The sequence below is a fragment of the Micromonospora sp. NPDC049204 genome, assembly GCF_040647935.1.
Lineage (GTDB): Bacteria > Actinomycetota > Actinomycetes > Mycobacteriales > Micromonosporaceae > Micromonospora.
Genome location: NZ_JBEZDC010000015.1, coordinates 1 through 95,268 on the forward strand (window position 1 = coordinate 1; position 95,268 = coordinate 95,268).

Annotated in this window: 91 protein-coding genes and 1 tRNA gene; 42 read left to right on the plus strand and 50 right to left on the minus strand. The window is 72.3% G+C overall.

From position 1 onward, the window contains the following. Positions 1-137 precede the first annotated feature (137 nt). The 3 genes from AB0A90_RS25150 to AB0A90_RS25160 all read left to right on the plus strand — a co-directional run bounded on the left by AB0A90_RS25150 (position 138) and on the right by AB0A90_RS25160 (position 1,387). Positions 138-443 (plus strand): metalloregulator ArsR/SmtB family transcription factor, encoded by a 306-nt coding sequence (locus tag AB0A90_RS25150; protein ID WP_357252559.1) that lies wholly within the window; start codon positions 138-140, stop codon positions 441-443. 151 nt (positions 444-594) lie between these two features. Further along, positions 595-786, plus strand: a complete 192-nt coding sequence (locus tag AB0A90_RS25155) for a type II toxin-antitoxin system HicA family toxin (RefSeq protein WP_357252562.1) — start codon at positions 595-597, stop codon at positions 784-786. Further along, a complete protein-coding gene (locus tag AB0A90_RS25160; RefSeq protein ID WP_357252565.1) occupies positions 779-1,387 on the plus strand; it encodes a hypothetical protein in 609 nt (202 codons plus the stop codon). Before AB0A90_RS25155 ends, AB0A90_RS25160 begins: the two co-directional genes overlap by 8 nt. Positions 1,388-1,510: 123 nt before the next feature. Here the strand turns inward: AB0A90_RS25160 and AB0A90_RS25165 are convergent, their stop codons facing one another. Continuing rightward, positions 1,511-1,966, minus strand: coding sequence for a DoxX family protein (locus AB0A90_RS25165; RefSeq protein ID WP_357252568.1), 456 nt, complete (start codon positions 1,964-1,966; stop codon positions 1,511-1,513). 383 nt (positions 1,967-2,349) lie between these two features. After that, a complete protein-coding gene (locus AB0A90_RS25170) occupies positions 2,350-2,598 on the minus strand; it encodes a GntR family transcriptional regulator (RefSeq protein WP_357252570.1) in 249 nt (82 codons plus the stop codon). A 131-nt stretch (positions 2,599-2,729) separates the two neighbouring features. On the opposite strand from AB0A90_RS25170, the gene AB0A90_RS25175 reads away from it, so the two are divergent. Continuing rightward, positions 2,730-3,410: a DUF4232 domain-containing protein gene (locus AB0A90_RS25175; protein ID WP_357252573.1), complete on the plus strand. Its 681-nt coding sequence runs from the start codon at positions 2,730-2,732 to the stop codon at positions 3,408-3,410. Positions 3,411-3,419: 9 nt separating this feature from the next. On the opposite strand, the gene AB0A90_RS25180 is transcribed toward AB0A90_RS25175, so the two are convergent. Continuing rightward, positions 3,420-4,286 carry an ABC transporter permease subunit gene (locus AB0A90_RS25180; protein ID WP_357252575.1) on the minus strand — a complete coding sequence of 289 codons (867 nt, stop codon included), beginning with the start codon at positions 4,284-4,286 and terminating at the stop codon, positions 3,420-3,422. Then, positions 4,286-7,150 (minus strand): alpha/beta fold hydrolase, encoded by a 2,865-nt coding sequence (locus tag AB0A90_RS25185; protein WP_357252578.1) that lies wholly within the window; start codon positions 7,148-7,150, stop codon positions 4,286-4,288. The genes AB0A90_RS25180 and AB0A90_RS25185 overlap by 1 nt, the downstream gene beginning before the upstream one ends. A gap of 375 nt (positions 7,151-7,525) precedes the next feature. On the opposite strand from AB0A90_RS25185, the gene AB0A90_RS25190 reads away from it, so the two are divergent. The 8 genes from AB0A90_RS25190 (at position 7,526) to AB0A90_RS25225 (ending at position 16,726) form a co-directional block, all read left to right on the plus strand. Continuing rightward, positions 7,526-8,704: a hypothetical protein gene (locus AB0A90_RS25190; RefSeq protein ID WP_357252581.1), complete on the plus strand. Its 1,179-nt coding sequence runs from the start codon at positions 7,526-7,528 to the stop codon at positions 8,702-8,704. Beyond that, entirely contained in the window at positions 8,691-11,219 is a 2,529-nt protein-coding gene (locus AB0A90_RS25195) for a sensor histidine kinase (RefSeq protein WP_357252584.1), read from the plus strand. The genes AB0A90_RS25190 and AB0A90_RS25195 overlap by 14 nt, the downstream gene beginning before the upstream one ends. Continuing rightward, positions 11,216-11,689: a roadblock/LC7 domain-containing protein gene (locus tag AB0A90_RS25200; protein ID WP_355027544.1), complete on the plus strand. Its 474-nt coding sequence runs from the start codon at positions 11,216-11,218 to the stop codon at positions 11,687-11,689. The genes AB0A90_RS25195 and AB0A90_RS25200 overlap by 4 nt, the downstream gene beginning before the upstream one ends. Next, entirely contained in the window at positions 11,686-12,174 is a 489-nt protein-coding gene (locus AB0A90_RS25205) for a DUF742 domain-containing protein (RefSeq protein WP_357252588.1), read from the plus strand. The genes AB0A90_RS25200 and AB0A90_RS25205 overlap by 4 nt, the downstream gene beginning before the upstream one ends. Beyond that, entirely contained in the window at positions 12,152-12,898 is a 747-nt protein-coding gene (locus AB0A90_RS25210) for an ATP/GTP-binding protein (protein ID WP_357252591.1), read from the plus strand. The genes AB0A90_RS25205 and AB0A90_RS25210 overlap by 23 nt, the downstream gene beginning before the upstream one ends. A 37-nt stretch (positions 12,899-12,935) precedes the next feature. Next, complete coding sequence (locus tag AB0A90_RS25215) at positions 12,936-13,451, plus strand: hypothetical protein (protein ID WP_357252594.1); 516 nt, start codon at positions 12,936-12,938, stop codon at positions 13,449-13,451. 36 nt (positions 13,452-13,487) lie between these two features. Then, positions 13,488-15,701, plus strand: coding sequence for an AAA family ATPase (locus AB0A90_RS25220; protein WP_357252597.1), 2,214 nt, complete (start codon positions 13,488-13,490; stop codon positions 15,699-15,701). A gap of 92 nt (positions 15,702-15,793) precedes the next feature. Next, complete coding sequence (locus AB0A90_RS25225; protein ID WP_357252600.1) at positions 15,794-16,726, plus strand: superoxide dismutase; 933 nt, start codon at positions 15,794-15,796, stop codon at positions 16,724-16,726. A gap of 61 nt (positions 16,727-16,787) precedes the next feature. On the opposite strand, the gene AB0A90_RS25230 is transcribed toward AB0A90_RS25225, so the two are convergent. The 6 genes from AB0A90_RS25230 to AB0A90_RS25255 all read right to left on the minus strand — a co-directional run bounded on the left by AB0A90_RS25230 (position 16,788) and on the right by AB0A90_RS25255 (position 21,862). Further along, positions 16,788-17,297, minus strand: a complete 510-nt coding sequence (locus tag AB0A90_RS25230) for a GNAT family N-acetyltransferase (protein ID WP_357252603.1) — start codon at positions 17,295-17,297, stop codon at positions 16,788-16,790. A gap of 140 nt (positions 17,298-17,437) precedes the next feature. Beyond that, a complete protein-coding gene (locus AB0A90_RS25235; RefSeq protein ID WP_357253040.1) occupies positions 17,438-18,271 on the minus strand; it encodes a hypothetical protein in 834 nt (277 codons plus the stop codon). A gap of 139 nt (positions 18,272-18,410) precedes the next feature. After that, complete coding sequence (locus AB0A90_RS25240) at positions 18,411-18,818, minus strand: DUF3263 domain-containing protein (RefSeq protein ID WP_357252606.1); 408 nt, start codon at positions 18,816-18,818, stop codon at positions 18,411-18,413. A 112-nt stretch (positions 18,819-18,930) separates the two neighbouring features. After that, complete coding sequence (locus tag AB0A90_RS25245) at positions 18,931-19,947, minus strand: ABC transporter permease subunit (RefSeq protein WP_357252608.1); 1,017 nt, start codon at positions 19,945-19,947, stop codon at positions 18,931-18,933. Beyond that, a complete protein-coding gene (locus tag AB0A90_RS25250) occupies positions 19,944-20,954 on the minus strand; it encodes an ATP-binding cassette domain-containing protein (protein ID WP_357252611.1) in 1,011 nt (336 codons plus the stop codon). Before AB0A90_RS25250 ends, AB0A90_RS25245 begins: the two co-directional genes overlap by 4 nt. Positions 20,955-21,076: 122 nt before the next feature. After that, entirely contained in the window at positions 21,077-21,862 is a 786-nt protein-coding gene (locus AB0A90_RS25255) for a DeoR/GlpR family DNA-binding transcription regulator (protein ID WP_357252614.1), read from the minus strand. Between the two features lie 190 nt (positions 21,863-22,052). On the opposite strand from AB0A90_RS25255, the gene AB0A90_RS25260 reads away from it, so the two are divergent. The 3 genes from AB0A90_RS25260 to nagA are packed head-to-tail and all read left to right on the plus strand — an operon-like array spanning position 22,053 to position 25,080. After that, positions 22,053-22,982: a sugar isomerase gene (locus AB0A90_RS25260; RefSeq protein WP_357252616.1), complete on the plus strand. Its 930-nt coding sequence runs from the start codon at positions 22,053-22,055 to the stop codon at positions 22,980-22,982. After that, positions 22,979-23,974: an ROK family protein gene (locus AB0A90_RS25265; protein WP_357252619.1), complete on the plus strand. Its 996-nt coding sequence runs from the start codon at positions 22,979-22,981 to the stop codon at positions 23,972-23,974. The genes AB0A90_RS25260 and AB0A90_RS25265 overlap by 4 nt, the downstream gene beginning before the upstream one ends. Beyond that, positions 23,971-25,080 carry an N-acetylglucosamine-6-phosphate deacetylase gene (gene nagA, locus AB0A90_RS25270; protein ID WP_357252622.1) on the plus strand — a complete coding sequence of 370 codons (1,110 nt, stop codon included), beginning with the start codon at positions 23,971-23,973 and terminating at the stop codon, positions 25,078-25,080. The genes AB0A90_RS25265 and nagA overlap by 4 nt, the downstream gene beginning before the upstream one ends. A gap of 39 nt (positions 25,081-25,119) precedes the next feature. Here nagA and AB0A90_RS25275 read toward each other — a convergent pair whose 3' ends face one another. Next, positions 25,120-26,331, minus strand: a complete 1,212-nt coding sequence (locus tag AB0A90_RS25275; protein ID WP_357252625.1) for a DUF4032 domain-containing protein — start codon at positions 26,329-26,331, stop codon at positions 25,120-25,122. A 102-nt stretch (positions 26,332-26,433) separates the two neighbouring features. On the opposite strand from AB0A90_RS25275, the gene AB0A90_RS25280 reads away from it, so the two are divergent. After that, a complete protein-coding gene (locus AB0A90_RS25280; protein ID WP_357252628.1) occupies positions 26,434-27,180 on the plus strand; it encodes a phosphatase PAP2 family protein in 747 nt (248 codons plus the stop codon). A 10-nt stretch (positions 27,181-27,190) separates the two neighbouring features. Next, positions 27,191-28,429 (plus strand): APC family permease, encoded by a 1,239-nt coding sequence (locus AB0A90_RS25285; protein ID WP_357252631.1) that lies wholly within the window; start codon positions 27,191-27,193, stop codon positions 28,427-28,429. A gap of 58 nt (positions 28,430-28,487) precedes the next feature. On the opposite strand, the gene AB0A90_RS25290 is transcribed toward AB0A90_RS25285, so the two are convergent. The 5 genes from AB0A90_RS25290 to AB0A90_RS25310 form a co-directional block, all read right to left on the minus strand. Further along, complete coding sequence (locus AB0A90_RS25290; protein ID WP_357252634.1) at positions 28,488-29,273, minus strand: ABC transporter permease; 786 nt, start codon at positions 29,271-29,273, stop codon at positions 28,488-28,490. Further along, positions 29,270-30,259 (minus strand): ATP-binding cassette domain-containing protein, encoded by a 990-nt coding sequence (locus AB0A90_RS25295; RefSeq protein WP_357252637.1) that lies wholly within the window; start codon positions 30,257-30,259, stop codon positions 29,270-29,272. The genes AB0A90_RS25290 and AB0A90_RS25295 overlap by 4 nt, the downstream gene beginning before the upstream one ends. Before the next feature lie 30 nt (positions 30,260-30,289). Beyond that, complete coding sequence (locus AB0A90_RS25300) at positions 30,290-33,226, minus strand: BTAD domain-containing putative transcriptional regulator (RefSeq protein WP_357252639.1); 2,937 nt, start codon at positions 33,224-33,226, stop codon at positions 30,290-30,292. Between the two features lie 194 nt (positions 33,227-33,420). Further along, complete coding sequence (locus AB0A90_RS25305) at positions 33,421-33,720, minus strand: type II toxin-antitoxin system Phd/YefM family antitoxin (protein ID WP_357252642.1); 300 nt, start codon at positions 33,718-33,720, stop codon at positions 33,421-33,423. Between the two features lie 69 nt (positions 33,721-33,789). Then, positions 33,790-35,760: an NAD-binding protein gene (locus tag AB0A90_RS25310; protein WP_357252646.1), complete on the minus strand. Its 1,971-nt coding sequence runs from the start codon at positions 35,758-35,760 to the stop codon at positions 33,790-33,792. 95 nt (positions 35,761-35,855) lie between these two features. Here AB0A90_RS25310 and AB0A90_RS25315 point away from each other — a divergent pair, with 95 nt between their 5' ends. The 4 genes from AB0A90_RS25315 (at position 35,856) to AB0A90_RS25330 (ending at position 39,857) form a co-directional block, all read left to right on the plus strand. After that, positions 35,856-36,338, plus strand: a complete 483-nt coding sequence (locus tag AB0A90_RS25315; protein WP_357252649.1) for an MSMEG_6728 family protein — start codon at positions 35,856-35,858, stop codon at positions 36,336-36,338. Between the two features lie 29 nt (positions 36,339-36,367). After that, entirely contained in the window at positions 36,368-37,921 is a 1,554-nt protein-coding gene (locus AB0A90_RS25320) for an FAD-dependent oxidoreductase (protein ID WP_357252652.1), read from the plus strand. Between the two features lie 67 nt (positions 37,922-37,988). Then, positions 37,989-39,200: a hypothetical protein gene (locus AB0A90_RS25325; RefSeq protein WP_357252655.1), complete on the plus strand. Its 1,212-nt coding sequence runs from the start codon at positions 37,989-37,991 to the stop codon at positions 39,198-39,200. Positions 39,201-39,413: 213 nt separating this feature from the next. Continuing rightward, positions 39,414-39,857, plus strand: coding sequence for an HNH endonuclease (locus AB0A90_RS25330; RefSeq protein ID WP_357252658.1), 444 nt, complete (start codon positions 39,414-39,416; stop codon positions 39,855-39,857). 61 nt (positions 39,858-39,918) lie between these two features. Here AB0A90_RS25330 and AB0A90_RS25335 read toward each other — a convergent pair whose 3' ends face one another. Together AB0A90_RS25335 and AB0A90_RS25340 are read right to left on the minus strand one after the other, a co-directional pair. Beyond that, positions 39,919-41,427, minus strand: a complete 1,509-nt coding sequence (locus AB0A90_RS25335) for a serine/threonine-protein kinase (protein WP_357252660.1) — start codon at positions 41,425-41,427, stop codon at positions 39,919-39,921. A gap of 63 nt (positions 41,428-41,490) precedes the next feature. Then, the gene (locus AB0A90_RS25340; protein WP_357252663.1) at positions 41,491-42,258 is read right to left on the minus strand and encodes an enoyl-CoA hydratase/isomerase family protein; all 768 of its coding nucleotides are present in this window, start codon (positions 42,256-42,258) and stop codon (positions 41,491-41,493) included. A gap of 185 nt (positions 42,259-42,443) precedes the next feature. Here AB0A90_RS25340 and AB0A90_RS25345 point away from each other — a divergent pair, with 185 nt between their 5' ends. Further along, complete coding sequence (locus tag AB0A90_RS25345) at positions 42,444-42,974, plus strand: hypothetical protein (RefSeq protein ID WP_357252666.1); 531 nt, start codon at positions 42,444-42,446, stop codon at positions 42,972-42,974. On the opposite strand, the gene AB0A90_RS25350 is transcribed toward AB0A90_RS25345, so the two are convergent. The 4 genes from AB0A90_RS25350 to AB0A90_RS25365 all read right to left on the minus strand — a co-directional run bounded on the left by AB0A90_RS25350 (position 42,962) and on the right by AB0A90_RS25365 (position 45,582). After that, a complete protein-coding gene (locus AB0A90_RS25350; RefSeq protein ID WP_357252669.1) occupies positions 42,962-43,606 on the minus strand; it encodes a histidine phosphatase family protein in 645 nt (214 codons plus the stop codon). The two genes, AB0A90_RS25345 and AB0A90_RS25350, sit on opposite strands and share 13 nt — an antisense overlap. A gap of 99 nt (positions 43,607-43,705) precedes the next feature. Further along, positions 43,706-44,125 carry a VOC family protein gene (locus AB0A90_RS25355; RefSeq protein WP_357252672.1) on the minus strand — a complete coding sequence of 140 codons (420 nt, stop codon included), beginning with the start codon at positions 44,123-44,125 and terminating at the stop codon, positions 43,706-43,708. 35 nt (positions 44,126-44,160) lie between these two features. Then, a complete protein-coding gene (locus AB0A90_RS25360; protein ID WP_357252675.1) occupies positions 44,161-44,562 on the minus strand; it encodes an AraC family transcriptional regulator in 402 nt (133 codons plus the stop codon). Between the two features lie 39 nt (positions 44,563-44,601). After that, the gene (locus AB0A90_RS25365) at positions 44,602-45,582 is read right to left on the minus strand and encodes an AraC family transcriptional regulator (RefSeq protein ID WP_357252677.1); all 981 of its coding nucleotides are present in this window, start codon (positions 45,580-45,582) and stop codon (positions 44,602-44,604) included. A gap of 90 nt (positions 45,583-45,672) precedes the next feature. On the opposite strand from AB0A90_RS25365, the gene AB0A90_RS25370 reads away from it, so the two are divergent. After that, entirely contained in the window at positions 45,673-46,596 is a 924-nt protein-coding gene (locus AB0A90_RS25370; protein ID WP_357252680.1) for an NADP-dependent oxidoreductase, read from the plus strand. A gap of 232 nt (positions 46,597-46,828) precedes the next feature. Next, on the plus strand, positions 46,829-47,746 hold the full coding sequence (locus tag AB0A90_RS25375) for a copper transporter (RefSeq protein ID WP_357252682.1): 918 nt from the start codon (positions 46,829-46,831) through the stop codon (positions 47,744-47,746). 116 nt (positions 47,747-47,862) lie between these two features. On the opposite strand, the gene AB0A90_RS25380 is transcribed toward AB0A90_RS25375, so the two are convergent. Beyond that, positions 47,863-47,939, minus strand: a tRNA-Thr gene (locus AB0A90_RS25380). A 341-nt stretch (positions 47,940-48,280) separates the two neighbouring features. Between AB0A90_RS25380 and ugpC the strand changes: the two genes are divergently transcribed. Next, positions 48,281-49,372: a sn-glycerol-3-phosphate ABC transporter ATP-binding protein UgpC gene (ugpC, locus tag AB0A90_RS25385; protein ID WP_357252685.1), complete on the plus strand. Its 1,092-nt coding sequence runs from the start codon at positions 48,281-48,283 to the stop codon at positions 49,370-49,372. A 168-nt stretch (positions 49,373-49,540) separates the two neighbouring features. Beyond that, entirely contained in the window at positions 49,541-50,122 is a 582-nt protein-coding gene (locus AB0A90_RS25390; protein WP_357252688.1) for a hypothetical protein, read from the plus strand. 48 nt (positions 50,123-50,170) lie between these two features. Here the strand turns inward: AB0A90_RS25390 and rlmB are convergent, their stop codons facing one another. Together rlmB and cysS are read right to left on the minus strand one after the other, a co-directional pair. After that, a complete protein-coding gene (gene rlmB, locus AB0A90_RS25395; protein WP_357252691.1) occupies positions 50,171-51,316 on the minus strand; it encodes a 23S rRNA (guanosine(2251)-2'-O)-methyltransferase RlmB in 1,146 nt (381 codons plus the stop codon). Next, positions 51,316-52,731, minus strand: a complete 1,416-nt coding sequence (cysS, locus tag AB0A90_RS25400; RefSeq protein ID WP_357252694.1) for a cysteine--tRNA ligase — start codon at positions 52,729-52,731, stop codon at positions 51,316-51,318. The genes rlmB and cysS overlap by 1 nt, the downstream gene beginning before the upstream one ends. 207 nt (positions 52,732-52,938) lie before the next feature. Between cysS and AB0A90_RS25405 the strand changes: the two genes are divergently transcribed. Then, positions 52,939-53,559 carry a helix-turn-helix domain-containing protein gene (locus AB0A90_RS25405; protein ID WP_357253043.1) on the plus strand — a complete coding sequence of 207 codons (621 nt, stop codon included), beginning with the start codon at positions 52,939-52,941 and terminating at the stop codon, positions 53,557-53,559. A 396-nt stretch (positions 53,560-53,955) separates the two neighbouring features. Continuing rightward, the gene (locus tag AB0A90_RS25410; protein WP_357252697.1) at positions 53,956-55,164 is read left to right on the plus strand and encodes a hypothetical protein; all 1,209 of its coding nucleotides are present in this window, start codon (positions 53,956-53,958) and stop codon (positions 55,162-55,164) included. Between the two features lie 149 nt (positions 55,165-55,313). Here the strand turns inward: AB0A90_RS25410 and AB0A90_RS25415 are convergent, their stop codons facing one another. Both AB0A90_RS25415 and AB0A90_RS25420 read right to left on the minus strand, forming a co-directional pair. Further along, the gene (locus AB0A90_RS25415) at positions 55,314-56,036 is read right to left on the minus strand and encodes an HAD family hydrolase (RefSeq protein ID WP_357252699.1); all 723 of its coding nucleotides are present in this window, start codon (positions 56,034-56,036) and stop codon (positions 55,314-55,316) included. A 13-nt stretch (positions 56,037-56,049) separates the two neighbouring features. After that, complete coding sequence (locus AB0A90_RS25420; RefSeq protein ID WP_357252701.1) at positions 56,050-57,015, minus strand: EamA family transporter; 966 nt, start codon at positions 57,013-57,015, stop codon at positions 56,050-56,052. 85 nt (positions 57,016-57,100) lie between these two features. Here AB0A90_RS25420 and AB0A90_RS25425 point away from each other — a divergent pair, with 85 nt between their 5' ends. After that, on the plus strand, positions 57,101-57,646 hold the full coding sequence (locus AB0A90_RS25425) for a CGNR zinc finger domain-containing protein (RefSeq protein ID WP_357252704.1): 546 nt from the start codon (positions 57,101-57,103) through the stop codon (positions 57,644-57,646). Here the strand turns inward: AB0A90_RS25425 and AB0A90_RS25430 are convergent. The 6 genes from AB0A90_RS25430 to AB0A90_RS25455 form a co-directional block, all read right to left on the minus strand. Next, entirely contained in the window at positions 57,613-58,197 is a 585-nt protein-coding gene (locus AB0A90_RS25430) for a GNAT family N-acetyltransferase (protein WP_357252707.1), read from the minus strand. The genes AB0A90_RS25425 and AB0A90_RS25430 overlap by 34 nt on opposite strands. 233 nt (positions 58,198-58,430) lie before the next feature. Next, positions 58,431-59,840, minus strand: a complete 1,410-nt coding sequence (locus AB0A90_RS25435; RefSeq protein WP_357252710.1) for a class II fumarate hydratase — start codon at positions 59,838-59,840, stop codon at positions 58,431-58,433. Positions 59,841-59,875: 35 nt separating this feature from the next. Then, positions 59,876-62,854 (minus strand): BTAD domain-containing putative transcriptional regulator, encoded by a 2,979-nt coding sequence (locus AB0A90_RS25440; RefSeq protein WP_357252713.1) that lies wholly within the window; start codon positions 62,852-62,854, stop codon positions 59,876-59,878. A 263-nt stretch (positions 62,855-63,117) separates the two neighbouring features. Next, complete coding sequence (locus tag AB0A90_RS25445; RefSeq protein ID WP_357252716.1) at positions 63,118-64,785, minus strand: fumarate hydratase; 1,668 nt, start codon at positions 64,783-64,785, stop codon at positions 63,118-63,120. 113 nt (positions 64,786-64,898) lie between these two features. Next, on the minus strand, positions 64,899-66,308 hold the full coding sequence (locus tag AB0A90_RS25450; protein WP_357253046.1) for a PQQ-binding-like beta-propeller repeat protein: 1,410 nt from the start codon (positions 66,306-66,308) through the stop codon (positions 64,899-64,901). Positions 66,309-66,413: 105 nt separating this feature from the next. Continuing rightward, positions 66,414-66,908: an Lrp/AsnC family transcriptional regulator gene (locus AB0A90_RS25455; RefSeq protein WP_357252719.1), complete on the minus strand. Its 495-nt coding sequence runs from the start codon at positions 66,906-66,908 to the stop codon at positions 66,414-66,416. Between the two features lie 130 nt (positions 66,909-67,038). Between AB0A90_RS25455 and hppD the strand changes: the two genes are divergently transcribed. The 6 genes from hppD (at position 67,039) to AB0A90_RS25485 (ending at position 72,917) form a co-directional block, all read left to right on the plus strand. Then, complete coding sequence (gene hppD / locus AB0A90_RS25460; RefSeq protein ID WP_357252721.1) at positions 67,039-68,244, plus strand: 4-hydroxyphenylpyruvate dioxygenase; 1,206 nt, start codon at positions 67,039-67,041, stop codon at positions 68,242-68,244. Positions 68,245-68,255: 11 nt separating this feature from the next. Continuing rightward, positions 68,256-68,963, plus strand: coding sequence for an RDD family protein (locus AB0A90_RS25465; protein WP_357252724.1), 708 nt, complete (start codon positions 68,256-68,258; stop codon positions 68,961-68,963). A gap of 126 nt (positions 68,964-69,089) precedes the next feature. Beyond that, a complete protein-coding gene (locus tag AB0A90_RS25470; RefSeq protein ID WP_357252727.1) occupies positions 69,090-70,100 on the plus strand; it encodes an RDD family protein in 1,011 nt (336 codons plus the stop codon). Beyond that, complete coding sequence (gene hisC / locus AB0A90_RS25475; protein ID WP_357252730.1) at positions 70,097-71,200, plus strand: histidinol-phosphate transaminase; 1,104 nt, start codon at positions 70,097-70,099, stop codon at positions 71,198-71,200. Before AB0A90_RS25470 ends, hisC begins: the two co-directional genes overlap by 4 nt. A gap of 120 nt (positions 71,201-71,320) precedes the next feature. Further along, positions 71,321-71,875: a hypothetical protein gene (locus tag AB0A90_RS25480; protein ID WP_357252733.1), complete on the plus strand. Its 555-nt coding sequence runs from the start codon at positions 71,321-71,323 to the stop codon at positions 71,873-71,875. Positions 71,876-72,035: 160 nt separating this feature from the next. Further along, entirely contained in the window at positions 72,036-72,917 is an 882-nt protein-coding gene (locus AB0A90_RS25485; RefSeq protein ID WP_357252734.1) for a hypothetical protein, read from the plus strand. A gap of 128 nt (positions 72,918-73,045) precedes the next feature. On the opposite strand, the gene AB0A90_RS25490 is transcribed toward AB0A90_RS25485, so the two are convergent. The 6 genes from AB0A90_RS25490 to AB0A90_RS25515 form a co-directional block, all read right to left on the minus strand. Continuing rightward, complete coding sequence (locus AB0A90_RS25490) at positions 73,046-73,444, minus strand: LPXTG cell wall anchor domain-containing protein (protein WP_357252737.1); 399 nt, start codon at positions 73,442-73,444, stop codon at positions 73,046-73,048. A gap of 101 nt (positions 73,445-73,545) precedes the next feature. Beyond that, the gene (locus tag AB0A90_RS25495) at positions 73,546-74,802 is read right to left on the minus strand and encodes a PQQ-binding-like beta-propeller repeat protein (RefSeq protein WP_357252740.1); all 1,257 of its coding nucleotides are present in this window, start codon (positions 74,800-74,802) and stop codon (positions 73,546-73,548) included. A 96-nt stretch (positions 74,803-74,898) separates the two neighbouring features. Further along, positions 74,899-75,378, minus strand: coding sequence for an SRPBCC family protein (locus AB0A90_RS25500; protein WP_357252743.1), 480 nt, complete (start codon positions 75,376-75,378; stop codon positions 74,899-74,901). A gap of 143 nt (positions 75,379-75,521) precedes the next feature. Then, positions 75,522-75,731, minus strand: a complete 210-nt coding sequence (locus tag AB0A90_RS25505; RefSeq protein WP_357252746.1) for a DUF397 domain-containing protein — start codon at positions 75,729-75,731, stop codon at positions 75,522-75,524. A gap of 174 nt (positions 75,732-75,905) precedes the next feature. Next, a complete protein-coding gene (gene fahA / locus AB0A90_RS25510) occupies positions 75,906-77,102 on the minus strand; it encodes a fumarylacetoacetase (protein WP_357252749.1) in 1,197 nt (398 codons plus the stop codon). Further along, the gene (locus tag AB0A90_RS25515; RefSeq protein WP_357252752.1) at positions 77,099-77,968 is read right to left on the minus strand and encodes a hypothetical protein; all 870 of its coding nucleotides are present in this window, start codon (positions 77,966-77,968) and stop codon (positions 77,099-77,101) included. The genes fahA and AB0A90_RS25515 overlap by 4 nt, the downstream gene beginning before the upstream one ends. Positions 77,969-78,062: 94 nt before the next feature. On the opposite strand from AB0A90_RS25515, the gene AB0A90_RS25520 reads away from it, so the two are divergent. Further along, a complete protein-coding gene (locus AB0A90_RS25520; RefSeq protein WP_357252755.1) occupies positions 78,063-79,229 on the plus strand; it encodes a cupin domain-containing protein in 1,167 nt (388 codons plus the stop codon). On the opposite strand, the gene AB0A90_RS25525 is transcribed toward AB0A90_RS25520, so the two are convergent. From AB0A90_RS25525 to AB0A90_RS25540, 4 genes are read right to left on the minus strand one after another with little or no spacing between them, the layout of a single operon-like run. After that, a complete protein-coding gene (locus tag AB0A90_RS25525) occupies positions 79,226-80,254 on the minus strand; it encodes a tetratricopeptide repeat protein (protein WP_357252758.1) in 1,029 nt (342 codons plus the stop codon). The genes AB0A90_RS25520 and AB0A90_RS25525 overlap by 4 nt on opposite strands. A 10-nt stretch (positions 80,255-80,264) precedes the next feature. Beyond that, positions 80,265-80,750 (minus strand): 2-C-methyl-D-erythritol 2,4-cyclodiphosphate synthase, encoded by a 486-nt coding sequence (ispF, locus tag AB0A90_RS25530; protein ID WP_357253048.1) that lies wholly within the window; start codon positions 80,748-80,750, stop codon positions 80,265-80,267. Positions 80,751-80,763: 13 nt separating this feature from the next. Then, on the minus strand, positions 80,764-81,459 hold the full coding sequence (gene ispD, locus AB0A90_RS25535; RefSeq protein WP_357252760.1) for a 2-C-methyl-D-erythritol 4-phosphate cytidylyltransferase: 696 nt from the start codon (positions 81,457-81,459) through the stop codon (positions 80,764-80,766). 55 nt (positions 81,460-81,514) lie between these two features. Beyond that, a complete protein-coding gene (locus AB0A90_RS25540; protein ID WP_007073334.1) occupies positions 81,515-82,000 on the minus strand; it encodes a CarD family transcriptional regulator in 486 nt (161 codons plus the stop codon). Positions 82,001-82,328: 328 nt separating this feature from the next. Here AB0A90_RS25540 and AB0A90_RS25545 point away from each other — a divergent pair, with 328 nt between their 5' ends. Then, positions 82,329-83,015: a hypothetical protein gene (locus tag AB0A90_RS25545; RefSeq protein ID WP_357252763.1), complete on the plus strand. Its 687-nt coding sequence runs from the start codon at positions 82,329-82,331 to the stop codon at positions 83,013-83,015. A gap of 106 nt (positions 83,016-83,121) precedes the next feature. On the opposite strand, the gene AB0A90_RS25550 is transcribed toward AB0A90_RS25545, so the two are convergent. The 4 genes from AB0A90_RS25550 to AB0A90_RS25565 all read right to left on the minus strand — a co-directional run bounded on the left by AB0A90_RS25550 (position 83,122) and on the right by AB0A90_RS25565 (position 86,906). Further along, positions 83,122-83,757: a hypothetical protein gene (locus AB0A90_RS25550; protein ID WP_357252766.1), complete on the minus strand. Its 636-nt coding sequence runs from the start codon at positions 83,755-83,757 to the stop codon at positions 83,122-83,124. Between the two features lie 32 nt (positions 83,758-83,789). Beyond that, a complete protein-coding gene (locus AB0A90_RS25555; RefSeq protein WP_357252768.1) occupies positions 83,790-84,839 on the minus strand; it encodes a type III polyketide synthase in 1,050 nt (349 codons plus the stop codon). Between the two features lie 94 nt (positions 84,840-84,933). Continuing rightward, a complete protein-coding gene (locus AB0A90_RS25560) occupies positions 84,934-86,100 on the minus strand; it encodes an acyl-CoA dehydrogenase family protein (RefSeq protein WP_357252771.1) in 1,167 nt (388 codons plus the stop codon). 41 nt (positions 86,101-86,141) lie between these two features. Further along, positions 86,142-86,906 carry a methyltransferase domain-containing protein gene (locus AB0A90_RS25565; RefSeq protein ID WP_357252774.1) on the minus strand — a complete coding sequence of 255 codons (765 nt, stop codon included), beginning with the start codon at positions 86,904-86,906 and terminating at the stop codon, positions 86,142-86,144. 45 nt (positions 86,907-86,951) lie between these two features. Here AB0A90_RS25565 and AB0A90_RS25570 point away from each other — a divergent pair, with 45 nt between their 5' ends. The 4 genes from AB0A90_RS25570 to disA all read left to right on the plus strand — a co-directional run bounded on the left by AB0A90_RS25570 (position 86,952) and on the right by disA (position 91,590). Continuing rightward, the gene (locus AB0A90_RS25570; protein ID WP_357253051.1) at positions 86,952-87,791 is read left to right on the plus strand and encodes a UbiA family prenyltransferase; all 840 of its coding nucleotides are present in this window, start codon (positions 86,952-86,954) and stop codon (positions 87,789-87,791) included. A gap of 141 nt (positions 87,792-87,932) precedes the next feature. Further along, on the plus strand, positions 87,933-88,730 hold the full coding sequence (locus AB0A90_RS25575; RefSeq protein ID WP_357252777.1) for a hypothetical protein: 798 nt from the start codon (positions 87,933-87,935) through the stop codon (positions 88,728-88,730). Positions 88,731-88,815: 85 nt separating this feature from the next. Beyond that, positions 88,816-90,273 (plus strand): DNA repair protein RadA, encoded by a 1,458-nt coding sequence (gene radA, locus AB0A90_RS25580; protein WP_357252779.1) that lies wholly within the window; start codon positions 88,816-88,818, stop codon positions 90,271-90,273. Between the two features lie 132 nt (positions 90,274-90,405). After that, positions 90,406-91,590, plus strand: coding sequence for a DNA integrity scanning diadenylate cyclase DisA (gene disA / locus AB0A90_RS25585; RefSeq protein ID WP_357252782.1), 1,185 nt, complete (start codon positions 90,406-90,408; stop codon positions 91,588-91,590). Between the two features lie 6 nt (positions 91,591-91,596). Here the strand turns inward: disA and AB0A90_RS25590 are convergent, their stop codons facing one another. The 3 genes from AB0A90_RS25590 to AB0A90_RS25600 form a co-directional block, all read right to left on the minus strand. Beyond that, positions 91,597-92,328: a hypothetical protein gene (locus tag AB0A90_RS25590; protein ID WP_357252785.1), complete on the minus strand. Its 732-nt coding sequence runs from the start codon at positions 92,326-92,328 to the stop codon at positions 91,597-91,599. Positions 92,329-92,446: 118 nt separating this feature from the next. Next, positions 92,447-93,019, minus strand: coding sequence for a peptide deformylase (locus AB0A90_RS25595; protein ID WP_357252788.1), 573 nt, complete (start codon positions 93,017-93,019; stop codon positions 92,447-92,449). Next, complete coding sequence (locus AB0A90_RS25600; RefSeq protein ID WP_357252791.1) at positions 93,016-93,528, minus strand: ACT domain-containing protein; 513 nt, start codon at positions 93,526-93,528, stop codon at positions 93,016-93,018. The genes AB0A90_RS25595 and AB0A90_RS25600 overlap by 4 nt, the downstream gene beginning before the upstream one ends. 96 nt (positions 93,529-93,624) lie before the next feature. Here AB0A90_RS25600 and AB0A90_RS25605 point away from each other — a divergent pair, with 96 nt between their 5' ends. Further along, a complete protein-coding gene (locus tag AB0A90_RS25605; protein WP_357252794.1) occupies positions 93,625-94,536 on the plus strand; it encodes an A/G-specific adenine glycosylase in 912 nt (303 codons plus the stop codon). Positions 94,537-95,268: the final 732 nt, after the last annotated feature.

The following is a 95,268-nucleotide window of genomic DNA, read 5'->3' on the forward strand; positions in this document are numbered from 1 at the left end:
CGCGATAGCGCATCCCACTCGACGTCAGACAACTCGTAGCGACGACTCACGCCCTACATCATCCGACACCATGATCCTTTGAAGACACTGCCTAGGGCGTTGTTCGAGAGTTGTCGAACAAGGGTTACACTGGTCACATGGAGCCGCACGAACCCGACCTGACCGACGTACCGGTCACCACCGTGCTGGCCGCACTCGCCGACGACGTGCGGCTACAGATCGTGCGGGCGCTTGTCGAGAATGGCGAGGCGGCCTGCGGCAGCTTCGACTTCGGCGTTTCCAAGGCGACCCGCAGCCACCACCTCAAGGTGCTGCGCGAGGCCGGCCTGACCCGCACCCGGGCCGCCGGCACCAGCCGCCTGGTCCGGCTCCGCCGCGACGAGCTGGACCGCCTCTACCCCGGCCTCCTGGACGCGGTGCTCGGCGCACACACCTCGGCGTAGATGGGCCTGACGGACAAGCGGTGCGTGCACTGAGTACAGCATCACCAACGGTCAGTGTCGGTACGGGTGAGACACGCTCGGATGGAGGAAACTGCTGTGCATGGGGAGCCAGTGGCCATCGTTGAAGGCGAGAGCCTTGTTGAGGTTGCTCATGGGCGAACTCGGCTACCGGGTCGAGCGGCAGTCCGGCTCTCATCGCCGCCTCGTTGCCAACGGTCGGGTGTCGATCACCTTTGCCTTTCACGACAAATCCACCGTCTCACCACGCGCGGTCGGCGTCATACTGGTACAACAGGTCGGGCTCACCCCCGAGGAAGCCAGGGAGGTGCTGAAGAGTGCGTGAAAACGTCATCGATCTGATCGTGATCAGCCCGAACACGGATGACGAGGACTGGGCCTTCCACAGCCCCCAGATACCGGGGCTGATGGGCGGGCGCAGCAGCCTGCTTCAACTGCGCGCAGACCTGCCGGAAATCCTCCGCTTCGCCGATGTCCCACTGCCAGTACAGATTCGTGTCCACGTGGAGGACGTGTACGACTCGGCTGGCACGAGTTACATCATCCGCCAGAGTCAGGATGGGCACCGGACTGAGCGTTCCGCCACCGCACAGCGCCTACGTGCCGCTCTCACTGTGGCGGAGCAGCGGGAGCAGTTGCTCTCGTCGCCACGCACCAGGACGGGCGAGGTGCTTTTCATCGCCGCGGTGCCCTCGGACGCACTGCACGACATCTCCGCTCAGCTTCATCCGTCCGGCGACGCGGCGGTGGTGGTCTGCAACGTAGCTGACGAGCTGCTCTGGTCGTTCCATCTCACGAACGCCGAGGATCTCGATGCTGCCGCCAGACCACTGGGGGACCTCGGACTCTCGGGCGAAACGACGATCGCGGAGGTCATGCGCCGACGCCCCGTGGGCTCCCCGGCACCGGCCTTGCTGGCCAGCTGAACGGCCAATGGTGGCAGTGCGCATCAAGTCCGCGAGATCGCCAGTTCCACCCCTGCAACCCGGACCGGGCGCGTCGCCGGAGCCGCCTCGTCGAGGCTCCGGCGACGCGCGGTACGGGTGCGGTCAGATGACCATCGAGCTGGGCTCGGTCGCCGGCACCGCAGGCGCGGGCCGAACGTCGCGACCACGGGCGAGCAGCGTGTCGAGCGCCCAGGAACCCGGGCCGAGGGCCGCGACCAGCAGGAACGACCAGCAGAAGAGCGCCGACAGCTCACCACCGTTGTGCAGCGGCAGCAGATCGTCCGGCTGGTGCACCACGAAGTAGGCGTACGCCATCGAGCCGGACGCGAGGAGTGCGGCGGGCCGGGTGAAGAGCCCGGCCAGCACCAGTACGCCGCAGACCAGTTGGATCAGTGCGGCCCACCAGCCCGGCCAGGTGCCGATGGGTATCGCCGTACCGGTCATCGGGTTGCCGCCGAACAACCCGAAGACCGAGGTCAGGCCGTGCAACGTGAACAGCAGGCCGATCACGATGCGGAACAGGGACAGGGTCGGCCCGCCGAGCCGAGAAGCGTTCATCGGTACCTCCATCGAAGGGTTGAGATCTCTTCAATGTGAGGCATGGAAGTATCGAAGGTTATAAATTCCTTGCTAGTGGGAAAGTCCCCGGTCGGAATGTACCGGTGTCCACAGCCCCGCGTCGAGCGCCCGTAACGTCGCAGACGCGTCGCCATGGCCCCTGAGCTGCGGATAGAGCGAATTCAAGGACGAAGCAGCCACCGTGGGCACGCTCCCATAGTGTGGGTACGGCCTACCCGACGGCCCCGGGCACCAGCAGGACCAGATCCCGGACCCCCAAGGAGCGGTACGAGCCGCATGATCAACGGATCTTGCGCGAATCCTCAGTCTCCCAGCGTCGATCATGAGGTTATTGTCAGGACGCGCGAAGGACGGCAATAACCTCATGATCGACGGGGCGGGTGGTCCGCCGGGCCTGCCCCGGGGCAGGGGTTGGGCGTCAGTGGACAACCCCGTGCGTCGACCACGACACCACGGTCACGCGGGAGCGCCACAGCGCGTGCGGCAGTCGAGAACGACACCGGGTAGAGGTTGCCGAGCTGCGTGTAGGACGGCAGCTTGGCGCCCGGCTTGTACTCGTCGGCCTTGATCCGAGCGGCGATGTCGACGTAGCTCAGTGGGATCGCGGGCATGGGTGGCGTCGCCGAAATCGGTACGCCCGAAGCGCTCGCGGTGCTCCTCGTGATCGACGCCGTCCGGGAGGGCACACCCGACTGTCGGGGCCGCGCGGCGGCGGCTCGCCCACGTGGGCGAGGATCAACGAATGGTCTCCCGCGACACGGCAGCACGGCTGCGCATCAGCGCGGCGGTCGCGGCGGCTCTCGCGCTCGGCGGCTGCACCTCCGACGACCATCGGGGCCAGGGTGGGGATCCGCCGGGCCCCCCGCCGGCCGCGCCGAGCCCGTCCGCGAGCACCGACCCGCTGGCCGACTGCCCGGCCACCGGCATCCGGATCCGCTCGACCGGTGGCGACGCCGCGATGGGCCTACGCGCCCTCGGCCTGGAGTTGGTCAACTGCGGCGACCGCCCGTACCAGCTCAACGGATACCCGGTGCTGCACGTGTTCGACGAGCAGCGCGAGCCGGTCCTGCTGCGCGTGGTCAACGGTGGCAAGGAGATCACCTCGGGCTTCGACCAACCGCCCCGGGAGGTCACCCTCGCCCCGAACGAACGGGCCACGGCAGTGCTGCTCTGGCGCAACCTCGTCACCGACTCGACGGTGGTGGCCACCAACGGCGAGTACCTGACGGTGGCACCCGCGGCCGGGCAGCCGGCCGAGGAGGTCGACCCGGACGGACCGATCGACCTGGGCAACACCGGCCGGATCGGCGTCAGCGCCTGGAAGAAGGCCGAACCGTCCGCGCCGGCGCCGACCCGGCCGGCCCGGCCGCCGGCGCCCAGCGCGGTGCCGTCGTCGGTGAGCACGCCCGACGGCCGGCTGTGAGCCCCGCCGCTACGACGTGATGTCCTTGCGGGTGAAGCGCCAGAACGCCAGCCCCCAGAACAGCGTCGCGTAACTGATCGCCGAGATGCAGCCGCGCACCACGTCGTCGGTCTGCACCGGGGTCGAGAGCAACCCCAGCCAGGCGGTGCTGAAGTGGGTGGGCAGGAAGTCGCGCAACGCGCCCAGGGCGGTGATCTGGTCCAGGATGCTGGACAGGATCCAGAGCAGTACCGCACCGCCGACCGCGCCGAGCGCGGCGTCCGTGGTCACCGACAGCAGGAACGCCAATCCGGCCACCACCAGCAGTACGACCGCCAGGTAGCCGAGCACGGCCAGCAACCGGAGCAGCCCCTCGGTGGGTTCCAGTTCGGCGGCGACCGTGCTGCGCAGCGGCGACCAGCCGTAGCGCAGGGTGCCGGCCAACAACGCGGTGCCGGCCAACAGCACAAGAGCCAGTCCCGAGTACGCGAGTGCGACCACCAGCTTCACCGTCAACAACCTGGCCCGGGGCACCGGGATTGCCAGCAGGTACCGCAGGCTGCCCCAGCTCGCCTCACTGGCCACCGTGTCGCCACAGAACAGCGCCACGACGACCACGAGCAGGAACGACGCCGAGACGAAGATCGAGAAGAGGGTGAAGTTGAGCCCACCGGAGGTGGCCAGGTCCACCAGACTGGCGAACTCGTTGTTGCCGTTGTCGTCGTCGCCACCGGAGTTGAACTGGAACGCGATCAGAATGATCAGCGGCAGCAGCACCATGAACCCGAGCGCCAGCTGGGTACGCCGCCGGGACGCCTGCCGGCGGAACTCCGCCCCGAACGGCATGGTGGCCGACGGCCGGTAGCCCTGGGCCGCACCCGCGCCAGTAACAGCCATCACCGGTCACCGCTTCCCCGAGAGTTGTCGCCCACCAGGGCGAGGAACGCGTCCTCCAGGCGGCGTCGCGGCACCACCCGGTCCACCCCGATGCCGGCGCGCACCAGCTCGGCCACCACCTCGCTGCGAGCCGTGCCGTTGGTGTCGACCACCAACTGGCCGTCGCTCTCCGGCAGCACCCGTACCCCGTGCAGCCGGTCCAGCACCGCCCGCGCCGCCACCGGGTCGCTGACGTCGAACAGCACACTCGGCGACTCGCCCACGATCTCCTCCACCGGCCCGGACGCCACGATCCGACCCTTGTTCACCACCACCGCGTGGGTGCACGTCTGCTCCACCTCGGCCAACAGGTGGCTGGAGACCAGCACCGCCCGCCCGTCCGTGGCATAGCGCTGGAGCACCCGGCGCATTTCGGCGATCTGCGGCGGGTCGAGCCCGTCCGTCGGCTCGTCCAACACCAGCAGCTCGGGCAGCCCGAGCATGGCCTGGGCGATGGCCAGCCGCTGACGCATACCGTGGCTGTAGTTCTTGATCTTCCGCTGTACGGAGTCACCCAGTCCGGCGATCTCCAGGGCCGCGTCGAACTGGGCGTCCTCCCACGGCCGGCCGGTGGCCCGCCAGTACGCCTTCAGGTTCTCCAACCCGGACAGGTGCGGCAGGAAACCGGGTCCCTCGACCAGCGCGCCGATCCGGGACAGCACCGGCGAGCCGGGCACCAGCCGGCGACCGAAGACGTAGATCTCCCCGGCGGTCGGCTGGGTCAGCCCCATCAGCACCCGCAGGGTGGTGGTCTTGCCGGCGCCGTTGGGTCCGAGCAGACCCACCACCTGACCGGGGTGCACCTCGAAGTCGACGTTCGACACCGCCACGAAGCCGTCCGCGTACTCCTTGCGCAGCGCGCGCACGGCCAACGGCGTGTCCGCGTACTCCGGGTGCACCGACCGGTCCTGGCGGCGATGCCGGCGGCGCAGCACGGCGACGACCACGACGAGGCCGATCGCGATGGCGGCGAGCAGACCGGCGAGCACCCAGCGCCACAGCGTCGCGGCGGTGGGGATCGGCTCGCCGTCGACCGTGGGCAGGCTGACCGCGCCGTCCGCCGACACCGTGTAGACGGTCGGCTCGGCGGGCGTGGTGTACGCCTGGTCCGAGGTGGCCACCACCAGCCGCAGCCGGTGCCCGGCCTCCACCCGGCGGACGATCCCGGGCAGCGTCACGGTGACCGGGGTGGCGTCCTGCACACGCTGCGGCAGGCCGGTGAGTCGGATCGGGGCGACCAGCCCGTTCGGCAGGGTCGCCGCGCCGTCGGGGTCGACGTCGTAGAGCTTGACGAAGAGCACCGCCGTGCCGGTCGGCGACGCGGCCCGCAGGGTGACGGTGGGCGCACCGGCCACGTCCACCGCCTCGGTCAACGGCGTCGACTCGAACCGGGCGTGCTGGCCGGGAACGTCACCGGCCACGCCGTCCAGCAGGGAGGTGAGCCCACCGGCGAACGGGATCGAGGAGATGGCGGCCGGGTTGCCGTTCGGCGGGTTCGCGATCGGCTGGGCCGGACCGGCGACCGTGACCTCCCGGCGGGCGTTGCCGGTCAGACCCGGGTAGTCGGCGCGGCGGAATCCGGTCGCGACCAGACCCCGGTCGAGCGCGTCGAAACCGGCGATCCGCGACCAGGTGAAGTCGTCGCCGGGAGCGTCGCCCTCGCCCTTGACGTAGTGGTCGAGCCACTGGACGGTCAGGAACTTCACCCGGTCCTCGTCCGACCGGGGTCCACTGCCACCGTCGTGCCCACCGGTGAACCAGGCGACCCGTACCGGGGTGCCCGCGGCGGCGATGCCCTTCGCGTTCGCGTCCGCCTCGCCGAGCGGGAAGAGCGTGTCCGCCTCGCCCTGCACCAGCAGGGTGGGCGCCTTGATCCGGTCCAGTACGCCCGCCGGGCTGGAGCGGCGCAGCAGGTCCACGGCCGCCTGATCGGCCCGCCCGGTGGTGGCGATCCGCAGGTACGCGGCGCACACGTCGGCCGCGAACCGGCCGCAGGACGGGTCGGCCGCACCGGCCGGGGCACCACCGGGACCGCTGCCCGGACCGGCGCCCGGCCCCGGGCTGGGCGGGCCGGCCGACGCCGGTGCGCCCTGCGGCTGGGCGGCGGTCCCGCCGGACAGCCCCGCCGGGCCGGAACCCACGTTGCCGCCGCCGCCGAAGAAGAGACCGGCCCAGCCCTTCTTGAACACGCCCTCGGTCGAAGCCCCGCCGGTGCTCTCCGGCAGGAAGGCACGGGACAGGTCGTTCCAGGTGATCATGGGGACGATCGCGTCGACCCGACGGTCCTGGGCGGCCAGCAACAGCGCCAACCCACCGCCGTACGAGCCGCCGACCACACCGACCTTCGGGTCACCGGCGGCGTCGGTGCGGACCTCCGGTCGGGCGGCCAGCCAGTCCAGCAGCCGAGACGCGTCGCGCACCTCGTAGTCCGGGCTGTCCAGGTGGATCTCACCGCCGCTGCGGCCGAAACCCCGCGCGGTCCAGGTGAGCACCGCGTAGCCGCGCCCGGCGAACTCCTCCGCGTCGGAGCGCACCGACTCCTTCGTGCCGCCGAATCCGTGTGCCAACAGCACCGCCGGGACCTTCCGCGCGGACGAGGCGTCGCCGGGCAGGTAGAAGGTCGTGTCCAGGTCCACCGGCTGGTTGTCGGACGGTCCGGAGCGGACGGTGAGCATCTCGCTCGTGCTGCGAACGCCCGACCCCTGTGGCCACACCGCCCAGGTCACGGCGGCGGCCAGCAGCACGACGACCGCCGCCGCGGCGATCGCGCGGCGGCGGGTGGGCAGGGCACGCCGGAACCACGCGGCCGGCGACGGCGATGTCATGCGGCACACGGTACGGCCCGCAGCCTGAGCGTTGGCTGAGATCCGCCGTACGTCCGTCCGGTTGCCCCGATCGGTGCACGGACGGCAGCGAGCGCGCCATGTCCGACGCGGCACAGTGAGTTGAGTTCGGATCCCGTGAATTCCGATCTTTCACGGATATCGGCCTGCATCCCTCCATGTCACACCCACTGACGAAACAGAGCGTGTCGGGAACGGGGGCGAATGGTGACATTGCTCGAAGTGACGCGAACCTGACTCGTCCACCGAGGCCTGACCAGCGAGGGGGTCGGTTAGTTTTCCGGTCCGGTGCACGGGACTTGTCGGGGTCACCCGACACTGCGCCGATCCGCGCCCCATGCCGGAGGAGACACAACCATGACAGTCCCCGCGCCGCGGGCCCGTCGACGTCCGTCCACCCTGGGCCGACTGCTGCCGTTGCTGCTTGTCGGGGCACTCCTGGCACCGGTGGGTCTGCTCGTCACGTTCGCCTGGCAGCAGACCACCGACGACCGGGACCTCGCCGCCCGGGAGCGACTCGGCGTGCAGTACCTCACCGCGCTGGGGTCGGTCACCGACGCCCTCGTGGAGGCCCAGTCCGCCGCGGTCAGCAATCGACCCGTGTCCGGCGACGCGCTGAACCGGGCGGTCGAGGAGGCCGCCGCGGTGGACGCCCGCATCGGCGCCGAGCTGCTCAGCCAGGAACGCTGGGCCGGGGTACGCGCCAAGGTGGAAGCACTGCGCGGCCGCAGCCCCGCCGACCCGGAGGCCGCCTACACGGCGTACAGCGAGGTCTCGGACCTGCTGCTGGCACTGCACCGCAAGGTCCGGGAGAGTTCCGGGCTGGTCCGTGATCCCGTCGCTGACTCCTTCTTCCTCCAGGGCAGCGCCGGCCAGGAACTGCCCGAGGCGGTGGTGGCCGCCGGCCGGCTCGCCGACCTGGGCATGCTGGTCTCCCGCCGGCCCGCCGCCGAGCAACCACGCGGCATGATGGAGCTGGCCGGCCTGCGGGTGGCCGCCCTGGCACCCGCCGGTGACCTCGTCGACAACCTGCGCTCCGCCGTGGACGGCTCGGAGAGCACCGATCTCGGTGCCAACGTCCTCACCCCACTGGACACCTACCAACGCTCGGTGGAGGCGCTGGCCGCGTACTCCACTCCGGCCAACGGCACGAGCGTGGTGGACCCCGGTCATCTGAGCGCCGCCGGACTCAACACGCACCGGGCGGCCCGCCAACTTCAGCCGGTCATCCTCGCCGAACTGGACGCCCTGCTGGTCGAACGCATCGACGGTTTCAACCGGGACCGATGGCTGATCGGCGCAGCGGGCGTACTCGCGGTGCTGTTGCTGAGCTGGCTCGCCGCGCTGCAGGTCGCCGCCGGTGGCCGGGCGCGGCGTCGGGCGGCCCTGGCGGTGACCCACGCGGAGAGTGCCGACACCCCTGCGCCGGCAGACTCGTGGCAACCGGTGCCCAACGACCCGCGCGGGCTGCAACCGGCCGACGTGGCGCGCGACGCGGAGCCCGCGCGGTGGGGGGCCTTCGATGCTGCTCGGTAGGCTCCGGATCCGCGGCAAGCTCGCGCTGCTCGTGGTGATCCCGCTGCTCAGCATGGTCGGCCTGGCCGTGCCCGTGATGCTCGACCGGGTGGGCGCGGCCCAGCGGGCCAGCGACACCGCCGAGCGGGTACGGCTCGCCAGCCGGGTCGGCAGCCTCGTCCAGGACCTCCAGCAGGAACGCATCCTCTCGGTTGGTTTCCTGCTCGGCCGGGTCGAGCGCGGCGAGGTGGTCCGCAAGTCCGCCGACGTGGACGACCGGGTGGCCGACCTGCGGGCCGGGCGCAGCGGCGCGCTCACCGACCGGGTCGACCACGCCCTGGACGGGGTGTCCAGTCTCATCGAGCTGCGCACGTCCGTGCTGGCCCGGGTCGCGAACCCGGGCCAGGTGATGGATGCGTTCGGCCCGGTCAACAATGGGTTGATCGACTCGTTGCGTCTGGTGTTCGGGGTGGACACCGACACGTTGCCGGGCCGTCAGGTGCTCGCCCTCGACGGGCTGCTCCGCGCCGACGAGGGGCTGGGCGCCTGCGCCACCCTGAGCCTGCTGGTCAAGGCGGTCGGCACCTCGGACACCATCAACGGATACGTGGCGTGCATCGCCGCGCTCCTGGTCGACAACCAGCGCTTCCGCAGCCTGATAACACCCGAACAGCTCAAGGTGGCCCAGCTCAACGACGCGGCCGTGGCCGCGCGAACCAGCTCGGACTTCCTGGCCACCAGCGCCCGCGACCCGGCCAGCGCCGTCCGCGACGTGCCGATGGAGGCGCTCTTCCCGGCCGTCCGCACCATGATCCGGCTCGGTCAGTTCGTGGAGAAGAAGCTGGTCGCCGACGTACTCACCGAGGTGACCGCCGAGCAGCGGCGCGCGCTGACGGCCGCGTACCTGGTCGGGGCCACCGCGGCCCTGATCCTGGCGTTGGTGGTGCTGCTCAGCGCGGCGGTCGCGCGGACGGTGGCCCGACCGCTGACCCGACTCACCCGCTCGGCGGACCGGGTCGCCCGGGTCGCCGAGGCGGAGCTGGTCCGGGTCACCGACGACGAGGGGGAGAGCCCCCAGCCGATCCGGCTGGAACCGGTGGACATCCGGGCCAACGACGAGATCGGCGACCTGGCGCGGGCCTTCGACCGGGTGCAGAGCACCGCCGCGCGGCTGGTCGAGCGGCAGGTCGCCGGCCGGCGCAACGTGGCGCAGATGTTCGGCCACGTCGGGCGGCGTACCCAGAACCTGGTGGGCCGGCAGATCGCGCTGATCGACCGGTTGGAGAAGCAGGAGGCCGACCCGGGCCGGTTGGAGCACCTGTACCGGCTCGACCACATCTCCAGCCGGTTGCGACGCAACGCCGGCAGCCTGGTGGTGCTCTCCGGTTCGGCCGGCGCCGACGCCCACACCGCGCCGGTGCCGCTGGCCGACGTGGTCCGGCTGGCGCTCGGCGAGATCGAGGACTACACCCGGGTGGAGGTGCGGGTGCCGGCGGGCATCTCAGCCGCCCCGGCGGTGGTCGGCGACCTCATCCTGGCGCTGGCGGAGTTGATGGAGAACGCCACCGCCTTCTCCCCGCCGCACACCCGGGTGCTGGTGACCGCCGAGACGTCCGGCATCGGCGCGCGGGTCACCGTCGTGGACCACGGCATCGGCATGGGTGAGCAACGGCTGGCCGAGGAGAACGCCCGGCTCACCCGCCGGGAACGACTCGACCTGGCACCGACCGAGGTGCTCGGCCTCTTCGTGGTGGGCCGGTTGGCCCGGCGCCACGGCTGGGAGGTGGGACTGGCCGCCACCACCGGCGGTGGAGTGACGGCATACCTGGAGATCCCGTCGACGTCACTTGTGCTGCGCCGTGCCGACCCGGCCGGGAGCACCGTCGCCCGGGCCTCGGTGCCGGAGCGGGACCGGCGTACGGCGGCCGCGTCCGAGCGCGCCACACGGTCCATCACGACGACCGTCACCGAGCCAACCCGCTTCGACTCGGACCTGCTCAGCCGGGCCACCCGCAGCCTGGAGGCCAGCCCGTCCTGGAACGCGTTCGGCCCCGGGCAGCCGCCGCAGCAGGCCGCACCCGCCGCCCCGGAACCGGAACCGTCGGGCGCACCGAGCACTCCCCGGGTTCGGCAGCGGGTGCCCGGGGCCAGCCTGCACGCCGCCGCCCCACCAACCCGGCCGGTGGACGCCACCAGTGCGGACCCCGCCGCCGCGCGGGCCCTGGTCGAGGCGTTCCAGGCCGGTGTACGCCGGGCCGAACTGAACACCGTCGACCTGCCGAGCACACCGGGCGGCGTCGGCCCTACGGTGGCCGGTGGCGCCGACCCGTCCGACACCACCCCGGGTCGGCCCCGACTGAGCCGACGGGTGCCGGGGGCGAACCTCACCGTCGTCCCGGCCTGTCAGCCACCCAGTACGCACCTCGGTGACCCGGCCGAGGTCCGCAAGCAGATCAGCGAGTTCGAGGAGGGCGTCGCCCGCGCGCTCCGCGAAGTCGGCCCTGACCGCCGGAACGAAGAAGGATCATCACGGTGACCAGTCCCTTCCTGCACGACAACGTCGACCAGAGCCAGTCCGGCGCGAGCGGGGACCTCAGCCCGGAGGCCCGCACGTTCAACTGGTTGCTGGACTCCTTCACCTCCGGCACGGCCGGGGTCCTGGAGGCGATCGCGGTCTCCTCGGACGGCCTCCTGATGGCCATGTCGGCGATCAAGGACCGGTCCAACGCCGAGCGGTTGGCCGCGGTGGTCTCCGGGATGACGAGTCTCGCCGGTGGGGCGGCCAGCTGGTACGCCCTCGGTGGCCTGAACCGGGTGATCGTCGACATGGCCGACGGCTACCTGCTGATCAGCGCGATCAGCAGCGGTTCCGTGCTCGGGGTGGTCGCCGACCGGTCAGCCAACCTGGGCACCGTCGCGTACGAGATGACGCTCTTCGCCGGGCGGGCCGGTGGTGCCCTGACCCCGCGGCTGATCGTCGAGTTGAAGAACGCCGTTCAGCAGTGACCCCCGACGTCGCCGGCGAGGATCCGGACCCGGAACCGAGGACCCGGATCCGCCCGTACCTGCACACGCCTCGCCCGACCGACGCGGGCGAGGTGATGGCGCCGGCATTGCCCGAGCCGGAGCCGGACGATGGTCGACCAGCCGGTCCCCGTCCGTTCGTGCTCACCTCCGGACGGGTGGCGGGTGCCGACCCGGCGATCGGGCTGGAGACGCAGGTGACCGCCCGGATGGACGGCGGCTGGCCGACCGGCGCTCCCGATGCCCTGCTGGCACCGGAATCCCAGGCGATCATCGCGCTCTGCGCCGCACCGATCTCGGTTGCCGAGATCTCGGCCCGCGCCCGGTTGCACCTGGGCGTGACGCGGGTCCTGGTCGGCGACCTACGGGCGGCCGGGCACCTGGACGTGCACGTCAGCGACACCAACGACGCCGCCGACCCCGACCTCATCCTGCGAGTGATTGATGGACTTCGTGCGATCTCCTGAATGGCCGGTCGCCCCGCTCGGCGGGGCCGCCGGAAACAGCGCCGCCGCCCGTTACGCCGTGCCGGGCGCCGGGCCGGCAGTCGGACGCGCCGGCCCACCGCCGCCGCCGTACCAGCCGCCATCCGGCGCGGGGAGGCCCTCGCCGCCGGTCGGTAAGCCGGCGGCACCGCCGATCCCGGTCAAGATCCTGGTGGCCGGTGGGTTCGGGGTGGGCAAGACCACCACCGTGGGTGCGATCTCCGAGATCGCTCCCCTGACCACCGAGGCCGAGATGACGACCGCCGGGATCGGCGTGGACGATCCGGGTATCCGTTCCACCAAGACCACCACGACGGTGGCGATGGACTTCGGCTGCGTGACCATCGACCGGAGTCTGAAGCTCTACCTGTTCGGCACGCCGGGGCAGGCCCGGTTCGGCTTCATGTGGGACGACCTCGCCCGCGGGGCGCTCGGCGCGCTGGTCGTGGTGGACAGCGCCCGGCTGGACGACTGCTTCCCCGCGATCGACTTCTTCGAACGGGCCGGGCTGCCGTTCGTGGTCGGGGTCAACGCCTTCGACGGGCGGCTGGCCCTGGAACTCGGCGAGATCCGCTGGGCACTGGCCATCGGTGACCACGTGCCCCTTGTGCAGTTCGACGCCCGGGACCGGCTCTCGGTGCGGGACGCCCTGCTTGTCGTCCTGGACCGTGCGCTGGAACGTGCCACCCGGGACAGGCAAGCCTGAGCCGAACGGCTCCGGCCGTGCGGGAAGAGGTGATCTGGTGAGGGGCGACCTGGACGAGACGCTGGCCCGACTGGCCCGGCGCGAGGAGGCGCGGCGCCGGCGGACCAACGACCGTGACGACAGCATCCCGCCGCCGGGCCTTCCGGGGCCGGGCACGGACGACGTCCGCGGCGCCGGGCCGGGACGGCACGACCCCCGGCACGCGGGGGCGGACTCCCCGGGCGAGGTCCCCGGGTGGGGTCCGGTCGAGGAGGTGGCCGAGGCGATCCGCCAGGTCGTCGGCGGCCATCCCGGGCTGGTGGTGACGGTGCAGGTGCAGCACGAGGGTCGGACGTACCCCATGCGGGTCTCCTGGGACGGGCCGGACGTCACGGTCGGGCCGGTGCCCCCGCCGCCGCCGGTGGAACCCCCGCCGGCCTGGCCGCTGTCCGGCCGGACGGTCCCCGAGTGGGCGCCCGGCCCGGACGGGCTGACCCCGGACCCGGCGGCCCGGTTGGCCGAGCTGATCCGACGGGATCCGTCGTTGTTGGACGAGTTGGATCCGCGGCGCTGACCGGCGGGGCTGGCCCGCGGCGGCTACGGTCGGGCGGTGGCGCAACCCGACCTGACCCTGACGGCGAGCCTACGGCCGGCCGCGCTGGACGCCCGGCGGGGCATCGTGCGGCTGCATCCGGAGGCGCTGACCGCGCTGGGGCTGCGGCCCGGCGACCCGGTCCGGCTTGCCGGCCGCCGAGAGACGGCGGGAATCGTGGCGACCGCCGCGCCGGGCGCGAGCAGCTCCCTGCTGTACGCCGACGACCTGACCCTGGGCAACCTGGGTGTGCGCGACGGCGCCCAGGTGCGGGTCAGCCCGGTGCCGCTGGTGCCGGCGGCCCGGGTCGTCCTGGCCGGGCCGGTGGAGGTGGTCGCGGCGGTCAGCCCGGAGATGCTCCGGCTGGCCCTGTTGGGCAAGGTGCTCACCGGCGGCGACGACGTGTCGCTGCTGCCACAGGACGTGCTGCCGGACGCCTCGGTGCGCAGCCTGGTCGAGGCGGCTCGGCGCAGCCTCGCCAACACTGTCGGTGTCGCCTGGACCAGCACCCTGCTCACCGTGCGTACGGTCGAGCCGGCCGCCGGCGCGCTGGTCACCATGGACACGATGATCGGCTGGGAGCACGGTCCCGCCACCCACGGCGGGCCAGTTCCGGCCGATACCGCGCCGGCCCGGCCGGGTGCGGTCACCGAGGCGGTCCCGGCGGAGGGGGTGCCCGACGTGGACGAGCTTCCCGGGCTGCGTACCCAGGCCGAGGAGCTGACCGAGCTGCTCGACCTCGGCTTCCACCACCGGGAGGTGTTGGGCCGGCTGGGCACCACCATCTCGCTGGGGGTGCTGCTCGTCGGTCCGGCCGGCTCCGGGAAGTCGGCGCTGGTCCGGGCCGTCGCCGCCCGGGTGGGTGCCCGCGTCCACCCGTTGTGGGCACCCGAGGTGGCCGCGTCGACGAACCAGGCCGCAGCCGACCGGTTGCGTGCCGCGGCGACGGCGGCCCGAGCCGGCGGGCCGGCGGTGCTGCTGGTCAGCGACGTCGAGGCGCTCGCACCGGCGGACGAGCCCGGCCCGGTGGCGACGGTGTTCCGCCAGGTGCTCGCGGAGTGCGTGCGGGCCGGCGTAGCGGTCGTCTGCGCCACCGGCCGACCGGAGGCGGTCGACCCCGCGCTGCGCGCACCCGACCTGCTGTCGCTGCGGATCAGCATTCCGCTTCCCGACCAGGCGTTGCGCCGCGAACAGCTCACCGTGCTGACCCGACAGGTGCCGTTGGCCGACGACGTTCGGCTGGACGAGGTGGCCGCGCGTACCCCCGGGTTCGTCGCGGCGGACCTGGCCGCGTTGGTCCGGGAGGCCGGGGTACGCGCGGCGCTGCGGCAGAAGTCCGCCGAGACGCCGACGGTGTCGATGGCGGACTTCACGGCCGCCCGGGAGGTGGTCCGGCCGACCACGATGGCGGCGTCGACCCTGGAGCTGGCCTCGGTGACCCTCGACGACGTGGGTGGCCTGGACGACGTCAAGCAGACGCTCACCGAGTCGGTGCTGTGGCCGTTGACCTACCCGGACACCTTCGCCCGGCTCGGGGTGCAGCCGCCCCGCGGTGTGCTGCTCTACGGGCCACCGGGCTGCGGTAAGACCTACCTGGTCACCGCGCTCGCCGGGTCGGGGCGGGCCAATGTGCTGTCGGTGAAGGGCGCGGAACTGCTCTCCAAGTGGGTCGGCGAGAGCGAGCGCGCGGTCCGCGAGCTGTTCCGCCGGGCACGGGAGGCGGCCCCCACCCTGATCTTCCTGGACGAGGTGGACGCCCTGGCGCCGGTACGCGGCCAGGCCACCGACGGGGGCACCACGGACCGGGTGGTCGCCGCGCTGCTCACCGAACTGGACGGGGTGGAGACGCTGCGCAACGTGGTGGTGGTCGGCGCGACCAACCGGCCCGACCTGATCGACCCGGCGCTGCTGCGGCCGGGCCGGTTGGAGCGGCTGGTCTACGTGCCACCGCCGGACGGGCCGGCCCGCGCGGAGATCCTGCGAGCCGCGTCCCGGCAGGTGCCGCTGGCGCCGGACGTCGACCTCGCCGCCCTCGGCGACGAGCTGACCGGCTTCTCCGCGGCGGACTGCGCGGCGCTGGTCCGGGAGGCGGCGCTGGCCGCGATGCGGGAGTCTCTCACCGCCGCCACGGTCACCGCCGGGCACGTCTCGACGGCACGGGCACGGGTGCGCCCCTCGCTGGATCCGGCGCAGGTCGCCGCGCTGGCCGCGTACGCCGCCCGGCGGGACTGAGCACCGCACCCAACCTTTTGGTGCCTCCGGAGTGTTGTTAGGGCGTCACATTCCTCTGTGGAGTCCTCCACCTGGACGTCAGGCGGTGTTCCTTGCGCAAGCTGCTGTCCCTTCTCCTCGTCCCCCTGGTCGCGGCGGCCACCCTGGCCACGGTCGGTGCGCCGGCTACCGCCCATCCGACGAAGCCGTTCCCGGCCCGGATCGCCCTGCCCGACGGTTTCACCCCGGAAGGGTTGACCATCGGTCGGGGCACGACGGTGTACGTCGGGTCCGTGCTGGACGGCGCGGTGTGGCGGGGTGACCTCCGCACCGGGCGCGGCTCGGTGCTGATCCCGGGCACACCTGGCGCCGCCAAGGCAGGGATCAAGATCGACTCTCGGGGCCGGCTCTGGACCGCCGACTTCACCGGCGGTGGCGCCAGCGTGTACGACCCGGCCAGCGGTGCCAGGCTGGCCCACTACCCGTTCACCACCGACCCCAACACCCTGGTCAACGACCTGGTGATCACCGACCGGGCGGTCTACTTCACCGACTCCACCCGACCGGTGCTGTACGTGGTGCCGCTGGGTCCGGGTGGCCGCCTGCCCGCCCCCGCCGCCGTCCGGGTGCTGCCGCTCACCGGTCCGGGCGCGACACCCGACGCGTTCAACAACGGGATCGTGGCGCTTCCGGACGGCGACCTGCTCGTCGCGCAGATGCTGACCGGCCAACTCGTCCGCGTCGACCCGCGCACCGGTGGCAGCCGCGTCTTCCACCTCGGCGGCTACTCGGTGGACCGGGCCGACGGGCTGGTGCTGCGCGGTCGCACCCTCTACGTGATCCGGAACCTGAGCAACGTCATCGCGGTGGTCCGGCTGAACGCCGGCTACACCGCCGGGACCGTGCAGCGGGAGATCACGAGTCCGCTGCTACGGTCGCCGGCCACCGGTGACCTGCTCGGCTCGGCGCTGTACGTGGTGAACGGGCGGTTCGACGTGGAGTCGACGCCGACCACCGACTACGACATCGTGCGGGTGCCGGCCTGATCCAGGCGGTCGGCGGCGGCCCTGCGGTCGCCGCCGACCCGCCCGGGCACGCCGGACCGCCTCAGAGCGCCGGCGGGGTCGAGTCCAGGCAGATCTCGGCACGCACCTTGCCGTCTTCCTCGTACAGTTTGGCGCCGGACCGGTGCAGCACGGCGACCGCGCCGAAGTTGTCCGGAGTCGTCTCGGCGACCACCACCCGCATGCCCGCCCGAGCGGCGGCGTTCAGCAACTCCCGCAGGGCGGCCGCGCCGATCCCCTGCCCGCGCGCCGAGCGACCGAGCCACATGCCGGCCTCCACCGTGCCGGGCTCGTCACAGCGAGTCATCCGAACCATACCCAGTACCTCGCCGCCCACGAGGATCGCGTACATCTGCGAGCGGGTGGGGCCGTCCAGCCCGCCGAAGCTGGCCCGATGGAACTCCCGGAACGCCTCGCGACGGGCGAGCGACCAGCCGGCGGGGGCCTCGACCGGAGGCATCACATCGCTGGGCTCCGCCTCGGCAGCCGCTACGGAGAGCAACGGCTCCAGGTTCTGTTCGTCCACCGGCTCCAGCCGGACCGCACCCGCCACGTGCCGCAGTCTGCCGCGCTCATCGGCCGAAGTCCACCCCATTGGCCATCCACTGGCGGTCCGGACAGCGGTACCGGCCGGTCGGGCGGGCAGGGTGTTCCACATCACGCTCTGTTGTCACCCGACCGGGTGTAACGGTCTCAAACCGCCGGCGCGAACTCGCAGAACACCACCGACGCGTCGTCGGTGGGCTTGTGCCGGCGCAACCGGTCCGGGTGGTCGCGCTCGGCCGCCCGGACCCGGTCGAGCAACGCACCCGGCCCGTCGGCGCTCAACAGGTCCAACAGTCCGGCCCAGTCGGTCAGCTCGAACTGCTCCACCGCGCTGGACGCGCCGTCACTGAGCAGCGCCGCCCGGCGGATCGCCGTCGGGCCTCGCCGAGGCATCGTCCCGGTCACCGCGTGGAAGGCCGCGTCCGGGTCGGCGGCCGCCACCCAGTAGCCGTGGGTACGGTTCATCCGCTCCCGCTGCACGCTCACGGCGTGCCGGAACCGGGTGACCGGATCCGCCGCGCCGCCGGGCAGGGCGGCCACCGTCTCCCGCAGCTCGACCATCGCCGCGTCCAGTCGGTTGTCGGTGACCACGCTGACCTGACCGCCGGCGTCCAGGACCAGGGGGCTGTCGCAGAGCACCAGGTAGTCCACCTGGTCGCCGCAGTCCCGCAGCAGGCACACGGTGCTGGACGGGGTGCCGGGATGGTCGAGGTCGCACTGCCCACCGTGGTCGGCGCGCACGGCGAGGATGGCCGCCGCCAGGTTGCTGGTCAGCCGTGCCGCCGGGCGTGCCGCTTCGGCGACGCCGAGGCGGGCGGCCAGGTGCCGGACGTACCACTCCGGCCCGTGCACGCAGCCGGTGTCGAAGCCCTCCGGCACCGTCGCGCCGTCCAGGACGCCGACCAGCGGACCGATCTGGAAGACCAGGTCCTCGTTCACCGGCCGGCCGGGGGCCGGTGCGGACGCGGAGCGCACCCGCATCACCGGCACTCCCACGTCGGATTGGTGCCCGCCATAGTCCGCCCCCTCCGTCAACCTCCGGCCACCCGCCCAGCGGCGGCCCCGGAGCGCTCCCCGCGTACCCCGTGGACCCGGCTACATTCCTGCCGGGCGGTGCCGGTCAGCGGCGACGGTTGCGGGCGCGCGACGAGCGCAACCGGCGGAGCCGGGCGATCAGCACGGGGTCCGCGGCCAACGCGGCCGGGTTGTCGAGCAGCCCGTTGAGCAACTGGTAGTAGCGGGTCGAGGAGAGCCCGAAGGTGTCCCGGACGGCCTGTTCCTTGGCGCCGGCGTGCCGCCACCACTGCTGCTCGAAGGCGAGGATGGCGCGTTCCCGTTCGGTCAGCCCGACGGCCGTCGGCGCGCTGGGCGCGACGGCGAGCCCGTCGTCCGGCTCGGGATCATCGGTGCTCTCGATGGGCGGCACCGGCCGCGGAGTCGGCACCGACGGCGTGACCCCACCCGCGACGTCACCCCGACGAGCGTCAGTGGACGGCTCGGGGGCGGCCGGGGTGGCGTCGGTGGACATGCTCCCCAGCCTAGTGCGGTGGCGACCTGGGTCGCATTAGCCGGCGCGGCCGACCCTGCGCCGTCGGGAATCCCGACGGCCGGGCCGGCCGCGCCGCGTCAGAACGATCCGGTCAGGAGATGTCGCGGCGACGCATCGCCCAGAGCGCCGCCCCGAGGATCACCACCACCGCGACCGAGAGCAGCACCGAGGACTGCTGCCAGGTGATGTCCATGGTCGCTGCCTCACACGACCCGTTGAAGGTCGCCTCACAGGAGTCCCAGTCCTGCAGCTTGACCGTCTTGACCATCCAGGCCAGCAGGTACGTGGGCAGCAGGTACGCCTCGGGCCAGCGCACGTTCGCCAACCCCAGCAGGATGCCCAGACCGAACTGGCCGACCACCATCACCGCCACCACGCCACCCAGGGCCATCGCGGTGTGCCGACCCAACGACGCCAGGGCGAAGCCGATGGTGGTGACCACCAACACCAGGACCACACCCCGCACTCCGGTCAGCACGAACGACTGCCAGGCGCCGGAGGTCATCTTCTCGGTGCTGCCGCGGAACGTGGCGACCCCCCAGAACCCGGCGAACCAGAGCACCGCGGCGGGCAGCGTCACCGCCAGCATGCCGGTGAGCAGCGCGGCCAGCTTGGTGAGCAGTACGGTGAGTCGCTTCGGCCGCCAGAGCAGCAGGTTCATCATGCCGCCGTTGCTCCACTCGGCACCGATGAAGGATGCGCCGACCACGAACCCGACCAGGGCGAGGATCGCCGCGAACGGGATCAGCGTCTCGTCGAACGTCTCCCGGAAGTCGAACGTCGAGGGCAGGAACCACTGCGCCCGGATCTCCTCGCGGGGCGGCGGCGAGATCTGCGAGCAGTCGTCGGGGTAGCGGTCGTCGTTCGACGTACCGGCCGCCTTGGCCCGCTCGCAGTCGACCCGCGCCTGCTCGCTCCAGCGCACCTGGTCCTGGTACTGCTGGTCGGCCTGCCGCTCGGCCTTGGCGAGCTGGCCGGCGTCGATCTTCTGATTGGTGAAGAACACCCCGACGACCACCGCGGCCAGCACCAGCAGGCCGAGCAGCGTCATGTACCTGGTGAAGCGTCGCTTGGTGAGTCGGCGCAGCTCCGTACGAAAGAGGCTCACGCGCCCCACCCTCCCCCGGCGGCGCCGGGCTGACCCGTCCCACCGACCTTCATGGACTCGTCGACCTGCCGGTGCTGACCGGGGACCGGTGCGGTGGACGTCAGTTCGAGGAACACGCTCTCCAGATCGACGGCGATCGGCGCCAACTCGCTGACGTAGAGGTTGCGCTCGGCGAGCAGGCGGGTCACCGAGGCCGGCTTGTCGACGCCTGTCAACATCAGGTGGTCGTGGTGACCGGTGACCCCGATGCCGGCCGCGGTGAGCGCCTCGGTGGCCGCCGGCAGGTCGCTCACCGCTTCCAGCCGGACCCGGACCGCACCGGACGAGTGTTGCGCGAGCACCTCGTCGACCGGGCCGAACGCGACCCGCCGGCCCAGCGAGATGATGGTGACCGAGTCGCAGATCAACTGGATCTCACCGAGGATGTGGCTGGACAGCAGCACTGTCATCCCGGATTCCGCGAGACCGCGCATCAGCGTGCGCATCTCCCGGATGCCGCCCGGGTCGAGGCCGTTGGCCGGCTCGTCGAGGATGAGCAGCTTCGGGTTCTTCAGCAGGGCCGAGGCCACGGCGAGGCGCTGCTTCATGCCCAACGAGTACGTCTTGACCCGCTCGTCGGCCCGGTCGCGCAGCCCGACGAGTTCCAGCACCTCGTCGACCCGGACGGCCGGCACCTCGCCCGCCCCGGCCAGCAGGGACAGCGTGTCCCGTGCCGTGAAGTGCGGGAAGAACTGCGGGCTCTCCACGATCGCGCCGACCTGGCGGACGACCGTGGGCAGCGCGTCGGGGACCTCGTGCCCGAGCAGCGACATCCGGCCGCCGTCGGGTCGGATCAGGCCGAGCAGGGTACGCAGCGTGGTCGTCTTGCCGGACCCGTTGGGGCCCAGGAAGCCGTGCACCTGCCCTGCGTCGACCCGCATGTCGAAGCCGTCGAGCGCGTTTCGGGAACCGCGTCGACGACTCTTGTACGTCTTACGTAGACCTTCGATCTCCAGGACAGCCGGCAAAGCTGCACCTCCCCCGATGGGTGGGCGTGACAGCCGACACCATACGCGGTATGCAGACACGTTCAATACGGGGTATGCATCGACGCGCCGAACGGGTCACTTCATCGACGGAGCGTGAGCACTCAGGCGCAGATGACCTGTACGCCGACGGCGCGGAACGCCTCCACGACCTCCGGGGCGGCGCCGGAGTCGGTCACCAGGGTCTCGACCCGCTCGACCGGACAGATCCGGGCGAAGGCGTGACCGCCCAGCTTGGACGAGTCCGCAATGATCACCACGCGTTTGGCCCGGGCCACCATCAGGTTGTTCATCGCGGCCTCCCCCTCGTGGTGGGCGGCCGCGCCGAGCTGCGGGTCGATGGCGTCCACGCCGAGCAGGGCGACGTCCAGGGTGACCTCGCGCAGCAGCGCCCCGCCCAGCGGGCCGACGAGTTCGAACGACTTCGGGCGCACCACCCCGCCGGCCACCACGACCTTCATCCGCGACCGGACCAGCAGCTCGTTGGCGATGTTCAGGGCGTTGGTCACCACGGTGAGCTGGGCGCCCTCGGCGCTGGTGTTCAGGTCCGGACGCACGGCGAGTGCCCTCGCCACCTCGGTGCTGGTGGTGCCGCCGTTCAGACCGACCACGGTGCCCGGCGTGACGAGCGCGGCGGCGGCGGCGCCGATCCGCTGCTTCTCGGCCGAGTGCTTGGCCGTCTTGTAGCGCAGCGGCAGGTCGTACGACACGCCGTTGGCAACCGCGCCGCCCCGGGTCCTGGTGATCATCTGCTGCTGGGCGAGCTGGTCGAAGTCACGCCGGATGGTGGCCTGGGAGACGTCCAGCCGCTCGGCTGCCGCCTCGACGCTGACCCGGCCGTTGTCGGTCAGCATCTCGAGCAGGGCGTTCCATCTGGCGTACCGGTCCACCGCGGGGGTCCTCCCAGTGACAGCACGGACGGTGATTGATTGCGTGCACACTAGTGCGCGAAACTAGGCTTACGCAAAAGGCTGGTCTGCGCGATCGGTCGGCCAGTTGCCACGACCACCGCCGTTCGCGCAGAATGACGCGCGAAATGCGTGCCTAACGAGCCGTATTGCGCACCGGCGAGGAGTTCCCATGGCGTACGTGGACGCGGAGATCGCGAGCCAGCCCGACTGCTGGCGGGAGGCGGCCGCGCTGGCCGGCGTCGTCCACGGTGACCTGCCCCGCCCCGGCGAGCGGGTGGCCGTCGTCGGTTGCGGCACGTCGTGGTTCATGGCGATGGCGTACGCGGGCCGCCGCGAGCAGGCCGGCCAGGGCGAGACCGACGCGTTCCAGGCGTCCGAGTTCCCCACCGGGCGCCGCTACGACCGGTTGATCGCGATCACCCGCTCCGGCACCACCACCGAGGTGCTGGAGCTTCTCGCCGCGCTGCGCGGGCACACCCCCACCACGGTGATCGTCGGCGACCCGGCGTCCCCGGCGGTCGAGTTGGCCACCGCCGCGGTGACCATGCCCTTCGCCGACGAGCGGTCGGTGGTACAGACCCGCTTCGCGACCACCGCACTCGCCCTGCTCCGGGCTCACCTCGGTGACCCGGTGACCGCGCTCGCCGCCGACGCCGAAGTGGCGGTGCGATCCCCACTGCCGATCGACCCGGCAACCATCGAGCAGGTCACCTTCCTCGGTCGGGGGTGGACGATCGGGCTGGCTCAGGAGGCGGCGCTGAAGTGCCGTGAGGCGGCCACCTTCTGGGCCGAGGCGTACCCGGCGATGGACTACCGGCACGGCCCCATCTCGGTCGGTGCGCCCGGCAGACTGGTCTGGGCGTTCGGCGAGCTACCCGACGGACTGCCCGAGGACGTGGCCGCCACCGGGGCGGCCTTCGTGCACAGCCGCACGCACGGTTGGCGCACGGTGCTGGGCAGTTGGTCCGCCGGTCGTACCCCGGTCGACCCGATGGCCGACCTGATCCTGGCGCAACGCTTCGCGGTCGCGCTGGCGACCAGCCGGGGCCTCGACCCGGACGCGCCCCGACACCTGTCCCGGTCGGTGGTGCTGGCGTGACCAGCGGCGACGCCGGGGCCACCGGCCAGGTCGTCGTCGCGCTGGATGTGGGCGGCACCGGCATGAAGTGCGCCCTGGTCCGACCGGACGGCGTCGCGGTACGCACCGAGCGGCACCCCACCCAGGCCGCGCGCGGCCCGGCGGCCGTGGTCGACACGATCCTGGACGTGGCTGCCGGGCTGGCCGACAAGGCCCGCGCCGACGGGCTCACGCCGATCGCGGTCGGCATCGCCGTACCCGGTGTGGTGGACGAGGCGCGCGGCGTGGCGGTCTGGTCGGCGAACGTGGGCTTCCGGGACGTACCCCTGCGGGACCTGGCGGTGACACGGCTCGGCCTGCCCACGGCACTCGGCCACGACGTGCGCGTCGGTGGCCTCGCCGAAGCACGGCTCGGTGCCGGGCGCGGCACCGGGCACGTGCTGTTCGTGGCGATCGGCACCGGCATCGCCGCCGCCCACGTGGTCGACGGCTCGGCGTCCGTCGGCGCGCACGGCGCCGCCGGGGAGATCGGCCACATCCTGGTCCGGCCCGACGGCCCGCGCTGCGGTTGCGGTCGGCCCGGCTGCCTGGAAACGATCGCCTCGGCCGCCGCCATCGGCCGCCGCTACGCCGACCTGGCGGGCGAGGCGGCGGGCGCTCCCGTGACGGCGGCCGATGTCGCCGAACGGGCCGCAGCCGGGGAACAGCTCGCCGGGCAGGTCTGGCAGGAGGCGATCGAGGCGCTCGCCGACGGCCTCGCCACCGGGCAGGCTCTGTTCGACGTGGCGACGATCGTGCTCGGCGGCGGCCTGGCCCAGGCCGGGGACCGGCTGCTCGTCCCACTGCGGGCGGCGCTGCACGAGCGGATGACCTTCCACCGGGAGCCGCGGCTGGTCGCGGCAGCCCTCGGCGACGAGGCCGGCTGCCTCGGCGCCGCCCTGCTCGCCCTGGACGCGGTACGCGTCCGTGACCGTGACGCGGTACGCGTCCGTGACAATCAGGAGGAGCGATGACCGTGCGGGTGGACGGCCGAGTGGTGACCCCGAACGGTGTCATCCGACAGGGCTGCGTCGAGTGGGACGGGGATCGGATCACCGCGGTCGCCGAATATCCGTCGGTCCGGGACGGCAACTGGATCCTGCCCGGCTTCGTCGACATGCACACCCACGGCGGCGGTGGGCACACCTTCACCACCGGGGACGCCGACGAGGCCCGAGCGGCGGCCGGCTTCCACCTCGCGCACGGCACGACCACCCTGTTGGCAAGCCTGGTCAGCGCGCCCTTCCCGCTGATGCGCACGGCCACCGAGGCGTTCGCCCCGCTGGTCGACGAGGGTGTGCTGGCGGGAGTCCACTTCGAAGGCCCGTACCTGTCCGCGGCCCGTTGTGGGGCACAGAACCCGGAGTATCTCCGCGACCCGTCGACCGACGAGTTGACCGAGCTGATCGAGCTGGGCCGGGGCGCTGTCCGGATGGTCACCCTCGCCCCGGAACGCGACGGCGCGCTGGAGGCGATCAAGCTGCTCACCGCACAGAAGGTGGTGGCGGCGGTAGGTCACACCGACGCGACGTACGAGCAGACCCGCGCCGCGGTCGCCGCCGGCGCGAGTGTCGGCACCCATCTGTTCAACGGCATGCGCCCGGTGCACCACCGTGAGCCGGGGCCGGTGGTGGCCCTGCTCGACGCGCCCACCGTCATCTGCGAGATGGTCGCCGACGGGGTGCACCTGCACGACGGCATGCTGACCTTCGTTGCCGCGACCGCGGGTCCGGACCGTGCGGCGCTGATCACCGACGCGATGGCCGCCGCCGGAATGCCCGACGGCGAGTACGAGTTGGGCGGCCAGGCCGTCACCGTGACCGACGGGGTGGCTCGACTCGCCCGCGACGGTGCCATCGCCGGCAGCACGCTGACCATGGACGCCGCGCTGCGGCACGCGGTGAACGCCGGAATCCCGATCGCCGACGCGACGCGGATGGTGGCCACCACCCCGGCACGCGCTATCGGCCTGGGCAACCGGGTGGGCTCCCTCCAGGTTGGCCTCCGCGCCGACCTGGTGGTGCTGGATGCCGACCTCAACGTGGTCCGGGTCCTCCGCGGCGGTACCTGGGTGGAGTGAAGCGTCCGGGCCGGCGGTCCCGGCCAGGGGGAGGCCGGGTCAGCTCAGGGCGGGGACGTCGACTCCGAGCACGGCCTGCTCGTCGGGGCGGTGCACAAGCACGTCGGCCAGGTAGGACTGGACCGCGTGGCGCATCCCGACGTCCCGACCGGCCTGCTCGGACAGCAGCCACTTGTGCTCGATGATCTGCGCGAACAGCTCCTGCGGCTCCAACTTGCGGCGCAGGTGCGCGGGAACGGCCCGGACCACCGGCTCGAAGACCTCGGTGAGCCAGCGGTGCGCGGCCTGCTGCTCGTCGACCAGGTCGCTCTCCGCCCGGTAGGCGTCCAGGTCGTTGAGCAGCTTGCGCGCCTGGTTCTCCTCGGCGTCGAGACCGGTCAGCCGCAGCAGCCGCCGGGTGTGGTAGCCGGCGTCCACGACCTTCGGCCGGACCAGGTAACGCCCGTCGTCGATGGAGGACATGGCCACCTCGGCCACGTCGAAGCCCAACTCGTTGAGGCGGCGGATCCGACCCTCGATGTCGTGCCGGGCCTCCCGCTCGACCGCCTGCTCGTAGGTGATCTCGTGCCAGAGCCGCTCGTAGCGCTGCACGACCTCCTCGCAGACCACCTCGGGGTCGATGGACTCGTGCAGCAGTCCGGCGGCCTGGAGGTCCAGCGCCTCGCCGAAGATGTTCACCCGAGCGATCTCCAGGTCCTCACCGCGCTGACCGTTGGAGAGCGAGGTGTGCAACGCGCCCGTCTCCGCGTCCACCAGGTAGGCGGCGAACGCGCCCGCGTCCCGGCGGAACAGCGTGTTCGACAGTGAGCAGTCACCCCAGAAGAAGCCGGTGAGGTGCATCCGCACGATCAGCGCGGCCAGCGCGTCGAGCAGCCGGCTCATCGTCTCCGGCCGCAGGGTGTGCGAGAACAGCGCCCGGTACGGCAGGGAGAACTGCAGGTGCCGGGTGATCAGCACCGATTCGAGGGGTTCCCCGTCCTCGGCCTGCCGGTCGGCGACGACCGCCACCGCCTCGACCGATGGGAAGTCGATCCGTTCCAGCGCCCGGAGCAGGTCGTACTCCCGCTCGGCGATCCGTTCGCGGGTCTCCTTGAACGCGTAGACGTAGTCGCCGAGCCGGACGAACCGGACGACGTGTCGGGAGATGCCCTGCGGCAGGGCCACCAGGTGTTGGGCAGGCCACTCCTCCAGCGGTGTCGACCAGGGCAGGTCGAGCAGCGCCGGGTCCACGAGGGCAGACGTGATCCGCACGGGCACAAGCATGACGCCTCGCCCCCCACATCCGCCGCACATCGTGGTTGGGCACACAGCGCCGAACACCCCGGCCTCGCGCCGGGCCGGTAGCGTGGTCGCGTGCTCAAACCCACGGCGGTACGACGTGACCTGCGGCTACGGCCCGTCCGCCCGGCCGGCTGGTGGTTCGACGCCCTGCTGCTGGTCGGATTCGGTGCGGTGACCGTGGCCCTCGCCACAGGTGCGTTGCTCGGGCTGGACCTGGCGGTCCGGGAGTGGGCGTATGCCCACCACCCGGCTCCGATCTACTGGACGGCACGGGCGTTCAACCTCATCGGCCAGGGGGGCTGGCTGTTGACGCCCCTCGCCGGGGCGCTCGCCGTGGCGGTGGCCTGGCGGGGCCGCACCGTACGGCCGTTGCTGCTGGTGGCGGGGGCCTTCGTGCTGCTCTACCTGACGGTCGGGCCGCTCAAGGTCCTGACCGACCGGGCCGCGCCCAGCTCCGATCTGCCGCCGACCCAGTCGGTTCGGATCTTCAACGACCTGCCGCCCACCGAGTACGACCTGTCCTACCCGTCCGGGCACGTCGTCAACGCGATCCTCTGGTACGGGGTGATAGCCGTCCTGCTGACCGCGCTGACGGCCGGGCGACTGCACCCGAGGGTGCACCGGCTGATCCGGTTCGCCCCGCCGGCCATCCTGCTGGTCACCACGACCTACCTGAACTTCCACTGGCTCACCGACGGCGTGGCAGCCCTGCTGATCGGGCTGTTCCTGGACCGGGTGCTGCACCGGGTGCCGTGGGACGACCTCCCGCTCCCCGGCCGGCTACGCGCCTGGGACCGGCCGTTCACCTCGTACCCCTAGGTTTCAGTCTGTGGATCGACTGTCGCGGCGGCTCGGCGTACCCGATGCGGTTGTCATCGGTCTGGGCTCGATGCTCGGTGCGGGCGTCTTCGTGGTGTTCGGCCCGGCCGCGGCGGCGGCCGGTGGCTCCGGGTTGCTGCCCGCGCTGGTGCTGGCCGGGTTCATCGCCTTCTGCAACGCGACCAGCTCGGCGCGGCTCGCGGCCCGTTACCCGGAGTCCGGCGGCACCTACGTCTACGGGCGGGAGCGCCTCGGGCCGTTCGCCGGGTTCCTGGCCGGCTGGGGTTTCGTGGTCGGCAAGACGGCGAGCTGCGCGGCGATGGCGTTGACCATCGGGGCGTACCTGTGGCCGGGGCAGGCCCGGCTGGTCGCCGTCGGCGCGGTGCTCGCGGTGACCGCGGTGAACCTGCGCGGCATCGGCAAGACGGCCACCGTGACCCGAGTCCTGGTCGCGCTGGTGCTCGCGGTGCTGGCCCTGGTCGCGACCGTCGGCCTGGTGGGCGGGCCGGTGCACCTGGAGCGACTCGGCGAGCCCGGCGGCTCCGCCCGAGGTGTGCTCACCGCCGCCGGGCTGCTGTTCTTCGCGTTCGCCGGGTACGCCCGGATCGCCACGCTCGGCGAGGAGGTTCGCGACCCGCAGCGGACCATTCCCCGGGCGGTGCCGCTGGCGCTCGGGGTGGTGCTCGCGATCTACCTGGTGCTGGCCGTGATCGCGCTCGGCGTGCTCGGCGCCGACCGGCTGGCCGGTTCCGCGGCGCCCCTGGTCGACGTGGTGACCGCCGCCGGGCTGCCCGGCCTGGCCTGGGTGGTCCGCGCCGGGGCCACCATCGCGGTCGTCGGTGTCCTGCTCTCCCTGGTCGCCGGGATCGGCCGGACCACCCTGGCGATGGCCCGCCGTCGTGACCTGCCCGGCGCGCTGGCCGCCGTGCACCAGGTGCACCGGGTGCCGCACCGGGCCGAGTTGGCGGTCGCCGCCGTGGTGATCGTGGTGGTGCTGCTCGGCGACGTGCGCGGTGCCATCGGCTTCTCCAGTTGCACGGTGCTGGTCTACTACGCGATCACCAACGCGGCGGCGCTCACGTTGGGGCGGGAACCCGGTCGGCGGTTGCCGGTGCGGGTGCTCGCCGGCCTGGGGCTGGTCGGCTGTCTGCTGCTCGCGGTCAACCTGCCCACGGGCAGCGTCCTCGCCGGCTTCGGTGTGCTCGCCGCCGGTGCCGCCTGGTACGCGCTGCGCCCCGCCCGCCGGTGACCTGAGCAGGCCACCGGCGGCCAGGGGTCAGCGGCGGCAGGCCACCGGCGGGTAGGGGTCAGCGGCTCAGCCGCCGGTAGCGGCGCACCGCCAGCGGCGCGAACGTCGCGATCAGCAGCACCGGCCACAGCACCGCCAACAGCACGGCGTGCTCCGCCGGCCAGGAGTCGCCACCCAGGCCCGGGTTGCCGAACAGTTCGCGGATCGCCGCGACGGTGGCCGACAACGGGTTCCACTCCGAGATCGTCCCGATGAACGACGGCATCAGCTCGGGCGACACGAAAACATTCGAGATCGCGCTCAACGGAAACGCCGCCGGGAAGACGATCACGCCGACCGTGTCCGGATTGCGAACCAGCAGCGCCAGGTAGATCCCGACCCAGGTGATCGCGATCCGGAGCAGCAGGAGGAGCCCGACCGCGAGCAACGCCTTGCCGACACCCTGCCGCCACTGCCACCCGACGAGCAGCCCGCAGACCAGCAGGGTGGACATCTCCAGCAGGGCGCGGAGCAGGTCGGCGGCACTGCGGCCGGTCATCAGGGCGGACCGGGCCATCGGCATCGACCGGAACCGGTCGACGACACCCCGGCTGAGATCCAGCGCCACGCCGGTCGCGGTGGCGCCGAGGCCGTAGAGCATCGTCATCACGAAGACCCCGGGCAGCAGGAACTCGCGGTAGTTGCCACCACCCGCCACCTGCATGCCGCTACCGAACACGTACCCGAAGACCAGCACGAACATGATCGGCAGCGAGAAGTACAGGATCAGCTCCTCCGGTGCGCGGATCACGTGGATCATGTTCCGCCTGGTCATCGTCCAGCCGTCGGTCACCGCAGCCGTCATGCCACGTCCGCCTTTCCTCCAACGCCGACGGGCTCGCGGGCCTCGTCCGGTCGGTGCCCGGTCAGATACAGGAACGCCTCGTCCAACGTCGCGCGCCGCAGGCCGATGTCCTCCACCGCGACACCGGCCTCGTCCAACGCCCGCACCACGTCGACCAGCCCGGCGACCCGGTCGGCCACCGGCACGCTGAGCCGCCGCACCTCCGGGTCGCGCTCCGGCTCCGCGGCACAGATCGATGCGACGATGCGGGCAGCCCGGGTCAGGTCGGCCGCATCCCGCACCACCACCTCGATCCGGTCGCCGCCGGTCCTCGACTTCAGCTCGTCCGGCGAGCCCTCGGCCACCACCCGACCGGCGTCGATCACCGAGATCCGGTCGGCGAGCTGATCGGCCTCCTCCAGGTACTGCGTGGTGAGCAGCACCGTGGTCCCGTCCGCGACCAGGCCACGGACCAGGTCCCACACCTGGTTGCGGCTACGCGGGTCCAGGCCGGTGGTCGGCTCGTCGAGGAAGAGCACCCGCGGTGTACGGATCAGGCTGGCCGCGAGGTCCAACCGGCGGCGCATCCCACCCGAGTACTCACCGGCCGACCGACTCGCCGCCCCCTCCAGCCCGAACCGTTCCAGCAGTTCGTCGGCGCGTTGGCGGGCCGCCCGCCGACCCAGCCGGAACAGCCGGCCGAACAACTCCAGGTTCTGCCGGCCACTGAGGATCTCGTCGACCGCGGCGTACTGACCGGTCAACGCGATCCGGGCGCGCACCTCGTCCGGCTGACGCCCCACGTCGAACCCGGCAACGGTGGCCCGGCCGGCGTCGAAGCGCAGCAGCGTGGTGAGGATCCGTACGGCAGTCGTCTTCCCGGCGCCGTTCGGCCCCAGCAGCCCGTACACCGTGCCGGTCGGTACGGTCAGGTCGAAGGTGTCCAGTGCGCGGGTCGGGCCGTACCGCTTGCCCAGCCCCTCCGCTGTCACGTCGAATGTCGTCATGCCGCCAGGGTGCGGTCGGGCGCTGACGGGTCACGCACCGTCCGCTGACGGCGGCGCACCGGGCCGGCTCGCGGCTTCGGCCCGCTCCGCCTTGGTGATCTCGTCGAGAGCCAAGATGATCTCCGCGCGGGTGGCCTCGCCGACGTACCACCCGGTGAGCCCACCCACCAGGGCCTCCTCGCAGAACCGTCTCGCCTCGACCAGATCGCCGCGCAGCCGGGCCACCTGGGCGAGGCCGAGGCGGGCACTGGCCACGAACTCGGGCGCGCCGCTGCGCTGCGCCAGGAGCAGCGCACCGGCGAAGTCGTCCCGTGCCCCGGTGAGGTCATCGGCCCGCAGCCGGATCTCGCCCCTGGTCCGCAGCATGTCGGCCTGGTCGACGGCCGACCCGAGCTCCTCGACCAGTCCCATGGCCTCGTCCATGTGGGCGCTCGCCGTCTCCGGGTCACCCTGCCAGGCAGCCAGTTCGCCGAGCGCACCGAGCGTGATCATGCAGCCCCACCGGTCGCCGGTGCTCCGGAAGCCGTCGAGCGCGGTGGCCAACGCGCTCCCGGCCCGGTCCCAGTCGCCACTCCACATCAGTGCCGAGCCGCTACCCATCGCGCCGAGCGCGTTGATCCAGGCGTCCGGGCCGACCAGCCGCCGCAGCTCCCGCATCAGCTCCTCGACGTGGTCGGCGCCGCCGGACGGCGGCCCGGTCGAGATCCCCGACAGGTACAGCAGGAACGGTTGTCGAGGTGGCCGGTCGAGGCTGCGGATCACGGACCGCTGCGTGCCGAGCGACGGCAGGTGGCCGACTCCGGCGAGCGAGGCGTTGTAGACGCAGAGCGCGAACTCCTCGTGCAGCCCGGACGGCGCTTCGTCCCCCAGCAGGTCGAGGACGTCGGCGGCCAACCGGGCCGCTTCCCCGCGCATGCCACGCAGCCACCAGTAGAACGACAGGGCCGCGACCAGCCCGGCCGCGTCGGGTGCGTCACCGGCCGCGGTGGCACGGCGCAGCGCGGCGTGCAGGTTGTCCCGCTCGGCGTCGAGCCGCCGCAACCAGTGCAACTGTTCGACCTGCCGGAGGTGGTCGCTGGCGGTCCAGGCGAACTCCAGGAAGTACGCGGTGTGGGCACGACGTAGCTGGTCGGCCTCGCCGGCCTCGGCGAGACGTTCGGCGCAGAAGGCGCGCACCGTTTCCAGCATCCGGTACCGGCCGCCGCTCAACTCCACGAAGGACTTGTCGGCCAGACCGCTGAGCGCGTCGACGAACTCGGCGCTGGGAAGGCCCGTGACCCGCTCGGCGGCCTCCAGCGTCGCGCCGCCGGCGAAGACGGTCAGGCGGCGGGCCAGTGTGCGTTCGGCGTCGTCGAGCAGGTCCCAGCTCCACTCGACCACGGCCCGGAGGGTGCGGTGTCGGGGCGACGCGGCCCGGCTGCCCATGGACAACAACCGGAACCGGTCGTCGAGTCGGGCGGCCACCTCGGCGACGGGCAACGCCCGCAGCCGCGCGGCGGCCAGCTCGATCGCCAACGGCAGGCCGTCGAGGGTACGACAGATCCGCAGCACCACGTCGACGTTGGCCGGTGTGACGGTGAAGTCGGGTGCGACGTCAGCTGCCCGTTGCACGAAGAGGCTGACCGCCGCGTAGTCGTCGGCATCCTCCGTCGACGCGTCCGGTGACGGCAGGGTCAGCCCGGACAACTGGCACAACGCCTCGCCGGCCAGCCCGAGCGGTTCGCGACTCGTGGCGAGCACCCGCAGCGCCGGGCACGCGCCCAGCAGACGTGCGGCGAGCCGGGCCGCGGCGGCGATGACGTGCTCGCAGTTGTCGAGGACGAGCAGCAACCGCCGCTCGGCAAGCGCCTCGACCAGTCGGTCGGTGGACTGTCGGCCCGGCTCGGCCGGTGCCCGCAGGCCCGCGTCCCGCAGACCGAGCCCGCTCAACACCGCCTGCGGTACGTCCGACCCGTCGGCCAGCCCGGCCAGTTCGACGAAGCAGACCTCACCGTCCGCGCGGCCCGCCGCCTCGATGGCCAGCCGGGTCTTGCCCGCTCCCCCGGGGCCGGTGAGGGTGACCAGCCTGCGCTCGCCGAGCAGCTCCCCCACGCGCTTGAGCTCCTCCTCGCGCCCGACGAACGTGGTGAGCTGGCTCGGCAGCGCCTGCTCGGTCGTCGGACGCACGGCGGAACTCTCGTCGCCGCCCAGCACGGCAGAGCTGTCGTCGCCGCGCAGCACGGCAGAGCTGTCGTCGCCGCGCAGCACGGCCAGGTGGATCGCGGCCAGCGCCGCCGACGGGTCGACCCCGAGCTGCTCGGCCAGGCTGCGTCTGGCGTCCTCGAACTCGGCCAGCGCCTCTGCCGGCCTGCCCTGCGCGGACAGGGCGCGCATGAGTTGGCCTCGCGGCCGCTCCCGCAGCGGTTGCGCCACGACGAGCTGCCGCAGCTCCGGGACCAGCTCGGCGTGCCCGCCCAGCGCCAACTCCGCCTCGATCCGGTCTTCGGTGGCGGCCAGCCGCAGCTCGTCCAGCCGGGCCGCCTGCGCGGGTACGCCAGCCACGTCGATGACGTCGGCCAGGGCGGGACCGCGCCACAGCTCCAGCGCCTCGCGCAACACGGCCGCCGCGCGCGGCTGGTCACCGCCGGCGAGCGCGCGACGCCCGGCCTCGGCGAGCCGCTCGAACCGGTACGCGTCGACGTCCGCGGGATCCACGGCGAGGCGGTAACCGGCCGGGTGGAACTCGACGGGGGTGTGCTCGGCGGGCAGCGCCTGACGCAGGCGCGACACCAGGGACTGGAGCGCGTTGGCGGCACCCCGCGGCGGGTGCTCGCCGTACAGACCGTCGATCAGCCGCTCGGCGGACACCACCCGGCCCGCGTCGAGCAGCAGCAGCGCCAGTAGCGCGCGCAGCCGCGGACCGCCGACGGGAATCTCACGCCCGTCGGCCAGCAACACCTGGGTCGGCCCCAGGACGCGGAAACGCATGGCACTGATTGTCACTCAGTGCCGGCCGGTGAACTCGGTCAGCCGCTCGTCAACTTCGTCGCGCGCAGATAGGGCGCACAGCCAGACGGGTCATGAGTAGACATCCTTACGATGACCGACGTCGTGGACGGTCAGGAACACGTTGCGCGGCTGCTTGTGCAGCCAGACCAGCACGTCTCGGTCGATCTGAACCTTCACGCCGCCTCGCCGTTGGCCCGCTCGGCCAGAAGCGCCTCCACCTCACGTGGATCGACACCGAGCGACTCCAGCGCCGCCGACAGCGGCACGAACTCGCCTTCGGCACGAGATCGGGCGATCACCGCTGAGTCCCGGCGATCCCGGAACGCCTCGATCTCCTCCCACTCGTCAATGCCGATGAGCACGGCGACGGGCCGCTCGTACTTCGTGATGATGACCGGCTCGCCGGTGCGCTCGACACCATCCAGCACCCGCCCCGCGCCGTCGCGGAATTCCCGCAGCGTGATCCTCTCCATGCACGAACTGTACCACGCGGTACCGCGCGGCCTTGATCGTCGGAGAGGTAAGCAGTTGACGAGGAAGCCTCAGCTCACCTCGGCGGTCCCGTCCTGCCGGCGGGTCAGTTCGAATTCGTCTTCTGGGCCGCCGGTGGATGTCGAGGGAGCACCGCCGCCGGGAGGAACGGGATTGGCCCCGCCGGCCCCCGAGTCCGTCTGGCCCGGCACCGGGGGAGACGCCGCCACCGGGGTGGGCACTCCGCCGTGGACCGATCCGGCCGGCCGGGAGGCCGGGCCTGGCCGGGCCGGGGGGGCGGACTGGTGCGTCAGCCAGTCCAGGCCGCGCCGACGGGCGACCACTGTCAGCCGGTCGCCCGCGAAGATCACCTGGCGGGGGTCGAGGTCCTTCCACCAGATCGTCTTGGTGCCACCCGCCGGGGTGCGGGCGATCAGCCGGACCTGCCCGTCCCGGTTGACCACACCCAGCGGCCGGCCGTCCAACTCGGAGCCGGCCGCGACCGGCACCTCGGCGACCGGCAACGCGTGCCGGTCGACCGGGATCGTGGTGATCACCGCGCGCTCGGTGAGCGCCCCGATGAAGGCCGGCGCGGCCAGGTACGAGACCGAGCGGGACACCCCGAGGGCGAAGGTCTCCTCCACCCGTTCGGCGAAGTCACCGTCGAAGAGCCGAAGCACCACGCGCAGGTCGGCGCGGAGGTCGCGGGCGGCGAGCGCCGCCTCCAGGTTGGCCACGTCGTCGGTGGACGCCACCACCAGCGCCTGACAGTCGACAACCGACGCGGCGGCCAGCGTCTCCGGCAGCGCGGCGTCACCGACGATCAGCGGCACCCCCAGCTGACGGGCCAGGGCACCACCGCGCGGCTCCGGATCCTTGTCGATCGCCACCACCTCGACGTCGTACTCGCGGAGCTGCGCCATGACGCGGGTGCCGACGTTGCCCAGGCCGACCAGTACGACGTGCCCGGCCCGCGCGGGCTGCAACCGGCCGGTGTGCAGGGCCAGTCGAGCGTTGACGATGCCGTCCACCACGGCGGCGGTGATCAGCGGGATCAGCGCCAACCCGGCCAGGTTGAGCACCACCTGCATGATCTGCGCGCCGGCCGACTTGGTGGTGTCCGGGTCGGCGCCGCTGAGCGTGGTGACCAGGGTCAGGTACAGGGCTTCCAGTGGGGAGGCTTCCTCGGTGCGGGAGATCAGCGCCCCCAGGACCGCGATCACCGCGAGCACCAGCATCACCGCGACGCCGATCTTGCGGGTGGCGAAGCCGCGTACCGCTCCCAGCAGCACCGAGACCGGACGGCGTCGCTGGCGGGCCCGGACGAGCCGACGGGCGGCGACCTCGGTGCCCGGCGGCTGACCGGTCGCCTCGGCGAGCACCAGGTCCGCGCCAACCTGTTCGGCCGGCAGCAGTTCCACCCCCTGCGCCTCGGTGAGGTGGGCCAGGGCGCAGACCACGTCCTGCGGGCGGACGTCGGCGCGCCGCGCCACCCGGAGCGTCTTGTCCCGATGTTGGAAGGAACTGGGGTCGACCTCGCCGAGCGCGGCGGCCACGAAGGCCGGCGCGGCCATCTCGGCGTCGGAGAGCACCTCGACCGGCGCCCTGATCAGCTTGCGTACGCCGTCGGCGAGAGTGCCGTTGAACATCCGCAGCACCTGGCGGACCTGCTGGTCGACGGCCTGCGCGCAGAGCGCCGCGTGCAGGTTGCCGACGTCGTCCTGGTGCAGCAGGGCCAATCCGGTCGCCCCGGCCAGGCCGGCGGCCTCGAAGGTGGCCACGTCCAGCCGATCCGAGCGGACCACCCGGAGTCCGCGCAACCCCGCCACGTCCGGGCCGTTGCTGCGGTAACGCTCCGGCACCACGACCGTCACCCGGGCTCCGCCCGCCGGCAGCTCGGATTCGAGCATCGCCCGGGCCACGTAGTAGGCGAGCGCGTCCTTACCGCAGATCACGTAGTGCGGGCGGGGATCACCTACCGACCGCAGCCGCCAGTTCCACTCGACCGCCCGTCGCGCCCGGTCCCGCCACGGCTCCGCCATGCCCGGATCGTAATCAGCACGGCCACCGTGGGCGACCCCGTCCGGATCATCCCGCGGCCAGGCATGCCGGCTCCCGCGACGGGTAGTGCAGCCGCATGCAGACGTTCCTCCCGTACCCGGACTTCCTGGCCAGCGCCCGCACGCTGGACCAGAAGCGGCTGGGCAAACAGCGGGTGGAGGCCATCCAGGTGCTGCGGGGGCTCACCCGACCCGGGTACGGCTGGCGCAACCACCCGGCGGTGAAGATGTGGGCCGGGTACGAGGAGGCGCTCGTCCGCTACGGGCTGGACATGTGCGCGGTGTGGACCGAGCCGGGGCGGGCGGACACCTGCGCCACCACGATGACCGTGGACCTCGCGGCCGCCTGCGGGGCCGGCGTCGTACGGACCCAGGACGAGCTGGCCGAGGCTGGTGAGTTGCCGCCCTGGCTGGGTCGCGACGACCTGCACCTGAGCCACCGCTCGTCGCTGGTCCGCAAGGACCCGGAGCACTACCGACCCCTCTTCGGTGACGACGTTCCGACGGATCTGGAGTACGTCTGGCCTGCCTCGGACCGCGCGCGCCGGTGCCTCGCGTAGAGGAGACTGCCGGAGAGAGGTAGGTGCCCATGGCGCTGTCGCAAGTGGCGGGTCGGCTCATCGGCGTACGCCAACATCTGGTCGACCCGGGCGGCGGTGGCGCGGACCGCGTGCCGCGACCGAGCGCGGCGGTGGTGGTGGGCGGCGGCATCGCCGGCATGTCGGCGGCGGTGGTGCTTGCCGAGCGGGGCGTGGCGGTCACGGTGCTGGAGGCGGCACCGACGCTCGGCGGTCGACTGGGCGCCTGGCCGGAGGCGCTCGCCGAGGGCAGCCAGCAGAACGAGCACGGTTTCCACGCGTTCTTCCGGCAGTACTACAACTGGCGGTCCATCCTCCGCCGGATCGATCCCGACCTGGGCTTCCTCAAGCCCATTCCGGGTTACCCGGTCCTCAGTACGCAGTGGCCGACCGAGGAGTTCGGCAGGCTGCCGCCCGCACCACCGGCGAACCTGCTCGCGCTGCTGTTGCGCAGCCCCAGTCTGCGCCTGGGCGACCTGCGCCTGATCAACCGGGACGCCGCGCTGCCGCTGCTCAGCTACGACCCGGTGCGCACCTACGCCGAGTTGGACGACACCACGGCCGACGACCTGTTGGCGTCGCTGCGGCTGCCGGACCGGGCGCGGGCGATGCTGTTCGAGGTCTTCTCGCACTCGTTCTTCAACCACGAGGCGGAGATGTCGGCCGCCGAGATGGTCGCCCAGTTCCACTTCTATCTGCTCGGCAACCCGGAGGGGTTGGCGTTCGACTGCCCGGACGAGGACTACGCCACGGCGATCTGGGAGCCGCTGACCCGGCACGTCGAGAAGCACGGCGGTCGGGTCCGCACCGGTTGCGCCGCGACCGGGGTGCACCGGGACGCCGAGGGCTGGCGGGTGACGACCACCGACGGCGGCAGTCATCCGGCGGGTCACGTCGTGCTGGCCGTCGACCCGCCGGCGCTCGCCGCGCTTGTCGCGGCCTCCCCCGACCTGGTCGAGCAGGCACCGGAGCTGACCGCCCGGATGCCCGCCTTCGGCCAGCCCGGCCCGCCGTACGCGGTGGCCCGGTACTGGTGCGACGGGGACGTGGCCGCCGAGCGGGCGGTGTTCAGCGGGGTGTCCCGCCAGCCCACGCTGGACTCGGTGACGCTCTACCACCGGCTGGAGAACGAGTCGCGGCGTTGGGCGCGGCAGACCGGTGGGTCGATCATCGAGCTGCACGCGTACGCCTGCGAGCCGGGGGTGCCGGCCGAGGAGTTGGCCGAGCGGATGCGCCGCGAGCTGGTCGCGCTCTGGCCGGAGGCCGGCGACCTGCGGGTCCGCGAGCTGCGGGCCCGGGTGGAGGCGCAGGCGCCGGCGTTCACGCCGGGCAGCCACGCCTGGCGACCGGGGGTACGCACCGACGCGTCCGGCCTCTACCTGGCCGGCGACGGCATCGCCACGGACTTCCCGAGCGCGTTGATGGAACGCTCCGCGGCGACCGGGATCATCGCCGCGAACCACATCCTGCGCGCGGAGGGCGGCGCGGCGGAGCCGGTGCGGTCGATCCGGCCCCGGGGGCTGCTGGCCCGTCGCGCCAGCCCAAACCAACAAAACACAACATAAGCATCGGTACGCTGCCGTACGCTTGGTTGATCAACCGTCGATCGACCGGGCGGGAGGGCAGCGGGGGATGTCACCACTGCACCGCGCCGGCGCGGAGAACCGCCCACCAATCGGCGAGATCGGCCGCGACGACGCGTACCCACTGATCCACGACGAACGCGCCTGCATCGTCACCGCACTGCGCCTGGGCTGGTGGATGGCGGACGCCTACCACCACGGGCAGCACACCGAGTTCGGCGCCCCCGTCGAGGCCCGACCACCCGTACCGCCGGCCAAGCTCTCCAACCTCACCGAGATGTCCGCCCACCGGCGGATGCGCATGTACCTCGACGGGGTGGACGTCGCGCTGGCCCAGATCGCCGAACTCACCCGGCACACCGGGCCGGTGCCCGACACGTCCGCCGCCCGGACCCTGCTGCCCGACCCGGGTCGGCCCGACCCGGCCGACCCGGTGCCGCTGCTGCTCGCCCTCGACGACCTCAACGTCGAGGTGCTGCGCTGGGCGATGGCCACCAACCACCGGGTCGGGCTGGCCTACCGGCTGGGCCGATCAGTGGCCGACACCGTCCGAGCCGGCGACGCCACCCAGTTGCTGAAGCAGTTCGGGGGTCGGCAGATCCAGATCAGCCGCTGGCTGGACGAGTTGGCCAGCGTGCTGCCGCCGTACTCGGCCGCGGTGGTGCGCCGGTCGCTGGCCGCCTGGGCGACCGCGGTGGACCGGGCCGGCCACGGGGACCCGGCCGAACCGGCGCCCGCCGAGCTGAGCCGCGCGCTGCGGGGCCAGGGTGACCTCTGGCGGGACGTGCTCACCGGCGGCCTGCACCCCCGCGACCTGCTCGACGAGGAGGACTACGCGGTGATCGCCCGGAACCTGATCATTCGGGATCGGCGGCTGGTGGCGCAGGCGGCGCGGGGCATCTTCTGGCCCGTGCTCGTACCCCTGCTGCTGGTGCTCTTCGCGGTGGTCGGCGTGAGCGCCGCCGCGGCCGCCGGCTCACCGACCACTCGGGCCACCGTCGCCCTGGTGGGTCTCGGCGCCGGCCTGGCCGCGATCTGGCGGTCGGTCTCCGGGCCGGCGCTGGCGGTCGCCGGCGAGGTCAACCGGCCCCTGCTGGACAGCGAACTCACCGCGCGCATGGCCCTGCGGCTGGACCGGCCGCTGACCGCCGCCCGGCGCACGGCGGTCGTCGCACCCCGGACCCGCCGTCCACGCCGCCCGGAGGAGCCGGGCGGTCGATCGAAATACGTTGCCCCCCTCACCCACCCCGACCTACCGTGATCAGGCAAGGTCAACCACCGCCGCGGGAGCAGATCATGACGATGTCGCACGTCAGCACCGTGCCGTCGACGCTGCCCGGCGACGGCTGCCGAGCGGAAGGTCCCCGGGCGGGCCGGCCCGACTGACGCGTACCCGTACGCGCCGAGCCGCCCCGTCCACCAACCGGACCGGGCGGCTCTTCGCTGTCCGTCACCATCGTGAAAGGAAGCCCCGGTGGACGCCGTCCTCGTCATCAACGCCGACCTCGGCCCGCTGCACCGGGTCACCGTTCAACATGCCGTGCGGATGCTCTGCCGCCGGGTCGCCGAGATCCACGAGGCCGAGCCGGACCAGGTGATCGGCGTCTTCCCGATGCCCCGGGTGGTGCGGCTGGTCCGCTACGTCGTCACCAGGTGGAGGTTCAGCGGCGGGCCGGCCTGGTCCCGCGCCGGGGTCATGCGCCGCGACGACCGCTGCTGCGCGTACTGCGGTGGGCCGGCCTCCACCATCGACCACATCCTGCCCCGCTCGCGCGGCGGCCGGAACACCTGGCGGAACACCACCGCCGCCTGCTACGGCTGCAACCAGCGCAAGGGTGACCGGACGCCAGCGGAGGCGGGCATGCCGCTGCGCCGGGAGCCGGTGAACCCGGGCTGGGGAGCGCTCGCCGGGCGGTGACGGACCGGCCGGCGGGAACGGGGGGCCGCGTCCCGGGGCGCGGCACCCGCCGGCCCCCGGGTCAGGCGGCGCGTTCCTTCACCTGCGGGTTCGGGCGGCCGTTGGGGCAGTTCACCCGGATCTCGCTGCGGTGCTCGGTGGAGGTCAACTCGACCCGGATCTGCTTCGCCGGGCCCGGGTCGTAGGCCTCCGCCCGAAATCCGGGCGCGAGTGCCACCGCGAGCACCTCGGCGGACTTCCCCACGCAGCGGACGGTGATCGTCCCTCCTTGGGCCTGCACTGGCATGTCCGCGGAAAGGGTGGGCGTCGACGCGGCCGGGCCGGGCGTGGTCGGCGTGGGACCGGGCGCGGTGGCGGTCGGGGCCGCTGTCGGGGCGGGGGTCGCCGTCGGGTCCGGACCGGTCGGGGGGCCGGTCCGGGCAGCAGGCGCGGTGTCCTGGGCCGGCGGGACGGCGGACGGCCCGGTCGTGATCTCGTCGGCCGGCTCCGCGGCGTGTGGCATCCCCACGGCGGTGGTGCCCGGGCCCCGGCCGGTCGGGGGAGGACCCTCCTCCGGTCGACGATTGCCGAAGTCGCCGAGCGACCCGGCCATGGTGATCGCGGTGAGCACCGCGCCGCCGACCGCCAGGATGGCCCGATGACGACGCCGACGCCACGACAGGCGTCTCGTCGGAGCGGCCGAGTCGGCGGTCGCGGTGTCGGTCGGCTCGGCTGGGCCGGCCTCCGGTGTCGCGGTGACGCCCGTCCCCTCGGACGTCGCTCCGCTGATGGCGGCGAGCAGGATGCGGGCCGCCTCCGCGGCCGGCGGCCGATCGGCGGGGTCGCGGGCCAGACACCAGCGGTAGAGCCGGTGGACCTCGGGCGGCACACCGTCGATCTCCGGCAGCGGGTCCGGCTCGACGTGCGTGTGCGCGCGGAGCATCCCGGTCTGCGTCTCGGCCGCCCACGGCAGCCGGCCGGTGAGCACCCGGTGCAGCAGGAGGCCCAGGGCGTACACGTCGCAGGCCGGCAGCACCTCGCCGGCCTCCAGTCGCTCCGGGGCGAGATAGGCCGGAGTGCCCAGCAGCCGCCCCTCGAAGTCGATCTCCGACTCGCCGGCGACGGCCGCGATGCCGAAGTCGAGCACCTTGGCGCCGGTCGGCGTGAGCATCACGTTGCTCGGCTTGATGTCGCGGTGCACCAACCCCTGAGCGTGCGCGGCCGTGAGAGCAGCAGCCACCTCGGCGCAGACCCGTAGACCGTCGCGCGGCGGCATCGGCCCGGCCGCCAGCCGTTGTTCGAGAGTGAGACCGTCGAGCAACTCCATCACCACGAACGGGACCGGCGAACCGTCCACCGGCGACTCGCCGTAGTCGTACACGCCGGTGACGTGCGGATGCGACAGTCGGGCAGCCGCCTTGGCCTCGGCCCGGATCCGCTGCCGAGCGAAGGTGTCCGAGGCGACGAGCACCTTCACCGCGACATCTCGTTCGAGCACCTCGTCGTACGCCCGGTGCACCGCCGACATGCCGCCACTGCCGAGACGCTCCAGGAGCCGATAGCGGCCCGCAAGCAACTGATCACGCTGCACGACGGACAGCCTGCCGTACCGGCCGGCAGCGGGCCACCCCCTCCCCGCCGGCAGCCCGCGCACTCAGTCGTCGCTCGGCGGCCGCCAGGCGAAGCGCGGCGCACGCCGCTCGGCCATCGCCGCGACCCCCTCGCGGGCCTCGCCGGTGGTCAGCACCTTTCGATGCCACCAGGCGATCCGGGCCGCCCCGGCCCGGTCGTCGATGATCTCCTTCGCCGCGGCGATGCTCAGCGCCGACCGTTGGGCGATCGTCGCGGTCAACTCGTCCACCCGCGCGGCGAGCCGGTCCGGTGGCAGCACCTCGTCGACCAGGCCGACCCGCAGTGCCCGCTCGGCGTCGATCAGCTCGGCGGTGAACAGCAGATGCTTGGCGGCGGACGGGCCGACAAGCCGGGCCAGCCGGCGGGTCGTCGGTGCCGGATAGACCAGACCGAGCCGGGCCGGGGGTACGCCGAAACGGGCGTCCTGCGCCGCGATCCGCAGGTCGCAGGCGACCGCGAGCTGCGCACCACCGCCGACGCAGGCACCCCGGATGGCCGCGACGGTCGGCTTCGCGAAGCCGGCCAGCCGTTCCTCGGCGGCCACCGCGATGCTGGCGTCGCCGGCGTCCAGCAGCTCGGTCAGATCACCCAGGTCCGCCCCGGCGCAGAAGGCGTCGCCCGCGCCGGTGAGCACCAGCGCCCGCACATCGGGGTCGGGTTCCAGCCGGTCGAGCAGCTCCGGGAGCCGACGCCACATGGCGGCGGTCATCGCGTTGCGCCGGGCCGGGTTGTGGATCACCACCGTCGCGACCGGACCGGTCACCTCGACGGTCAACTCCGCGTCCGACACGTCCGCTCCTTCCGCGCCACCGTGGAGCGGCGCCGCCAAATCTGAGCGACGCCGCCAATCTGACCGCCGGCGTCGCACGCCGGTGCGGCGACCATAGCGAAGACGATCGGCCAAGCCCGGCGCAGGCGCGCTGCCCAAGCAATCTCGGGGGGGAACCAGCGGTTGGAATCGTTCGTCCGACGGACATGAGACCCGCATCGACGACCGCCGTCACGATCGCGCTCCTGACCGCCGTCCTGACCGGTTGCACAGGCGTCGACCGAGCTCCCACCACCCCGACCCAACCCTCGGCCAGCGCCGCTCCCGGCCCGGCCGACACCGCCACCCCGCCGCCTACCGGCGGCCCCGCGACCAGCGGCACGCCAACCCAGGTCATGTTGCGCACCTCCGGCGGCTTCGCCGGCCGCGGTGACGCCGTGACCGTCGAGCCGGACGGTCGGTGGACCGCGGTGGACCGGGCCGGCAGTCGACGTACCGGCCAGCTCACCCCCGCCGACCTCGGCCGCCTGACGGGACTGGCCGCCGACCCCCGGCTGGCCGCCGAGGCACGGCAGCCGACCCGCTCGACCACCTGCTCGGACGCGTTCAGCTACCGGCTCACCGTGGGCGGCATCGAGACCGGCTACGTCGACTGCCCGGCCGACGCCAGCCCACCGCCGGCCACCCAGGCCCTGGTCAAGCTGCTGCTGCGGGCAACCGGCACTCAGACCAGGTAGTCCGGGGGCAGGCCGGTACCCCGCAACTCCGGCGGAAGGTGGGCCACGTCGTTGACGGCGATCAGATTCGGCGGGCCGGCCGGGCCGTACCGGATCACGGTCAGGCCCGCGTTGTGCAGATTCAAACCCAGCCAACGCCGCTCCGGCGCGTCGAGCGCGTGCCGCACCAGCCAGGCGATCAGGAAGCTGTGCGTCACGACCAGCTCGCGGACCGGCTCGCCGTCGGGGGCCTCCCCGGGAACCGGGCCGGCGAACCGCCGCACGGCCGCCGCCGTCACCCGCGGCCCGTCGACCCGTTCGGCCGCCGAAAACTGCGCCAGGAACTTGGCGTACGCGGGTGGCAGGCCGGCCGGGTCCGTGTCGTGTGGGAGGTGGTCGCCGGCCAACTCCGACGCGTACACCGGGCTCTCGGGCAGCGACCCGGCGACCAGCTCGGCGGTCTGCGCGGCCCGGCGCAACGGTCCGTGGTGGACGGCGGCGAACCGGCGGCCCCGCAGGCGCTCGCCGAGCAGCGCGGCCTGCTGCCGGCCGCGCTCCGTCAGGCCCGTGTCCGGCTCGCCGTCGTCCGACTCCCGCACGGCGGTCAGGTCCTGCTCGGCGTGTCGGGCGAGGTACAGCAGGCGAGTCAGCATGCCGCCCACCCCAACACACCGGGAGGCACGGGCTCCACCCCGCACCTCCCGGTCCTGCGGCCGTCAGCTCAGTCGGCCCGGCCGACGCCGTCCGCTCCCCTACGCCCGCGGGAACATCTGGCCGATGCGGATCCGGTTGCCGAACGGGTCCCGGATGCCGAAGTCGATCCCGTACGGGCGCTCGGTCGGCTCGTCGGTGATCTCGACGCCCTTCGCCACGAGTTCCTCGTGCGTCTTGTGGGCGTCGTCGGTCGTCATGAAGAGGTACCCACCCAGGGCGCCCTTGGTGAGCAGCTCGCGGACCTGCTCGGCGGTGGCCGGGTCCAGCGCCGGTGCGCCCGGCTTCTCCAGCAGGATCTCCCGCTCCGGGTCGCCGGGCAGGTTGACCGTCAGCCACCGCATGAAGCCGAGATCCTGGTCGGTGTTGACCTCCATGCCGAGCTTGTTCACGTAGAAGTCGAGCGCCTCGTCCTGGTCGAGGACGTAGATCTGGGAGCGGCTGATCGCGTTCATCGTCATGCCCATGACGTTAGAGGGCGCCCGTGACCTGCTGCTTATCCAAAACTACTTGGTCGGGTCCAAGCCTTGGCGAAGCACGACGGCACGTTGCTCGGCGCGACGCGGTGCCGCCGGAAATCCGAGGGTGACTCGCCGACGATCTGGCGGAACGTCCGGCTGAACGTGCCCAGGCTGCTGAAGCCGACGGCATAGCAGATGTCCGTCACGTCCCGATCGGTCTCCACCAGCAACATCATCGCCCGCTCCACCCGGCGGCGTTGCAGGTAACGGTGCGGTGTCTCACCGAACGTGGCCCGGAAGGTGCGGATGAAGTGCGACTCGGAGACGTACGCGATCCGCGCCAGCGCGGGGATGTCCAGCGGCTCGGCGTACGCCCGGTCCATCGCGTCCCGAGCACGCAGCATCGCCCGGTTCGACTCCTCCACCGCGCGACTCATCGGCCCCCGTCCCGCTTTCGCTCACTGCCAGGCTCCAGGCTATCGGGCCGACCAACCGACACGGGCAGTCGTCGCCCTCGGCGGACCGGCGCAGCGGTATCTGCCGGGGGCGACCCCGTATCGACGCTTGAACGCGCTGGCAAAGGCGAACTCCGACCGGTAGCCGACCTGGTGCGCGACGGCGCTCAGTGGGGCATCGGACTCCCGAAGGAGCCGGGCCGCGATGGTCATCCGCCACCACGTCAGATAGCTGAGCGGCGGTTCGCCGATGAGGGTGGTGAAGCGACGCGCGAACGGCGCTCGGGACAGCCCTGCCTCGGAGGCCAGCGTCGCGACCGTCCAGGGCCACGCAGGGTCACGGTGCATGGACCGCAGGGCGGCGGTGATGGCCGGGTCGTTGAGCGCCGCAGCCCAGCCGGTGGCGACACCGCTGGTGGCCTGCTCGTCGAACCAGGCGCGCAGGATATAGAGCAACAGCGTGTCCAGCAGGGCGGGCACTATGGCATCCGTGCCGAGGCGGGGTCTTTGCAACTCAGCGGCGAGCAGGGCCACCGTGGCGCGCAGTTCGGGCTGACGCCCGAGGTGGGCGGGGAGGTGGATGAGGCCGGGCAGGTCGTCCAGCAGCGGATGAGTGCGGGCCCGATCGAGCTGGTAGGCACCGCAGAGCGTCACCGCGGTAGGACCGCCGGTGCCGACAGGTTCGCCTACGGTGGCGGTGGCGTAGCGCTGAAGGAACCGTCCGTCGTTCGGGTCGCAGGCGGGCGCGACCAGTGGGGTCGACGGACTGTCGGCAAGGGCGTGTCCCCTGCCGTGCGGTAGGAACACCACATCCCCGGTGGCCAGTGACACCGGGTCGGTGTCCGGCGGGATGAGCCAGCACGGCCCCTGCAGGATCATCTGGAAGCCCGCGGATCCCGGCACGGAGGCGAATCGTTGCGCCCACGGCGCCTGCCATTCCACCCGCGCTGATCGTGGCTGGCCGGTACGCATGACCGCTATCACGTCGCTGAGCACATCCACTCGGCGAGAGTATCGACGTCGAGACGATCGAGCATGAATCAAGGATCGAGGCAGATGGTCCGTCCTCGGCTTGCTCCATAGGTTCGAGGTATGAAAGCAGCCCGATTCCACGAGTACGGCGATCCGACCGTCATCCGTTACGAAACCGTCCCGCGCGCGGTGCCCGGCCCGGGTGAGGTACTCCTCCGGGTCGCCGCATCCTCGTTCAATCCCACCGAAACGGCGCTGCGGTCCGGGCTTCTGCGGTCGATACTCCCGGTCGACCTGCCGTACACGCTCGGCTGGGACGTCGCAGGCACCGTGGTCGAGATCGGTGGTGGCGTGCACACTCTCTCCGTCGGCGACCGAGTCATCGGCCGGCTCGACGGCGGCGGCGCCGCAGCTGAGTACGTAGCCGCCCCAGCCGACACCCTTGTCCCGGCACCCGCCGCCATCCCGCTCGCCAACGCCGCCGCCATGCCTGTTGCCGGCCTCACCGCGTGGCAGGCGGTGTTCGAGCATGGCCGCGTCACGTCCGGGCAGCGGGTCCTGGTCAACGGCGCGGGTGGCGGCGTCGGCGGGTTCGTCGTCCAACTCGCCAGGCACGCCGGAGCGCAGGTCATCGCCACGGCAAGCCCGCGCAGTGCCGCCGCCGTCCGCCGGTCCGGCGCTGACCAGATCATCGACTACACGGCCACGCCGGTCGGCGATGCGGTGGAGGAACCGGTCGACACCGTCCTCAACCTGGTCGCCATCGGCCCCGTGGAGGCTGCGGCCCTGGTGCCGTTGGTTCGGCCCGACGGTGTCATCGTCTCCGTCACCACCCCGATCGAACCACCTCCCGACGTCCCACTGCGCGCGGTGCACATGGTCGCCCGAAACGACGTGAATCACCTGGGCGCGCTGGTGAAGCTCGTCGACGCCGGCGCAGTCCATCTGGACATCGCCGCGTCCCGCCCGTTCGCCGATCTGGCCGCGGTGCACGACGACGCCGAGTCCGGCCGCACCCGCGGCAAGATCATCCTGGTGCCGTGACGGAACCCGTGGGCCGTTGCCGTGGTCCGGTCGACTCGTGGCGGTGACCATCTCGTGGCAGCGACCATCGGGAATGCCTGATGGAACTGGAATCCCGTTCAGGGCCAATCGACTGCCGTCAGCCGCCGTATGATCATCCAGGTTACCGCCGCTTTCTTGCCGGCGGCGGGCGGGCTCGCACCGCGCGGGTTGTCCCAGTGACTCGCACGGACCTCGTCACTAAGGTGCGCCGATGATCAATTTTCGCTACCACGTCATCTCGCTTGCCGCGGTGTTTGTCGCCTTGGCGGTCGGTGCGGTATTCGGCACCGCCGCAGCGAACGGTTACGCCACCGACGTGCTCCGGGGCTCGATCGATGCAGCGCACAAGACCAACGATCAGCTTCGTCAGACGACCGACGACCTCCAAGAGGAGGCGAGCCGTAAGGACGACTACATCAACGACACGGCGCCCGCAGTGCTGCGCGGGACGCTGGCCAACCGCCGAATCGTGGTACTGACGACACCGTCCGGACGCGACCGTGCCGAGGGCGTGATCGAAAAGCTTGAACTGGCCGGCGCCGCCGTGTCCGGGCCCATCCACATCCAGGAAGCATTCTTCGACCCGAAGAACAGTCTGGACCTGCTTGGGCTGACCCGCCGTAGCAGCCCTCCGCCGATCACTCTGCCGGGCAACAGTAACGGAGTCGAAACCGCTAGCGCCCTCCTGGCCACGACTCTGCTCGGACCGGCCAGCGCCCACCATCCGACGGTGCTGCCCGCCTTCGCGAACGCCGGGTACCTCGCCGCACCCAAACAGCTCGACGGCCCCTCGGATGGGGCGGTCCTGGTGACCGGGGCACCATACGTGGAGCGAAACTCAGCCGAGCGGAACGCCGCGATCGTGACCATGGCCGCACAGATCGCCCTGATCGGACGGACCGTCTTGGCGGGCACAATCTCCGGCGACGGCAGCTCTGTCGGGATAGTCCGCGGCGACGAAGCGCTGCACGCACGGATCTCGACGGTAGACGGTGTAGCTGGGGCGCAAGGTCAGGTCGCGGCGGCGCTCGCCCTTGCTGAGCAGATTACCGCCAACCGGGGAGGTCGCTACGGCACTGCCGGTGACGCTGACGCCCTCATCCCACGGCAAACGATCACCGGCGGATGAGCTTCATGACCTCATCAGGACCGAACCCCAGCCCTCACGCATGGGCCGCACGCCGCAGCGCCGGAGTGAAACTTGACGCCCCGGCGGCGGCACCGCCCCGAAACGCCTTGTGAAATTGGAGCCCCCGGCCGGGATCGAACCGGCGACATCTCGCTTACAAGGCGAGTGCTCTGGCCAGCTGAGCTACAGGGGCGCGTGCGTCGAGGTCAGCATAGCGAGTGACGTCCGGATATCCCGCTCGCGAGGCCTCCCGGGCATTGGAAACGTCAACAACCCGACGCGCAAGGGTGCACGGGCGTGTCGATTGATGGTTGAGCGTGCCCGAGTGACCGGAATGCGTAGGCCGTGGGCCAGGTTGGGTGCCGCCCTGCCTTGGCAGCAGGGGGAAACCCGTTTACGGTTCACTGACACGGGAGACAGCCCGGTGCCCCCGCGCGCCGAGCCGCCGTCCGCTGACCGGCACGGATACGTGCCGGTCGCTCCTTCACTCGGATCGTCCGGCACGTTCCTGCCGGTGAAAGGAAGCGCTTCACCATGGCTACGGTCACCTATTCCAAGGCATCCCGGGTCTACCCGGGCCAAGAGCGTCCCGCCGTCAACGAGCTCAACCTCGAGATCGGCGACGGCGAGTTCCTCGTCCTGGTCGGCCCCTCCGGTTGCGGCAAGTCCACGAGCCTGCGGATGCTCGCCGGCCTGGAGGACGTGGACGCCGGGTCGATCTACATCGACCAGCGTGACGTCACCCACCTGCCCCCGAAGGCCCGCGACATCGCGATGGTCTTCCAGAACTACGCCCTCTACCCGCACATGACGGTGTACGAGAACATGGCGTTCGCCCTCAAGCTGCGCAAGACCTCCAAGTCGGAGATCGACCGGCGGGTCAAGGAAGCGGCAGCCCTGCTGCAGCTGGAGGAATACCTCAGCCGTAAGCCGAAGGCGCTCTCCGGTGGTCAGCGTCAGCGTGTCGCGATGGGCCGCGCGATCGTCCGCGAGCCGCAGGTCTTCCTCATGGACGAGCCGCTGTCGAACCTCGACGCCAAGCTGCGTGTGCAGACCCGTACCCAGATCGCGTCCCTGCAGGCCAAGCTGGGCGTCACCACGGTCTACGTCACGCACGACCAGGTCGAGGCCATGACCATGGGTCACCGCGTAGCCGTGCTGCTCGACGGTGTCCTCCAGCAGGTGGACACCCCCCGCGCGCTCTACGACACCCCGGCGAACGTGTTCGTCGCCGGCTTCATGGGCTCCCCCGCCATGAACATCAAGACCGTCGCGCTCAACGAGCAGGGCGCCGAGTTCGCCGAGTTGAACATCCCGCTGACCCGCGAGCAGGTCGCGGCGGCCCGCGCCGAGGGTGGCAACGGCAAGGTGACCGTGGGCTTCCGTCCGGAGGACTGCGACCTGGTCAGCCCGACCGAGGGTGGCATGCCGGTCGTGGTCGAGCTGGTCGAGGACCTCGGCTCGGACGCCAACGTCTACGGGCACGCCGCGCTGGGTGGCAGCTCGGAGCGCTTCGTCGTCCGCACCGACCGGCGCACCATGCCGAACATGGGTGACACCGTGTTCGTCAAGCCGCGTACCGGTCGTAGCCACGTCTTCCACGCCGCCACCGGCGGCCGGATCTGACGTAACGCGCAACCGACAGGGGCGGTCCGCTTCGGCGGGCCGCCCCTGTCGTCGTACCGGTGGTGGCTCTTCACCCCGCGGAGCCAGCGCGGATGTGGCTCTCTGGGGTGACTCGGCACGGCGGGCCGCGCTCCTAGCCTCGTGGCACGCCCAACCCGAGGAGACGCCGTGTCCGCCACCGCTCAACCGATCAACAGTCCCCGGTCGTACCTGGTGGTCCGCCTGGCCGGCCGCAGCCTCGTCTACTGCGCGACGCTGGTGCCGGTCGCCCTGTTCGCGCTGGTGACGACCCCGTGGGGCGGGGCCGATGCCGCCGTCGCGCGGTGGCGGTCCCTGCGTACCGGACTGCTCGGCGCGCCCCCGACGCCCGTGCCCGGCCGACGACCCGGCCCGGTCGCGGTGCTGGGCCACGCGCTGCTCAGCCTGCTCCTCGGCGCGGTGGCCCTGCTGCCGCTCGGCGTCCAACTGCTGCTGGTGCTGCGCGGCGTGCTCTACGGCCTGGTGGTCTCCGGGCCCTACGACGACGCCTGGGGTGGTCCGACCCGGGCCGGCGCGTGGCTGGCGCACTTCCTCATCGGCCTGCCGATCGCCGCGGCCGGCCTGGCTGCGCTGATCGGCATCGCCGCCGTGCACCAACGGCTGACCCGGCGCCTGGACGGGGAGCGAGGTCCGCGCTGGTTACTCCCGGCCACCCTGCTGATGGCGCTCGCCGGGGCGCTGCTCTTCGTCTCCTGGACCCGGCAGATCTGACGGCGAGGCCCCCTCCCGCACCGGGCGGAAGGGGCCTCGTCGACGTCGTTACAGCTCGACCGAACGGCGGCGGGCGACCTCGGCGAGGGTGACCGCGGCGGCCACGCTGGCGTTCAGCGACTCGACCTCGGAGATCATCGGGATGCTGACGGTGAGGTCGCAGGTCTCCCCGACCAGGCGGGACAGCCCGCGCCCCTCGGAACCGACCACGACCACCAGGGGGCCGACGGCGGCCTCCAGGTCGTACAGGTCGGTGTCACCGTCGGCGTCCAGGCCGACCACCATGAAGCCGGCGTCGCGGCACGCCTTCAGCGACCGGGTCAGGTTGGTCACCTGCGCCACGGGCACCCGCGCGGCCGCGCCGGCGCTGGTCCGCCAGGCGGTCGCGGTGATCCCAGCGGCACGACGCTCGGGTACGAAGACACCCTGCGCGCCGAACGCGGCAGCCGAGCGGATCACGGCGCCCAGGTTGCGCGGGTCGGTGACACCGTCCAGCGCCACAAGCAGCGGGGCCTGCTGCTCCAGGGCGGCGGCGACCATGTCCTCGAACGGCTGGTACGCGAACGGCGGCACCTGCAACCCGACGCCCTGGTGCAGCACCCCGCCGGTCATCCGGTCCAGCTCGGCCCGGCTGATCTCCAGGTTGGCGATGCCCCGGTCGGCGGCAGTCCGGATGATCTCGTTGATCCGGTCGTCCATGTCGATGCCCTGCGCGGTGTAGAGCGCAGTCGCCGGCACCTGGGCGCGCAGCGCCTCCAGCACCGGGTTGCGCCCGACCAGCAGCTCCGGCGTGTCCTTGCTCGGGTTGGACTTGCGCCCCGGCGCGACCCGAGGGCCGCCTCGGCCACCGGTGGCACCCCGGCCGCCGGTTGCACCTCTACCGGTGGCGGCACCCCGGCCGCCCGGTACGCCCCGACCGCCGCCCCGGCCCCAGGTGGTGTCCTTGCTGCCCGGCTGACCGATCTTGGGGGCGCGCCCCTCCTCAGCCGCCGCGCGACGCTCCTTGTCCTGCTTCCAGGCGGTGCGCTGGGGCAGCTTCTCGGTGCCCGAGTAGCCCTTGTGCCACGGCCGCTCGTCGGCGGGCAGGGTGCGCCCCCTCCCGGCCAACGAGTCCTTGTTCTTGCCGCCGGTGCCCTTGGGGGCGCCTGCCTTCGACGTCAGTCGCCGGCCACGGCGCTGCGAGTTGCCGGCCATCAGTCCTGCTCTCCAATAGTCCAACGGGGGCCCTGGGGGGTGTCCTCGACCACCACACCGGCCAGCTTGAGCTGGTCCCGTACCGCGTCGGCGGCAGCCCAGTCCTTGCGGCCCCGGGCCTGCGCGCGCTGCTCCAGGGCCAACGCGATCAGGGAGTCCACCACGGCACGTAGATCATCCGTGCGGCCACCGCCGGTCCAGGCCGGGCTGAGAGGGTCGACCCCGAGGATATCCAGCATCGCCCGTGCCGCGGCCAGGGTGGTGCGGACGGTCACATCGTCGCCGACGCTCAGCGCGGTGTTGCCGTCCCGAATGTGCTGTTGCAGCACAGCCAGCGCGGCGGACGTGTTGAGGTCGTCGTCCATCGCCGCGACGAAGCCGCCGGGCAGCTCGCCGGGCTGACCGACGCCGACCCGCTCGGCCGCCCGCTGCACGAAACCCTCGATCCGGCGGTACGCGGTCGCGGCGTCGCGGAGCGAGTCCTCCGAGTAGTCGATCACCGAGCGGTAGTGCGCGGCGGCATAGTAGTAACGCAGCTCGACCGGCCGCACCCCGAGCGAGTCCACGTACGCCAGGTCGAGCGCGTTGCCGGCCGACTTGCCCATCTTGGCCCCGCCGATGCTCAGCAGACCGTGGTGCACCCAGTGGCGGGCGAACGGCAGACCGGCGGCCTTGGACTGGGCGATCTCGTTCTCGTGGTGCGGGAACGTCAGGTCCAGCCCGCCGCCGTGGATGTCGAACTCCGGGCCGAGATACCGCCAGCACATCGCCGAGCACTCGATGTGCCAACCCGGGCGGCCGAGCCCCCACGGCGACGGCCAGTAGGCGTCCGCCGGCTCGTCCGGTTTAGCGCCCTTCCAGAGCGCGAAGTCGCGCGGGTCCCGCTTGCCCCGGTCGGGGGCGTCCCCGGCCGACTGCATCGCGTCCGGAGACTGGCCCGACAGCGACCCGTACGCCGGCCACGACGCCACGTCGAAGTAGACGTCGCCGGAGCCGTCGGTGGCCGGGTACGCGTGCCCGTCGGCGATCAACTTGGTGATCAGCTCGTGCATCTCCGGGATGTGCCCGGTGGCGCGCGGCTCATAGGTGGGCGGCAGTACGTTCAACGCCCGGTACGACTCGGCGAGGAGCAGTTCGTTCGCGTACGCGATCGACCAGAACGGTCGCCCCTGCTCGCCCGCCTTGACCAGGAGCTTGTCGTCGATGTCGGTCAGGTTGCGGATGAAGGTGACCTCGTAGCCGGCGGCCAGCAGCCACCGTCGCAGCACGTCATAGTTGACGCCGGAGCGAAGGTGACCGATGTGCGGCGGAGACTGGAGGGTGAGACCACACAGGTAGACCCCCACCTTGCCGGCTTCCCGGGGGACGAAGTCCCGCACCGATCGGGTGGCGGTGTCATACAGGCGTAGTGTCACCGTACAAGGGTAGCTGTCCGTGCCTGTCCGGACCTGCCGGTGCCGGGTCGTACGCTGCCAGGCGTGGACGCGACCGCACGCTCCGGCGATACTCCAGCCCCCACCGACGCGGTGCCGGGGCAGGCCAGCCCGATCGGACAAGCCGGCCCGGTCGGACAAGCCAGCGCGGTCGGGCGTGCCGATGCCGTGGCGGGACGTCCCGGAGAGATGTCGCAGACCCTCGACCGAGGGTTACGGCTGCTGCACCTGGTTGCCGACGCCGCAGGCGGCCTGACCGTCACCGAGGCCGCCAACCGGCTCGGCATCGGCCGGGCCGCCGTCTACCGGTTGGTCGGCCCACTGACCGGGCACGGCATGCTGCGCCGCGACGGCGACGGTCGGCTGCGCCTCGGCGCCGGGCTGCTGCACCTGGCCCGACGGGCCCAGCCGCTGCTCGCCGAAGGTGCCCTGCCCGCGCTACGCCGCCTCGCCGAGCAGGCCGGCGCAACCGCACATCTGACCGTCGTCGAGGGTGGCGAGGGCGTCGCGATGGCCGTGGTCGAGCCAACCTGGACGTCGTTCCACGTCGCGTACCGCGCCGGGGCACGGCACCCGCTGGATCGAGGGGCGGCGGGCCGAGCCATCCTGGCCGGCCGAGCCGGAGAGGCGACGCCGGTGAGCAGCAGCGGGGAGTTGCAGGCCGGGGCGTACGGGGTGGCCGCACCGGTGCTCGGCGTGCCCGGGTTGGAGGCCAGCGTCGGCGTGGTCGCGCTCGCTCCACTGGACGTCGACACGATCGGACCCCAGGTGCTGGCCGCCGCCACAGCCATCACCACCGCCCTCAGCTGATCCCGACCGCCGCCCCACCACCTCGCGCCCGGCCCGGCACTGCCATTGATCGACTCGGGTTCAAGGATGGCGCGGTATCCCAAGGCCTGCGATGGCCCACCTTCCAGAAACGCGAGTCGATCACTGCCGACCCACGGCCCGGATCCTGCCCGCGACAGGCGCCGCCCGGCACACATCGCCACCGGCAGCACCGCCACGTCCCACGGCCCGGATCACCCCGCACGAAGTGGCCTGGACAGAAGACGTCCGCCAACGGGCCGGGATCTGACCAGGCGGGCGCGCCATACCACGATCGGCGGGCGGGCTCGTGGTTGTCCACAGGGCGCGAGGGCGGGCGTGGGTCAGGTTGTCCACAGGGGTTTCGGCGGCCGACCGGTGGTCGGCAGGCTGCTCGGCATGCCACCACGTCCGCATCGCCCCGACGCCCTGACCTGGCAGGTCTTCCGCGGCTCCGACGCTGTCCGGGATGGCCTGCTCACCGAGCATCAGCTACGCAGCTCCGCCTGGGTGCGGCTGCGCCACGACGTGTACGCCGACGCGCGGCTGGACCGGGACCACGCCCTGGCCTGTCGCGCGGCCCTCCTCCGGCTGCCGTCCGGGGTGATGATCGCTGGCCCGTCGGCCGCCTACCTGCACGGTGTCGAACACGCCGCCGCCTTCACCGACGACGTCCACGTCCTCGTGCCCCGACCCCTGCGGATCGGTCCCCAACGCGGCCTCCGCGTGCACGTCAACGCCAGCACCCCACTGTCAACCATCGAGTCACCGGGGCGGGCCGGGAGCATGCCGAACCCGTGTCGTGCAACGAACGACAATCGAACACCGGACCACGCACGTCGACTGACGCACCCCGGGCGAGCAGCGGTCGCCGGACGCCCGCCAGGCCCGAGCCGAACACCAGACGCGGACTCTCTCCGGAGAGTCGGGCGTCAGACCGCCGTCGGAATGCCACCCGGCCGCACACGGCAAATGCCCGGGCCAGCCGCATTGTCGGTCGAAACGGGCAGCGTGGCACTGCCCAGATGCGACGACGATCGACGAGTCGACACGCCCGGGCCACCCTGGGAGCCGGGCGGCAGGATTCCCCGTTCCGACCCGGGACGGTCCGCCTGGGAGACCGCCGTCTGGCTCGACCCGGTCCGTGCCGTCGCCATCGTCGACTCGCTGCTCGGTCAGGGACTGACCGATCGCGACACGCTTGGCGCTCTGGCGGCCGGAAACGCGGACCGGCCCGGTGGGCGACGAGCGCGGTGGCTCTTCGACCTGGCCGACGGCTCAGCCCAGTCCCCACCGGAGTCGCACCTACGCGTACGGCTGGTGCTCGGTGGGCTGCCACGCCCAGTCGTCCAACTTCCGGTGTACCTGGCCAATGGCGTTGTCCTGCATCCCGATCTGGCGTGGCCCGAGTTTCGGGTTGCTGTCGACTACGACGGGCAGTGGCGCTCTGACGCAGACCAGCTGCACCGCGACCGCCGTCGACTGAACCTGCTGGTCGGCGCGGGTTGGCTGGTCCTGCACGTGACCAGTCGACGGCTGCACGGCGAGTTCCCGGCGGTGCTCGGCGAGGTGCGCGCCGCGCTGGCCTCCCGCGGGTGGCGACGGTGACCCTCCACCGGACCACGATCAACTCAGATTCCTGGAAACCGCGCCGTCCACCGGACGTCGACACCCCACCCTCAGGAAACCCGAGTGGATCAAGCCCGCCGACCCGCACGGCCAGCCCGCACCGCAAGCCCGCACCGTTCGACGGTCGGTCAGGCCCGCAGACCGGCCGGCTCGGCCGGCACGTCGGTCAGCCCGGCGGGCAGGCTGGCCAGCGCGGCTGGCAGGTCGGCCAGGCTGGACACCTCGGCGTCGGGCGGGTGACCGTGTGGACGAGGCAGCCCGTGCCGGTTCAACCACACCGACCGCAGGCCCGCCCGCCGGGGTGCCACCACATCGTGCTCCCACGAGTCCCCGACGTACACGATCTGCCCGGCCGGCACCCCGGCTGCGGCGACCACCGCCGCGTAGAAGTCCGGGGCCGGCTTCTTGGGCAGGCCGTTCTGGTGGGCGTACACCTCGAAGGCGAACTCTCCGGTGAGCCCGCAGCGCTCGGCGCGGCTGTTGCCGTTGGTGGCGAAGCCCAGGGCATACCGGGAGCGCAGCGTGGCCAGCGCCGCTGGCACGTCCGGAAAGGGTCTGGTGAGGGCGAACCGGCGGGCGAAGAAGAGGTCGGCGATGTCGTCCAGGTCGTCGTTCAGGCCGGCGCGGGCCAGCGACCGGGCCAGTGCGGCGCGGCGGATCTCCATGACCGGGGCGGCCGACAGGTCACCGAAGACCGCGTCCCAGTCCGATTCGAGTTCGGCGAGCGTCACCTCGGTCGCCGCAGGGGTACGCCGTCGCATCTCGTCGAGGACGGCCTCCAGCCCGCCGGTCACCGCGGGGCGCAGATCGAGCAGAGTTTCGTCGGCGTCGAACACCACTGTGGTCAGCACGCTGCCCACTGTCTCACCGACCGTCGAGCGCCAGCGCCGGCTCGGTTGGGTCGGACGCGGACGCTGATGGAGTCCTGCGCAGCTCGTCGAGTCGGACCAGCGCGACCCCGGCGACGATCATCGCGCCGCCGAGGAGCTGCCAGCCGGTGGGCAACTCGTCCAGGAACAGCCAGGCGATCAGCACCGCGAAGAGCACCTCGGTCAACCCGACGAACGACGACAGCCGGGGGCCGAGGATCCGGTTGCCGGCGATGCCGGCCAGGTACGCGATGACGGCGGCCACCAGCGAGAGCCCGGCGATGGGCAGCAGCCAACTGGTGGGCTGCCCGGCGAAGGTGACCTCGCCGAAGGTGGCGTGCAGCGGCAGCAGACCGGTCAGCCCGAGGAGGAGCAGCACGACGGCACCGATGGCCATTCCGCCGCTGGCCATGGCGACCGAGGGCAACCGGGGGTCGACCCGTCCGGCGAGCACGAAGTACCCGGCTAGGCCGAATGCCGCGCCCAGCCCCCAGAGCACCCCTACCGGGTGGAAGTCGGCGGTGCCAGCAAGGTCGAGCACGAACGCCAGTCCGATCAGGGCGGCTACCGACCCGGCCACGGTGAGCTGGCGGGGTCGTTGCCCGTGCCGCAGCCACATCCAGCCCACGACGAGGATGATGCCCAGGTATTCGAGCAACAGCGCGACACCGACCGGCAGGTAGCGCACGGCATTGAAATAGCAGACCTGGGCCAGCGCCACCCCGAGGAGCCCGAACAGCCCGATGGACGTGGCGTTGCTCCGCAGGACGGCCCACCTCCCCCGCATCGCGAGCACGGCGGGGATCGCCAGCACCAGGGCGGCGATGCCGACCCGGGCGATCACTGCCGACTCGGCCGACCAGCCGGCCTCGATGAGTGATCGCGCGAAGGTGCCCGAGGTGGCGAAGGTGATTGCGGAGAGCAGCGCCAACGCGACGCCGGCGGCAGGTCGTGAGTGCATGTCGCGCTCCTCGGGTCGGCACCGTGTCATGAGCAAACTATCCTTGTGCTGATGACGCTAGGCGGAAGCTCTGACAGGAGTCAAGATGCTCTTTGCTCATGACACCGAGTGTTCCCTGATTGCTGCCGCCGCGCTTGTGAATACGGCAGGTCGGTCCGGCGAACTGCTGCCTGACGTTGCCGCGCTGGACGCGTTCTTCGTCCGCCACTCCTACAGTGGGCGGCACGAGCACACCGACGCCGAGCTACGCGCCGTCCAGCGGTTGCGGCCCGGGCTGCGCCGCATCTGGGACGCCGAGCCGCCCGAGATCGTCGCCATCGTCAACGGCCTGCTGTTGGAACACCGGGCGCTGCCGCAGCTCATCGAGCACGACGACGAGCCGTACCATCTGCACGCCGTGCCCCGCGACGCGCCACTGGCCACCCGGATCGCGGTGGAGGCGGCGATGGCGATCGCCGACCTGGTCCGGATGGGCGAGCTGAGCCGACTGCGAGTCTGCGAGTACCCGGACTGCGACAACGTCGTCGTCGACCTGTCCCGCAACCGGTCCCGGCGGTTCTGCGAGGCCGGCTGCGGCAACCGCGCCGCGGTGACCGCCTACCGCGCCCGTCGGGCCACCGGTCGCTCCTGAGCGGCGGCCGCCCACTCCTCGGCCCGCAACTCGTACTCCACCTCGCCCTGCTCGGTCCCCGGAATCGGGTCGTCCCACTGGAGGTGGAAGGTCCGCACATAGCGCAGACCCGCCTTGGCCAGCACCCGCCGCGAGCGTTCGTTGACGGCCATCGTCTCGGCCCAGACCCGCCGCACCCCGACGGTGTCGAAGGCGTACCGGACCAACGCCCGCGACCCCTCGGTAGCCAGCCCCCGACCCCACGTCGAGCGCCGCAGCCGGTAGCCCAACTCGGCCTCGGTGCCGTCCGCCGAAGGGTCGAGCGCGAACCAGCCCAGGAAGTCGCCACTCTCCCGGTCGAGCGCCGCCCAACGACCCAGCCCGGGATGCCGCTCGTACTGGCCGAGGAGCCTGGGCAACTGCTCGTCGCGGACCGTGGCCAGCGGCGTGGCGACACCACCGCTGAGAAACCGCATCACCTCGGGATCACTGTCCAACTCGACCAACAGGTCGACGTCGGCCATGGTCAATCGCCGAAACCACAACCGCCCGGTCCGAGGCAGGTCACCCATGACGGGATCATCCCGCCGCCCGTCACCACCGTCGAGCCGTTTACCCGCTCCGCCCAAGCCCAAGATCTGCGCAACATCGAGGAAGTTGCGTGGGAGAACACCCGCTCACCACCCGACCGACCACGCAAGATCGTGCTCGATCCTGGAAATAGTGGGGTCCGGGCGTGTGGAGGCCACTAATTCCTGGATCGAGCGCGATCACCCCGCACGGCGCGCTCCCCGCCGACCGGAGGTCAGGGGTGGGTCATCCGGAGCAGGTCCAGCGTCTCGTCCAGTTGGGTCTCAGTGAGCTTGCCGGAGTCGACGTGCCCCCGGGAGATCACCACCTCGCGGATGGAGGTCTGCTTGGCCAGCGCCTCCTTGGCGATCGAGGCGGCCTCGTCGTACCCCAGGTAGCGGTTGAGCGGGGTGACGATCGACGGTGAACCCTCGGCGTACGCCAGGCAGACCTCGGCGTCCGCGACAAGGCCGGCCACCAGCCGGTCGGCGAACAGCCGGCTCACCGCGGAGAGCAGCCGGATCGACTCCAGCAGGTTGCGGCCCATCACGGGGAGCATCACGTTCAGCTCGAAGTCGCCCTGGGAGCCGGCGAAGCCGACCGTCGCGTCGTTGCCGATCACCTGTGCGCACACCTGTCGCATCGCCTCGGCGACCACCGGGTTGACCTTGCCGGGCATGATCGACGAGCCGGGCTGGAGGTCGGGGATACGCAGTTCGCGGAGTCCGGCACGCGGCCCGGAGCCCATCCACCGGATGTCGTTGGCGATCTTGTAAAGACCGACCGCCACGGTCCGCAGTTGCCCCGACGTCTCCACCAGGGCGTCCCGGGCACCCTGCGCCTCGAAGTGGTTACGCGCCTCGGACAGCGGCAACCCCGTCGACTCACGTAGCTTGCCGATCACGGCGGCGGCGAAGCCGAGCGGGGTGTTGATCCCGGTGCCGACGGCGGTGCCACCCAGTGGCAGCTCGGCCAGTCGGGGCAACGCGCCCTCCAGCCGGTCCATGCCGTAGCGAACCTGGGCGGCGTACCCGCCGAACTCCTGGCCCAGGGTGACCGGGGTGGCGTCCATCAGGTGGGTGCGCCCGGCCTTGACCACGGTCTCGAACTCCGCCGCCTTGGCCTCCAGTGCCGAGGCCAGGTGGCCCAGCGACGGCAGCAGATCCTCCACGATGAACTGCGTGGCGGCCAGGTGGATCGACGATGGGAAGACGTCGTTGCTCGACTGGGAGGCGTTGACGTGATCGTTCGGGTGCACCGGTGAGCCCAGCTCCCGGCCCGCGAGCGTGGCGATCACCTCGTTGGCGTTCATGTTCGACGAGGTGCCCGAGCCGGTCTGGAACACGTCCACCGGGAACTGGTCGTCGTAACCGCCGTCGGCCACGTGCGCGGCGGCCGCGGCGATGGCGGCGGCCACGTTGGCCTCGATCACGCCCAACTCGCCGTTGACCTCGGCCGCCGCGCCCTTGATCTGGGCGAGGGCCTTGATCTGGGCCGGCTCGATGCCGCGGCCGGAGATCGGGAAGTTCTGCACCGCACGCTGGGTCTGTGCCCGCCACAGCGCCTCGGCGGGCACCTCCACCTCGCCCATCGAGTCGCGTTCGATCCGGTATCCGGTCGCCTCTGGAGTCGTCACACGTACCATCCTGCCGCGCCCGCCGCCGACTCGCAGATGATCCGTCAGCCCAACTCGGCGAGCAGGCGTTCCACCTCGCGCTGGTCCGGCGACTCGATCTGACGGAGCAGGAACAGCGCCCGGGTCAGATGCGCTCGCGCCGCCGCCGGGTCAGTCGGCAGCAGGCAGCGGGCCATGCCTTCCAGGGCCCGACCCTGCTCGTTTCTGGCGCCCAGCCCGGTGGCGTCGGCGAGCACCCGGCGATGCAGGTCAAGTGCGCTCGTCACGTCCCCCTGGTCCAGGATGGCTCGGGCCAGCAGGTTGCGCGAACCGCACTGGGCGACGCGGTCCCCCACCTCGGTCATCGCGACGAGTGCCGCACGGTGCAGGTCGGCGGCCTGTTCCGGACGCCCGGCCTCCCGTTCCATCATCCCGATCTCGTTCAACACCTCACCCTCACCGAACCGGGTGCCCATCTCCCGCTTGAAACGCAGTGCCACCCGCAGCAACCGGCTGGCCGGTCCCACATCACCCATCCGATGCCGGATCATCCCGAGATGCCCGAGGGCGTTGCCGATCCGGCGCGGGCCGCCGACCTCGCGGGCAATGCTCAGGTGCCGTCGGGCAACGAGCAGCGCCTCGTCGAGCCGTCCCCACAGCAGCAGGGTCATCGACAGGTTGTTGAGTTCGTTCGTCAGCGCTTCCTTGTCGCGCATCCGCGTCGCCACCGCGCGGGCCTCGTCGAAGCACTCCCGGGCGCGGCGGAACTCGAAGTTGCCGGCGTACGAGCTGCCCAGGTTGCCGAGGGTGTTGCGGAAGCCGCTGCGCAGACCCAGCTCGCGGAAGATTTCGAGTGACCTCTCCATGACCCGGATCGACTCGGGAAAATCACCCAGCCGGTAGTGGGCCGAGGCCAGATAGTTGAGCATCGTCGCCACTGCCCGGTCGTTGCCCAACGCCTCGGCGGCGCGCAGGCCGATCGTGTGGGTCTCGATCAGCTCATCCAGCCGACCGCCCTCGAACTGGGCGTACCAGCACGCCCTCGCCAACTGCCAGCAGTAGTTGAGGAATGCCTCGGTCTCCGCCAGTCGGACCAGGGCGGTCCACACGGCCAGGTTCTCGTCGAGCCAGGCCTGGCCCTGCTCGGCGACGAGCGCGACCAGGTCCGGGCGGAGCGGTTCCGCCACCACGATCAGCGAGTGCAGCGAGGAGAGTTCCGTCTTGCGCGCGATCGCCGTGGCGACGTGCAGATGGTGGTCGAGGAGACGTTCGATGCCGTCCCGCCGCTCGACCTCTCGGCCCGGCTCGGACACCAGGGTCCGCGCGTACTCCCGGACCAGGTCGTGCAACCGGTACCGACCCGGCTCGGCCTCTTCCACCAGGTTCGCGTCGACCAACTCGTCCAGCAGGTCCTGGGCGTCGGGCAGGGAAAGCTCGGCGAGGACGGCGGCGACCGAGTTGTCGAACCGAACCCCCGGGTGCAGGCCGAGCAGCCGGAACGCACGCTGCGCCGCCGGCGGCACCTGGGCGTACGACAGGGCGAAGGCCCGCCCGACGGACCTGTCGCCCGCCTCGAACTCGGCCAACGGGTCGGGTCGACTCGTCAGCCGCTCGGCCAGGTCGGCGATGCGCCAACGGGGGCGGTGCGCCAGTCGGGCGCCGGCCAGCCGGATGGCGAGGGGCAGGTGACCGCAACGGCGGACGACCTCGGTGGCCGCCTCCGGTTCGGCCGCCACCCGGTCGACGCCGACCACGTGGCCGAGCAACTCGATCGCCTCGTCCGTGTCGAGCACGGGCAGTGACGACGGCCGCCCCTCGTCCACCCCGACCAGCCGGCGACGGCTGGTGATCAGGACCAGGCAGCGCGGACCGTTGGGCAGCAGGGGCGTCACCTGGTCGGCGGTGGCCGCGTTGTCCAGCACCAGCAGGGCCCGCCGGCCGGCCAGCTCGTTGCGCCAGAGCGCCAACCGGTCGTCCTGGTTGGTCGGCACCCGCTCGGCGGGCAGGCCGAGTTGCCGCAGCAGCGTGGCCACCGCAGCGGCCGGAGTCAGTGGGGTGCGCTCACTGTGCCCGTGCAGGTCGATGTAGAGCTGGGCGTCCGGGTAGTCGCCGGCCAGGGCGGTGGCGACGTGCACCGCGAGGGTGGTCTTGCCGCTGCCGGCCATTCCGTCGATGAGTTGGATTCGTGCGCCGGCCTCCACGTCCTTCCGGAGGCGGGCCAGCGTCTGCTGCCGACCGGTGAAGTCGCCGATCGCCCGGGGCAGCGAGCGGACCGGCTGGATCGGCGACGACGCCCGACCGGCCAGGACAAGATCGCCGGCGAGTACGCGTTGATGCAGCTTCTGGAGCTCGGCGCCCGGCTCGATGCCCAGTTCGTCGGCGTAGAACCGCCGACCCTCCCGGTAGACCGCGAGCGCGTCGGCCTGCCGACCGACCGAGGACAGGGCGAGCATCAGTTGGCCGCGCAGTCGCTCTCGCAGCGGATGCTGGTCGATGCTCTCGGCGAGTTCGTCGATCAACTCGGCGCCTCGGCCGAGACGCAGCTCGACGTCGACGCACTCCTCCACCGCGGTCAGGCGCTGCTCGTCGAGGGCCTGCGCGCGGCGGCGGATGCTCCGGCTCGGGATACCGCCGAGCGCCGGCCCTCGCCAGAGCGCCAGGGCACCGCGGTATGCCGTCCGCGCGTCGTCCAGCCGACCGGCCTCCGCGCTGGCCCGGGCCGTCTCCACACCCCGCGCGAAGACCTCGACGTCCAGGTCGTCCGGCCCGGTGCGGACGCCGTACCCCGCCGGATCGGTGACGATGGCCTCCGGTGCCAGCCCAAGCTCGGCGAACCGGCGTCGCAACCGCGACACACAGGTCTGCAACTGGGCCCGGGCGGTGGCCGGCGGGCGTTCCTCCCACACCGCGTCGACCAGCTCTTCGACAGGCACGAGCCGGCCGGCCCGCAACAGCAGCATGGCGAGCACGATCCGGTCTCGACCAGCGGTGACAGTGCTCTCGCCACCGCCGACCCGCAGAGGCCCCAGGATCCCGAACCGCATCTGCTCCCCCGCCTCAATGGCCCGACTTTCAGCAGCGTAGTCCGGCGGTGACAGATTGGCTCAGTCAGGCGATAGCGATGTGAGAGTGGATCGGCAGCGGTCCATCGGACACTCACTCCCGAGTTGTCGGTGACGGCATCCGACGGGGGCGGTGCGCACGCCCGCCGCCTCCGGTGGGGTGGGCGCACCGATGTCGGTACAGCACGGGCGACAGAAGGGGCGTCGGGCGGATTCGCTCGACGCCCCTTGCCGTGCCGGTGGGGTCAGCGGCGACCGACGGTGAGCACCGGCTTGGTCACCTCGGCGAAGAAGTCGTTGCCCTTGTCGTCGACCACGATGAAGGCGGGAAAGTCCTCCACCTCGATCTTCCAGACCGCCTCCATGCCCAGCTCCGCGTATTCGAGGACCTCGACGTGCTTGATGCAGTCCTGGGCGAGGCGGGCCGCGGGGCCGCCGATCGAGCCGAGGTAGAACCCGCCGTGCTGCTGGCAGGAACGGGTCACCTGGCCGGACCGGTTGCCCTTGGCGAGCATCACGTGGGAGCCGCCGGCAGCCTGGAACTTCTCCACGTAGGCGTCCATCCGGCCGGCGGTGGTCGGCCCAAAGGAGCCGGAGGCGTAGCCCTCGGGGGTCTTCGCCGGCCCGGCGTAGTAGACCGCGTGGTCGCGTAGGTACTGCGGCATCGGCTCACCGGCGTCCAGCCGCTCGGCGATCTTCGCGTGCGCGATGTCCCGGGCCACCACGAGCGGGCCGGACAGCGACAGTCGGGTCTTCACCGGGTACTTGGACAGCTCGGCGCGGATCTCGTCCATCGGCCGGTTCAGGTCGACCCGGACGACCAGCTCGGCGTCGAGCGCGTCGTCGGTGACGTCGGGCAGGAACCGCGCCGGGTCGGTCTCGAGTCGCTCCAGCCACACGCCGGACGGGGTGATCTTGGCAACCGCCTGCCGGTCCGCCGAACAGGAGACGGCGATCGCCACCGGGCAGGACGCGCCGTGCCGGGGCAGCCGGACCACCCGCACGTCGTGGCAGAAGTACCGGCCGCCGAACTGCGCGCCGATGCCGAAGTTGCGGGTCAGCTCCAGCACCTCCGCCTCCAGCTCCAGGTCGCGGAAGCCGTGCGCGCTCATCGAGCCGGAGGTGGGCAGCGCGTCGAGATACTTCGCGCTGGCGTACTTCGCGGTCTTCAGGGCGTACTCGGCGGAGGTGCCGCCGATGACGATGGCCAGGTGGTACGGCGGGCAGGCGGCGGTGCCGATCAGCCGCAGCTTCTCCTCCAGGAACTGCATCATCCGCGTCGGGTTGAGCAGCGCCTTGGTCTCCTGGTAGAGGTACGACTTGTTGGCCGAGCCGCCACCCTTGGCCATGAACAGGAACTTGTACGCGTCGGGGTGCCCGTCCGGGTCCTCGGCGTACAACTCGACCTGGGCCGGCAGGTTGCTGCCGGTGTTGCGTTCGTCCCACATGGTCAGCGGGGCGAGCTGGGAGTACCGCAGGTTGAGCTTCGTGTAGGCCTGGTAGACGCCCCGGGAGATGGCCTCGGCGTCGGCGCCGTCGGTGAGCACGTGCCGGCCGCGCTTGCCCATCACGATCGCGGTGCCGGTGTCCTGGCACATCGGCAGCACCCCGCCGGCGGCGATGTTGGCGTTGCGCAGCAGGTCCAGTGCGACGAACCGATCGTTCGGCGAGGCGGCCGGGTCGTCGATGATCGCCCGGAGCTGGGCCAGGTGCGCGGGGCGGAGGTAGTGCGCGATGTCGTGCATCGCCTCGGCGGTCAGCGCGGTGAGCGCGGACGGCTCCACGGTGAGGAACCGGCGGCCTCCCGGGCCGTGTACGACGTCGACGCCCTCGTCGGTGACCAGGCGATAGTCCGTCTGGTCGGGGCCGGTCGGCAGCAGGGGGGCGTACGAGAATGCGGCGGCACTGCTCATGAGCGGCAAGCCTAGGGCAGACCGGTCGATCACTCCCACCCGCCGGGCGGGTCCTGGGACGCCGCTCTCATCCCGCGGTCCCGCCGCCCGCTCAGCGATCGGCGACCAGCCCCTCAGCCGTCCTTGCCGCCGTCCGGTTCGGGGCAGAGTTCCCCCTTCGGCCCGCAGTCGCCGTTGTTCGGCGCACCGGGGCCGGTGCCGCCCGGGCCGGGGGTCCCGCCGTCGCCGGGCGGGCGGGCCGGCGAGCCCCCGCCAGCGCCGAAGCGGACGTAGCCGATCTCGCGCCCCTCACCAATGATCATGCCCTGCGACCCGACCGCGAGGGCGTTCGCCGAGGTGCGCAGCACTGCCAACTCCCGGCCGTTGCGCGGGTCGACCGCGGCCAACCGGGACGGCTTCTCGTCCGCGACCACCGCCGCGTACGGGGTCAGCGCGGCACCGGCCTTGCCGCTGGCGGGACGCGTCCACAGCACCCGGTCGGTGCCGAGCTGACGGGCGACCACGGAACGTTTGTCGGCGGCGCGGAACACCGCGTAGCGGTCGTCGACGGCGATCAGCTTGGTGCCCGGTTCGCCGACCCAGAGCAGTCGGCCGTCGTACCCGTCGACGACCGCCTCGCGGCTGTCTGGGCCGACACCGATCAGCACGTTCCGCGCACCCTGCGGGTCTTCGCGCTGCACGCAGCCGGCGCTGTCGGCGGTCCGCAGGTTGACCCCGGCCCGCTGCCAGGCCTCCTGCCCGGTCGCCGGGTCCCGGGCGGAGATGGCGAAGTAGCAGGTGCCGTCCTGGGAGCGGGCGGCGATCCGCAGCATCCGGCCGCCCACCACGGACAGCCGCTCGTCCCGCCCGGGTTCGACGTTCTGCAAGACGCGACCGGTGGCGGTGTCGACGACGTGCACCCGACCGTCCACCGGGAAGCCGAGCAGCGGTGGCGCTGGTTCCGCCCCGGCCACCCCGTCGTCGACCCGGGTGGCGGTGAGCCGGCGGGTGCCGCGCAGACCCGGGTTGTCGGCGAGCAGGCCGCTGTGCACCCCGGGCAGGAACGCTGTCCAGAGTGGCGTGGTGCCGCGCGGGTCCCAGGCACTCAGGGTGCAGTCGGTGGCTTCCGTGCAGCGGGCGTCGAGGAGCAGGTTGCGGTACGTCCAGACGGCCACCGCGTCGTCGTCGCGTCGCCGGGTCGCCCCGGTCGCCGGGTCGAGCAGCTCGTACCCCTTGACCAGGAGCTTGCCCACGGCGACGACCGCGTCCCGGTCGCCGCCGGCGACCGCCGCCCAGTCCGCCTTGCGCTCCCAGAGCTGCGCCCCGGTGGCGAGGCTGCGGGCCTCCACCCGGGTGCGCTGTTCGACCACGACGGCGTCGCCGGCGATGGTCACGCTGCGCGGTGTGCCGCCGATCCGTTGCTGCCAGACCACGTCCGGCTCGGAGATGGGTTCGCTGCGGTCCACCCAGTCCCACAGGCCGGGGAAGGGATTCCACACGCCGGTCGCGGCGAGCGCGACGACCACGGCGAGGCCGAGCAGCAGCCCGCCGCGCACGCTCCCCTTCGCCACCCGCACACCGTAGCCACGATCACGGATCTTCCGTACGCCCGCGCCGCCGTGTCGCCGCGCTTTCTGCGCGCGAAGGTGTTACGAGGACGCCCGCACGGCGCTGCGCACCAGCGGCAGCGTGCGATAGGGGATCTGCTCGGCCAACGCGATGATCGTCGAGGCCCGGGTGATGCCGGCGGACGAGACGATCTGGTCGATGACCCGTTGCAGGTCGGTGTTGGAGCGGGCCACGATCCGGCAGAGCAGGTCGCTGGAGCCGGTGATGGTGTGCGCCTCCAGCACCTCGGGGATGGCGGCGAGGTGGGCGGTGACCGGGTCGTGGCCGTGCCGCTGGCTGATCTCCAGGGTGACGAAGCTGGTCACCCCGAACCCGATCGCGGCCGGTGCGATCTCCGGGCCGAAGCCCACGATGACCCGCCGCTCGACGAGCTTGTCCAGCCGGGCCTGCACGGTGCCGCGGGCCACGCCGAGCCGGCGGGAGCACTCCAGCACCCCGATCCGCGGCTCCTCGGCGAGCAGTTCGATCAAGCGCACGTCGAGGACGTCGAGCTGTACATTCTGCTCACCATTCATGGACCCAGACCATACCGAATGCGCAACCTGACCAGCATTTACCCGGACAGTTGCCCAGCCGATGCCCGCACCGCGATCCTTCGGTCAACAACCGGCCCACGAGGCCGGCCGGTACGCGAGGGAGGCCATCATGACCCAGGCGATCGACCGACCCCAGTCGACCGAGGACGTCGACGTCGACCGGCTCGTCGGCGCTGTCGACCACGACATCAGCCACGACCCGTTCCCGGTCCGGGGCCTCGACCACGTGCACTTCCTGGTCGGCAACGCCAAGCAGGCCGCGCACTACTACTCCACCGCGTTCGGCATGACCTGCGTGGCGTACCGAGGCCCGGAGCAGGGTTACCGGGACCACGCCCAGTACGTGCTGACCAGCGGCTCGGCCCGGTTCGTGCTGACCGGCGCGGTGCGCCCGGACGCCGACGGCGCCGAGCACGTGGCGAAGCACAGCGACGGGATCAGCGACATCGCGCTGGAGGTCCCGGACGTCGACGCCGCGTACGCGCACGCCATCGCGCAGGGCGCCGCCAGCGTCGTGGAGCCGCACGAGGTGACCGACGAGCACGGCACGGTCCGGATGGCCGCCATCGCCGCGTACGGCGACACCCGGCACACGCTCGTCGACAGGTCCCGCTACACCGGCCCGTTCCTGCCCGGCTTCGCCGCTCGCGGCCCGATCGTGGACCGGCAGCCGATGATCGCCGCCGGCATCCAGCCGAAGCGCTTCTTCCAGGCCGTCGACCACGTGGTCGGCAACGTGGAGTTGGGCCGGATGGACGAGTGGGTCGAGTTCTACAAGCGGGTGATGGGCTTCTCCAACATGGCGGAGTTCGTCGGCGACGACATCGCCACGGACTACTCGGCGCTGATGAGCAAGGTCGTCGCGAACGGCACCCGCAAGGTGAAGTTCCCGCTCAACGAGCCGGCGATCGCCCGCAAGAAGTCCCAGATCGACGAGTACCTGGAGTTCTACCAGGGCCCCGGGGCGCAGCACATCGCCGTCGCCACCAACGACATCCTGGCCAGCGTCGACGCGATGCGGGCCGCCGGGGTGGAGTTCCTGGACACCCCGGACTCGTACTACGAGGACCCCGAGTTGCGCGCCCGCATCGGCAAGGTGCGGGTGCCGATCGAGGAGCTGAAGGCCCGCAAGATCCTGGTCGACCGGGACGAGGACGGCTACCTGCTCCAGATCTTCACCAAGCCGGTGCAGGACCGCCCCACGGTCTTCTTCGAGCTGATCGAGCGGCACGGCTCGCTCGGTTTCGGCAAGGGCAACTTCAAGGCGCTGTTCCAGGCTATCGAGCGGGAGCAGGAAGCCCGCGGCAACCTGTAACACTTGCGGGCGTGACGCAGCCTCCGTCGTACCCGACGCCGCCGGCCGGTGGGCCCCAGCCCGCCGCCGGCGGCGTGGCGCCGCCGCCCGGACCACACCCCCACGGGTACGCGGTGCCGCCGCAGTACGCCCCACCCGGGTACGCACCGCCACCGTGGCACGCCGGACCACCCGGCCCGCCGCCTCCGCCGCTGAGCCCGGGCGGTCAGCCGCTCGCGAGTTTCGCCGACCGGCTGCTGGCCTGGTTGATCGACACGGCGCTGGCCAGCGCCGTGTCGCTGGTGCTGTTCCTGCCGTTCTTCCTCATCCTCTGGTGGCGGATGTTCACCGAGATGACCCGGACCCACACGGACGGCCCGCTGGTGGAAGCCGATCTGCCCACCCTCTTCGTCGAGTTCTTCCTGCCGATCCTGCTGCTACAGCTCGGGCTCCTCGTCGTGATGCTCGGGTTCTACTGGCTCTACCACGTGGAGTACCTCAAGCGCGGTGGTCAGACGGTCGGCAAGAAGGTGCTGAATCTGCGCGTGGTGCCGATCGACCCGAGCCGCACGTTGGACCGGCGGATGGCCGGCCGGCGCTGGCTCGTGCAGTACCTGGGAGCTTCGTTGGTCCCGGGGGGCGCCTACGTCGACGGGTTGTGGCAGCTCTGGGACAAGCCGTGGCAGCAGTGCCTCCACGACAAGTTCGCCGACACGGTCGTCGTTAAGGTGTCCTCGTGAGCGAGCGCAACGACCGAAACAGCAGGCAGCGAAGCGGAGCGGTGGCGTGAGCGAGCGCAGTGAGCGAACCAGCAGGCTCAGGAGCGTGGCGCCTCGCGCCGGCGCGCAGCGAAGCGGAGCGGCGGCGTGAGCGTTCAACCCGGCTGGTACGTGGACCCGGCCGACACCGACACCAGGCGTTACTGGGACGGCGAGGGGTGGCTCGGCGCGCCCATTCCCGTCGACGCCATTCCGCCGGACGGCCCTCCGCCGGTCGAGCCGCCGCCCGCGCCGGTCGCCCCGGTCGCGCCCGCGGCGTCGGGCACCCCGGACCCGGCGACCGTCGTCCCCGGCGGGCCGCCGCATCCGGGTCCACCACCGGGGTACGGCCCACCACCGGGGTACGGCCCGCAGTCGGGCCACGGCCCAGTCTCGGGACCGGCTGCCGGCCCTCCCGGTTGGGGTCCGCAGGGCGGTCCGCCGGGCTGGGTGCCTCCGGGTGGCCAACCTGGCTGGGCGCCCCCGCCCGGGCACCCCGGTTGGTCGATGCGACCGCCCGAGCCGCGTCCGCACGGCTTCGTGCTGGCCGGCTACGGCCGCCGGTTCGTTGCTCGGCTGATCGACTTCGGCCTCGTCTTCGCGCTGAACATCGTGGCCAACGGCTGGTTCGTCTGGCGTTGGGCGCAGGAGTGGGCCCCGTACTGGCGGGAGATCTTCCGGCGGGCCGAGCGGGGCGAGACCTCCGCCGAGGGCCTGCCGTTGCCCGGCGAGCAGGCCAACTCGCTCCTGCTGGTGATCCTGCTGATCGCCGCGGCGCTCTGGCTGGCGTACGAGGTGCCGGCCATGGCCGCCAACGGGCAGACCGTCGGCAAGCGGCTGATGCGGATCCGGGCGGTGCCGATCGCCGCCGACCAGCCGCTGGGCATGGTTCGGTCGCTGAGCCGGTGGAGTCTGCTGGGTCTGCCGACGCTGTTCTGGTACTGCGCCGGGATCGGTCTGGTGCTGCAACTCGTCGACGCCCTCTCCCCGCTCTTCGACCACCCGCTGCGCCAGGCGCTGCACGACAAGCGCGCGCAGACAGTCGTCGTCGAAGTTCCGCACGGCTTCGCTTCCACCCCCTCGAACGACCGCAACCAGCCCCCGGGAGACACCCCATGACCGACTCCGGACGTCATCAGCCGGCGCTGCGGCTGACCCGCGCCGACCTGGACGCGCTACCCAACTACGTGCCGGGTCGCAGTCCCGCCGACCTGGCCCGTGAGTTGGGCCTGCCGGAGGCCATCAAGCTGGCCAGCAACGAGGTGCCGTACGGGCCGCTGCCGGGCGTGGTGGAGGCGGTCACCGAGGCGATCACCACCTCGCACCGCTACCCGGACATGGGCGTGGTCGCGCTGCGGGACGCGCTGGCCGAGCGGTACGGGGTGCACGCCGACCGGATCGCCACCGGCTGCGGGTCCGTGGCGCTCGCCGAGCACCTGGTGCGGGCCACCTGCCTGCCCGGCGACGAGGTGCTGTACTCGTGGCGGTCCTTCGAGGCGTACCCGATCATCGTGGCGACCAGCGGCGCGACGAGCGTGCGGGTGCCCAACGACGCCGGGCACGGGCACGACCTGGCGGCGATGGCCGCGGCGGTGACCGAACGGACTCGGGTGATCTTCGTCTGCAACCCGAACAACCCCACCGGTACGGCCGTGCGCCGGGGAGAGTTGGACCGGTTCCTCGACGCGGTGCCGGACGACGTGCTGGTGGTGATCGACGAGGCGTACCGGGAGTTCGTCACCGACGCGGAGGTGCCGGACGGTCTCGACTACCTGGACCGGCCGAACGTGGCGGTGTTGCGCACCCTGTCCAAGGCGTGGGGTCTGGCCGGGCTGCGGATGGGCTGGCTGGTTGCCCAGCCGGTGGTGGCCGCGGCCATCCGCAAGGTGGCGACCCCGTTCTCCAGCAGCACGGCGGCCCAGGCCGGGGCGCTCGCCGCGCTGACCCAGGCGACGGAGATGGCGCGTCGCTGCGCCCTGGTCGTCGCCGAGCGGGACCGGGTCACCGAGGCGCTGCGCAAGTTCGTGCCCGAACTGCCGACGAGCCAGGCCAACTTCGTCTGGCTGCCGCTGGGCGAGCGGGCCGTGGCGTTCGGCAAGGCGTGCGAGTCACGCGGGGTGATCGTGCGGCCGTTCGCCGGGGACGGGGTCCGGGTCACCATCGGCACCCCTGCCGAGAACGACGCGTTCCTGGCCGCTGCGGAGTCCGCACTGATCTGACCCAGAAAGGGTCATAAGCGCTGTTTGTCCGCTTGTGCCCCGCTGCCTGCCCTATCTTCCGAAGTAGCCGGCTGTATCGAGGAATCACGCCGGCTCACTTCGAGAACGGGGTAACAAACAGTGCGTACTGCCAAGATCTGCCTCGCCGGAGCGGCCGCCGCCGCGATGGTGGGCTTCCTCGCCGCACCGGCCGCCGCCGCTCCCACCGACACCACCGACGTCACCTTCGAGGTGGCGGCGGGCACCCTCGACATCGACGCGCCGGCCACCGCCGACCTGGGCAGCGGCGCGCCCGGTAGCACCATCACCGGCCAGCTCGGCCCGGTCACGGTCACCGACTCCCGGGGTGCGGCGGACGCCTCCTGGGTCGCCTCAGTGACGGCCAGCGTCTTCCAGACCGGCGGCGGCACCCCCGCCGAGACGGTCCTCCCGGGGGAGATCGACTACTGGTCCGGCCCGGCCACGGCGACCACCGGCACCGGCACCTTCACGCCGGGCCAGGCCAACGCCGGCGCCGCCGCGCCGCTGGACAGCGTCACCCCGCTCACGGCGTTCACCCACGCCGGTGGCACCGGCGGCAACACCGCGACCTGGAACCCGACCCTGATCGTCAACGTGCCGCTGGACAGCATCGCGGGCGTCTACACCGGGACGGTGACGCATTCGGTGGCCTAGCCGCCACGGCCGGTCGACCGTCGCGGTCGCACTGGCGCTGCTCTCCCTCGCCGGTCCGGGTCTGACGACCCGGGCCGGCGCGGCCGAGCCAGACGCCGACGACCGCCTCGGAATCCGGCTGCTGGAGGCACCCACCAACCGGCGCGACGACCCCCGGGCGTTGCGCTACATCGTCGATCACCTGCCGCCGGGCACCACCATCAAGCGGCAACTGCTGATCACCAATCGCACCGACGAGGCCCGCCGCATCGACGTGTATCCGGCGGCGGCGAGCGTGGAGGGTTCGGAGTTCAGGTTCGGCGAGGGCCGCGCGGCCAACGAGCTGACGTCCTGGGTCACCCTCGACACCTCGGCTGTCGAGGTGGAAGCGTGGGGCGAGGCCCGGGTCCTGGCGACCATCACGGTGCCGCCGCCCGCCTCGCGCGGCGAGCGGTACGGCGTGATCTGGGCGTCCGCCACCTCCGCGCCCCGGGCCGGCGGAGAGGTCACCCAGATCCACCGGGTCGGTGTCCGGATGTACCTCGACATCGGACCCGGCGGCGAACCGGTCTCCGACTTCTCCATCGGTGAGCTTCGCCCGGCCCGCGGCCCCGAGGGCGAGCCCTCGGTGACCGCCCAGGTCACCAACACCGGCGGTCGTGCCATCGACCTGACCGGCTCGGTCACCCTCAGCGACGGACCGGCCGACAGCCGCGCTGGCCCGTTCCCCGTGGTGCAGGGCGTCACGCTGGCGCCGGGCGGCTCCGGGCAGGTCATCGCCCGGCTACCGGCCGCGTTGCCGAACGGACCCTGGAAGATCGAGGTGAACCTGGAGAGCGGGCTGGTGAAGCGCAGCGTCAGCGCGCAGATCGAGTTTCCCGACCCGGGTCAGGTCGGCAAGCGGGGCAACGTCATCTCCCGGATGGTGTCCGGCTGGACCGTGGCGGCGGCCGTCGCGGGCCTCCTGCTCCTCGCCGGACTCGCGGTGCTGATCCGCCGCTCCCGCAAGTCCCCTCGGCCCCCCACCGGCAGGCCACGGGAGCGGGTTCCGGCCGGACGTTGACGCCACGCCGGCGGCCGCACAGCGCATCGGCCGCCGGTGGCGGGTTCCGCACCGGCCATCGACGAGGTGCACACGATGGACCAGCCACCGGCGGCGGGCTCGCGCCAACCGCCGACGGCCGGCGTACATCACACGCGCCGCCAGCGACGGGCGGCGAGGCCACCGACGATCAGCAGGAGCACGCCCAGTCCGACGAGCAGCAACGTCGACCCGCCGGAACCGGTGACCGGCAGTTGACCGTGGCTGGGCGTGGGCTGCGGTGGCGCCGGCGTGGGTTGCGTGGGCGTCGGCGGCGCGGGTTGCGTGGGGGTGGGCGTGGGTGACGCGGGTTGCGTTGGCGTGGGTGTCGGCGACGCCGGCAGGATCTCGAAGGTGACGCCCGTGTCCGCCGACGGCGCGACCCGGACGGCAGCAAACCCGCGCGCCGACGCGGGATCGGCGTCGAGCACCGGCGGAACCGCCAGTGCGAGGCTCGCCGCGGCGGCGAGTGCGCCACCCACGAGATAGTTGGCTGCTGTCCTGCCCATGCGCCGACCCCTTCCCGAGGAAACCTGAACCGTGAAAAACATACCTTTTACCGCCAAAAGGTATGCAGGGTTCAGCTCTGCGGGTGCCGGAGACACCACGATCAGGTGGCGGCCAGGATCACCGCTTCCGCCGTCAGGTAGTAGCGCCGGTCGTCGCCGGCGGGGTCGACCGGCCTGCGGAGTCGTTCCACCGCGACATAGCCGCCCCCGGCCCCCACCGCCCCGGGCACCCAGCCCGTCCCGTCCCGTCCGACGTTGAGCGAGAAGCGGGACAGTCGCCTACCGGTCGCCGGGTCCAGCGTCACCAGTTCGTTGGCGTCGGTCAGCAGGTGCACCCGGCCAGGCTGCGCGGCCAGGACCCGTGCCGTACCCAGATCAGCGGACCGCCACAACTCCGCGCCCGTACGCGCCGACCGACCCACCACCACCCCGTCGAGCACCACCACGGCCTGCTCACCCACCACGGTTGCCCCGGCCGGATCGAGCGCGGGGGCAGCGACCGGCTCGCCGACGCCCACCAGCCAGCCCCGGCCGGCCGCGTCGCCCGGTCCCGCGGTGCGCAAGGCCGGGCAGTCCGACCGACCGCTACGACAACCGAGCGGAGTCACCACCAACTCGTCGGACCCACCCGGCGGTCGCCAGCGTTCCCGCACCGCACCGGTCGCCGCGTCCCGGAACTCGACAGTCGCGGGTCCGGCACACCGGTCCAGACCGATCAGCTGTCCGCCGACCGTGGTGCCGACGTCGCTGCGGCACCGGCCGGGCAGCTCGACCCGCCAGAGTTGCCGGCCGCCGCTCACCTCGACCCCGCGCGCCTCGGTGTCCCCGCTGACCACCACCACCGTGCGGCCGTCCGTGAGGTCGGTGAGGTGCAGCCCGCGCGGATCCCAGACGATTGCCGCACCGGTACGGCGTACCACCGCATCGCTCTCGGCGGGCTCCGGGCCGTCAGCCTTCCAGAGCACCCGCCCGGTCGGCGCGTCGAGCGCGACCAGTTGCCCGTCGGACCAGCGGCTGACCACCGTACGGCCGCTGGCCACCACCCCGGTCAACTCCGCCGGCCAGCGCCGGTACGACCAGTACGGGGTGGTCCGGTGCCGACCGTCGACCGGCCGGTCGGCGTACACCTGGCGGTGCGCCGCGTACACCCGCAGCCTCCCGTCCACGATCAACGGTGCGACCGGCAGTCGACCCACCACACCGGCAGCTGGTCGGGCCGCCTGCGGATAGTCCGCCTGGGCCACCGTGCTCACCTCGGCCGGCGCGAGCACCCGGTAACCGATGACCACGACGACCACGGTCGCGAGCAGCGCCGCGACCGCCATCGCGAGCCGTCGTCGGCCCCTCGGGATCCCCATGCCGCACCTCCGCCCGGCACCCTACCCAGCGGAACCTGCCGGACCCCGCGCAGGTCAGGGCGACCACGCGCGGATGCGGAGGTGACCGGCCGGCGCTCAGGCGGCTTCGACGGCGCCGGCACCGGCCGCCACGGCCAGGTCGGCGAGGTCGCGGCCGAGCGCCACCTCGACCGCCCGCGCGGCGAGGCCGCCGAGCAGCAGCGCCATCACCCGGCCGTACGGAGCCGTCGGCACGGCCTCGTGGGTGACGGTGACCGCCGTGCAACCCCGACGGCGACGCCGGACCTGTCGCAGACTCCAGGTGATTCGGTAGTCCACGCCAGCACCTGAGGAACAGAGCACCAACCGGTGTGGGGCGACTGCCTCCACCACCAGGAACTCTTCGGTGAGCGTGCCGCCGTCGGGCTGGGCTCGCTCCTCACGCCAGGCGGTGCCCGGCCCGAACGGACCCGGGGTGAGCACCTCGATCGAGCCCGCGGCGGTCAGCCGGGCCGTACGGCCGGGCAGGTCGGTCAGCAGACCCCAGACATCGACAGCGTGCGCCTCGATGAACCTGGTAACCGCCACCGTCGACATGCCCGCCTCCCGTGTCCCCGACGGTACGCGGAGTAGGGGCCGGCCGGGGCCCCCGGGACGGATTTTCCACCTCCCGGAGGCCACGCTGTCCGATTGGACCATTGCTCGGCACCAGACGTCGTCGACAGGTGCCGATGCTCCGGTCAGTGTTCGAAGCGACCCGCCCGGATCGCGCCGATGAACGCCGTCCACCCAGGCGGGCTGACCGCGAGGGTGGGGCCGGCCTGGTCCTTGGAATCGCGGACCGCAACCAGACCATGGACATCGACCAGGTTGTCCGCCACTTCCACGCAGAGCCCCTGGTCGTTGGAACGGCTGCTGGTACGCCAGACCGCGCCCGCAAGATCGTGCATCGTCGTTACCTCCGTGTGCGATGGACGCCCCACCGCTGGCAGCCGGGTTGAACCCGGCTCGGATCGCGCGGCGAGGCAACGGGATCCGGACGATCAACGGGTCAACCCGGCCGGGTTATCGCACCGGCTGTGCGATAACCGGTCCCGTGCACGAGACGGAGGTAATGCGACCGCTCAGTTGGCCGGACGAATGGTGCCGCTGACCTCGCCCAGGGCGATGGTCGTGCCGTCCGGGCCGGGCGCGGTGGCGGTGATGGTCACCGTGTCGCCGTCGGTGAGGAAGGTGCGGCTCTCGTCGCCCACCGTCACCGGCTCCGCCCCACCCCAGGTCAGCTCCAGGAACGAACCGACCTGCGTACGGTCGGGGCCGGAGACGGTGCCGGAGGCGTACAGGTCGCCGGTGCGCAGTGCCGCGCCGTTGACGGTGAGGTGGGCCAACTGCTGTGCCGGCGTCCAGTACATGGTGGCGAACGGCGGCTCGCTGACCAGCGTGCCGTTCCACTCCACCGCCAGCCGGAGGTCCAGACCCAGGTGCGGCACGTCGCGCAGGTAGTCGACCACCGGCGGGTCCTGGTCGGGGGCGGGGACGAAGGCATCGCCGAGCGCGTCCAGCGGCGTGACCCAGGCCGAGACCGAGGTGGCGAACGACTTGCCGAGGAACGGGCCGAGCGGCTGGTACTCCCAGGCCTGGATGTCCCGGGCGGACCAGTCGTTGACGAGCACCACTCCGAAGACGTGGTCGGCGAAGTCGTCGACCGACACCCGATCGCCCAACCGGCTGGGTACGCCCACCACGAAGCCGACCTCGGCCTCGATGTCCAGGCGTACCGACGGGCCGGTGACCGGGCCTTCGGCGGACGCCCGCTGGCCGGTCGGCCGGGTCACCGACGTGCCGGAGACGACGACCGTGCCGGCCCGCCCGTGGTAGCCGATCGGCAGGTGCTTCCAGTTCGGCAGCAGCGGCGGCTGACCGGGGCGGAAGATCTGCCCGACGTTCGACGCGTGGTGCTCGGAGGAGTAGAAATCGACGTAGTCAGCGACCTCGATCGGGAGCAACAGCTCCACGTCGTCCAGGGGCACCAGCATCGGCTCGACGTCGGCCCGGTGCGCCGGGTCGGTCAACAACTCGGTGATCCGCTGCCGTACCGCGATCCACTGCGGACGGCCCAGCGCCATGAACTCGTTGAGGGTGGGTCGGCACAGCGCGCCGGCGGCCAGCACCAGTTCTGCGGCCTCCGCCGCGGCCAGGTCGAACACCCAGGACCCGATCCGTACGCCGATCCGCGGCCGACCCCCGTCGCGCCGGAAGACCCCGTACGGCAGGTTCGTCACCCCGTACGGCGAACCGTCAACGCCGGTCACCCAGGTCATGCGTCGTAGCCCCCGTTCACCAGCCCCAGCCGGATCAGATCGGTAAGTGGTTCCAGGATGCTGCACGAACCGAAGCCGACCCAGAGCGGGCGGGGTTCGTGCAGCCGTACGGTGGCGCGCTCCAACAGGGGGCGCGGGTCGAGCGCGGTCAGCAGCTCGGCGACCCGGCCCACGCTCTCGCCGTCGGCGGCGGCAAGCGTCGCGGCCAGCACGTTGGCGTACCCGTGGTGGGTGAAGCCGGTCTCCGGGTCGAGGTGCCGGACCGCCTGGTGCAGCCCCGCGGTGAGCTTGAACGGCAGGTCCCGGTCCCGGCAGGCGCAGATCACGGCGGCCAGCTCGGCCGGGGTGGGGAAGAGTTCGGCGGCCAGTCCGCCGGTGCGGAACTTGGCGGCGATCGGCACGCCGCCGGCGCGGGCGGCGGCGATCGCGTCAAGCGCGCCCATCAGGCCGAAGGTCAACGGAAGCTCGGCGTACACGGCCTCGACGCCCGGCATGGTGTCGGCCAGTCGCAGCAGCTCGACGATGCCGGGCAGCGGGTCCTCGCCCCGCTTGGCGACCGCCACCTCGACCTGCCGTGCGGTCACGCCGTCCGGGGCGAGGAACGAGAGCGCGAACGGCAGATTGCCGACCCCGGTGTCACCGATCACGCCGAGCACCAGGCCCTCGCCCGGGTCGGCCAGACCACTCAGCTCGCCCGCCGAGACGGTCGAGGCGGGAATCAGCAGGGGGCCGACCAGGTCGGCGTACCAGGCGGCGCGGTGTTGGCGGTGGGCGACCAGGGCGTCGTGCAGCGTGGCGCTGCCCGGCGGGAAGACGGCGGCGTCGTCCACCAGGCCGTGGAGGAGTGCGGGCACCTGCGTTGACACGGAACAAGAATGTACGGGACGCTACGAGGAACGGACAACAACGTCCGATTATCGGACACACCTGGCCGGTGGACGGGACATCCCGGGAGGCGACATGCCGTATTACCGCAGCGTCGGCGAGGTGCCGCGCAAGCGCCACACCCAGTTCCGGCAACCCGACGGCAGCCTCTACGCCGAGGAGTTGATGGGCCAGGAGGGCTTCTCCTCCGACTCGTCTCTGCTCTACCACCGGCACGCACCCACCGCGATCCTGGCCGCCGACGAGTTCACCCCGCCCAGGTTCACCCGGGCACCGAACCTGCCGCTCAAGCCCCGCCACCTGCGCACCCACAAGCTGGACACCGGCGGGTCCGACCCCATCCTCGGCCGGCAGTACCTACTCGCCAACGACGACGTCCGGATCGGGTACGTGCTCGCCGACCGGCCCTCGCCGCTGTTCCGCGACGCCACCGGCGACCACTGCCTCTACGTCGAGTCGGGCACCCTGCGGGTCGAGTCCCCGTTCGGCGTGCTGGACGCGGTCGCGGGCGACTACGTCGTCATTCCCACCTCGACCATCCACCGGCTGGTGCCCACCGGCGACCAGCCCGTCCGGCTGCTCGCCGTCGAGGCGTCCGGGCACATCGGCCCGCCCAAGCGCTACCTCTCCGTCCGCGGTCAGTTCCTGGAGCACTCGCCGTACTGCGAGCGCGACGTCCGCGGCCCCGACGCCCCGCTGCTCGTCGACGGCGAGGAGGTCGAGGTGCTGGTCCGCCACCGCCGTGGTTGGACCCGCTACGTCTACGCGAACCACCCGTTCGACGTGGTCGGCTGGGACGGGCACCTCTACCCGTGGGCGTTCTCCATCCACGACTTCGAGCCGATCACCGGGCGCATCCACCAGCCCCCGCCGGTGCACCAGACCTTCCAGGGTCCCAACTTCGTCATCTGCTCGTTCGTGCCCCGCAAGGTCGACTACCACCCGCAGTCGATCCCGGTGCCGTACAACCACCACAACGTCGACTCCGACGAGATGCTCTTCTACACCGGCGGCAACTACGAGGCCCGCCGCGGCTCCGGCATCGAGCAGGGCTCGATCTCCCTGCACCCGTCCGGCTTCACCCACGGCCCCCAGCCCGGTGCCGCCGAACGTTCCATCGGCGCCGACTACTTCGACGAGCTGGCCGTCATGGTCGACACCTTCCGCCCCCTCGATCTCTGCGACGCCGCCAGCGGCTGCGAGGACGAGGGGTACGCCTGGACCTGGGCGCGTCGCGGCTAGCGGAGCGCGGTTCTGGTGAAGATGGCGAACTCGGCCACCGCCGTGACGGCGATGGCCAGCACCAGGGGCCACGGGGAACCGACCACGGCGTACACCAGCAGCAGCAGCGGCGCGGCCGCCACCGCGTAGACGGCCAGCGCGATCGCCCGGTCCGAGCGCAGCAGGGCCGGCAGGACGGTCCGGGTCAGCCCCGGCAACCGGGCCGCGAGCTGCCAGACCACGATCCCCCCGCTGAGCGCGGCGAGCACCGCCAGGGCGCGGGACAACCCGTCGCTCGCCGACGCCGCGAAGGCCACCAGCACCGCCGCCACCAGCGACCAACCCGCGCCGTAGAGCACCAGGCGGTGCAGGCCGTGCGCGAGCGTCCGTGGCGATTCGATGCGACTCGGGCTGATGGCGACGGTCTCGGCGACGTGCGCCAACGCCTCCGACCACCGACGCTGCTCCAACCTCAGGACCCCCACGTCGTGCCCAGCCTCGGCGACGCGCGGGTCGAGCCGCAACGCCTCCCGGTAGGCCCGCTCGGCCAGGTCGAACAGGTTCAGCCGGGCGGCGACCAGGCTGAGCACCAGGTGCGCCTGCGGCTCCTCCGGTGCCAGTTCGACACCACGCCAGGCCGCGTTCAGCGCCGGCTGGCCGTTGCGGGCGTCGGCCAGGAGCGCCGCCGCGCTCCGCTGGGCGTACGCGTCGGCCGGGCCGAGGGCGAGGAGCCGGTCGGCGGTGGCCGCCGACTCGCCGTAGCGCTCCAGGTCGGCCAACGCCATGCCCCTGGCGACCAACGGCGGTAGGGCCTCCGGTGCGGCGGCCACGGCCGTGTCGGCGGCGGCGAGCGCCTCGGTCGGGCGACCGGCGGCCAGGTGCACCCGAGCCAGCGTGGTGAGGGCTTCCACGTCATCCGGTTGCAGGGCCAGCCCGTAGGCCAGCTCACCGGCCGCCTCGTCGTGGCGCCCGAGCTCGGCGAGAAGTTGGGCCCGCTGGAGATAGCCGTCGGCGGCGGACTGGTCGGGGGCTGGGTCGCTGGACATCGCGGCGAGCTTAGGCGGCCGGCGCGTCGTACACCAGGGCCACCGCGACACCGGCCAGCCCTTCCTCGCGGCCGGTGAAGCCAAGGCCGTCGGTGGTCGCGGCGGAGAGGGTGACCGGGGCACCGACGGCAGCGGACAGCACCTCCTGGGCCTCTGCCCGACGCCGGCCGATCTTGGGTCGGTTGCCGACCACCTGCACCGACACATTGCCGATCTCCAGGCCGCTGGCGCGTACCCGGCGGGCCGTCTCGGTCAGCAGCGCCACCCCGGACGCGCCGGCCCACTCCGGCTGACCCACCCCGAAGGCGGCGCCGAGGTCACCGAGGCCGGCGGCGGAGAGCAGCGCGTTGCAGGCGGCGTGCGCGACCACGTCGGCGTCCGAGTGCCCGGCGAGGCCGTCCTGGTCGGGCCAGAGCAGGCCCGCGACCCAGCAGGGCCGGCCGGGCTCGAACGCGTGCACGTCGGTGCCGATGGCGACCCGGGGAACGATCATGATCCGAGAGTACGCGTCAACCGGAGGCGGCAAGCAGGTGCTCGGCCAGCGCCAGGTCGAACGGCCTGGTGATCTTCAGGGCGTACTCGGAGCCCGGCACGCAGCTCACCACGACACCCTGCTTCTCGACCAGCCCAGCGTCGTCGGTGAGGGGATCGCAGGCCACGGCGTGCGCGGCGCTGAGCACGGCCCGGCGGAAACCCTGCGGGGTCTGCACCGCGCGCAGGGAGGAACGGTCGACGGTGCCGAGCACCACCTCGTCGGCATCCACCTCTTTGATCGTGTCGACGACCGGCAGCACCGGGATCACCGCGTCCCGCCCGTCACGAACCGCCGCCGCGACGGATTCGACGAGTTCGGGTGGGGTGAGCGCGCGGGCGGCGTCGTGCACCAGCACGATCGTCGGGCCGGTGGGCACCGCGGCCAGCGCGGCGGCCACCGATGCCTGTCGTTCCGCACCGCCGGCCACCACGATCACCGGTGCGACCGGGGCCAACAGCTCGCGGACGGCCTGCACGTCGGCGACCGGCGCGGCCACCACGATCGTGTGCACCGACGGTGCGGCGGCCAGTCGACGCACGGCATGCACCAACAGTGGCTCGCCGGCGAGCAGGCGCAGCGCCTTGGGTCGGCCGGGGCCGAGCCGTACGCCGGCACCCGCCGCAGGCACGAGGACCGCGACGTCACCGCGCGGATTGAGCTGCGCGGTCACGTCGCGGTCCTCGGTGGTTTCTTCGCTACTTGGTGGGACGACGATGCTCTGCGGACTAGGCCTCGGTGAGGACCTTGTCGAGCAGCGTCTCCGCCTCATCCTTGGTGCTCTTCTCAGCCAGCGCGACCTCACCAACGAGAATGTCGCGGGCCTTGGCCAGCATCCGCTTCTCGCCAGCGGAGAGGCCCCGCTCCCGCTCCCGGCGCCACAGGTCGCGCACGACCTCGGCGACCTTCAGCGGATTGCCGGAGGCCAGCTTTTCCAAGTTGGCCTTGTAACGCCGCGACCAGTTGGTCGGCTCCTCGGTGTGCGGAGCCCGCAGAACGTCGAAGACCTTACCGAGGCCCTCTTCGCCGACCACCTCACGGACGCCCACGATCTCGGCGTTCTCGGCCGGCACCCGGACCGTCAGGTCACCCTGCGCGACCCTCAGGACGAGGTATTGCTTAGGCTCGCCCTTGATGACCCGAGTCTCGATTGCCTCGATGAGTGCGGCCCCGTGGTGGGGGTAGACAACGGTCTCGCCGACACTGAAAACCATAGGTTCGAAACCCCTTTCGCTGTGTCTAGGGTAACACGCTCAGGCACCGATGTCTCACCGATGTCCTGACCGTTGGCGCAGCTCAGGGGCCCTGTGAGAGGTCTTGCTTCAGCTTGACAGGCGGTCAAACCAATGGTTCGAACACGCTCCGTAACGTGCGGATGACTGCCCGGCACTAGTGAACAGAACGTCGAGATCAAGGGCTATGCGCTTCTCCCATGGTATCGCGGCTGGCGGGAATGCGCCCAGGTGTAGCGGGAGGTGCCCCTGGTGCGGGACCCTGGAGACCGAGCCGCACACCGCTCTCGAGCCCCTTCCAGGAGGTCCGATGGGCAAGCCGGATGCCGAGGGTCACGGGCCAGCCGACGGCCTACCCGGCCTACCGCCCGAGTGGGGCCGCATCGTGGTCCCGGACGACGCCTCGGCGCTCGCCGACGAGGCCGCCCAGCTTCGTCGCGAGCTGCGCCGTGCCGCCGGCGACCGCCCCGGCCGCCTGGCCCTACCACTGCTGGTGCTGGTGGTCGCACTGCTCACCACGATGGCCGGCCTGCTCGCCGTCGCCTGGCCCCGCGCCAGCCGGGGCACCGACCGACCGACCCCGGCCCCGTACGCGCCTCCCGCGACCGTCGCCGGCCGGGCACTGCCCGCGCTGGACCTGGTCGACGCCGCCCAGGCGCCGGTGCCGCTGCGCGGCCTGCTGCCCGCCATGATCATCCTGGTGGACGGCTGCCCCTGCCCCGAGCGGATCGACGAGGCCGCGGCGGCGGCGCCCCCGGGGATCGCGGTGATCACCGTGGCCGGAGGGCGGAGGGTCGCGACCTCGCCATCGGCGAGCACGGGCGTCCGGGCACTCGCCGACCCCGCTGGCGGACTGCGGTCGTTCCTGGGCCAACCGGTCCACCCCGGCACCCTGACCGCACTGCTGGTCGACCGCACCGGCACGGTGACCCGGGTGCTGCCCGAACTGGGGACTGTCGACTCCTACCGCAACGACCTGAGCGCCCTCGCCGGCTGACCCCACGAGGGCCGGTGACCCCGCCGGGCCAGGTGGTTCGACACCGGCCCAGGGTCTGTTCAAAGTCCTCGGTCGAGCCGAGGCGGGCCAGGGGCTTTGAACAGCCCTAGCGGGGCAGGCCGACGAGTTGCGCCTCGATATCGATCTCGCGCACCCCGCCGGTCGACAGCGACACCCGGAACGGCCTGCCGTCCGAGAGCACCTCGGCGCTGGTGATCACGCCATCGCAGTCGATCTCGGACGGCCCGGCCGACTCGGCCTCGAAGACCGTCACCGACAGGGTGCCCGGCCTGGTGCACCGGTACTGCAGCAGGTAGCGGGAGTCGCCGCCGCCCGCCTGCCGGACGATGCGCTGCCTCGGCACGAGCACCGTCCGCTCCTGCCAGATCGTCTCGCGGAACGCGGGCAGCTCGCCCTGGAAGAAGAGCCAGCTCGGATCACCCTCGATGTCGATGATCTCACCGCTGGCCGGGTCGAGTACCGCCCGCGGGGCATCCACCGCCCGGACGACCGCCCCCGTCTCTCCATCAACCCGCGCGGTCGCCCCAATACCCCGGACCAGGGCGCGCTCCAACGGCGTGCTGACGCTGGGCCCCGCGACAGGCGTCGCCGCCGTCCCGGGCGGCCGAGCCACCGGAGCGGGCGCGGCGGAGCGCCACCACCAGCCACCGGCGACCAGGAGGGCCGCCGTCGCGCCGAACAGCACCGCCGAGCGCAGCCGCCCCTCCGCCGTCGCATCCATCCATCGAGCGTAACGCCGCCAGGGGCGGATTTTTACTCCTGTCGATCGAGCAGGGCGGCGTACAGGGTGAGGCCGGGGCCGAACGCGAGCATGACGATGCGTCGAGCCGCCGGCGTGGAACGGCCCAACCGGTCCAGGATCAGCAACACGGTCGGCGACGAGCAGTTGCCGTGCTCGTCGAGCGTCGCCCAGGACGCCGCCAACCCCTCCGGAGGGAGGGCCAGCTCCCGTTCCACCACGTTGAGGATCCGCGGCCCACCCGGGTGCACGGCCCAACCGTCCACGTCGGAACTGGTGACGCCGTGCCGGGCCAACAGGTCGTCGACCAACCCGCGTACGTGCCTCGACAGCACCTGCGGCACCTTCGGCGACAACCCCATCCGGAAGCCGGCATCGGTGACGTCCCAGGTCATGTGATCGGCGGTCGAGGTGTCGGTGACCGAGGTGACCTCGCGTAACGCGTACCCCGGACCACCCGGCACGACCACGGCGGCGACCGCGGCGTCCGAGAAGAGCGCGTGCGAGACGATCTGCTGGGTGTCCACCCTGGCACTGGACGGCTGGATGTGCAGGCTGGTCAGCTCTGCGCAGAGCAGCAGCGCCGGCCGCCCCCGCGCGGTGACGAAGTCACTCGCCGCGCCGAGCCCCGGCAGCGCCGCGTAACAGCCCATGTGGCCGATGAACATCCGCTGGGTGTCCGCCGCCATACCGAGGTCCCGGGCGAGCAGGATGTCCAGCCCGGGGGTGGCGTAGCCCGTGCAGGAGCAGACGATGAACATGCCGATGTCGCCGGCGTCCAACCCGGCGGCGGTCAACGCGCGACCCACCGCCTCCTTGCCCAGCGGCAGCGCCTCCACCTGGTAGCGGCGCATCCGGCGCTCGGTCGGCCAGTCCGACACGTCCTCCAACAGCGGGTTGACCGCGGCCTGACGCCGGGTCACCCCGGAGTTCGCGAAGATCCGCTGGGCCAACGACCGGGTGGTGCCGGTGAAGTGCCGGGAGAAGAAGCCCTCCCACAACTCGTCCTGCGAAGCGGACGGCGGCTGCGCAGTCCCGAGCCCCGCGATCACTGGTACGGACACGATCCCCACCTCTCGTCGGATGCTGTCCTCCCCCTGGCCGTCCCACCAGCCGCCTCGGCTGGCCCATCTTCCGTGCCGAACCCGCGGAGCCGCCTCACCAACGCGGTGCCGATCCGTCGCGGTCCGGGTCGCCGCCCAGAGCGGCGATGCCCAGCCAGTCGGCGCAGACGTCCGACGTGGCCGGGTGCAGCGAGCCGCAGCGGGCGTCGCGGTAGAGCCGCTCCAACGGATGACCACGTCGGGTCGCCGAGGTGCCCGCGGCCTCCAACACCGACGCCGCCACCTCCGCGGCCGTGGTGCCGGCGAGCAGCTTCGCCCGCCACACCCAGCGGTTGGTCTCCTCGTCGCCCGGCGCGTCGTCCACCCGACGGGCCGCCTCGGCGACCACCAGCTGCGCGGCGGCGGTCGTGGCGTCCGCCCGCCCCAGCCGGGCCCGCACCGCCGGCAGGCCGGCCAGGTTGCGGGCGTTCAGGTGCTCGGCCGCCGCGTCGATCGCCGCCCGGGCCACCCCCACGTAGACGGCCGCGTAACTGGCCACCAGCCAGTGCGGCATCAACTGGGCGACCACGAGCGCCAACCCCTCCACGCCGCCGAGCAGTCGGTCCGTGGGCACCGTCACATCCAGGTGCAGGTCGTGCGAGGAGGTGGCGCGCATGCCGAGCGAATCCCAGGTCGGCTCCACGGTCAACCCGTCACCGGCCGGCACCAGGAACTGCGAGACCACCGACTGGTCGGCCGCGCTGCGTGCCGCCACCAGGTAGCCGTCGGCGTGACCGGCGCCGGAACAGAACGTCTTGCTGCCCTTGAGATGCCAACCCTCGTCGGTCTCCTCGTACGCCGTGGTGAGCTGGGACAGCCGGGCACCGGCGCCGCGCTCGCTCATCGCGACCGCGTACCAGGAGCCCTGGGCGGCGGCGGTGAGCAGGCGGTCCCGAGCTGCCAACGCCTCGTCCGGCACGCCCAACGCCTCGGCCAGCTCCTCGGTGACCGCGCCCAGGGCACCGGTCACCGAGGCGTGCATGTTGAACACCAGGGCCGTCGCGCCGTTGCCTCGGGCAAGCTCGGTGGCCACCGCGGCGTACTCGGCGAAGCTGGCCCCCATGCCTCCCAGCGCCCGGGGCACCATCAACCCGAAAAGGCCAGCCTCCCGCAGGTCACGGAAGTCCTCGATGGGGAAGGAACCGTCCCGGTCGTGCTCCGCCGCGCGCGCGGCGAACCGCGGCGCCAACCGGCGGGCCGCCTCAAACGCCTGCACCGTCATATCGTCTCCTCCTCGGCGTCCCATACCCCGCCACGGCCGGACTATCCTTTGCGGACCCCCCGGCCCTGGTAGAGCACGGCGGTGGACCGGGTCGGCACGATGCGCGGCGCGCGGACGGTGGACGTCGCACCGGTCGCGCGGGCCCGGCGCAGCAACCAGGCAAGCATGCCCCCGACCTGCGGACGGATGCCGCGCACTCGCAGGTCCACGCCGTGCCGAGCGCACTCGGCCACCAGGGCCCGCGCGTCCACGAACAACCGTGGATCGTGGATTCCGCGCGGCACCGTCGGCAACCGCTCGGCGATCCGTACCGCGACGAGCCGGGCCAGGGCCGTGTCGTTCAGGGTGTCCAGGACCAGCAGGCCACCCGGACGCAGCAGGCGGCACGCCTCGGCAACCACCCGCGGCCAGGCCGGCACATGCTCCAGCAACTCGCCCGCGGAGACCACGTCGGCGCATCCGTCCGGAAGCGGGACCGCTGTCGCATCACCCTGCACAACGCGCACCCCGTGCTCGGCTGCCTGGAGCAACGCCGAGCGGGTCAGATCCACACCGACGTGGCGGTAGCCCTTGCCGGCCAGGTGCGGCGCGAGCAGACCGGCACCGCAACCCAGGTCCACCAGCAGCTCGTCGGGACGGGTCGCCGGTGGCACCAGCGCCGCGCGGGCCGCGGCCAGCCAGTGCAGCATCGCAAACGCGCCATCCGGCCGCCACCACTCGGCGGCCAGGTCGTCGTACTGGCGCGGGTCGTTTCGCGGCAGCACCCGGGGGCCGGTGGACGCCGCGGACGCAGCCACGTCTCGCATGGCACGAGCGTGGCACGACTGCTCGGTAACGACCAGACTTCCCTTATGTCGTCGAGGGTGTTAGGGCTGGTCAGAGCGAGCCATCCGGAACCGGCCGCAGCGGTCACCGCGGTTTCCGGCCTACTGGCCTGGGGAGTGGGTCATCGACCGTCCGGAATCGTCTCGGTGGTGCTCGCCGTGCTGGCCAGCCAGCTCGCCGTGGGCTGGACCAACGACGCGCTGGACGCCGAGCGGGACGCCACGGTGGGGCGTACCGACAAACCTGTCGCCGCCGGCGCGGTCGGCCGGCGCACCACGGCCTGGGCTGCGGCGGCGGCCGCGGTGGCCTGTCCGCTGCTGGCGCTGACCACGAACCCGACGGCGGCGTTCTGGTTGACCGTGGCCCTCGTCTCGGCGCTGCTCTACGACTGGCCGCTGAAGGCCACCGCCTTCTCGGTGGTGCCGTACGCCGTCTCCTTCGGCGCGCTGCCCGCCTTCGTGGTGCTCGCGCTGCCCGGTCAGCCGACCCCACCCGCCTGGCTGCTCGTCGCGGCGGCCTGCCTGGGGGCCGGCGCGCACTTCGCCAACGTGCTGCCCGACCTGGCCGACGACGCCCGGACCGGGGTGCGCGGCCTGCCGCACCGGCTGGGCTCCGCCGGGAGTCGGGCGGCGGCGGCCGGTCTGCTCCTCGCGGCGACCGCGACCCTGGTCCTCGGACCACCCGGGCCGCCGTCGGCCCTCGGGCTGGCCGCGGTCGGCACGGCCGCCGTGGTGCCGGCACTGAGCTGGTACGCCGGACGCTCGGCGGTCCGGGCCGGCCGGCGGCCGGTGGCGGCCTTCCGCGCCGTCATGCTGGTGGCCCTGATCGACGTGGTCCTGCTGGTGGCGAGCGGTCGGGTGGTGTGAGCGCCACCCGGCCAGGTGGCATTGCCGGGTCCGCGTGCGGGCCTCGATCAGCCCCAACTACCCTGGAGCGCGGTCTGCGCGGGTATGGCCACCGTGCCCGGGCGTGCGGCCCGGGTGGGGATTGTGACGAGGAGGACCGACGTGACGCGCTCGATCAGGGGATCCCGGCGGGCGGCCCTGTTGCTGTCCGGGATTGCGGCAACCGGCCTGCTGGCGTCCGGATGCGGCACCGGTCAGATCGCCGAGACCGCGTTGAAGGAGCCGTCGGTCCAGGGCGTCAACCTCACCACCAACAACGGATCCTTCTCCGTGCGTGGTCTGCTGGTGGAGTACCCGGGCACCGAGGGCTACCGGGCCGGCCAGGACGCTCCGCTGAGCGCCGTGATCTACAACGACTCGAAGCAGACGGTCACCGTCACCGTCACCGCCGAGAGCGCCCGCGAGGTGCGCATCGGCGGCGGCTCGACCAGCGCGTCCGCCTCGGCCAGCGCGTCTCCGTCGGGCAGCGCGTCTCCGTCGGGCAGCGCGTCTCCGTCGGGCTCGCAGAGCCCGTCGACCTCCACGTCCCGCTCGGCCAGCCCGTCGGCGACCCCGTCCGAGACCGGCTCGTCCTCGGCCACGCCGTCCGCTCCGGAGTCGGCGCGGGCGTCGGGCTCGGCCAGTCCGGCCGCCCCCGGCCAGTTGGCCCGGATCGAGCTGGCTCCGCTCAGCTACATCCAGCTCAACTCCGAGGCCACCTCGCAGCTCCGGCTGATCGGCCTGACCGAGGCGCTGCGCTCCGGCCAGAACGTCTCGGTGACCTTCGACTTCGGCAACGGCAACACGGTGACCGGCCAGGCGCCGATCGCGGTGCCGCTCACCCCTGCGGCGCGTCCCTCGCCGCTCATCGAGCGCGAGGGCGGCTACGAGGGCAACGAGGGCGGCACGACCCACGAGTGACCCGACCTCCGAATCGACGGACGCCCCGGCGTGGTGACCACCACGCCGGGGTGTTTTCGTCGTACGAGAGGGCTAGCGTCCTGATGTGACCACCTCCCGATCGACTCCTTCGCGTAGCGGCACGGCCGGTGCCGCGCGTGGGCGGTCCGCCGCCCGCGAGCCGCGCCCGGCGTACGAGTGCGACGCCTGTGGGCACCAGCCGCCCAAGTGGGTGGGGCGCTGCCCGGAGTGCGGCGAGTGGGGCGCGGTGGTCGAGAGCACGACGACCGGCCCAACCGTGGCCGGTCGGGTGGTCAGCTCCCGGATGCCGGCCGAGCCGGCCCGGCCGATCGCCACCATCAGCGCCGCCCCGGCCCGGGCCGTGCCCACCGGGGTGAGCGAGCTCGACCGGGTGCTCGGCGGCGGTCTGGTGCCCGGCGCCGTGGTGCTGCTCGCCGGCGAGCCCGGCGTCGGCAAGTCGACACTGCTGCTGGACGTGGCCCAGCAGTGGGCAGCCGGTGCCGGCAGCCCTTCGCTTGTCGTCAGCGGGGAAGAGTCGGTCAGTCAGGTGCGCTTGCGTGCCGAACGGATGGGCACCCTGCACGACCAGCTCTACCTCGCGGCGGAGAGCGACCTGGGGTCGGTGCTCGGCCACCTCGACGCGGTCAAGCCGGGCCTGCTGGTGCTCGACTCGGTGCAGACCATCTCGACCACCGGCACCGAGGGGGTGCCCGGTGGGGTCACCCAGGTACGCGCGGTCACCGCCGCGCTGGTCTCGGTCGCCAAGGAGCGGGGCATCGCCACCGTGCTGGTCGGGCACGTCACCAAGGACGGCCAGGTGGCCGGGCCTCGGGTGCTGGAGCACCTGGTCGACGTGGTGTTGCACTTCGAGGGCGACAAGCACTCCTCGCTGCGCCTGGTGCGCGGTGTGAAGAACCGGTTCGGCGCGGCCGACGAGGTCGGCTGCTTCGAGATGCACGAGGGCGGCATCAGCAGCCTGGCGGACCCGTCCGGGCTGTTCCTGACCCGATACGCGGAACCGGTCCCGGGCACCTGCGTCACGGTGGCCATGGAGGGGCGGCGCGCCCTGGTCACCGAGGTGCAGGCGCTGATCGGCGCGACGGTGGCCGGCTCTCCCCGGCGTACCGTCTCCGGCCTCGACTCGGCGCGACTGGCGATGGTGCTCGCGGTGCTTCAGCGACGCACCGAGCGGCTGACCCTGCACGACCGGGAGGTCTTCGCCGCCACGGTCGGCGGCATCCGGGTGGTGGAGCCGGCCGCGGACCTCGCGGTCGCGTTGGCGGTCGCCTCCGGCGGGCTCAACCTGGCCATCGCACCGCACCTGGTGGCGATCGGCGAGGTGGGTCTGACCGGCGAGGTGCGCCGGGTCGGGGCGGTGCCCCGCCGGTTGGCCGAGGCGGCCCGGCTGGGGTTCAAGGTGGCCCTCGTGCCGCCCGGTTGCGGCCCGACCAGCACCGGCGCCGGCCCCCAGCAGATGCGGGTGACCGAGGTCACGGACGTCCGCTCGGCGCTGCACCATGCGGCCCGCGCGTCCGCCGAGTGACCCAGCGTGCCGACGGAGACGGCAAAACCGGACAGCACGCCGCAAGCGGGAAACGGGTTGGAAGGGCCGCATCGTGACACATCACAGTAACCACGACAGCACCCACCGCACGGCAGTCCGTAGACTGTGTCCGTGCCGATCGACCGCGATACCACCAAGCCAGCCGGCGCGCCGCCCCAGGCCCGCACCGGCGCCGTGGGCTCGCCCGCCCGCCCGATCAGCGTGAGCGTGACCGCGGGAGCCACCGGGAGTGCCGGCGATCCACTGCGCGCCAACCTCGCCCTGATGGCCCCGGGCACCGCCCTGCGCGACGGTTTGGAGCGCATCCTGCGTGGCCGCACGGGCGCGCTCATCGTGCTCGGCTACGACAAGGTCGTCGAGGGCCTGTGCACCGGCGGTTTCCCGCTGGACGTGGAGTTCTCCGCGACGCGGGTCCGCGAGCTGTGCAAGATGGACGGCGCCGTCGTGCTCTCCAGCGACGGCACCAGGATCGTCCGGGCCGCCGTGCACCTGATGCCCGACCCGTCCATCCCGACCGAGGAGTCCGGCACCCGGCACCGCACCGCCGAGCGGGTGGCCCGGCAGACCGGCTATCCGGTCATTTCGGTCAGCCAGTCCATGCGGATCATCAGCCTCTACGTCAACGGCCAACGGCACGTGCTCGACGACTCGGCGGCGATCCTCTCCCGGGCCAACCAGGCGCTCGCCACCCTGGAGCGCTACAAGCTCCGGCTGGACGAGGTCTCCGGCACGCTCTCCGCCCTGGAGATCGAGGATCTCGTCACCGTACGGGACGCGGTGGCCGTGGTGCAGCGCCTGGAGATGGTCCGCCGGATCGCCGACGAGATCGCCGGTTACGTGGTCGAGCTGGGCACCGACGGCCGTCTGCTGGCCCTGCAGCTCGACGAGCTGATGGCCGGCGTGGACGCCGATCGGACGCTTGTCATCCGGGACTACCTCCCGGTCGGCCGCAAGTCGCGCACCCTCGACGAGGCACTTGTCGAGCTGGACCTGCTCGGTGCCACCGAGTTGATCGACCTGGTGTCGGTGGCCAAGGCGATCGGCTACCCGGCCGCGTCGGACGCGCTGGACGCGGCGGTCAGCCCGCGCGGCTTCCGACTGCTGGCCAAGGTGCCGAGGCTGCCGGTGACGGTGGTCGACCGCCTGGTGGTGCACTTCGGCAGCCTGCAACGGCTGCTGGGCGCGACCGTGGAGGACCTGCAGGCCGTCGAGGGGGTCGGTGACGCCCGGGCGCGCGGTGTCCGTGAAGGGCTGTCCCGGCTCGCCGAGGCGTCGATCCTGGAGCGGTACGTCTGATCCGGCTCAGCCGGTCACGGTGAGCTTCACCGGTGCGCTGAGCTTCGTGCCGACCCGGGCGAACACCTCGTACGTGCCGAGCGGCGGGAACGGCCCGGCGGCCAACCCACTGCCGTCACACCGGCTGGTGTCCCGCCCGTTCCACACCACCTGGTAGGAGCGCTCGAAGTTCGGGGTGAAGGACTGCACGTCCGAGCCCTGGACCTTGCCGCAGGTGTCCGAGGACCAGACCTTCTCGGCACCGGACTTGATGAAGATCTCTTGCAGGTCGGCGCCGACGTTGCGGCTGCACGTCCGGTCCGACGTGTTTTTGATCTTGAGTTGCAGGTCGGCCACCGCTCCGCGCTGGACCGAGGTGGGACTCGCCATCGAGACCACGCGGATCTCCGCATCGGTGCAGGTGCCGTCGTCCACCGAATTGGCCACCGTGCCCGGCGGAGGGTCGTTGCTGGTGATCGCGGGGCTCGGGGTCGTCGCGTCCGGGGTCGTCGCGCCCGCATCGCCGGAGGCGGACGGCGGCGGAGCGCCGGTCTGTGGCGTCAGCACCGGCGCGCCCGGACCAGCCGCCCCGGTGGGCGTGGCCGTCGGCGACCCCGCAGCCTTCGTGTCGCGGTCGGAACGATCCGAGCCGGTGCAGGAGTAGAGCAGGACAATCAGGAAGAGAAGCCCCGCTCCGAGTACGACGACGCGACGCCGCCAGTACACGGCGGGTGGCAGGGGGCCGACCGTCAGACGCATGATGCCCCCCACCGTAGCCGCGCTGCGCCCGCCAGTGTGGCGCGACGCGCCGGAGCCCCGTCGGGACGGGGGCACGACCCTCCACTCTGGATGGACACCCCGATCGTCCGGCACCCGCTCAGAGGTAGACCTTGCGCTGATAGACGGCGTGCGCACCAGCCACCCGATCCAGAAAAAGCAGCCCCGAGCAGTGGTCGATCTCGTGCTGCAACGCCCGCGCCTCGAAGCCGTCGGTCACCAACCGGACCGGCTCCCCGCTGCCCGGCAGGTCACCCTCGACCACCAGCCGGCTGGCCCGCTTCACGTCACCGGTCAGATCCGGCACCGACATGCAACCCTCCCGGCCCGGCTTCCACCGGGTCGCCTCCACCACACGGGCGTTGCACAACACGAAGGTCCCGTGCACCGTCACCGCCTTCGGGTGCCCGGTCACGTCGACGGCGAAGACACGAGCACCCACCCCGACCTGCGGGGCGGCCAACCCGACACAACCCGGCGAAACCCGCATCGTCGCCACCAGGTCGGCCGCGAGCTGGACTGTCTCGTCCGCCGTCGGATCGACCTCTCCGGCGGCCCGACTCAGCACCGGATGCGGGGCGGACAACACCGCCCGCAGCACACCCGACGCGACCAGCGCCTCCGGCGTCCAGCCACCCAGACCGGCGTACGGCACGCTCTCCGCGCCGCTCACAACAGATCCGGGTCCGCCGGCCGGAGCGTGACCTCCACGCCCAGGTCAGCAGCCGTCCGGTGCAGCCGGTCCACAAGCGCGTCGGCCACGCCCGCCGGCAACTCGACCTCGGCCAGCACCACGTAGAGCGCACCCGCCAACCGGGTGCTCAGGTCGGTGACATTCCCGCCCGCGTCGACAAGCACCCGGGTCATCGCCGCGACGATGCCCATCCGATCCGAACCGTGCACCGCCAGCACGTACGGCTCACCCACCGCGGGCACCTCACCGTCCGGGGTGACCGCGCGTACCGTCGCCAGTAGTTGACCCTCGGCGGCCAGCGGCGCCAGCGCGGCCTCAACCTCGGCGGCGGCCGGCCCGGTGCAGATCAGGGTCATCGCGAAATGCCCCCGCAGCCGGGTCATCGTGCTGTCGGTGAGGTTCGCGCCCAGTCGAGCCAACACCTCGGCTACGTCGGCCACGATGCCCGGCCGGTCCCGACCGATGACGGTGATCGCGAGCTCGTTCATCCGCGCATTCTCTCCGATCCGGGGCGCGCCGCCGGGACACCCCGCCCGAGCCGCCCAACCAGCGGGACCCCGGCGCGTGACATCATCGACGTCGCCATGACTCAGCCCGATTTCGCCACCCTGGTCAGCCGATGGTTCCAGCAACACGCCCGCGACCTCCCCTGGCGTGCGCCGGACACCAGCCCGTGGGCCATCCTGGTCAGCGAGGTCATGCTTCAACAGACACCCGTGGTCCGGGTGGTGCCGGCCTGGCAGGCATGGCTGGCCCGCTGGCCGGACCCGGCAGCGTTGGCGGCGGACAGCCCCGCCGAGGCGATCCGGATGTGGGGACGCCTCGGCTACCCCCGTCGGGCGATTCGGCTGCGAGAATGCGCGGTGGCGATCGTCGACCGGCACGGCGGCCAGGTCCCGGACCGCCTGGAGCAACTGCTGGCCCTGCCGGGAGTCGGGACGTACACGGCACGGGCGGTGGCCGCATTCGCGTACGGGCAGCGGCACCCGGTGGTCGACACCAACGTGCGACGGGTGGTCTGCCGGGCGGTAGCCGGCGAGCCGGACGCCGGGCCGGTCACCCGGCCAGCCGACCTGGTCGCCACCGAAGAGCTACTCCCGACGGAACCGGCCGCGGCGGCGCTGGCCAGCGCCGCGTTCATGGAACTGGGCGCGGTCATCTGCACCGCCCGGTCGCCGCGCTGCACGGCCTGCCCGGTCGAGTCGATCTGCGCGTGGCGGGCTTCCGGCCGGGAGGCCCCAACAGGTCCAACCCGCCGACCCCAGCGGTACGCGGGCACCGACCGACAGGTACGCGGCCTGCTGCTCGGGGTGCTCCGGGACGCCACCGGTCCGGTGCCGCACGAACGGCTGGACCAGGTCTGGACCGACGACGTGCAGCGCGCCCGAGCCCTGGCCGGCCTGGTGCAGGACGGGCTCGTCGAACCGGCCGACACCGATTCCTTCCGCCTCGCCGGCGACGGCCCGTCCTTCCCCACCGCCGACCTCACCAGCTGACTCACCGGCCTCCGCTGGGAGGGTGCCACCGAGACGGCCCCCGCTGGGGAAGGTCCTCCTGGGGAGGCCGCGCCTGGGCGCCTTCGCTGCGGCCTCCGCTGGGGCGGCCCCGCCTGGGGCGGTCTCCGCCTGGGGCGGCCTCCGCCTGGGGCGGCCTCCGCCTGGGGCGGCCTCCGCCTGGGGCGGCCTCCGCCTGGGGCGGCCTCCGCCTGGGGCGGGTTCCGTCCAGCCCAGCCGACCAACCACGCACATCTGGCGGACGGCCCTCGAGCACCCCAAGATCGTGCTCGATCCCGGATGTAGTGGTGTCGTCGCGCGCCGGATACCCCTAAATCCTGGATGTTGCGTGATCTTGCGGCTGGGTGCTCCGCCGGGAGGCCACGCCCCAACCCGACCTCGACACTCCGCCCCGCGCTCCGGGCCCGTCCCTTCTCTCACCCGCAACATCAGGGAAAGTGCTGCCTCCGGACCCGCTGAGCAGCACTTTCCCTGATGTTGCGTGGATCTTGCCTGAGATGGCACGGCTAGTGCGACGGGCGCGGCACGCGCGCGGGCAGGCACAGGCGCAGGCAGGCACAGGCGCGGCCCGGCACAGCCACGGGCACGGGCGCGCGCAGCCACGGGCGCCGCACGGGCGCAGGCAGGCACGGGCGCAGGCGGGCACGGGCTGGGCGGGCACGGGCTGGGCGGACACGGGCGCGGGCGCGACACAGGCGCGGGCGCGACACAGGC

Excerpts from the sequence above, each read along its gene's own strand:
- AB0A90_RS25150 (WP_357252559.1), top strand. The coding sequence starts at position 138 with ATGGAGCCGCACGAACCCGACCTGACCGACGTACCGGTCACCACCGTG.
- AB0A90_RS25155 (WP_357252562.1), top strand. The coding sequence starts at position 595 with ATGGGCGAACTCGGCTACCGGGTCGAGCGGCAGTCCGGCTCTCATCGC.
- AB0A90_RS25165 (WP_357252568.1), bottom strand. The coding sequence starts at position 1,966 with ATGAACGCTTCTCGGCTCGGCGGGCCGACCCTGTCCCTGTTCCGCATC.
- AB0A90_RS25170 (WP_357252570.1), bottom strand. The coding sequence starts at position 2,598 with ATGCCCGCGATCCCACTGAGCTACGTCGACATCGCCGCTCGGATCAAG.
- AB0A90_RS25175 (WP_357252573.1), top strand. The coding sequence starts at position 2,730 with ATGGTCTCCCGCGACACGGCAGCACGGCTGCGCATCAGCGCGGCGGTC.
- AB0A90_RS25180 (WP_357252575.1), bottom strand. The coding sequence starts at position 4,286 with ATGGCTGTTACTGGCGCGGGTGCGGCCCAGGGCTACCGGCCGTCGGCC.
- AB0A90_RS25185 (WP_357252578.1), bottom strand. The coding sequence starts at position 7,150 with ATGACATCGCCGTCGCCGGCCGCGTGGTTCCGGCGTGCCCTGCCCACC.
- AB0A90_RS25190 (WP_357252581.1), top strand. The coding sequence starts at position 7,526 with ATGACAGTCCCCGCGCCGCGGGCCCGTCGACGTCCGTCCACCCTGGGC.
- AB0A90_RS25195 (WP_357252584.1), top strand. The coding sequence starts at position 8,691 with ATGCTGCTCGGTAGGCTCCGGATCCGCGGCAAGCTCGCGCTGCTCGTG.
- AB0A90_RS25210 (WP_357252591.1), top strand. The coding sequence starts at position 12,152 with ATGGACTTCGTGCGATCTCCTGAATGGCCGGTCGCCCCGCTCGGCGGG.
- AB0A90_RS25235 (WP_357253040.1), bottom strand. The coding sequence starts at position 18,271 with ATGCGGGTGCGCTCCGCGTCCGCACCGGCCCCCGGCCGGCCGGTGAAC.
- AB0A90_RS25240 (WP_357252606.1), bottom strand. The coding sequence starts at position 18,818 with ATGTCCACCGACGCCACCCCGGCCGCCCCCGAGCCGTCCACTGACGCT.
- AB0A90_RS25260 (WP_357252616.1), top strand. The coding sequence starts at position 22,053 with ATGGCGTACGTGGACGCGGAGATCGCGAGCCAGCCCGACTGCTGGCGG.
- nagA (WP_357252622.1), top strand. The coding sequence starts at position 23,971 with ATGACCGTGCGGGTGGACGGCCGAGTGGTGACCCCGAACGGTGTCATC.
- AB0A90_RS25290 (WP_357252634.1), bottom strand. The coding sequence starts at position 29,273 with ATGACGGCTGCGGTGACCGACGGCTGGACGATGACCAGGCGGAACATG.
- AB0A90_RS25295 (WP_357252637.1), bottom strand. The coding sequence starts at position 30,259 with ATGACGACATTCGACGTGACAGCGGAGGGGCTGGGCAAGCGGTACGGC.
- AB0A90_RS25300 (WP_357252639.1), bottom strand. The coding sequence starts at position 33,226 with ATGCGTTTCCGCGTCCTGGGGCCGACCCAGGTGTTGCTGGCCGACGGG.
- AB0A90_RS25305 (WP_357252642.1), bottom strand. The coding sequence starts at position 33,720 with ATGGAGAGGATCACGCTGCGGGAATTCCGCGACGGCGCGGGGCGGGTG.
- AB0A90_RS25310 (WP_357252646.1), bottom strand. The coding sequence starts at position 35,760 with ATGGCGGAGCCGTGGCGGGACCGGGCGCGACGGGCGGTCGAGTGGAAC.
- AB0A90_RS25315 (WP_357252649.1), top strand. The coding sequence starts at position 35,856 with ATGCAGACGTTCCTCCCGTACCCGGACTTCCTGGCCAGCGCCCGCACG.
- AB0A90_RS25320 (WP_357252652.1), top strand. The coding sequence starts at position 36,368 with ATGGCGCTGTCGCAAGTGGCGGGTCGGCTCATCGGCGTACGCCAACAT.
- AB0A90_RS25325 (WP_357252655.1), top strand. The coding sequence starts at position 37,989 with ATGTCACCACTGCACCGCGCCGGCGCGGAGAACCGCCCACCAATCGGC.
- AB0A90_RS25345 (WP_357252666.1), top strand. The coding sequence starts at position 42,444 with ATGAGACCCGCATCGACGACCGCCGTCACGATCGCGCTCCTGACCGCC.
- AB0A90_RS25350 (WP_357252669.1), bottom strand. The coding sequence starts at position 43,606 with ATGCTGACTCGCCTGCTGTACCTCGCCCGACACGCCGAGCAGGACCTG.
- AB0A90_RS25355 (WP_357252672.1), bottom strand. The coding sequence starts at position 44,125 with ATGACGATGAACGCGATCAGCCGCTCCCAGATCTACGTCCTCGACCAG.
- AB0A90_RS25360 (WP_357252675.1), bottom strand. The coding sequence starts at position 44,562 with ATGAGTCGCGCGGTGGAGGAGTCGAACCGGGCGATGCTGCGTGCTCGG.
- AB0A90_RS25370 (WP_357252680.1), top strand. The coding sequence starts at position 45,673 with ATGAAAGCAGCCCGATTCCACGAGTACGGCGATCCGACCGTCATCCGT.
- AB0A90_RS25375 (WP_357252682.1), top strand. The coding sequence starts at position 46,829 with ATGATCAATTTTCGCTACCACGTCATCTCGCTTGCCGCGGTGTTTGTC.
- ugpC (WP_357252685.1), top strand. The coding sequence starts at position 48,281 with ATGGCTACGGTCACCTATTCCAAGGCATCCCGGGTCTACCCGGGCCAA.
- rlmB (WP_357252691.1), bottom strand. The coding sequence starts at position 51,316 with ATGGCCGGCAACTCGCAGCGCCGTGGCCGGCGACTGACGTCGAAGGCA.
- AB0A90_RS25405 (WP_357253043.1), top strand. The coding sequence starts at position 52,939 with ATGTCGCAGACCCTCGACCGAGGGTTACGGCTGCTGCACCTGGTTGCC.
- AB0A90_RS25410 (WP_357252697.1), top strand. The coding sequence starts at position 53,956 with ATGCCACCACGTCCGCATCGCCCCGACGCCCTGACCTGGCAGGTCTTC.
- AB0A90_RS25420 (WP_357252701.1), bottom strand. The coding sequence starts at position 57,015 with ATGCACTCACGACCTGCCGCCGGCGTCGCGTTGGCGCTGCTCTCCGCA.
- AB0A90_RS25425 (WP_357252704.1), top strand. The coding sequence starts at position 57,101 with ATGCTCTTTGCTCATGACACCGAGTGTTCCCTGATTGCTGCCGCCGCG.
- AB0A90_RS25430 (WP_357252707.1), bottom strand. The coding sequence starts at position 58,197 with ATGGGTGACCTGCCTCGGACCGGGCGGTTGTGGTTTCGGCGATTGACC.
- AB0A90_RS25435 (WP_357252710.1), bottom strand. The coding sequence starts at position 59,840 with ATGGTACGTGTGACGACTCCAGAGGCGACCGGATACCGGATCGAACGC.
- AB0A90_RS25440 (WP_357252713.1), bottom strand. The coding sequence starts at position 62,854 with ATGCGGTTCGGGATCCTGGGGCCTCTGCGGGTCGGCGGTGGCGAGAGC.
- AB0A90_RS25445 (WP_357252716.1), bottom strand. The coding sequence starts at position 64,785 with ATGAGCAGTGCCGCCGCATTCTCGTACGCCCCCCTGCTGCCGACCGGC.
- AB0A90_RS25455 (WP_357252719.1), bottom strand. The coding sequence starts at position 66,908 with ATGAATGGTGAGCAGAATGTACAGCTCGACGTCCTCGACGTGCGCTTG.
- hppD (WP_357252721.1), top strand. The coding sequence starts at position 67,039 with ATGACCCAGGCGATCGACCGACCCCAGTCGACCGAGGACGTCGACGTC.
- hisC (WP_357252730.1), top strand. The coding sequence starts at position 70,097 with ATGACCGACTCCGGACGTCATCAGCCGGCGCTGCGGCTGACCCGCGCC.
- AB0A90_RS25490 (WP_357252737.1), bottom strand. The coding sequence starts at position 73,444 with ATGGGCAGGACAGCAGCCAACTATCTCGTGGGTGGCGCACTCGCCGCC.
- AB0A90_RS25495 (WP_357252740.1), bottom strand. The coding sequence starts at position 74,802 with ATGGGGATCCCGAGGGGCCGACGACGGCTCGCGATGGCGGTCGCGGCG.
- AB0A90_RS25500 (WP_357252743.1), bottom strand. The coding sequence starts at position 75,378 with ATGTCGACGGTGGCGGTTACCAGGTTCATCGAGGCGCACGCTGTCGAT.
- AB0A90_RS25505 (WP_357252746.1), bottom strand. The coding sequence starts at position 75,731 with ATGCACGATCTTGCGGGCGCGGTCTGGCGTACCAGCAGCCGTTCCAAC.
- fahA (WP_357252749.1), bottom strand. The coding sequence starts at position 77,102 with ATGACCTGGGTGACCGGCGTTGACGGTTCGCCGTACGGGGTGACGAAC.
- AB0A90_RS25520 (WP_357252755.1), top strand. The coding sequence starts at position 78,063 with ATGCCGTATTACCGCAGCGTCGGCGAGGTGCCGCGCAAGCGCCACACC.
- AB0A90_RS25525 (WP_357252758.1), bottom strand. The coding sequence starts at position 80,254 with ATGTCCAGCGACCCAGCCCCCGACCAGTCCGCCGCCGACGGCTATCTC.
- AB0A90_RS25540 (WP_007073334.1), bottom strand. The coding sequence starts at position 82,000 with ATGGTTTTCAGTGTCGGCGAGACCGTTGTCTACCCCCACCACGGGGCC.
- AB0A90_RS25545 (WP_357252763.1), top strand. The coding sequence starts at position 82,329 with ATGGGCAAGCCGGATGCCGAGGGTCACGGGCCAGCCGACGGCCTACCC.
- AB0A90_RS25550 (WP_357252766.1), bottom strand. The coding sequence starts at position 83,757 with ATGGATGCGACGGCGGAGGGGCGGCTGCGCTCGGCGGTGCTGTTCGGC.
- AB0A90_RS25560 (WP_357252771.1), bottom strand. The coding sequence starts at position 86,100 with ATGACGGTGCAGGCGTTTGAGGCGGCCCGCCGGTTGGCGCCGCGGTTC.
- AB0A90_RS25565 (WP_357252774.1), bottom strand. The coding sequence starts at position 86,906 with ATGCGAGACGTGGCTGCGTCCGCGGCGTCCACCGGCCCCCGGGTGCTG.
- AB0A90_RS25570 (WP_357253051.1), top strand. The coding sequence starts at position 86,952 with ATGTCGTCGAGGGTGTTAGGGCTGGTCAGAGCGAGCCATCCGGAACCG.
- AB0A90_RS25590 (WP_357252785.1), bottom strand. The coding sequence starts at position 92,328 with ATGCGTCTGACGGTCGGCCCCCTGCCACCCGCCGTGTACTGGCGGCGT.
- AB0A90_RS25600 (WP_357252791.1), bottom strand. The coding sequence starts at position 93,528 with ATGAACGAGCTCGCGATCACCGTCATCGGTCGGGACCGGCCGGGCATC.
- AB0A90_RS25605 (WP_357252794.1), top strand. The coding sequence starts at position 93,625 with ATGACTCAGCCCGATTTCGCCACCCTGGTCAGCCGATGGTTCCAGCAA.